General features: G+C 71.0%; 120 protein-coding genes, 1 tRNA gene and 1 riboswitch (2 of these 122 only partly in view). Of the genes, 73 read left to right on the top strand and 48 right to left on the bottom strand.

The features are described from left to right. From J3P44_RS16300 to tkt, 7 genes are all read right to left on the bottom strand, one after another. Positions 1-36: the start of a type IV toxin-antitoxin system AbiEi family antitoxin gene (locus J3P44_RS16300; protein WP_255891482.1), read on the bottom strand. The gene continues 930 nt to the left of window position 1, outside the view; only the first 36 of its 966 coding nucleotides appear in the window; it begins with the start codon at positions 34-36; the stop codon falls past the left edge of the window. A gap of 185 nt (positions 37-221) precedes the next feature. Further along, entirely contained in the window at positions 222-950 is a 729-nt protein-coding gene (gene pgl, locus J3P44_RS16305) for a 6-phosphogluconolactonase (RefSeq protein ID WP_255891483.1), read from the bottom strand. Beyond that, complete coding sequence (locus J3P44_RS16310; protein ID WP_255891484.1) at positions 947-1,858, bottom strand: glucose-6-phosphate dehydrogenase assembly protein OpcA; 912 nt, start codon at positions 1,856-1,858, stop codon at positions 947-949. Before J3P44_RS16310 ends, pgl begins: the two co-directional genes overlap by 4 nt. Then, positions 1,858-3,381, bottom strand: a complete 1,524-nt coding sequence (zwf, locus tag J3P44_RS16315) for a glucose-6-phosphate dehydrogenase (protein ID WP_255891485.1) — start codon at positions 3,379-3,381, stop codon at positions 1,858-1,860. Before zwf ends, J3P44_RS16310 begins: the two co-directional genes overlap by 1 nt. Before the next feature lie 61 nt (positions 3,382-3,442). Beyond that, the gene (pgi, locus tag J3P44_RS16320) at positions 3,443-5,113 is read right to left on the bottom strand and encodes a glucose-6-phosphate isomerase (protein ID WP_255891486.1); all 1,671 of its coding nucleotides are present in this window, start codon (positions 5,111-5,113) and stop codon (positions 3,443-3,445) included. A 76-nt stretch (positions 5,114-5,189) separates the two neighbouring features. Further along, entirely contained in the window at positions 5,190-6,305 is a 1,116-nt protein-coding gene (gene tal / locus J3P44_RS16325; protein ID WP_255891487.1) for a transaldolase, read from the bottom strand. Between the two features lie 52 nt (positions 6,306-6,357). Beyond that, on the bottom strand, positions 6,358-8,391 hold the full coding sequence (tkt, locus tag J3P44_RS16330; RefSeq protein ID WP_372496614.1) for a transketolase: 2,034 nt from the start codon (positions 8,389-8,391) through the stop codon (positions 6,358-6,360). Between the two features lie 336 nt (positions 8,392-8,727). Between tkt and J3P44_RS16335 the strand changes: the two genes are divergently transcribed. The 3 genes from J3P44_RS16335 (at position 8,728) to J3P44_RS16345 (ending at position 11,371) form a co-directional block, all read left to right on the top strand. Continuing rightward, positions 8,728-9,687, top strand: coding sequence for a heme o synthase (locus J3P44_RS16335; protein WP_255891489.1), 960 nt, complete (start codon positions 8,728-8,730; stop codon positions 9,685-9,687). A 245-nt stretch (positions 9,688-9,932) separates the two neighbouring features. After that, complete coding sequence (locus tag J3P44_RS16340; RefSeq protein ID WP_255891490.1) at positions 9,933-10,892, top strand: hypothetical protein; 960 nt, start codon at positions 9,933-9,935, stop codon at positions 10,890-10,892. Then, positions 10,892-11,371, top strand: coding sequence for a class F sortase (locus J3P44_RS16345; RefSeq protein WP_255891491.1), 480 nt, complete (start codon positions 10,892-10,894; stop codon positions 11,369-11,371). Before J3P44_RS16340 ends, J3P44_RS16345 begins: the two co-directional genes overlap by 1 nt. Before the next feature lie 10 nt (positions 11,372-11,381). On the opposite strand, the gene J3P44_RS16350 is transcribed toward J3P44_RS16345, so the two are convergent. From J3P44_RS16350 to J3P44_RS16360, 3 genes are read right to left on the bottom strand one after another with little or no spacing between them, the layout of a single operon-like run. After that, positions 11,382-12,308 (bottom strand): COX15/CtaA family protein, encoded by a 927-nt coding sequence (locus tag J3P44_RS16350; protein WP_255891492.1) that lies wholly within the window; start codon positions 12,306-12,308, stop codon positions 11,382-11,384. Beyond that, positions 12,308-13,093 carry an ABC transporter permease gene (locus J3P44_RS16355; protein ID WP_255891493.1) on the bottom strand — a complete coding sequence of 262 codons (786 nt, stop codon included), beginning with the start codon at positions 13,091-13,093 and terminating at the stop codon, positions 12,308-12,310. Before J3P44_RS16355 ends, J3P44_RS16350 begins: the two co-directional genes overlap by 1 nt. Further along, on the bottom strand, positions 13,090-14,028 hold the full coding sequence (locus J3P44_RS16360) for an ABC transporter ATP-binding protein (RefSeq protein WP_255891494.1): 939 nt from the start codon (positions 14,026-14,028) through the stop codon (positions 13,090-13,092). The genes J3P44_RS16355 and J3P44_RS16360 overlap by 4 nt, the downstream gene beginning before the upstream one ends. 197 nt (positions 14,029-14,225) lie before the next feature. On the opposite strand from J3P44_RS16360, the gene J3P44_RS16365 reads away from it, so the two are divergent. The 19 genes from J3P44_RS16365 to J3P44_RS16455 all read left to right on the top strand — a co-directional run bounded on the left by J3P44_RS16365 (position 14,226) and on the right by J3P44_RS16455 (position 31,549). After that, positions 14,226-17,240 carry a S8 family serine peptidase gene (locus J3P44_RS16365; protein WP_255891495.1) on the top strand — a complete coding sequence of 1,005 codons (3,015 nt, stop codon included), beginning with the start codon at positions 14,226-14,228 and terminating at the stop codon, positions 17,238-17,240. Between the two features lie 183 nt (positions 17,241-17,423). Beyond that, entirely contained in the window at positions 17,424-18,416 is a 993-nt protein-coding gene (locus tag J3P44_RS16370; protein ID WP_255891496.1) for an ATP-binding cassette domain-containing protein, read from the top strand. Further along, positions 18,413-19,237, top strand: a complete 825-nt coding sequence (locus J3P44_RS16375; RefSeq protein ID WP_255891497.1) for an ABC transporter permease — start codon at positions 18,413-18,415, stop codon at positions 19,235-19,237. The genes J3P44_RS16370 and J3P44_RS16375 overlap by 4 nt, the downstream gene beginning before the upstream one ends. 82 nt (positions 19,238-19,319) lie before the next feature. Then, a complete protein-coding gene (locus J3P44_RS16380) occupies positions 19,320-20,030 on the top strand; it encodes a helix-turn-helix transcriptional regulator (RefSeq protein WP_372496617.1) in 711 nt (236 codons plus the stop codon). After that, entirely contained in the window at positions 20,027-21,454 is a 1,428-nt protein-coding gene (sufB, locus tag J3P44_RS16385; protein ID WP_255891499.1) for a Fe-S cluster assembly protein SufB, read from the top strand. Before J3P44_RS16380 ends, sufB begins: the two co-directional genes overlap by 4 nt. A 90-nt stretch (positions 21,455-21,544) precedes the next feature. After that, positions 21,545-22,756 (top strand): Fe-S cluster assembly protein SufD, encoded by a 1,212-nt coding sequence (gene sufD, locus J3P44_RS16390; RefSeq protein ID WP_255891500.1) that lies wholly within the window; start codon positions 21,545-21,547, stop codon positions 22,754-22,756. Then, complete coding sequence (locus J3P44_RS16395; protein WP_255891501.1) at positions 22,756-23,103, top strand: non-heme iron oxygenase ferredoxin subunit; 348 nt, start codon at positions 22,756-22,758, stop codon at positions 23,101-23,103. Before sufD ends, J3P44_RS16395 begins: the two co-directional genes overlap by 1 nt. Further along, positions 23,100-23,861: a Fe-S cluster assembly ATPase SufC gene (sufC, locus tag J3P44_RS16400; RefSeq protein ID WP_255891502.1), complete on the top strand. Its 762-nt coding sequence runs from the start codon at positions 23,100-23,102 to the stop codon at positions 23,859-23,861. The genes J3P44_RS16395 and sufC overlap by 4 nt, the downstream gene beginning before the upstream one ends. Before the next feature lie 26 nt (positions 23,862-23,887). After that, on the top strand, positions 23,888-25,123 hold the full coding sequence (locus tag J3P44_RS16405) for a cysteine desulfurase (protein ID WP_255891503.1): 1,236 nt from the start codon (positions 23,888-23,890) through the stop codon (positions 25,121-25,123). A gap of 4 nt (positions 25,124-25,127) precedes the next feature. Next, positions 25,128-25,604 carry a Fe-S cluster assembly sulfur transfer protein SufU gene (gene sufU, locus J3P44_RS16410; RefSeq protein ID WP_255891504.1) on the top strand — a complete coding sequence of 159 codons (477 nt, stop codon included), beginning with the start codon at positions 25,128-25,130 and terminating at the stop codon, positions 25,602-25,604. Then, positions 25,597-25,992 carry a metal-sulfur cluster assembly factor gene (locus J3P44_RS16415; protein WP_255891505.1) on the top strand — a complete coding sequence of 132 codons (396 nt, stop codon included), beginning with the start codon at positions 25,597-25,599 and terminating at the stop codon, positions 25,990-25,992. The genes sufU and J3P44_RS16415 overlap by 8 nt, the downstream gene beginning before the upstream one ends. Before the next feature lie 76 nt (positions 25,993-26,068). Then, on the top strand, positions 26,069-26,851 hold the full coding sequence (locus tag J3P44_RS25585; protein ID WP_255891506.1) for an aminoglycoside adenylyltransferase domain-containing protein: 783 nt from the start codon (positions 26,069-26,071) through the stop codon (positions 26,849-26,851). A gap of 29 nt (positions 26,852-26,880) precedes the next feature. After that, positions 26,881-27,267 (top strand): ASCH domain-containing protein, encoded by a 387-nt coding sequence (locus J3P44_RS16425; RefSeq protein ID WP_255891507.1) that lies wholly within the window; start codon positions 26,881-26,883, stop codon positions 27,265-27,267. Between the two features lie 31 nt (positions 27,268-27,298). Further along, complete coding sequence (locus J3P44_RS16430) at positions 27,299-27,844, top strand: NYN domain-containing protein (RefSeq protein WP_255891508.1); 546 nt, start codon at positions 27,299-27,301, stop codon at positions 27,842-27,844. A 49-nt stretch (positions 27,845-27,893) separates the two neighbouring features. Further along, positions 27,894-28,820, top strand: coding sequence for an ABC transporter ATP-binding protein (locus J3P44_RS16435; RefSeq protein WP_255891509.1), 927 nt, complete (start codon positions 27,894-27,896; stop codon positions 28,818-28,820). Continuing rightward, positions 28,820-29,692, top strand: coding sequence for an ABC transporter permease (locus J3P44_RS16440; RefSeq protein ID WP_255891510.1), 873 nt, complete (start codon positions 28,820-28,822; stop codon positions 29,690-29,692). Before J3P44_RS16435 ends, J3P44_RS16440 begins: the two co-directional genes overlap by 1 nt. Further along, positions 29,689-29,931: a helix-turn-helix transcriptional regulator gene (locus tag J3P44_RS16445; protein WP_255891511.1), complete on the top strand. Its 243-nt coding sequence runs from the start codon at positions 29,689-29,691 to the stop codon at positions 29,929-29,931. The genes J3P44_RS16440 and J3P44_RS16445 overlap by 4 nt, the downstream gene beginning before the upstream one ends. Before the next feature lie 44 nt (positions 29,932-29,975). Next, on the top strand, positions 29,976-30,581 hold the full coding sequence (locus tag J3P44_RS16450; protein ID WP_255891512.1) for an acVLRF1 family peptidyl-tRNA hydrolase: 606 nt from the start codon (positions 29,976-29,978) through the stop codon (positions 30,579-30,581). A 65-nt stretch (positions 30,582-30,646) separates the two neighbouring features. Next, positions 30,647-31,549 (top strand): phosphotransferase, encoded by a 903-nt coding sequence (locus tag J3P44_RS16455; RefSeq protein WP_255891513.1) that lies wholly within the window; start codon positions 30,647-30,649, stop codon positions 31,547-31,549. A 39-nt stretch (positions 31,550-31,588) separates the two neighbouring features. Here the strand turns inward: J3P44_RS16455 and ypfJ are convergent, their stop codons facing one another. Further along, complete coding sequence (gene ypfJ, locus J3P44_RS16460) at positions 31,589-32,530, bottom strand: KPN_02809 family neutral zinc metallopeptidase (protein WP_255891514.1); 942 nt, start codon at positions 32,528-32,530, stop codon at positions 31,589-31,591. 110 nt (positions 32,531-32,640) lie between these two features. Here ypfJ and J3P44_RS16465 point away from each other — a divergent pair, with 110 nt between their 5' ends. The 4 genes from J3P44_RS16465 (at position 32,641) to J3P44_RS16480 (ending at position 37,812) form a co-directional block, all read left to right on the top strand. After that, positions 32,641-34,239, top strand: coding sequence for an ABC-F family ATP-binding cassette domain-containing protein (locus J3P44_RS16465; protein WP_255891515.1), 1,599 nt, complete (start codon positions 32,641-32,643; stop codon positions 34,237-34,239). A gap of 43 nt (positions 34,240-34,282) precedes the next feature. After that, the gene (locus J3P44_RS16470) at positions 34,283-35,068 is read left to right on the top strand and encodes an enoyl-CoA hydratase/isomerase family protein (protein WP_255891516.1); all 786 of its coding nucleotides are present in this window, start codon (positions 34,283-34,285) and stop codon (positions 35,066-35,068) included. Between the two features lie 85 nt (positions 35,069-35,153). Beyond that, positions 35,154-37,031: an ABC transporter ATP-binding protein gene (locus J3P44_RS16475; RefSeq protein ID WP_417629407.1), complete on the top strand. Its 1,878-nt coding sequence runs from the start codon at positions 35,154-35,156 to the stop codon at positions 37,029-37,031. Between the two features lie 10 nt (positions 37,032-37,041). Continuing rightward, the gene (locus tag J3P44_RS16480; protein WP_255891518.1) at positions 37,042-37,812 is read left to right on the top strand and encodes an SDR family oxidoreductase; all 771 of its coding nucleotides are present in this window, start codon (positions 37,042-37,044) and stop codon (positions 37,810-37,812) included. Here J3P44_RS16480 and J3P44_RS16485 read toward each other — a convergent pair. Beyond that, positions 37,756-38,592 carry an SURF1 family cytochrome oxidase biogenesis protein gene (locus J3P44_RS16485; RefSeq protein ID WP_255891519.1) on the bottom strand — a complete coding sequence of 279 codons (837 nt, stop codon included), beginning with the start codon at positions 38,590-38,592 and terminating at the stop codon, positions 37,756-37,758. The two genes, J3P44_RS16480 and J3P44_RS16485, sit on opposite strands and share 57 nt — an antisense overlap. Positions 38,593-38,652: 60 nt before the next feature. On the opposite strand from J3P44_RS16485, the gene moaA reads away from it, so the two are divergent. Continuing rightward, entirely contained in the window at positions 38,653-39,642 is a 990-nt protein-coding gene (moaA, locus tag J3P44_RS16490) for a GTP 3',8-cyclase MoaA (RefSeq protein ID WP_255891520.1), read from the top strand. 98 nt (positions 39,643-39,740) lie between these two features. Beyond that, the gene (locus J3P44_RS16495; protein WP_255891521.1) at positions 39,741-40,802 is read left to right on the top strand and encodes an NAD-dependent epimerase/dehydratase family protein; all 1,062 of its coding nucleotides are present in this window, start codon (positions 39,741-39,743) and stop codon (positions 40,800-40,802) included. Here the strand turns inward: J3P44_RS16495 and J3P44_RS16500 are convergent. Then, complete coding sequence (locus J3P44_RS16500; protein ID WP_255891522.1) at positions 40,780-40,986, bottom strand: hypothetical protein; 207 nt, start codon at positions 40,984-40,986, stop codon at positions 40,780-40,782. The two genes, J3P44_RS16495 and J3P44_RS16500, sit on opposite strands and share 23 nt — an antisense overlap. Positions 40,987-41,429: 443 nt before the next feature. Here J3P44_RS16500 and J3P44_RS16505 point away from each other — a divergent pair, with 443 nt between their 5' ends. Continuing rightward, positions 41,430-41,876, top strand: coding sequence for a GNAT family N-acetyltransferase (locus J3P44_RS16505; RefSeq protein WP_255891523.1), 447 nt, complete (start codon positions 41,430-41,432; stop codon positions 41,874-41,876). A gap of 8 nt (positions 41,877-41,884) precedes the next feature. On the opposite strand, the gene J3P44_RS16510 is transcribed toward J3P44_RS16505, so the two are convergent. Then, complete coding sequence (locus J3P44_RS16510) at positions 41,885-43,186, bottom strand: HNH endonuclease signature motif containing protein (protein WP_255891524.1); 1,302 nt, start codon at positions 43,184-43,186, stop codon at positions 41,885-41,887. 323 nt (positions 43,187-43,509) lie between these two features. Here J3P44_RS16510 and J3P44_RS16515 point away from each other — a divergent pair, with 323 nt between their 5' ends. Next, a complete protein-coding gene (locus J3P44_RS16515; RefSeq protein ID WP_255891525.1) occupies positions 43,510-43,995 on the top strand; it encodes a GNAT family N-acetyltransferase in 486 nt (161 codons plus the stop codon). Positions 43,996-44,130: 135 nt separating this feature from the next. Here the strand turns inward: J3P44_RS16515 and J3P44_RS16520 are convergent, their stop codons facing one another. From J3P44_RS16520 to J3P44_RS16535, 4 genes are all read right to left on the bottom strand, one after another. Further along, the gene (locus J3P44_RS16520) at positions 44,131-44,619 is read right to left on the bottom strand and encodes a hypothetical protein (RefSeq protein WP_255891526.1); all 489 of its coding nucleotides are present in this window, start codon (positions 44,617-44,619) and stop codon (positions 44,131-44,133) included. 291 nt (positions 44,620-44,910) lie between these two features. After that, the gene (locus J3P44_RS16525) at positions 44,911-45,792 is read right to left on the bottom strand and encodes an aminoglycoside phosphotransferase family protein (RefSeq protein WP_255891527.1); all 882 of its coding nucleotides are present in this window, start codon (positions 45,790-45,792) and stop codon (positions 44,911-44,913) included. Between the two features lie 41 nt (positions 45,793-45,833). Continuing rightward, positions 45,834-46,037 carry an acetone carboxylase gene (locus J3P44_RS16530; RefSeq protein WP_255891638.1) on the bottom strand — a complete coding sequence of 68 codons (204 nt, stop codon included), beginning with the start codon at positions 46,035-46,037 and terminating at the stop codon, positions 45,834-45,836. Positions 46,038-46,259: 222 nt separating this feature from the next. Then, positions 46,260-46,550, bottom strand: a complete 291-nt coding sequence (locus J3P44_RS16535; RefSeq protein WP_255891528.1) for a DUF3099 domain-containing protein — start codon at positions 46,548-46,550, stop codon at positions 46,260-46,262. Positions 46,551-46,629: 79 nt separating this feature from the next. Between J3P44_RS16535 and J3P44_RS16540 the strand changes: the two genes are divergently transcribed. The 4 genes from J3P44_RS16540 to J3P44_RS16555 all read left to right on the top strand — a co-directional run bounded on the left by J3P44_RS16540 (position 46,630) and on the right by J3P44_RS16555 (position 50,158). Next, on the top strand, positions 46,630-46,842 hold the full coding sequence (locus tag J3P44_RS16540) for a dodecin (protein WP_255891529.1): 213 nt from the start codon (positions 46,630-46,632) through the stop codon (positions 46,840-46,842). 67 nt (positions 46,843-46,909) lie between these two features. After that, the gene (gene fabG, locus J3P44_RS16545; protein WP_372496619.1) at positions 46,910-47,629 is read left to right on the top strand and encodes a 3-oxoacyl-[acyl-carrier-protein] reductase; all 720 of its coding nucleotides are present in this window, start codon (positions 46,910-46,912) and stop codon (positions 47,627-47,629) included. Positions 47,630-47,661: 32 nt separating this feature from the next. Next, positions 47,662-48,432, top strand: a complete 771-nt coding sequence (gene fabI, locus J3P44_RS16550) for an enoyl-ACP reductase FabI (protein ID WP_255891531.1) — start codon at positions 47,662-47,664, stop codon at positions 48,430-48,432. A 31-nt stretch (positions 48,433-48,463) separates the two neighbouring features. Continuing rightward, the gene (locus tag J3P44_RS16555; RefSeq protein ID WP_255891532.1) at positions 48,464-50,158 is read left to right on the top strand and encodes a Mur ligase family protein; all 1,695 of its coding nucleotides are present in this window, start codon (positions 48,464-48,466) and stop codon (positions 50,156-50,158) included. 27 nt (positions 50,159-50,185) lie between these two features. Here the strand turns inward: J3P44_RS16555 and J3P44_RS16560 are convergent, their stop codons facing one another. From J3P44_RS16560 to J3P44_RS16570, 3 genes are read right to left on the bottom strand one after another with little or no spacing between them, the layout of a single operon-like run. Next, entirely contained in the window at positions 50,186-50,551 is a 366-nt protein-coding gene (locus J3P44_RS16560) for a cupin domain-containing protein (protein ID WP_255891533.1), read from the bottom strand. An 11-nt stretch (positions 50,552-50,562) separates the two neighbouring features. Beyond that, positions 50,563-53,337 (bottom strand): cyanophycin synthetase, encoded by a 2,775-nt coding sequence (gene cphA / locus J3P44_RS16565; RefSeq protein ID WP_255891534.1) that lies wholly within the window; start codon positions 53,335-53,337, stop codon positions 50,563-50,565. Further along, positions 53,334-54,335, bottom strand: coding sequence for a cyanophycinase (locus tag J3P44_RS16570; protein WP_255891535.1), 1,002 nt, complete (start codon positions 54,333-54,335; stop codon positions 53,334-53,336). Before J3P44_RS16570 ends, cphA begins: the two co-directional genes overlap by 4 nt. Before the next feature lie 33 nt (positions 54,336-54,368). Here J3P44_RS16570 and J3P44_RS16575 point away from each other — a divergent pair, with 33 nt between their 5' ends. Both J3P44_RS16575 and J3P44_RS16580 read left to right on the top strand, forming a co-directional pair. Continuing rightward, positions 54,369-54,911 carry a SixA phosphatase family protein gene (locus J3P44_RS16575; protein ID WP_255891536.1) on the top strand — a complete coding sequence of 181 codons (543 nt, stop codon included), beginning with the start codon at positions 54,369-54,371 and terminating at the stop codon, positions 54,909-54,911. Then, a complete protein-coding gene (locus J3P44_RS16580) occupies positions 54,908-55,801 on the top strand; it encodes a putative protein N(5)-glutamine methyltransferase (protein ID WP_255891537.1) in 894 nt (297 codons plus the stop codon). Before J3P44_RS16575 ends, J3P44_RS16580 begins: the two co-directional genes overlap by 4 nt. On the opposite strand, the gene serB is transcribed toward J3P44_RS16580, so the two are convergent. Both serB and J3P44_RS16590 read right to left on the bottom strand, forming a co-directional pair. Next, entirely contained in the window at positions 55,714-56,931 is a 1,218-nt protein-coding gene (gene serB, locus J3P44_RS16585; RefSeq protein WP_255891538.1) for a phosphoserine phosphatase SerB, read from the bottom strand. The two genes, J3P44_RS16580 and serB, sit on opposite strands and share 88 nt — an antisense overlap. A 69-nt stretch (positions 56,932-57,000) precedes the next feature. Continuing rightward, positions 57,001-57,714 carry an Rv1486c family protein gene (locus J3P44_RS16590; protein ID WP_255891539.1) on the bottom strand — a complete coding sequence of 238 codons (714 nt, stop codon included), beginning with the start codon at positions 57,712-57,714 and terminating at the stop codon, positions 57,001-57,003. Positions 57,715-57,828: 114 nt separating this feature from the next. Here J3P44_RS16590 and J3P44_RS16595 point away from each other — a divergent pair, with 114 nt between their 5' ends. The 4 genes from J3P44_RS16595 (at position 57,829) to J3P44_RS16610 (ending at position 61,057) form a co-directional block, all read left to right on the top strand. Further along, positions 57,829-58,635 (top strand): ABC transporter ATP-binding protein, encoded by an 807-nt coding sequence (locus J3P44_RS16595; RefSeq protein ID WP_255891540.1) that lies wholly within the window; start codon positions 57,829-57,831, stop codon positions 58,633-58,635. 17 nt (positions 58,636-58,652) lie between these two features. Continuing rightward, a complete protein-coding gene (locus J3P44_RS16600) occupies positions 58,653-59,114 on the top strand; it encodes an NfeD family protein (protein ID WP_255891541.1) in 462 nt (153 codons plus the stop codon). 72 nt (positions 59,115-59,186) lie between these two features. Next, the gene (locus tag J3P44_RS16605) at positions 59,187-60,299 is read left to right on the top strand and encodes an SPFH domain-containing protein (protein WP_255891542.1); all 1,113 of its coding nucleotides are present in this window, start codon (positions 59,187-59,189) and stop codon (positions 60,297-60,299) included. Then, the gene (locus J3P44_RS16610) at positions 60,296-61,057 is read left to right on the top strand and encodes a sulfite exporter TauE/SafE family protein (protein WP_255891543.1); all 762 of its coding nucleotides are present in this window, start codon (positions 60,296-60,298) and stop codon (positions 61,055-61,057) included. Before J3P44_RS16605 ends, J3P44_RS16610 begins: the two co-directional genes overlap by 4 nt. On the opposite strand, the gene J3P44_RS16615 is transcribed toward J3P44_RS16610, so the two are convergent. Beyond that, a complete protein-coding gene (locus tag J3P44_RS16615) occupies positions 61,001-62,041 on the bottom strand; it encodes an alpha/beta hydrolase (protein WP_255891544.1) in 1,041 nt (346 codons plus the stop codon). The two genes, J3P44_RS16610 and J3P44_RS16615, sit on opposite strands and share 57 nt — an antisense overlap. A gap of 76 nt (positions 62,042-62,117) precedes the next feature. On the opposite strand from J3P44_RS16615, the gene J3P44_RS25590 reads away from it, so the two are divergent. Continuing rightward, positions 62,118-63,269: a PP2C family protein-serine/threonine phosphatase gene (locus J3P44_RS25590; protein WP_255891545.1), complete on the top strand. Its 1,152-nt coding sequence runs from the start codon at positions 62,118-62,120 to the stop codon at positions 63,267-63,269. Between the two features lie 16 nt (positions 63,270-63,285). On the opposite strand, the gene J3P44_RS16625 is transcribed toward J3P44_RS25590, so the two are convergent. The 4 genes from J3P44_RS16625 to J3P44_RS16640 all read right to left on the bottom strand — a co-directional run bounded on the left by J3P44_RS16625 (position 63,286) and on the right by J3P44_RS16640 (position 66,469). Then, a complete protein-coding gene (locus J3P44_RS16625) occupies positions 63,286-64,239 on the bottom strand; it encodes an ABC transporter ATP-binding protein (protein ID WP_255891546.1) in 954 nt (317 codons plus the stop codon). Between the two features lie 5 nt (positions 64,240-64,244). Next, complete coding sequence (locus J3P44_RS16630; RefSeq protein ID WP_255891547.1) at positions 64,245-65,054, bottom strand: ABC transporter permease; 810 nt, start codon at positions 65,052-65,054, stop codon at positions 64,245-64,247. Continuing rightward, positions 65,047-65,844, bottom strand: coding sequence for an ABC transporter permease (locus J3P44_RS16635; protein ID WP_255891548.1), 798 nt, complete (start codon positions 65,842-65,844; stop codon positions 65,047-65,049). Before J3P44_RS16635 ends, J3P44_RS16630 begins: the two co-directional genes overlap by 8 nt. Before the next feature lie 106 nt (positions 65,845-65,950). After that, positions 65,951-66,469: a CAP domain-containing protein gene (locus J3P44_RS16640; RefSeq protein ID WP_255891549.1), complete on the bottom strand. Its 519-nt coding sequence runs from the start codon at positions 66,467-66,469 to the stop codon at positions 65,951-65,953. Between the two features lie 331 nt (positions 66,470-66,800). On the opposite strand from J3P44_RS16640, the gene cobA reads away from it, so the two are divergent. Both cobA and J3P44_RS16650 read left to right on the top strand, forming a co-directional pair. Beyond that, complete coding sequence (gene cobA, locus J3P44_RS16645; protein WP_255891550.1) at positions 66,801-68,066, top strand: uroporphyrinogen-III C-methyltransferase; 1,266 nt, start codon at positions 66,801-66,803, stop codon at positions 68,064-68,066. Between the two features lies 1 nt (position 68,067). Further along, positions 68,068-68,871 (top strand): TrmH family RNA methyltransferase, encoded by an 804-nt coding sequence (locus J3P44_RS16650; protein ID WP_255891639.1) that lies wholly within the window; start codon positions 68,068-68,070, stop codon positions 68,869-68,871. A gap of 22 nt (positions 68,872-68,893) precedes the next feature. Here the strand turns inward: J3P44_RS16650 and J3P44_RS16655 are convergent, their stop codons facing one another. Further along, complete coding sequence (locus J3P44_RS16655) at positions 68,894-69,688, bottom strand: TrmH family RNA methyltransferase (protein ID WP_255891551.1); 795 nt, start codon at positions 69,686-69,688, stop codon at positions 68,894-68,896. 8 nt (positions 69,689-69,696) lie between these two features. Beyond that, positions 69,697-70,302 carry a peptide deformylase gene (gene def, locus J3P44_RS16660; RefSeq protein WP_255891552.1) on the bottom strand — a complete coding sequence of 202 codons (606 nt, stop codon included), beginning with the start codon at positions 70,300-70,302 and terminating at the stop codon, positions 69,697-69,699. Between the two features lie 88 nt (positions 70,303-70,390). On the opposite strand from def, the gene J3P44_RS16665 reads away from it, so the two are divergent. Beyond that, positions 70,391-71,752, top strand: coding sequence for an acyl-CoA dehydrogenase family protein (locus J3P44_RS16665; protein WP_255891553.1), 1,362 nt, complete (start codon positions 70,391-70,393; stop codon positions 71,750-71,752). Continuing rightward, on the top strand, positions 71,752-72,975 hold the full coding sequence (locus J3P44_RS16670) for an acyl-CoA dehydrogenase family protein (RefSeq protein ID WP_255891554.1): 1,224 nt from the start codon (positions 71,752-71,754) through the stop codon (positions 72,973-72,975). The genes J3P44_RS16665 and J3P44_RS16670 overlap by 1 nt, the downstream gene beginning before the upstream one ends. A gap of 64 nt (positions 72,976-73,039) precedes the next feature. On the opposite strand, the gene J3P44_RS16675 is transcribed toward J3P44_RS16670, so the two are convergent. Beyond that, entirely contained in the window at positions 73,040-73,330 is a 291-nt protein-coding gene (locus J3P44_RS16675; protein WP_255891555.1) for a YiaA/YiaB family inner membrane protein, read from the bottom strand. A 97-nt stretch (positions 73,331-73,427) separates the two neighbouring features. On the opposite strand from J3P44_RS16675, the gene J3P44_RS16680 reads away from it, so the two are divergent. After that, positions 73,428-74,864, top strand: coding sequence for a pyridoxal phosphate-dependent decarboxylase family protein (locus J3P44_RS16680; protein WP_255891556.1), 1,437 nt, complete (start codon positions 73,428-73,430; stop codon positions 74,862-74,864). On the opposite strand, the gene J3P44_RS16685 is transcribed toward J3P44_RS16680, so the two are convergent. After that, positions 74,855-75,586, bottom strand: coding sequence for a hypothetical protein (locus J3P44_RS16685; RefSeq protein WP_255891557.1), 732 nt, complete (start codon positions 75,584-75,586; stop codon positions 74,855-74,857). The genes J3P44_RS16680 and J3P44_RS16685 overlap by 10 nt on opposite strands. Before the next feature lie 46 nt (positions 75,587-75,632). Here J3P44_RS16685 and J3P44_RS16690 point away from each other — a divergent pair, with 46 nt between their 5' ends. From J3P44_RS16690 to J3P44_RS16710, 5 genes are all read left to right on the top strand, one after another. Then, positions 75,633-76,256, top strand: a complete 624-nt coding sequence (locus tag J3P44_RS16690) for a hypothetical protein (protein ID WP_255891558.1) — start codon at positions 75,633-75,635, stop codon at positions 76,254-76,256. Between the two features lie 10 nt (positions 76,257-76,266). Next, positions 76,267-77,712 (top strand): GuaB1 family IMP dehydrogenase-related protein, encoded by a 1,446-nt coding sequence (locus tag J3P44_RS16695; RefSeq protein WP_255891559.1) that lies wholly within the window; start codon positions 76,267-76,269, stop codon positions 77,710-77,712. Between the two features lie 7 nt (positions 77,713-77,719). Beyond that, positions 77,720-78,397 (top strand): sulfotransferase, encoded by a 678-nt coding sequence (locus tag J3P44_RS16700; RefSeq protein ID WP_255891560.1) that lies wholly within the window; start codon positions 77,720-77,722, stop codon positions 78,395-78,397. Further along, complete coding sequence (locus tag J3P44_RS16705; protein ID WP_255891561.1) at positions 78,394-78,954, top strand: nucleosidase; 561 nt, start codon at positions 78,394-78,396, stop codon at positions 78,952-78,954. The genes J3P44_RS16700 and J3P44_RS16705 overlap by 4 nt, the downstream gene beginning before the upstream one ends. An 85-nt stretch (positions 78,955-79,039) precedes the next feature. Then, positions 79,040-79,426 (top strand): hypothetical protein, encoded by a 387-nt coding sequence (locus tag J3P44_RS16710; protein WP_255891562.1) that lies wholly within the window; start codon positions 79,040-79,042, stop codon positions 79,424-79,426. 25 nt (positions 79,427-79,451) lie between these two features. Here the strand turns inward: J3P44_RS16710 and J3P44_RS16715 are convergent, their stop codons facing one another. Then, the gene (locus tag J3P44_RS16715) at positions 79,452-80,033 is read right to left on the bottom strand and encodes a LysR family substrate-binding domain-containing protein (protein WP_255891563.1); all 582 of its coding nucleotides are present in this window, start codon (positions 80,031-80,033) and stop codon (positions 79,452-79,454) included. A gap of 19 nt (positions 80,034-80,052) precedes the next feature. After that, positions 80,053-81,762, bottom strand: a complete 1,710-nt coding sequence (locus J3P44_RS16720; protein ID WP_255891564.1) for a BCCT family transporter — start codon at positions 81,760-81,762, stop codon at positions 80,053-80,055. Between the two features lie 153 nt (positions 81,763-81,915). Here J3P44_RS16720 and J3P44_RS16725 point away from each other — a divergent pair, with 153 nt between their 5' ends. Further along, the gene (locus J3P44_RS16725) at positions 81,916-82,137 is read left to right on the top strand and encodes a hypothetical protein (RefSeq protein ID WP_255891565.1); all 222 of its coding nucleotides are present in this window, start codon (positions 81,916-81,918) and stop codon (positions 82,135-82,137) included. 12 nt (positions 82,138-82,149) lie between these two features. Here the strand turns inward: J3P44_RS16725 and J3P44_RS16730 are convergent, their stop codons facing one another. After that, positions 82,150-82,314: a hypothetical protein gene (locus tag J3P44_RS16730; protein WP_255891566.1), complete on the bottom strand. Its 165-nt coding sequence runs from the start codon at positions 82,312-82,314 to the stop codon at positions 82,150-82,152. A gap of 4 nt (positions 82,315-82,318) precedes the next feature. Next, entirely contained in the window at positions 82,319-84,019 is a 1,701-nt protein-coding gene (locus J3P44_RS16735; protein ID WP_255891567.1) for a bifunctional 3'-5' exonuclease/DNA polymerase, read from the bottom strand. A 61-nt stretch (positions 84,020-84,080) separates the two neighbouring features. Between J3P44_RS16735 and J3P44_RS16740 the strand changes: the two genes are divergently transcribed. Continuing rightward, positions 84,081-84,533 (top strand): VanZ family protein, encoded by a 453-nt coding sequence (locus J3P44_RS16740; RefSeq protein WP_255891568.1) that lies wholly within the window; start codon positions 84,081-84,083, stop codon positions 84,531-84,533. Here J3P44_RS16740 and J3P44_RS16745 read toward each other — a convergent pair. The 5 genes from J3P44_RS16745 to J3P44_RS16765 form a co-directional block, all read right to left on the bottom strand. Next, positions 84,530-85,249: a gamma-glutamyl-gamma-aminobutyrate hydrolase family protein gene (locus J3P44_RS16745; protein WP_255891569.1), complete on the bottom strand. Its 720-nt coding sequence runs from the start codon at positions 85,247-85,249 to the stop codon at positions 84,530-84,532. The genes J3P44_RS16740 and J3P44_RS16745 overlap by 4 nt on opposite strands. Before the next feature lie 13 nt (positions 85,250-85,262). Then, positions 85,263-86,042 carry a 3-oxoacyl-ACP reductase gene (locus J3P44_RS16750; protein WP_255891570.1) on the bottom strand — a complete coding sequence of 260 codons (780 nt, stop codon included), beginning with the start codon at positions 86,040-86,042 and terminating at the stop codon, positions 85,263-85,265. Positions 86,043-86,099: 57 nt separating this feature from the next. After that, positions 86,100-87,452: an aldehyde dehydrogenase family protein gene (locus J3P44_RS16755; protein ID WP_255891571.1), complete on the bottom strand. Its 1,353-nt coding sequence runs from the start codon at positions 87,450-87,452 to the stop codon at positions 86,100-86,102. A gap of 71 nt (positions 87,453-87,523) precedes the next feature. Next, complete coding sequence (locus J3P44_RS16760; RefSeq protein ID WP_308212277.1) at positions 87,524-88,891, bottom strand: glutamine synthetase family protein; 1,368 nt, start codon at positions 88,889-88,891, stop codon at positions 87,524-87,526. Positions 88,892-88,932: 41 nt separating this feature from the next. Further along, positions 88,933-89,667 (bottom strand): FadR/GntR family transcriptional regulator, encoded by a 735-nt coding sequence (locus tag J3P44_RS16765; protein WP_255891572.1) that lies wholly within the window; start codon positions 89,665-89,667, stop codon positions 88,933-88,935. Between the two features lie 135 nt (positions 89,668-89,802). Between J3P44_RS16765 and J3P44_RS16770 the strand changes: the two genes are divergently transcribed. After that, positions 89,803-91,413: an amino acid permease gene (locus J3P44_RS16770; RefSeq protein ID WP_255891573.1), complete on the top strand. Its 1,611-nt coding sequence runs from the start codon at positions 89,803-89,805 to the stop codon at positions 91,411-91,413. Between the two features lie 103 nt (positions 91,414-91,516). On the opposite strand, the gene J3P44_RS16775 is transcribed toward J3P44_RS16770, so the two are convergent. Further along, positions 91,517-91,602, bottom strand: a tRNA-Leu gene (locus tag J3P44_RS16775). A gap of 81 nt (positions 91,603-91,683) precedes the next feature. Between J3P44_RS16775 and J3P44_RS16780 the strand changes: the two genes are divergently transcribed. From J3P44_RS16780 to ribH, 6 genes are all read left to right on the top strand, one after another. Next, entirely contained in the window at positions 91,684-93,015 is a 1,332-nt protein-coding gene (locus J3P44_RS16780) for a M20/M25/M40 family metallo-hydrolase (RefSeq protein WP_255891574.1), read from the top strand. An 85-nt stretch (positions 93,016-93,100) separates the two neighbouring features. Then, positions 93,101-93,230: riboswitch (FMN riboswitch) on the top strand. A gap of 83 nt (positions 93,231-93,313) precedes the next feature. Beyond that, positions 93,314-94,360 carry a bifunctional diaminohydroxyphosphoribosylaminopyrimidine deaminase/5-amino-6-(5-phosphoribosylamino)uracil reductase RibD gene (gene ribD, locus J3P44_RS16785; protein ID WP_255891575.1) on the top strand — a complete coding sequence of 349 codons (1,047 nt, stop codon included), beginning with the start codon at positions 93,314-93,316 and terminating at the stop codon, positions 94,358-94,360. Further along, complete coding sequence (locus J3P44_RS16790; RefSeq protein ID WP_255891576.1) at positions 94,360-94,980, top strand: riboflavin synthase; 621 nt, start codon at positions 94,360-94,362, stop codon at positions 94,978-94,980. Before ribD ends, J3P44_RS16790 begins: the two co-directional genes overlap by 1 nt. Then, the gene (gene pnuC, locus J3P44_RS16795; RefSeq protein ID WP_308212278.1) at positions 94,977-95,678 is read left to right on the top strand and encodes a nicotinamide riboside transporter PnuC; all 702 of its coding nucleotides are present in this window, start codon (positions 94,977-94,979) and stop codon (positions 95,676-95,678) included. The genes J3P44_RS16790 and pnuC overlap by 4 nt, the downstream gene beginning before the upstream one ends. Then, complete coding sequence (locus tag J3P44_RS16800) at positions 95,675-96,925, top strand: bifunctional 3,4-dihydroxy-2-butanone-4-phosphate synthase/GTP cyclohydrolase II (RefSeq protein ID WP_255891578.1); 1,251 nt, start codon at positions 95,675-95,677, stop codon at positions 96,923-96,925. Before pnuC ends, J3P44_RS16800 begins: the two co-directional genes overlap by 4 nt. Then, positions 96,922-97,395: a 6,7-dimethyl-8-ribityllumazine synthase gene (gene ribH / locus J3P44_RS16805; RefSeq protein WP_255891579.1), complete on the top strand. Its 474-nt coding sequence runs from the start codon at positions 96,922-96,924 to the stop codon at positions 97,393-97,395. The genes J3P44_RS16800 and ribH overlap by 4 nt, the downstream gene beginning before the upstream one ends. Here ribH and J3P44_RS16810 read toward each other — a convergent pair. Next, on the bottom strand, positions 97,392-97,976 hold the full coding sequence (locus J3P44_RS16810; RefSeq protein ID WP_255891580.1) for a GNAT family N-acetyltransferase: 585 nt from the start codon (positions 97,974-97,976) through the stop codon (positions 97,392-97,394). The two genes, ribH and J3P44_RS16810, sit on opposite strands and share 4 nt — an antisense overlap. A gap of 85 nt (positions 97,977-98,061) precedes the next feature. Between J3P44_RS16810 and J3P44_RS16815 the strand changes: the two genes are divergently transcribed. Genes J3P44_RS16815 through J3P44_RS16825 form a run of 3 tightly spaced genes read left to right on the top strand, consistent with a single transcriptional unit; the run spans position 98,062 to position 99,644 of the window. Further along, positions 98,062-98,325, top strand: coding sequence for a phosphoribosyl-ATP diphosphatase (locus tag J3P44_RS16815; RefSeq protein ID WP_255891581.1), 264 nt, complete (start codon positions 98,062-98,064; stop codon positions 98,323-98,325). 19 nt (positions 98,326-98,344) lie between these two features. After that, entirely contained in the window at positions 98,345-99,190 is an 846-nt protein-coding gene (hisG, locus tag J3P44_RS16820) for an ATP phosphoribosyltransferase (protein ID WP_305122476.1), read from the top strand. Next, the gene (locus tag J3P44_RS16825; protein ID WP_255891582.1) at positions 99,174-99,644 is read left to right on the top strand and encodes a PH domain-containing protein; all 471 of its coding nucleotides are present in this window, start codon (positions 99,174-99,176) and stop codon (positions 99,642-99,644) included. The genes hisG and J3P44_RS16825 overlap by 17 nt, the downstream gene beginning before the upstream one ends. A 9-nt stretch (positions 99,645-99,653) precedes the next feature. Here J3P44_RS16825 and J3P44_RS16830 read toward each other — a convergent pair whose 3' ends face one another. Then, positions 99,654-100,559 (bottom strand): aldose 1-epimerase family protein, encoded by a 906-nt coding sequence (locus J3P44_RS16830; protein ID WP_255891583.1) that lies wholly within the window; start codon positions 100,557-100,559, stop codon positions 99,654-99,656. A 33-nt stretch (positions 100,560-100,592) separates the two neighbouring features. Here J3P44_RS16830 and J3P44_RS16835 point away from each other — a divergent pair, with 33 nt between their 5' ends. Next, the gene (locus tag J3P44_RS16835) at positions 100,593-101,552 is read left to right on the top strand and encodes a GNAT family N-acetyltransferase (protein WP_255891584.1); all 960 of its coding nucleotides are present in this window, start codon (positions 100,593-100,595) and stop codon (positions 101,550-101,552) included. On the opposite strand, the gene J3P44_RS16840 is transcribed toward J3P44_RS16835, so the two are convergent. From J3P44_RS16840 to J3P44_RS16850, 3 genes are read right to left on the bottom strand one after another with little or no spacing between them, the layout of a single operon-like run. Further along, positions 101,525-102,112 carry a nucleoside/nucleotide kinase family protein gene (locus tag J3P44_RS16840; RefSeq protein ID WP_255891585.1) on the bottom strand — a complete coding sequence of 196 codons (588 nt, stop codon included), beginning with the start codon at positions 102,110-102,112 and terminating at the stop codon, positions 101,525-101,527. The two genes, J3P44_RS16835 and J3P44_RS16840, sit on opposite strands and share 28 nt — an antisense overlap. Continuing rightward, a complete protein-coding gene (locus tag J3P44_RS16845) occupies positions 102,102-103,319 on the bottom strand; it encodes an amino acid deaminase/aldolase (RefSeq protein WP_255891586.1) in 1,218 nt (405 codons plus the stop codon). The genes J3P44_RS16840 and J3P44_RS16845 overlap by 11 nt, the downstream gene beginning before the upstream one ends. Beyond that, positions 103,316-103,774 (bottom strand): hypothetical protein, encoded by a 459-nt coding sequence (locus J3P44_RS16850; RefSeq protein WP_255891587.1) that lies wholly within the window; start codon positions 103,772-103,774, stop codon positions 103,316-103,318. Before J3P44_RS16850 ends, J3P44_RS16845 begins: the two co-directional genes overlap by 4 nt. 46 nt (positions 103,775-103,820) lie before the next feature. On the opposite strand from J3P44_RS16850, the gene J3P44_RS16855 reads away from it, so the two are divergent. From J3P44_RS16855 to J3P44_RS16875, 5 genes are all read left to right on the top strand, one after another. Next, a complete protein-coding gene (locus tag J3P44_RS16855) occupies positions 103,821-104,357 on the top strand; it encodes an SseB family protein (protein WP_255891588.1) in 537 nt (178 codons plus the stop codon). A 224-nt stretch (positions 104,358-104,581) separates the two neighbouring features. Then, a complete protein-coding gene (infC, locus tag J3P44_RS16860; RefSeq protein ID WP_255891589.1) occupies positions 104,582-105,373 on the top strand; it encodes a translation initiation factor IF-3 in 792 nt (263 codons plus the stop codon). Between the two features lie 148 nt (positions 105,374-105,521). Then, positions 105,522-105,734: a large ribosomal subunit protein bL35 gene (locus J3P44_RS16865; protein WP_209955707.1), complete on the top strand. Its 213-nt coding sequence runs from the start codon at positions 105,522-105,524 to the stop codon at positions 105,732-105,734. 66 nt (positions 105,735-105,800) lie between these two features. Beyond that, entirely contained in the window at positions 105,801-106,187 is a 387-nt protein-coding gene (gene rplT / locus J3P44_RS16870; RefSeq protein WP_255891590.1) for a 50S ribosomal protein L20, read from the top strand. Positions 106,188-106,245: 58 nt separating this feature from the next. Next, positions 106,246-107,046, top strand: coding sequence for a TrmH family RNA methyltransferase (locus J3P44_RS16875; RefSeq protein ID WP_255891591.1), 801 nt, complete (start codon positions 106,246-106,248; stop codon positions 107,044-107,046). A 13-nt stretch (positions 107,047-107,059) separates the two neighbouring features. Here the strand turns inward: J3P44_RS16875 and J3P44_RS16880 are convergent, their stop codons facing one another. After that, the gene (locus tag J3P44_RS16880; RefSeq protein WP_255891592.1) at positions 107,060-108,040 is read right to left on the bottom strand and encodes a helix-turn-helix transcriptional regulator; all 981 of its coding nucleotides are present in this window, start codon (positions 108,038-108,040) and stop codon (positions 107,060-107,062) included. Between the two features lie 82 nt (positions 108,041-108,122). Between J3P44_RS16880 and J3P44_RS16885 the strand changes: the two genes are divergently transcribed. The 4 genes from J3P44_RS16885 to J3P44_RS16900 form a co-directional block, all read left to right on the top strand. Further along, positions 108,123-109,274 carry an epoxide hydrolase family protein gene (locus J3P44_RS16885; RefSeq protein WP_255891593.1) on the top strand — a complete coding sequence of 384 codons (1,152 nt, stop codon included), beginning with the start codon at positions 108,123-108,125 and terminating at the stop codon, positions 109,272-109,274. Between the two features lie 33 nt (positions 109,275-109,307). Then, positions 109,308-109,574, top strand: coding sequence for a DUF4031 domain-containing protein (locus J3P44_RS16890; protein WP_255891594.1), 267 nt, complete (start codon positions 109,308-109,310; stop codon positions 109,572-109,574). Positions 109,575-109,595: 21 nt separating this feature from the next. Further along, positions 109,596-110,669: a sensor histidine kinase gene (locus J3P44_RS25595; protein WP_255891595.1), complete on the top strand. Its 1,074-nt coding sequence runs from the start codon at positions 109,596-109,598 to the stop codon at positions 110,667-110,669. Positions 110,670-110,768: 99 nt separating this feature from the next. Next, positions 110,769-110,906, top strand: partial view of a response regulator transcription factor gene (locus J3P44_RS16900; RefSeq protein ID WP_255891596.1) — the beginning only. It continues 561 nt past the right edge of the window; 138 of the gene's 699 nt are visible here — the first part of the coding sequence; the start codon lies at positions 110,769-110,771; its stop codon lies off the right edge, out of view.

Below are 110,906 nucleotides of genomic sequence, written 5' to 3' on the forward strand. Positions count from 1 at the left end.
CAAGAACGGACGGTGCAGCCAGGGTGTGAGATCCATGGCGTCTTCGTGCCCACCTGACAGGACGCCGGAACCGCACGGGGTTCGCCTGTGGACAAGCTGCACACAAGCGTCAGCTCGGCGGGTGTTGCGCGTGCACAAGCGTCAGCTCGGCGGGTGCTGCACCGTGCACAAGCGTCAGCTCGGCGAGTGCTGCACGTGCACAAGCGTCAGCTCGGCGGGGGTCAGGGGAGGGTGGAGGCGGCGGCCTCGTCGACCCACCACACGATCTCGCCATTGCGTACGCCGCGGGCGGGCGTCTCCTCGACGGAGCCCCCCTCGGCGAGCGCGCGGGAGACGGCGTCGGCCTTTCCCTCGCCGCTGGCGATGAACCACACCGCGCGGCAGCGCTCGATCGCCTCGAAGGTGAGGGTGACGCGGTCCGGGGGCGGCTTGGGGGAGTCGTGGACCGCGACCGCGATCGTGTCGCGTGCCGACAGAGCAGGATGGCCGGGGAAGAGGGAGGCCACGTGGCCGTCGGGACCGATGCCGAGCATCAACACCTCGAAGGACCCACCGCCGTGCTCGCGCAGGGCCGCGCTGTAGGCGTCGGCGGCCTCCTCCGCGGTCGCCACCTCGTCGCTGGCAGGCACCTCGTGGACGTTTGCCGGGTCGACCTCGACGTGGTCGAGGAGGTCCTGTCGAGCCTTCCCGGAGTTGCGATCGGGCGAGCCCGCGGGCACGAACCGCTCGTCGCCCCACCAGAACACCACACGCGACCAGTCGACCGAGGAGTCCGGAGCCCGACGCGCGAGCTCTCGGTGCAGAGCCTCGGCGATGGATCCACCGGTGAGCCCGACATGGGGCACGTCACCACGCGCTTGTGCCGCCTCGAGCCGGTCGAGGAGGGCAGAGGCGACGTCGCCGACCAGGATGTCGGCGTCGACGTGGCGCCGGACCTCCGGGGCGGTCACTTCTTCGCTCCGAGCTTGACGAGGCGAGCGGCGGTGGCGGCGTAGACGTCGTCCTCGTCGAGCCGCCTCAGCTCCTCCGCGAGCAGGGCCGGCACCTCGCGACGCTTGAGCGCCACCGGTCGGTCCGGGCGGTTGGGGGAGGTGAACGTCGCCAGGCGCCCGTCGGCACGCGAGATGCGGATCGGCCCTTCCTTGGTGTCCATGCTGACCTCGGTGATGCCCGGGCCCTTGGAGCTGCGGCGCCTCACCTCGACCTTGAGGCGGTCGGCAAGCCAGGCCACGAGCAGGTCGGCGCTGGGGCTGACCCGCTCGGCGGTGACCGTGGCGCCGGTGACCTTCAGGGGGTGCTGGTCGAGCGAGGCGGCGAGGAGCGCCCTCCACGGGGTCAGCCGGGTCCAGCTGAGATCCGTGTTGCCGGGAGCGTAGGAGCGGCACTGGGCGATCATGGCGGTGGACTTGCCGCGCGAGGCTGCCGAGGAGTCGGTGATGCGACGCTGTGCGAGCGCACCCAGCGGGTCGGACTCGGGGTCGGCGGGTGAGGCTGTGGGCCACCAGATGGCGACGGGGGAGTCGGGCAGCAGCAGCGGCAGCACCACGGACTCGGCGTGCTTGACCACCTCACCCTTGAGCCGGATGAGGGCGGTCTCGCCACCCCAGCCGTCGCCGCTGCCCACCTGGGCGTGGACATGGGGGGCGCCGCGGGCGTCGCCCAGGATCACGCCGAGCACGCGCGAGGGGTGCTCGCGCGAGGCCCGCTTGGCCGCGAGCATCGCGTCGGCAGCGTCCTCCTCCGGGGCGACGATGATCAGCGTCATCACCATCCCCATCGCCGGGCTCCCGGCGCGGGTGCGGGCCCGCACGAACTCCGCGGCGATCTTCGCCGAGTTGGTGTCGGTGAGCTCGATCACTATGGCCTCCTCCACGTACGTCCGTCGCGGGCGAGCATCGCGTCCGCGGACGGTGGGCCCCAGGTGCCGGAGTCGTAGGTGTCCGGCCTGCCCTTCTTGGCCCAGTGCTGGATCACGGGGTCGAGGAGCTGCCAGGAGAGCTCGACCTCCTCGTGCCGCGGGAAGAGCGGCGGGTCGCCGAGCAGCACGTCGAGGATCAGCCGTTCGTACGCCTCGGCGCTGGGCTCGGTGAACGATCCGCCGTAGGCGAAGTCCATGTTGACGTCGCGGATCTCCATCGCGGTGCCCGGGACCTTGGCGCCGAACCGCATCGTCATGCCCTCGTCGGGCTGCACGCGGATCACGAGCGCGTTCTGGCTCAGGTCCTCCGTCGCGGTCTGTGAGAAGGGCAGGTGCGGTGCGCGCTTGAAGACGATCGCCACCTCGGTCACGCGGCGACCCAGGCGCTTGCCGGTGCGGAGGTAGAACGGCACCCCGGCCCAGCGACGGGTGTCGACATGGACGGTGATGGCGGCGAAGGTCTCGGTCGTCGAGGCCTTGTTGATCCCCTCCTCCTCGAGGAACCCGATGACCTTCTCGCCGCCGGCCCAGCCGGCGACGTACTGGCCGCGGGCGGTGGTCGTGTCGAGCGGGGGCGGCAGCTGTGCGGAGGCGAGCACCTTCTGCTTCTCGAAGCGCAGGCTCTCGGCGTCGAAGGCGATCGGCTCCTCCATCGCGACCAGCGCCATCAGCTGCAGGAGGTGGTTCTGGATGACGTCTCGGGCGGCGCCGATGCCGTCGTAGTAGCCGGCCCGGCCGCCGATGCCGATGTCCTCGGCCATCGTGATCTGCACGTGGTCGACGTAGTTGGCGTTCCAGATCGGCTCGAACATGTTGTTGGCGAACCGCATGGCCAGGATGTTCTGGACGGTCTCCTTGCCGAGGTAGTGGTCGATCCGGAAGATCGAGCCAGACGGGAAGACGTCGGCGAGGATGTCGTTGAGCTCGCGCGCCGACTCGAGGTCGTGCCCGAACGGCTTCTCCACCACCACGCGCCGCCACTGGTCGCCGTCGAGGTCGGCGAGCCCGTGCTCCTTGAGCTGGCCCACGACGTTGCCGAAGAACGCCGGCGGGATCGCGAGGTAGAAGGCCATGTTGCCGCCGGTGCCGCGGAGCTGGTCGAGCTCCTCCACAGTGCGACGGAGCTGGTCGAACGCGGCGTCGTCGTCGAAGTCGCCCGGGACGAAGCGGAAGCCCTCGGAGAGCTGGTTCCACACCTCCTCGCGGAACGGCGTACGGGCGTGCTCCTTGACCGCGTCGTGCACGATCTGGGCGAAGTCCTGGTCGGCCCAGTCCCGCCTGGCGAAGCCGATGAGGCTGAACCCCGGCGGCAGCAGGCCGCGGTTGGCCAGGTCGTAGATGGCCGGCATGACCTTCTTGCGCGACAGGTCGCCGGTGACGCCGAAGAGCACCATCCCGCACGGGCCTGCGATGCGCGGCAGCCGGCGGTCCTGCGGGTCACGAAGCGGGTTGGCAGCGGTCATGCGGGGTCCCCCAGGCGTTGTTCCGAGGAGCGGAGCGAGGGAGAAGAACGTCGTGGGGTGCTCATCGGCCTCGGGTCTCCTGGTAGTAGCGGATCAGGGACTGTGTGGACGGATCCTGGTGCGCCGTGACGTCCGCGTCACCGGCCACCGCCGGGCGCAGCTGCTGGGCGAGCTCCTTGCCGAGCTCGACGCCCCACTGGTCGAAGCTGTCGATGCCCCAGACCGCGCCCTCGACGAACGTGACGTGCTCGTAGAGCGCCACGAGCTGTCCGAGCACGCCGGGTGTGAGGGCCGGCGCCATGATGGAGGTCGTCGGCCGGTTGCCGGGGAAGGTCCGCGCGGGGACCAGGTTGTCGGCCACCCCCTGCGCGCGCACCTCGTCGGCCGTCCTGCCGAAGGCCAGCGCCTGCGTCTGGGCGAAGAAGTTGGCCAGCAGCAGCTCGTGCACGTCGACACCCTGCCCGTCCACGTCATCGACCAGTGGGTACGCCGGGTTGGCGAAGGCGATGAAGTCGGCGGGGACGAGCCGGGTGCCCTGGTGGATGAGCTGGTAGAACGCGTGCTGGCCGTTGGTGCCGGGCTCGCCCCAGAAGACCTCGCCGGTGTCGTAGCCCACGGCGGTGCCGTCCCACCGCACGCGCTTGCCGTTGGACTCCATGGTGAGCTGCTGGAGGTAGGCCGGGAACCGGTGCAGCAGCTGCGCGTAGGGCAGGACCGCGTGGGTGTGTGCACCGAGGAAGTTGACGTACCAGACGTTGAGCAGGCCCATCTTCAGCGGCACGTTGGACGCCGCGGGGGCGGTGCGGAAGTGCTCGTCCATGGCGTGGAAGCCGGCCAGCAGGTCGGCGAAGTGGTCGGGACCGATCGCGATGACGAGCGAGAGGCCGATGGCGGAGTCCATCGAGTAGCGACCGCCGACCCAGTCCCAGAAGCCGAACGCGTTGTCGGTGTCGATGCCGAAGTCGGCGACCTTGTCGAGCGCGGTGGAGACCGCCACGAAGTGCTGCGCCACAGCGGCGGCCGGGTCGCTTCCCGGTGGCAGCCGCTCCAAGAGCCACGTCTTGCAGAGGCGTGCGTTGGTCAACGTCTCCAGGGTCCCGAAGGTCTTGCTGGACACGATGAACAGCGTGGTCTCGGGGTCGAGCCCGGCCAGCTTCTGCCCCGCGTCGGTCGGGTCGATGTTGCTGATGAAGCGACAGGTGAGCCCGTCCTGCCGGTAGGGCTCGAGGGCCTCGTAGGCCATGACGGGGCCGAGGTCCGAGCCCCCGATGCCGATGTTGACCACCGTCTCGATCCGGCGGCCGGTGACGCCGGTCCACTCGCCGGACCGGACGCGCTCAGCGAAGGCGTACGCCCGGTCCAGCACCTCGTGCACGTCGGCCACCACGTCCTGACCGTCGACCGTCAGCGAGGCGTCGGCCGGGAGGCGGAGAGCGGTGTGCAGCACTGCCCGGTCCTCGGTGACGTTGATGCGCTCACCGGCGAACATCGCGTCGCGGCGCGCGCCCAGGTCGACCTCGTCGGCCAGGCGCAGGAGGGCCGCCTCCACGCCGTCGTCCCAGAGGTTCTTGGACAGGTCGACGTGGAGGTCGCCGGCGGTCAGGGTCTGGTGGGGCACCCAGGCGGGGTCGTCGGCCAGGTGCCGGCGCAGGTCGAGGTCGTAGCCGTCGGCGAGTCGGGACAGCTGGGCCCACGCGCCCGTGGTGGTGGGGTCGACCGGCCCCAAGCTCATGCGCGTACTCGCTGCGCTCCGCGCGCGCACGAGGCACAAGTCGCGCTGTCCTGATTGATGAGCTCGCTGCGCTCGCTCATGCGCGGGCGGCCTCGAGCGATGCCGACAGGGTCGTCTGGAGCTGGTCCCAGGCGACGACGAACTTGTCGACGCCCTCCTTGATCAGGACCTCGATGACGTCGTCGTAGTCGACGCCCGCGTCCGCCAGCGCCTGCATGTGGGCCGCGGCGTCGTCGTAGAACGGCCGGACCCGGTCGCCGCGCACCTCGCCGTGGTCGGCGACGGCCTCGAGCGTCTTCTCGGGCATGGTGTTGACGGTGTCCTCCACGACGAGGTCGACGACGTACATCGTGTCGTCGTAGTCGGGGTTCTTGACGCCCGTCGAGGCCCAGAGCGGGCGCTGCTTGCGCGCGCCCTTCGCGGCCAGGGCCTCCCAGCGCTCACCGCTGAAGAACTCCTCGTACATCTGGAACGCGAGGCGGGCGTTGGCCACACCGGCCTTGCCCCGCAGGTCCGCGTCGGTGCCCGGCCCCTGCGTCGTCGCCTCGAGCCGCTTGTCGATCTCGGAGTCGACGCGCGAGACGAAGAACGACGCGACCGAGTGGATGCCGGCGAGGTCGTGGCCGTTGGCCAGGGCCTGCTCCAGCCCGGAGACGTAGGCCTCCATCACGTTGCGGTACTGCTCGAGGCCGAAGATCAGCGTGACGTTGACCGAGATGCCGGCGGCGATGGTCTCGGTGATGGCCGGCCACCCCTCCTTCGTGCCCGGGATCTTGATGAGCAGGTTGGGCTCGCCGACGATCTCCCAGAGCTCGGCCGCCTCCTTCACCGTCTCCGCGGTGTGGTGGGCGAGGCCGGGGGAGACCTCGATCGACACGCGCCCGTCGACACCGTCGGTGGCGTCGAAGACCGGCCGCATGAGCCGGCAGGCCTCTCGTACGTCGTCGGTGGTGATGGTGCGGGTCGCCTCGTCCACGTCGGCGCGTGCGGCAGCGAGCTCGCGGACCTGGGGGTCGTAGCGCTCGCCGTCGGCCAGCGCGGCCTGGAAGATCGCCGGGTTGGAGGTCACCCCGACCACGAAGCTGTTCTTCACCAGGTCAGCGAGGTTGCCGGTCTCCAGGCGCTCGCGGGACAGGTCGTCGAGCCAGATGGACACCCCGGCGTCAGCCAGGGCCTTGAGACGGTCGTTCATGGGTGTGCCTCCAGAAGGATCGGTGTGGGGTGGCCGCGGACTCAGCCGGATCTCAGTCGGTGAGCGTGCGCAGGCTGTCGCGGGCGGCGTTGGCCACCGCCTCGCCGGTGATGTCGAACTCCTCGTAGATCCGGGCGAAGTCCGCCGAGGCGCCATAGTGGTCGATGGACACGATGCGGCCGTGGTCGCCGACGTACTCGCGCCAGCCCTGCTTGACGCCGGCCTCGACCGAGACGCGCGCCTTGACCGCGGGGGGCAGGACCGTCTCGCGGTAGGCCTCGTCCTGCTCCTCGAACCACTCGAGGCAGGGCAGCGACACGACCCGGGCGCGGATGCCGTCGGCGGCCAGGAGCTCGCGCGCGGCCACCGCGACCTGCACCTCGGAGCCCGTGCCCATCAGGATCACGTCGGGGTCGCCGCCGTCGACGTCGAGCAGGACGTAGCCGCCGCGGTGGACGTCGGAGGTGTCGCTGAAGCCCTCCTCGCCGCGCGGGAAGACCGGGACGTTCTGGCGGGTCAGTGCGATGCCCGCGGGGTGGTCGGTGCGCTGGAGCACGGCGTGCCAGGCGGCCGCGGTCTCGTTGGCGTCCGCCGGGCGTACGACGTCGAGGCCCGGGATCGCGCGCAGCGCGGCGAGGTGCTCGATCGGCTGGTGGGTGGGTCCGTCCTCACCGAGGCCGATGGAGTCGTGGGTCCACACGTAGGTGACCGGCAGGCCCATCAGCGCGGCGAGGCGGACGGAGCCGCGCATGTAGTCGCTGAAGGTGAGGAAGGTGCCGCCGAAGACTCGGGTGCCACCGTGCAGCGCGATGCCGTTGAGGATCCCGCCCATGCCGTGCTCACGGATGCCGAAGTGCAGCACCCGCCCGGCGAGCGGGTCGCCGGTCCACTGGTCGGTGGAGCGGCTCTCGGGGATGAAGGAGGGCGCGTCCTCGATGGTGGTGTTGTTGGACTCCGCGAGGTCGGCCGACCCTCCCCAGAGCTCGGGCATGACGCCCGCCACCGCGTTGATGACCTGCCCCGACGCCTTGCGGGTGGCGACGCCCTTGGGGTCGGCGTCGAAGCGGGGGAGCACGTCGGCGAGCCCCTCGGGCAGAGCGCGCGTCTGCATGCGCTGGAAGACCTCGAGGACCTCGGCCGGGGCCGACTCCTGCCAGGTGTCGAACCTTTCCTGCCAGGCCGCCTGCCACACCTTGCCCCGGTCGACCAGCGAGCGGGTGCGGTCCAGCACGTCCTCGGGCACCTCGAAGTGCGCATCGGGGTCGAAGCCCAGGATCTTCTTGGTGGCCGCGACCTCCTCGGCGCCCAGCGCCGAGCCGTGGGACTTGCCGGTGCCCTGGGCGTTGGGGGCGGGCCAGGCGATGACGGTGCGCAGGACGATCAGGCTGGGGCGGTCGCTGACCTCGGCGGCGGCACGGACGGCGGCGTAGAGCTCGGGCACGTCCTCGACGTAGTCGGTGCCGTCGTTGGTCCAGTCGACGGTCTGGACGTGCCAGCCGTAGGCCTCGTAGCGCGCGCCGACGTCCTCGGTGAAGGCGACATCGGTGTCGCCCTCGATCGAGATCCGGTTGGCGTCGTAGATCATCGTGAGGTTGCCCAGCTGCTGGGTGCCCGCGATGGACGAGGCCTCGCCGCTGACGCCCTCCTGCAGGTCGCCGTCGGAGCAGATGGCGTAGACGTGGTGGGTGAACGGCGACTCGTCCTCAGCCGTGCCGGGGTCGAGGATGCCCCGCTCGCGGCGGGCCGCCATGGCCATGCCGACCGCGTTGGCGACGCCCTGGCCGAGGGGACCGGTGGTGGTCTCGACCCCGGCCGTGTGGCCGTGCTCCGGGTGCCCGGGGGTCTTGCTGCCCCACGTGCGCAGCGAGCGCAGGTCCTCGATCTCGAGGCCCCAGCCGCCGAGGTAGAGCTGGGTGTAGAGCGTGATCGAGCTGTGCCCGGCGGAGAGCACGAAGCGGTCGCGACCGGTCCAGTCGGGATCGGCCGGGTTGTGGCGCATCACCTTCTGGAAGAGCAGGTACGCCGCGGGTGCCAGGCTCATCGCCGTGCCGGGGTGGCCGTTGCCGACCTTCTGCACCGCGTCCATCGCCAGGACCCGGGCCGTGTCCACGGCGCGCTGGTCGACGTCGTCCCACTCGAGGGTGGTGGGCAGGGTGGACTTCTCGGTCAACGCGGTTCCTCTCGATGGAGTGCAGCTGGACTGCACCACGGGGAGTGCAGCCGGGATCACAGGTCCGTTGGGGTGGCCTCGACTGCGAGCCTATCGCCGTGCCCGAGTAGACTCGACCCCACCCGAGGGTCGCTCCGGACGCAGGTTCTCCCCGCTGTTCATCCCTTCGGTCCCCCATGAGTTCCCCGTGAGTCCGCGTCCCATCCGTGTCCTGCCCGTTCCGTCTCATCCCCCTTGCAAGAGGTCCCCACCGTGTCCCACGCCGGCCCGAACGCTGCGTCCGCGCGGCCGTCGACCGGCGACGGACCCGAGCAGGAGTCCACGACCTGGCGCGACGTCGTCGCCGCCTACGTCGGGCTCACCAAGCCGCGGGTCATCGAGCTGCTGCTCCTCACCACCGTGCCGGTGATGTTCTTCGCCGAGCGCGGCATCCCTGCGCTGGGCCTCGTGGCCGCGACCGTGGTGGGCGGCGCCCTGTCGGCCGGCTCGGCGTCGGCCTACAACTGCGTCTACGACCGCGACATCGACGAGCAGATGCGTCGTACGCGTCGCCGCGCGCTGCCGCGCCACATGGTGTCCCCGCTCTCGGCGCTGGTCTTCGCGACCGTCCTGGCCGTGCTGTCGACCGTGGTGCTGGCGCTGTGGGTCAACTGGCTCTCAGCCGGTCTGTCCCTGCTCGCCAACGCCTTCTACGTCTTCGTCTACACGATGCTGCTCAAACGCCGCACCACCCAGAACATCGTCTGGGGTGGCTTGGCAGGCTGCTTCCCCGCGCTGATCGGCTGGACCGCGGTGACGGGTCAGCTGGCGTGGACGCCGGTCGTGCTCTTCCTCGTGGTCTTCTTCTGGACCCCGCCCCACACATGGGCGCTCGCGCTGCGCTACCGCGAGGACTACCGCAACGTCGACGTGCCGATGCTGCCCGTGGTCAGGCCCGCTTCCGAGGTCGGGCGCCAGGTGGTCCTCTACAGCTGGGTGATGGTCGCGACCTCGTTGCTGCTCTGGCCGGTCGCCGGCACCAGCCTGGTCTACCCGGCGGCGGCCGCCGTCCTCGGAGCGGTCTTCCTCGTCGAGGCGCACCGCATGTGGTCGCGCGCCAGGAGCTCCGACGTGCTGAGCGAGATCAACCCGATGCGCCTCTTCCACGCCTCGAACCTCTACCTGTCGCTGCTGTTCGTGGCCGTCGCGCTCGACCCGTTGCTCGGCCGCTGATCCCTGGCCGCCGCCCGGCGCCGTCCCGTAACGCACATCGCAGGAATCGTCTGGGGACTGACAGAGCCTAGACATCTTCTTGAGAGTTCCTTCCGTGTCCGTCGAGCCCGATCCCCGTTGAATCGGCGTCACGGGGGAGGCATTCGGCCTGCCCTGGCTACCTGGGGAGCACCTGCACCATGGATTCAGCACCACACGATCGACCGTCCGAGCGATCGGACCGCAGGACCGAGAAGACGATGGGGATGCGCGGGAGCCGCATCGGCCACCGGGCGGTGACCAGGCTGGTGACGCTGGTCCTCGCCGTCGGCTTCGCCGTCCTCGGCGTGGCAGGGGCCGCCAGCGCCCATCACAACACCATCTCCGGCACGGTCGCGTGCGCGAGCGGAGGCGGATGGGCCGTGACCTGGCGGGTGGTCAACAGCGAGCAGATCACGGAGACGATCACGGGCTCCAACCGTCCGTCCGCCGTTCCGGTCGGCACCACGTTGACTGCTGCCCAGACGCGGACCTTCACCGAGACCGTGACCACCAAGCCCGCGTCGCCGCTCACGTTGACGCTGGCGGCCAAGTGGAGCAACAACGCCACCGCCACCAACTCCGGCAGCATCCCGGTGGCGTCGTTCAGCGACAGCTGCGCCGTCAAGACCGTCACACCTCCGACGGTGCCGGTGGTCGACGAGTGCGGTCCGGGCAACGCCCACTACGGGCAGGTCCCCAGTGGCCCCTGGACGTCGACGTCCCACCCCGACGGCAGCCTCACCATCACTGCCGACCCGGGCTACTCCTTCGGCAACGGCCAGACGTCCATCACCCACCCGGTGCCCACCGACAGCAACCAGCCCTGCCCTGTGGTCACCCCGCCGGTCGTGACCCCGCCCGTCGTGACGCCCCCCGTGGTGGCCGCGCCGGAGGTGCTGCCGGGCGAGGTGCGCGTCGTCAAGGCAGAGGCCCGGCAGATCGACAAGTGCGGTCGCGCCAGTGACCTGTTCAAGGTCGCCAAGCGCTCCGGTGTCGTCTACGAGGCCGGCGGCAAGGTGCTCCGCCAAGGCGTCTGGCTGCGGGCGACGACCCGCTCCGTCACTGTCCGCGCCGAGGCCGCGGACCCGACGGTCGAGCTGCGGGGCAAGCAGGTCTGGAAGATGACCTTCACCCGCAAGCCCTGTGCGCAGGCGCCGGAGATCGCGCCCAACACCGGTTCGTGATGCGCCGCACCCCGCTCGCGGTGATGACGCTGTGCGCGACGGTGCTGCTGGCCGGTCAGGGTGCGGCTCACGCCGCCCCTGACCGGCTGCACATCGCCCGGACGGGCACCGACGCGGTCGTCATCGAGGTGCCCGCCCGCAACGACACCTTGGCGGTCGGCTCCCAGCTGCGCGGCGCCGTCTACACCTGGTCGAAGGGTGATCCACCCTGCGACCCGACCGGCAGCACCGTGTACGCCGGCCACGCGTGGCGTGCCGGCAACGGCGTCGCCGACAGGTGGGGGCAGCTGCGGCGTGGCGACGAGATCAAGGTCGCCGGCTGCCGGTTCGAGGTCACCCGCCGCGAGTACTGGCCGGCGAAGCGCCGGATGGGCGCCCTCTACTCCGTCTCGGGGCCGGCCCGCATCGTGCTGGTCGGCTGCAAGGCGGACGACTACTCCCAGCGCACGGTGGTGTTCGCGCGCAAGGTGGGCCGCTGAGGGCCGACTCCTAGGGGGCCCGGGTCGCGGGGTCGGCCTGTCGGCGTCCGTCTGCGCGGGCCTCGAGGCCCGCGCTGTGGGGCAGGACGGCGAGCGCGATCCGGGCCAGGCCGGCCGCGAGGAGGGCGGCCCCGAGCATGTGCAGGGCCACCAGTCCGACCGGCAGGTCGAGCCAGTACTGGACCCACCCCAGCACGCCTTGCAGCACCTCGATGAGCAGGACCAACGAGGTGACGGTGGCCAGCCAGCGGTGCCCGCCGCGCACCGCGACGACGAGCAGCGCGACGGTGAGGGCGACGAGGACGTACACCGACGTGGCGTGGACCTGCGACACGATCGCGGGGTCGAGCCCGTTGCGCGGTGACTCGGCGTCGCCGGCGTGCGGACCGGCACCGGTCACGACGGTGCCGAGGTAGAGCACGACCCATCCCGCCGCCAGGGTCGCCCACGCCAGGACACGCACCGGCGGCGGAGCGAGCTCGCGCTGGGGGCTGCGCAGCTCGTCGAGCAGGGCGACGCAGACCATGATGATCGCCATCGAGAGCAGGAAGTGCCCCGCCACGATCCACGGGTTGAGGTCGGTCAGCACGGTGACGCCGCCGATGAGCGCCTGCATTGGGATGCCGAGCCCGACCACGAAGGCCAGCCGGGTCGCGCGGCGGTGCCGGGCACCGAGCGCGGCGAGGAAGCACAGGATGGCCACGGCCGACAGGCCGAAGGTCAGCAGCCGGTTGCCGAACTCGATGGCGCCGTTGATGCCCAGCTCGCCGTGCGCGACGTACGACGCGTCGGTGCAGCGCGGCCACGTCGGGCACCCGAGCCCGGAGCCGGTCAGTCGGACGGCTGCACCGGTCACGACGATGCCGATGTTGGCCACGAGGTTGGCGACCGCGAGTGGCCACAGGTGTCGGGCGAGGCGGTGGAGGAGCGCGTCCATCATTCCCACCTGAAGGTTCGAGCGGTGAGCACGGCGCCGACGACGGCCCAGCCAGCCAGGACGAGCAGGGACCGACCGTCGATGCTGGCGTCGACGAGGGCCGCGCGCACCGCCTCGCCCAGGGCGCCGGACGGCAGCCAGGCGATCAGCGACGAAGCGGCGCCGTACGTGCTCGTCGGGAGGACCACACCGCCGCCGGCCATGAGCAGCAGGTAGACCAGGTTGGCCAGGGCCAGCGTGGCCTCGGCACGCAGCACGCCGGCGACGAAGAGCCCGAGCGCCGCGAACGCGGCCGTCCCCAGGCAGACCGCGAGGGTGAGCGCCACGAGCGAGCGAGGAGGGTGGGCAAGCGTCGGCTCCCAGCCGAGCGCCAGTCCCACGGCCACCAGCACGACGAGCTGGAGGGCGACGACGTTGAGCAGGGCGAGGACCTTGCCGAGCAGCAGTCCGGAGCGCGGCAGGGGCGAGGAGCCCAGGAGCTTGATCACGCCGTAGCGGCGCTCGAAGCCGGTGGCGATCGCGACGGAGGTGAAGGCGGTCGACATCACCGCGAGTGCGAGCACGCCAGGGGCGAGGATGTCGACCGCGCGGTGGCCGTCGAGGTCGATGCCGATCCGGTCGGCCGCGGCCACCCCTCCGACGAGCACGATCACCGGGATGACGATCGCCAGCAGCAGCTGCTCGCCGTTGCGCAGCATGAGCCGCGCCTCCATGCGGGACTGCGCCAGGACCATCCGAGACAGCCGCGCCCCGCCGGGCGCTGGGGTGAAGGTGCTGGTGGTCATGACGCCAGCTCCCGGCCCGTGAGCTCGAGGAACACGTCCTCGAGGGTGCGCTGGCCCAGGTTGAGGGTCTGCGGCAGCACGTCGTGCTCCTCGCACCACCGGGAGACCCGTCCCAGGGTCATCGAGTCGGCCGGGCCGTGGATGAGCATGCTGACCTCGTCGAGCTGGCGTACCTCGGTGTCCGGGCCGAGCTCGGCACGCAGCGACTCAGGGGCGCCGTCGGGGAAGGGACGGTTGACCACGAGCCGGATCGTCGCGGTGCGACCGTCGCGCGTCAGCTCGCCCGGCGTGCCGCTGGTGATCACCCTGCCGCGGTCGACGATGTGGATCCGGTCGGCCAGGTGCTCCGCCTCGTCCATGTGGTGCGTGGTCAGCACGACGGTCACCCCGTCGCCGCGGATCTCCTCCAGCAGCTCCCAGGTCGTACGCCGTGCCTGCGGGTCCATGCCTGCCGTGGGCTCGTCGACGAAGACCAGCTCCGGACGACCGACCAGGGCGATCGCGAGGCCCAGGCGCTGCTGCTGCCCGCCGGAGAGGCGACGGTAGGGAGTCCTGCCGCAGTCACCGAGCCCGAGCCGCTCGCTGAGCATGGTGGTGTCGAGCGGGTGGGCGTGCAGGGACGCCATGTGCTCGAGCATCTCGAGCGCCCGCACTCCGCTCCAGGCCCCCCCGGACTGCAGCATCACGCCGATGCGGGGGAGTAGGGCGGCTCGGTCGCGCTGCGGGTCGAGACCCAGCACCCGCACCGTTCCCTGCTGGGGGACGCGGTAGCCCTCGCAGGTCTCCAGCGTCGTGGTCTTGCCGGCACCGTTGGGACCGAGGACCGCGGTGATGGATCCGCGCGCCACCTCGAGGGACAGTCCGTCGACGGCCAGCTTGTCGCCGTACCGCATCACCAGGCCGTCGACCGAGACGGCAGGCGTAGCGGTGGACACGTCGCCAGTCTAGGGACGCGTCTCTCCACCCTCAGGTGTGGGTGGTGGCCGATGACCACGCACTCGATGCCAAGAACCTCTTGACTCAGGCCCGGCTATGGCCTTGTGTGAGGACGCTCGCTACGGGTCGCGATCCGGCCTCACGCGCGCCTGGCGAGCCGCGGGGCTCTCCAGCCTGGGAATGATGGAGGAAGCACGTGTCGATCCACTACACCGGGCGGGGCGCGCGACGCGGCCTCGCCCTCCTGACCACTGCCGCAGTCGTCTGCGGCCTCGCCGCGGGGGTGCCAGGTGCCACCGCGGCACCCGGCGGCAGCGAGACTCGCATCGCACCCGCCGCCAAGGCCTCGACCCTGGGCCCCGGTCGCTACGTCGTCGTGCTCGACGAGCCCGGCGCCACCCGCTACGACGGCGGCGTCGACGGGCTCCGCGCGACCGCCCCTGCACGGGGCAAGGCGTTCGACGCCCGATCCGCGCGGGTCGCGGACTACTCGGCCTACCTGAGCAGCCGCCAGAACGGCGTCGCACGCAGTGTCGGCGCGGAGGTGATGAGCAGGTCCACCCTCGCCGCGAGCTCGTTCACCGCGCGACTGACCGGCCAGCAGGCCACAGAGCTCGTCCAGTCCCGGGACGTCCTGATGGTCGTCAAGGACCAGGCCTTCTCGCTCGACACCTACAAGTCTCCCGAGTTCCTCGGCCTGAGCGGCCCGACCGGCGAGTGGACCAAGCACGGCGGCGTCAGCAAGGCCGGCGCGGGTGTCGTGGTCGGCGTGCTCGACTCCGGCATCTGGCCCGAGTCCGGCTCCTTCAGCGGCCAGAAGGTGGACCGCAACCCGACGGGCCCCTTCTCGATGTACCGGCGCGGCAACCAGATCTTCATGACGAAGGCCGACGGCGGAGTGTTCCGCGGCGTGTGCCAGCCCGGTGAGAAGTGGACGGCCGACGACTGCAACAGCAAGCTCGTCGGCGCCCGCTACTACCCCGATGCCTTCCTCGACAGCGTCCCGCCGCAGGAGCGCGACGGGGCCGAGTTCATCTCGACGCGCGACGGCGACGGCCACGGCTCGCACACCGCCAGCACGGCGGCGGGCAACAACGGCGTGCCGGCCAGCGTCGAGGGCCGTCAGTTCGGCCTGGTCAGCGGCATGGCGCCGGCAGCCAAAGTCGCGGCCTACAAGGTCTGCTTCAGCGACACCGACCCCAACACCGGTGGGTGCTACACCTCCTCGACCCTCGCCGCGGTCGACGACGCGATCGCCGACGGCGTCGACGTCATCAACTTCTCCATCTCCGGCGCGACCAGCACGGTCGTCGACGCGGTGGAGTACGCCTTCCTCGGTGCTGCCGCGGCAGGAGTGTTCGTCGCGACGTCGGCGGGGAACAGTGGCCCGACCGCGTCGACCGTCGCGCACAACAGCCCGTGGGTCACCACGGTGGCGGCGTCGACGCACGTGACATACGAGAACACGGTGGTCCTGGGCGACGGCCGGACGTTCAAGGGCGCCTCGATCGCCTCGACGGGCGTCCCCGCCGGAACTCCGCTCGTCAACTCCACCGCCATCGGCGCAGCGGGCGTCAGTGCCTCCGACGTCAACCTGTGCGCGCCGGGCAGCCTGGACCCCGCCGGAGCGGCGGGCAAGATCGTCGTCTGCACCCGCGGCACCTACGACCGGGTCGCCAAGAGCGCAGCGGTCAAGCAGGCGGGCGGCGTCGGGATGGTGCTGGCCAACCCCAGCCCCGGCCAGAGCCTGGACGCCGACTTCCACTCCGTGCCGACCGTCCACGTCGACAACGTCGCGGGCGCCGCGATCAAGACGTACGCCACGGGCGCCGGCGCCACGGCGGCGATGGTGCTGGGTGACACCACCGGTGGCTCGGCCACACCCGTTCCCCAGGTCGCCGGCTTCTCCTCGCGTGGCCCGGCGGTCGCCAACGCGTCCGACGTCATCAAGCCCGACATCTCGGCTCCCGGCGTCAGCGTGCTGGCCGCGGTCGCCCCGCCCTCCGGCGGCGGACGCGACTTCGACCTCTACTCCGGAACGTCGATGTCGAGCCCGCACGTCGCGGGACTGGCGGCGTTCATCCTGGGCGTCAACCCGGGGTGGAGCCCGATGGCAGTGAAGTCCGCGATGATGACGACGGCCTACGACCTCAAGAAGGCCGACGGCACGCCCGACCAGAACCCGTTCAACCAGGGTGCCGGCCACGTCGACCCGACGAAGTTCTTCGACCCCGGTCTCGTCGTCACCTCGACGCCGACCGAGTGGCTGAGCTTCTTCGAGGGCCAGGGCTTCGACTTCGGTCCCACCGTCACGCCGATGGCGGCCACCGACCTCAACATCCCGTCGATGGCCAAGGGCCAGGTGACCTCGAGCGTCACCATCGCCCGGACGTTCACCGCCCTGAAGGCAGGCACGTGGAGCGTGGAGGCCCAGGTCCCGGGCTTCGAGGTGGCGATCGACAAGCCTTCGATCACGCTGGCCCAGGGCGCGTCGGAGAAGGTGACCTTCACGTTCACCCGGACGACTGCGCCGCTGAAGGCGTTCTCGACCGGGTTCGCCACGCTGACCGGCCCCACCACGGTCCGGCTGCCAGTCGCGTTGCGTCCTGTGTCGGTGTCCGCCCCGGCGACCGTGCGCGGCACGGGCGCCTCGGGCAGCACGCCGGTGACGATCACGGCCGGCTTCACCGGCGAGCAGCCGGTCGGCACGGACGGCCTGGCCAAGGCGACCACGGACTCGGGCACCTTGGCGGTCGCCCAGGTCGTGGAGCGTCCGGTCGCGATCGCGGCCGGGACAGCGGTGGCGAGGTTCGACCTCGACGCCACTGACGATGCCGCGGACCTCGACCTCTACGTCTACCGCGTGTCCGACACCGGCACCCGGACGCTGGTCGGCCAGTCGGCCACCGGGTCGGCGGACGAGTCCGTGACGCTGACGGCCCCGGCCGCGGGCAACTACGTCGCCGAGCTCGACGGCTTCAGCGCGGCGCCGGGTGCGTCGGGCATCGCCTACCGGTACGACCAGTACACGGTGCCCGCCGACGGTGGGCTGGGTGCCTTCGCAGCAAGCCCCAACCCGGTGCCGGTGACGCAGGGCCAGTCGACGACGTTCGACGCCGTCTGGTCCGGGCTGACGTCCGGTCGCTACCTGGGCCAGCTCACGTACGACGGTGCGCTGGCGCCGACGTACGTGTACGTCGACGTGCCGTGACACCTCGCACCGGGGTCGGCGCGAGCTGAATCCCCCGACCGATGGGCGGGCGTGATCCTCGACAGGATCGCGTCCGCCCATCAGCGTCTCCGGGTGCTGGCGGCGGTCACCCGGGCCCGGCGGAGTCTGGTGCGCCGACAAACCCGGTGCGTGGTGTCGGACCCCCCGGCTAGCGTGGCGTCCATGACACGCTCACATGCCATCGAGGCTGAGGGCCTCGTCAAGCACTTTGGGGAGACCGTGGCTGTCGACGGCGTCTCGTTCGTCGTGCCCGAGGGCTCCGTGCTCGGGTTGCTCGGCCCCAATGGCGCCGGCAAGACGACCACTGTCAGGATGATGACCACGCTGACCCGCCCGACCGCGGGCACCGCGCGGGTGGCGGGCCACGACATCGCCACCGATCCCGCCGCAGTGCGCCGGAGCATGGGGTTGACGGGTCAGGCCGCGACGGTCGACGAGCTCCTGACCGGCCGCGAGAACCTCCGCCTCATCGGCCAGCTCTACGGCCTCGACGCCGCCTACATCAGGCGGGCGAGCGACGAGCTCCTGGAGCGCTTCTCGCTCAGCGACGCGGGTGACCGCATCGCCAAGACCTACTCCGGTGGCATGCGCCGCCGACTGGACCTCGCGGTCAGCCTGATCGCGACGCCTCCCGTCCTCTTCCTCGACGAGCCGACCACCGGCCTCGACCCGCGTTCGCGCGTGGAGCTGTGGGACGTGCTGCGCGAGCTCGTCAAGGACGGCACGACGCTGCTGCTGACCACGCAATACCTCGAGGAGGCCGACCAGCTGGCCGACAACATCGTCGTCATCGACCGCGGCACCGTGATCGCCGAGGGCACTCCCAGCCAGCTCAAGGACCAGTCCGGGGCCGCGGCCCTCGTCGTGACCGTGTCGCACGCGGACGACATCGAGGCGGCCCAGGCACTGCTGAGCCCACATGTCCGCGAGGTGCACCTCGACCGCGGCGCCCGCCAGCTCACCGCACCGGCCGAGGGGCTCGGGCACATGACGCGGGTGGCCGGCCTCTTCGACGAGAGCGGCATCGTCCTCGACGACATCGGGCTCAAGCGTCCGAGCCTCGACGACGTGTTCCTGCACCTGACCGGTCACCGTGCCGAGGCTGATCCCGCGGACGAAGATGCTGACACGACGACGGAGAAGGTCTCGCGATGACGACGCTCGAACGCCCCCAGATCCAGCAGACCGGCCTGATGCAGCAGTCCCTGGCGATCGCCCGGCGCAACTTCCTCCACATCAAACGGATGCCCGAGATGCTGCTCGACGTGACCATCCAGCCGGTCATGTTCGTGCTGCTGTTCGCCTACGTCTTCGGCTCCTCCATCGACGTGGCCACCCCGGCCGGCTACCGAGCGTTCCTGCTCGCCGGGATCATGGCCCAGACCGTCGCCTTCGCCTCCTTCATCGTCGCGGTGGGGCTCACCGCCGACCTGGAGAAGGGGATCGTCGACCGGATGCGGTCCTTGCCGATCAACCCGGCGGCGGTCCTCGTGGGTCGCAGCATCTCGAGCCTGGCCCACTCCTCGATCGGACTGGTCGTCATGTCGTTGACCGGACTGGTCATCGGCTGGCGGATCCACACCAACCTGTTCGATGCGGCCCTGGGCTACCTCCTGCTCCTCGGCTGGGGCTTCGCCATGATCTGGGTCGGCATCTGGGTCGGCTCAGCGATGCGCTCGGTCGAGGCCGTCAACGGAGTCATGTTCGCCACGATGTTCCCGATCACGTTCCTGGCCAACACCTTCGCGCCGACCGACCGGATGCCCACGGTGCTGCGCGTCATCGCCGAGTGGAACCCGATCTCGTCGCTGACCCAGGCCGTCCGCGAGCTCTGGGGCAACGACCAGCCGCTCGCCGACGGCGCCGCCTTCCCGATGCACCACCCGATCCCGTTCACGATCGGATGGATCATCCTCATCACCGCCGTGGTGGCTCCGCTCGCGATCCGCACCTTCCGGGGACGTACGGCCGACTGACGCGGGTCGTGTCCCAGCTCACTTAGGGCACCCTTCCTTGAAGTGGCTCGGGCATTAACGTCACACTGGCGTTGTGGAATTCATCAGGACGGCTGCGACCGCGGACGCAGACGCGCCCACGCGGGACCGCGTGGCGCGCACGATCCTGGAGAATGGTCCCTCGACCGCGGCCGACCTGGCCCGTCTTCTGGACCTCACTCCGGCGGCCGTGCGTCGCCACCTCGACCACCTCGCCCTCGAGGGCGTCGTGGAGTCGCGCGACCAGAAGGTCTACGGCACGCGTGGCCGCGGGCGCCCCGCCAAGGTGTTCGCCCTGACCGAGGCCGGCCGCGACAGCTTCGACCAGCAGTACGACGACCTCGCCGTGCAGGCACTGCGCTTCCTGTCGGAGACGCAGGGCGAGGAGGCCGTGGTGGAGTTCGCCCGTCGCCGCGTCGCCTTCGTCGAGCGCGACTACGCCGCTGTGATCGCGGTCGACCCCGACCTGACCCCGGCCGAGGCGCTGGCGCGCGTGTTCACCCAGCAGGGCTACGCCGCCTCGGTGCGGGACCTGCCGCTGGCGAGTGGCCAGAGCGTGGGGGAGCAGCTGTGCCAGCAGCACTGCCCGGTCTCCCACGTCGCCCACGAGTTCCCCCAGCTCTGCGAGGCCGAGACCGAGGCCATCGCCTCGGTGCTCGGCACCCACGTCCAGCGGTTGGCGACCATCGCCCACGGCGACGGCGTCTGCACCACCTGCATCCCCCAGACCCTCAAGACGGACCTGAAGCAGGTCCCCCAGAAGGAGCAGTCATGACCCAGAACCTGAGCATCGAAGACCTGAATCCGGAGCTCAAGGGCATCGGCCGCTACGAGTTCGGCTGGGCTGACAGCGACGCCGCCGGAGCCACCGCGACCCGCGGCCTCAACGAGGTCGTCGTACGCGACATCTCCTCGAAGAAGTCCGAGCCGCAGTGGATGCTCGACCTGCGCCTCAAGGGCCTCAAGCTCTTCCACCGCAAGCCCATGCCCACCTGGGGCTCGGACCTCAGCACGATCGACTTCGACAACATCAAGTACTTCGTGCGCTCCAGCGAGAAGCAGGCGACGTCCTGGGAGGAGCTGCCCGAGGACATCAAGAACACCTACGACAAGCTCGGCATCCCCGAGGCGGAGAAGCAGCGCCTCGTCGCCGGCGTCGCCGCCCAGTACGAGTCCGAGGTCGTCTACCACTCGATCCGCGAGGACCTCGAGGAGAAGGGCGTCATCTTCGTCGACACCGACACCGCGCTGAAGGAGCACGAGGAGCTCTTCAAGGAGTACTTCGGCACCGTCATCCCGGTCGGTGACAACAAGTTCTCGGCGCTCAACACCTCGGTGTGGTCCGGCGGCTCGTTCATCTACGTGCCCAAGGGCGTGCACGTCGACATCCCGCTCCAGGCCTACTTCCGGATCAACACCGAGAACATGGGCCAGTTCGAGCGGACCCTGATCATCGTCGACGAGGACGCCTACGTGCACTACGTCGAGGGCTGCACCGCGCCAATCTACTCCTCCGACTCGCTGCACTCCGCGGTCGTGGAGATCATCGTGAAGAAGGGCGGGCGCTGCCGCTACACGACCATCCAGAACTGGTCGAACAACGTCTACAACCTCGTCACCAAGCGCGCGACCTGCGAGGCCGGCGCGACGATGGAGTGGGTCGACGGCAACATCGGCTCCAAGGTGACGATGAAGTACCCCGCCATCTACCTCATGGGCGAGCACGCCAAGGGCGAGACGCTGTCCATCGCCTTCGCGGGCGAGGGCCAGCACCAGGACGCCGGCGCCAAGATGGTGCACGCGGCCCCGCACACCTCGAGCTCGATCCTGAGCAAGTCGGTGGCGCGCGGCGGCGGGCGGACGTCCTACCGCGGCCTGATCCAGATCAACGAGGGCGCGCACGGCTCCAAGTCCAACGTGCTGTGCGACGCGCTGCTGGTCGACCAGATCAGCCGCAGCGACACCTATCCCTACGTCGACATCCGCGAGGACGACGTGTCCATGGGCCACGAGGCGAGCGTCTCGAAGGTCTCCGACGACCAGCTCTTCTACCTCATGTCTCGCGGCATGGAGCAGGACGAGGCGATGGCGATGATCGTGCGCGGCTTCGTCGAGCCGATCGCCAAGGAGCTGCCGATGGAGTACGCCCTCGAGCTCAACCGGCTGATCGAGCTGCAGATGGAGGGTGCGGTCGGCTGATCGCCGCCCCGCCCCGCACCGGACCGCTTCCCGCTGGTCGAGGAGGTCGCTCTGCGACCGTCACGAGACCGAGGAACAGAAAGTAGAGCTTTGACCGTCACCACCGATTCCGTCCGCTCCGCCCTGGAGCAGGCCCCGGCCGCCGACCGGGTGGAGAGCCACCTGCACCCGGCGGGCTCCTTCGAGGTCAGCGACCACACGGCGCCGACCGGCCGTGAGGAGATCTGGCGCTTCACGCCCCTCAAGCGGCTCAAGGGCCTGCACGCCGACGCGGAGTTCATGCGCTCGGCGACCTCCTGCATGTGGAACACGCCCGAGGGCGTCCGCGTGGAAGGGGTGTCCGGCGACGAGGCGCGCGCGCTGCGCGGCATCTCCGGCCTCGTGCCCAACACCCTCTGGGCCGCCCGCGTGCTCGCCGAGGTCCCGTCCAGCCTCCTGATCGACGTCCCCGCCGACACCGAGGTGGCCGAGCCGATCGTCGTCGACCTGGACGGTCAGGACGTCACGGTCACCGAGGCCGGTCACGTCGCGATGCGCTTCGGTGCGCACAGCAAGGCGATCGTGGTGCTCAACCACACCGGCTCCTCCACGGTCGCAGCGGTCGTCGAGATCGCGGTGGGCGACGGTGCCGACGTCTCCGTCGTCTCCATCCAGGACTGGGCCGACGACGCCGTCCACCTGTCCCACCACCAGGCGCGCGTGGGTCGCGACGCGACCTACAAGCACACCGCGATCTCCTTCGGTGGCGACGTGGTGCGGATGGACGCCAACGTGACCTACGACGGTCCCGGCGGCTCCGCCGAGCTGCTCGGCCTCTACTTCGCCGACGCCGGCCAGCACATCGAGCACCGGATCTTCGCCGACCACACCGCCCCGCGCACCAAGTCGCACGCCGTCTACAAGGGCGCGCTGCAGGGGGAGAAGGCGCACACCGTCTGGGTCGGCAACGTGCTCATCCGCAAGATCGCCGAGGGCATCGAGACCTTCGAGGAGAACCGCAACCTCGTCCTCACCGACGGCTGCCGCGCCGACTCCATCCCCAACCTGGAGATCGAGACCGGTGAGATCGAGGGTGCCGGACACGCCTCTGCCACGGCGCGCTTCGACGACGAGCAGCTCTTCTACCTCCAGTCGCGCGGCATCTCCGAGCAGGAGGCGCAGCGCCTGGTCGTCCACGGGTTCTTCAACGACCTGATCCGCAAGGTCGGCGTCCCCTCCATCGAGGACCGGCTGCTGACCACGGTGGAGGCCGAGCTCGCCAAGAACGTGCTGAAGGACTCCGCCTTCGGATCGGGGGCCTGATGGCCTACGAACGAGCGTGCGCGCTGGCGGAGGTGCCGACCGACCGCGCCCTGGCAGTCACGCTCGGCCGCTACGACGTCGCCGTCGCGCGCGACGGCGAGGAGGTCTTCGCCGTCGAGGACGTCTGCAGCCACGCCGAGATCGCCCTGAGCGAGGGCGAGGTGGCCGTCAACGACGGTGGGTGCCAGATCGAGTGCTGGCTGCACGGATCGATGTTCGACCTGCGCACCGGCAAGCCCACCAACCTCCCCGCGACCGAGCCGGTCGCCACCTTCCCTGTCGACGTACGAGACGGCGACGTCTACGTCGACACCGAGACCACCCTGAACGGAGTCACCCCCGCATGAGCAAGCTCGTCATCACCGACCTGCGCGTCACCGTCGACACAGAGGACGGCCCCAAGGAGATCCTCAAGGGCGTCACCCTCACCATCAACGAGGGCGAGACCCACGCCATCATGGGCCCCAACGGCTCCGGCAAGTCGACCTTGGCCTACTCCATCGCCGGCCACCCGAAGTACACGATCACCGGAGGCACGGTCACGCTCGACGGCCAGGACGTCCTGGCGATGTCGGTCGACGAGCGCGCCCGCGCCGGCCTCTTCCTCGCCATGCAGTACCCCGTCGAGGTCCCCGGCGTCTCGGTCTCGAACTTCCTGCGCACCGCCAAGACGGCCATCGACGGTGAGGCCCCCAAGCTGCGCACGTGGGTCAAGGACGTCAACGCCGCGCTCCAGCAGCTCAACCTCGACCCGACGTTCGGCACCCGCAACGTCAACGAGGGCTTCTCCGGTGGTGAGAAGAAGCGCCACGAGATCGCCCAGCTCGAGCTCCTCGACCCCAAGGTCGCGGTGCTCGACGAGACCGACTCCGGCCTCGACATCGACGCGCTCAAGGTCGTCTCCGACGGCGTCAACCGCTTCCGTGCGCGCGAGGGCAAGGGTGTCCTGCTGATCACCCACTACACCCGCATCCTGCGCTACATCGAGCCCGACTTCGTCCACGTCTTCGTCGACGGCAAGGTCGCCGAGTCCGGCGGCAAGGAGCTCGCCGACCAGCTCGAGGCAGAGGGCTACGACCGCTACTTGAAGCCCGCCACTGCCTGACCGACACCGCGAAACGAGGTAACACCATGGAAGGACTGCTTCCGGATCTCGACGTGATCCGCAAGGACTTCCCGATCCTCGAGCGCACGCTCGCGGGCGGGCAGCCGCTGGTCTACCTCGACAGCGCCAACACCTCGCAGAAGCCGCAGATCGTCATCGACACGATGGTCGACCACCTCGAGCGGCACAACGCCAACATCGCCCGGGCGATGCACCAGCTCGGCGCCGAGTCGACCGAGGCCTACGAGGCGGCCCGTGACAAGGTGGCGGCCTTCCTCAACGCGCCCTCGCGCAACGAGATCGTCTTCACCAAGAACGCCACCGAGGCGCTCAACCTCCTGGCCCGCACGATCGAGCTGGGCCCCGGAGACAACGTCGTCATCACCGAGATGGAGCACCACTCCAACATCGTGTCGTGGCAGCTGGCGTGCGAGCGCGCCGGTGCGGAGCTGCGCTGGTTCGGGCTCACCGACGACGGCCGGCTCGACCTGGGCAACGCCGACCAGCTCATCGACGAGCACACCAAGGTCGTCGCCTTCACCTGGGTGTCCAACATGCTCGGCACGATCAACCCGGTCGCCGACCTGGCCGCCCGGGCCAGGGCCTTCGGCGCCCTCTCGGTCGTCGATGCCTCGCAGGCCGCACCGCAGCTCCCCGTCGACGTCCAGGCCGTCGACTGCGACTTCCTCGTCTTCACCGGCCACAAGGTGTGCGGCCCGACCGGCATCGGTGTGCTCTGGGGACGTGAGGCGCTGCTCAACGAGCTCCCGCCGTTCCACGGTGGCGGCGAGATGATCGAGACCGTGACCATGGCGCGCTCGACGTACGCCAAGGCGCCGCACCGCTTCGAGGCCGGCACCCCGCCGATCGTCGAGGCCGTCGGCCTCGGTGCCGCCGTGGACTACCTCGGCCACATCGGGCTCGAGCCCATCCACGCGCACGAGCAGGCGATCACGGCGTACGCCCTGGAGGGCCTCCAGTCGATCCCGGGCCTGACGGTGATGGGCCCTGTGGACGCGACCCAGCGCGGCGGCGCGATCTCCTTCGAGCTCGCCGAGGTCCATCCCCACGACATCGCGCAGGTGCTCGACTCGCGCGGAGTGGCGGTGCGGGCCGGGCACCACTGCGCCAAGCCGGCGCACGCGCGCTTCGGCGTGCAGAGCTCGACGCGGATGTCGTCCTACCTCTACACGACGCCCGCCGAGATCGACGCGCTGGTCGAGGCTCTTCACCACACCCGCGCCTACTTCAAGGTGGGCTGACGCGATGAGCACCGAGCTCGACAACCTCTACCAGGAGATCATCCTGGATCACTACAAGAACCCCCACCACAAGGGGCTGCGCGTCCCGTTCGAGTCCGAGGTCCACCACGTCAACCCGACCTGCGGCGACGAGGTGACCCTCCGGGTGCACCTCGCCCAGGGCCCGCAGGGCACGGTGGTCGAGGACGTGTCGTACGACGCCGTGGGCTGCTCGATCTCGCAGGCGTCGGCCTCCGTGCTGACCGACCTGGTGATCGGCAAGCCGGTCGACGAGGCGATGCAGATCCACCAGACCTTCCTCGAGCTGATGCAGGGCAAGGGGCAGATCACCCCCGACGAGGACGTCCTCGAGGACGGCATCGCGTTCGCCGGTGTCGCCAAGTTCCCAGCGCGCGTGAAGTGCGCACTTCTCTCCTGGATGGCGTGGAAGGACGCGACCGCCCAGGCCCGGACCGAACCGCAAGGAGATCCCCATGTCTGAGTCCCGTGACCAGCAGATCGACCGCGGCGACCTGCCCGAGGTCCCCGAGGCCAACCCGCACGGCGGCGGCGGCACCGCGACGGTGACCGTGGACGACGTCACCGAGGCGATGAAGGACGTCGTCGACCCCGAGCTCGGCATCAACGTCGTCGACCTCGGCCTCGTCTACGGCGTGCACCTCGACGAGAGCTCCAACGCCGTCCTCGACATGACCCTCACCTCGGCCGCGTGCCCTCTGACCGACGTGATCATGGACCAGACCGAGTCCGCGCTGGAGGGTCTGGTCAACGACGTCGCGATCAACTGGGTCTGGATGCCGCCGTGGGGCCCGGACAAGATCACCGAGGACGGCCGCGAGCAGCTGCGCGCGCTCGGGTTCAACGTCTGAGCCTCGCGGGTCGAGTCCTACCCCCAGGGCCGGATATTCCGTAGCGCCAGGGCCTGCGCAGGCGCACACTTCAGCCGTGCTCAACCCCCACCCCACGCGCTACGCCGAGCTCAACGGCGTGCTCCACGACCTGGTCACCGGTGCGCAGGCCGCGCTCGGCGACTCCTTCGTGGGCGCCTACCTGCAGGGCTCGTTCGCGCTCGGCGCGGGTGACGTGCACAGCGACTGCGACTTCCTGGTGGTGGTCGACCAGCGGCCCGACGCGGGGCAGGAGACGGCGCTGCGCGCGCTCCACCGCGACCTGCCGCACCGCGACGGGTTCTGGAACCGCCACCTCGAGGGCTCGTACGCCGTCGCCGCCGACCTTCGCACCGTCCGGGGATTGGGTCGGGACTGGCTCTACGTCGACCACGGCCGCGACGAGATGTGCTGGTCCGACCACTGCAACCAGCCGTGGACCAGGTGGATCCTGCGCGAGCACGGCATCACCCTCCTCGGCCCCTGCCCCGTCGAGCTCGTCGACCCGGTCCCCGACGACGTGCTCCGGGACCGGGCGCGTGCCGGCCTGGCGACGCTGACCGACGACATCCTGGGGTGGTGCCCACCCCACATCGCCTGGTGCCAGCGCTACCTGGTGGTCCAGGCTGCCCGCAGCCTCCACACGGTGCGCACCGGCGAGGTCGCCAGCAAGCGCGACGCCCTGCGCTGGGCGATGATGCACGCCGATCCGTCGTGGCGCCCGCTGCTCCAGCAGGTCCTGGCCGACCGCGACCTCGGGCTCGACCCGGGCGCCGAGCCCCGGCCGGGCTCGATGGCGGCCGCCCGGGACTTCGCGGCGTACGTCGCGGCGCTCGCCTGACGCGGGGACCGGCGCACTACGCTCGGGGCATGAGCGAGCCCGACGTCGACCTGTCCGAGATCGAGTTCGACCACGAGGAGCTGCGGGTCTTCTGGGACCTGGCCCGCTTCCACGCCAAGCTCAACGCGGCGCCCACCTACTTCGGCCCGACGACCCTCGAGTCGGTCCCACCCCCGGCGTGGGCGTACGGCGACTCGCTCGAGGAGTCCGACGCGTTCGTCGCCCGGGTGCTGGCCGACGAGCGCGGCAGCACCACCGCCCCGGCTGCGGACTACGCCGGCGAGATGCCGGAGACGGGCGTGCTGTCCATCCTGTGCGACGGCTCCGGGGTGCCGCGTGCACTGGTCGAGGTCACCCGGGTGGCCGTGACCGGTGATGAGGTCGCCGAGGAGTTCAAGGTCGTCTACCAGGCCTGAGTCCGACAAGCCCGTGTGGGAGAGTCCTCGCATGGCCGAGCGGATGACCTACCTCCTCGTCGACGGGGAGAACATCGACGCCACCCTGGGCACCTCGATCCTGGGTCGTCGCCCCCGGCCCGAGGAGCGCCCCCGGTGGGACCGGCTGCTGGAGTGGGCCGAGCGGGCCTTCGACCAGGACGTCACCGGGCTGTTCTTCCTCGCCGCCACCACCGAGATGCCCACGAGCTTCGTCCAGGCACTGCTCGCGATCGGCTTCAAGCCGATCCCGCTGAGTGGCGAGGGCAAGATCGTGGACATCGCCATCCAGCGCACCGCCGAGGCGCTGGTGCACCGCGCGGCCGACGTGGTCCTCGTGAGCCACGACGGCGACTTCGTCGACCAGGTCTCCGCGCTGTGCGACGGGACCCGTCAGGTCGGCGTGATCGGCTTCACCGAGTTCGTGAGCTCCCAGTTCCGCAACCTCCCGGGGCTGCGGATCTTCGACCTCGAGTACGACCTCGCCGCCTTCAACTCGCCTCTCCCGCGGGTGCGCGTCATCCCGATCGACGAGTTCGACCCGCTCGACTTCCTGTAGCCATGTAGCACTCTTGCTATCGAGGTAGCACAAGGACTACGTTCGCCGGGTGAGCTCCCAGGCTGCCCCGGTGATCGAGGTGCGCGACCTGCGCATGCGCTACGGCGACAAGGACGTCCTGACCAGCGTCGAGTTCTCGATCGAGCCGGGGGAGGTGGTGTGCCTCCTCGGGCCCAACGGTGCGGGCAAGACCACCACCATCGAGATCCTCGAGGGGTTCCGCGAGCGTTCCGCCGGCGAGGTCACCGTGCTGGGCGAGGACCCCCGCCGCGCGAGCGAGGCGTGGCGCGCCCGCACGGGAGTCGTCCTGCAGTCCTGGCGTGACCACCCGCGCTGGACGCCGCGCACGTTGCTGGACCAGGTGGGCGGCTACTACGCGCCGTACGCCACTCCCGACCGGCCGCGTCCGGTCCCGACCGATGAGCTGCTCGAGGTCGTGGGCCTCGACGACCTCGCCGACCAGAAGATCGCGACGTTCTCCGGTGGGCAGCGTCGCCGGCTCGACGTGGCCATGGGGATCGTCGGGCGTCCCGAGCTGCTCTTCCTCGACGAGCCCACGGCCGGCTTCGACCCCCAGGCGCGCCGCGAGTTCCACCACGTCGTGCACCGCCTGGCCGATCTCGAGCACACCACGATCCTGCTGACGACCCACGACCTCGACGAGGCGGAGAAGCTGGCCGACCGCGTCCTGATCCTGGCCGGAGGGCGGATCGTCGCCGACGACACCGCCGAGCAGCTCGCGCTGCGCGCGGCGCTGGAGGTAGAGGTCAAGTGGACGCGTGGCGGCGAGCGCTTCGTGCACTCGACCGCCGACGCCACCGACTTCGTACGCCGTCTGCTCACCGAGCCGGGCGAGCCCGTGGTCGACCTCGAGGTCCGGCGCGCGAGCCTCGAGGACGCCTACCTCGACCTGGTGCAACGACACGAGGCGGGACAGTCCGACGAGGCAGTCCGTGCCTTCAGGGAGGTGGTCTGATGAGCAGCTCGACGTCACCGGCGAGTGCGCTGCCGCACGCGGTCCGACTCGGGATGCGACGTGGCTGGACGGAGTTCGTCCTGAGCCTGCGCAGCTCCCAGGACCAGTGGTTCTACCTGTTCACCGCGTTCCTCGCGGTCGGCTACCTCTACCTCCGACGCGACACCCCTGTCGACGACACGGGTCTGCTGCTGCCCTCGGTGGCACTGCCGAGCATCCTCGGCGGGCTGGTGGCCTTCGGCCTCGTCATCGGGCCGGCCTACAGCCTCGCCATGGAGAAGGAGGACGGGACCCTGCTGCGGGCCAAGGCCGTGCCCAACGGGCTCGTCGGCTACTTCGCGGGACAGCTGGTCCTCCACTCCTCGAGCCTGGTGCCGCAGACGATCGCCGTCCTGGTCCCGAGCTTCCTGCTCTTCGACAACCTGATGGCCCACCCCAGCGGCTGGTTCACCATCGTCTGGGTCCTGGCCCTCGGGCTGCTCGCGACGCTTCCCATCGGCATGGCGATCGGGGCCGTCGTGCCCGGCGTGCAGAAGGTCGGGATGTGGGGGATGCTGCCGGTGATGGTGCTGGCCGGCATCTCCGGGATCTTCTACCCCGTGCAGGCCCTGTGGGGATGGGTCCAGGTCGTGGCGCAGGTGTTCCCGATGTACTGGCTGGGGCTCGGCATGCGCTCGGCCTTCCTGCCCGACTCCTACGTCGACGCGGAGATCGGCGGCTCGTGGCGCACGCTCGAGACCATCGCCGTGCTCGGTGCGTGGGCGGTCGTGGGCGCCCTGGTGGCCCCGGCGCTGCTGCGCCGCATGTCGCGGCGCCAGTCCGGGTCCCAGGTCGCTGCCGCGAAGGAGGCGGCGACACAGTGGGTCAGGTGACGGCGGTGGTGCACAACCGGATCGCCCTGCTGCGTGCCGAGCAGGGCGTGTCCCGTCGCGACCTGGCCACCGCGCTGGGTGTGCACTACCAGACGGTGGGCTACCTCGAGCGCGGCGAGAACAGCCCCAGCCTGGACCTCGCGCTGCGCATCGCGGTGTTCTTCGACGTGCCGGTGGAGGCGGTGTTCTCGTTGACGCCGTTCCCACGCGTCAGCGACCACAGGGGCCGCTCCGCCTGACGCGGTGAGCGGATCCGCACCGCGCAACCGATAGCGTCCGTGCCGTGCCCCTCGTCCTCGTCCCACCCCGGCGCTGGGAGCGGTGGGTCGACAACTTCACAGCGAGCCACGGCGCGACGGAGTTGTCCGTGGCCGGGGGAGGGCTGGCGGGGCGCGCCGCCGATGGCTCCCACTTCGAGGCCCGACTGCCTCTGGCGCTGTCGTACGACGGCCCGGCGCAGGCCGCTGCCTTCGCCGCCGCTGCGGTGCCGCCCGACGTCTGGGGCGTGCTGCTGGTCCGCAAGGGCGGCTTCGCGGTGGCGCGGCTGAATGGTGCGGAGATGGTGGAGCACAAGATCGGGCAGCGGCACGTGCAGGGCCGGACCAAGGCCGGCGGACAGAGCCAGCAGCGCTTCGCCCGCCGGCGCGGCAACCAGGCGCGCCAGGCCTACGAGGCCGCCGCCGACCACGCCGCCCGCATCCTCACCGGCACCCGGCTGGTGGTCACCGGCGGCGACCACGCGGCCGTCGATGCGGTGCTCGACGACCCGCGGCTGGCCTCCCTGACGGCCGTCGGGCCGTGGCTCGCGGTCCCCGACCCGCGCCGCGCGGTGCTGGACGCGGCGGTGGCCGACGCCCAGTCGCTGGCCGTGACCGTGGTCAACGCCTGACCCGACCGCCGTGTCGAGCGGCTCGTGGAGCCAACGCAGCGACGACATCGGTTAGCGTCCTCGGCATGTGGCAACCCGAGCCGGGATGGCGCCCCCTCCCGGGTGCCGGCCCGGCCACCGTCGGCGTGTGGTCGGCCACGCACGGTGGCCGCGAGGTCGTGGTGAAGAGGTTGCGCTGCCCCGATCCACACGACGCTCCCGGGACGCTCGCGCCGAACGACGCCAACTACTGGCGCCGTGCTTGTGACGTGGCCCTCAGCGGCGTCGTTGCCGCGGCGCCGGGACTGCGAGAGGCGCCGGTCGTGCGCGTCGACGAGGACGCCGAGGGCATCACGCTCGTCCACGAGCGCGTCGAGCGCGTCGATGCGCCCGGTCTGTGGCTGGCGGCGTGTCTCGGCCGGTTCGCCGCCGTCGACCTCGGGCGGCACGCGTGGCTGGCGCGCGACCAGCTCCGCAGCCGGCTGGGCCTGGTGGACCGCCGCGGCGGCTGGCGGACGCTGGCCCGCACACCGATGGCCGACATCGCCGACCATCTCTGGACCCGTCGCACGCTCTGGCTGGAGCGCTGCGACGCGCTGCCCCAGGTGGCCCAGCACGGTGACCCGTCGCCGGCCAACATCCCCGGCCGGTCGGGTGACAGCGCCGTCGCGATCGACTGGGCGCACCTGGGCCGCGGTCCGGTCGGGGCCGACCTGGGCTACCTCTCCCTGGCGACCCGCGAGGCCATCGAGCCGATGGTGGAGGCGTACGTCGCCGCGCTGCCGGCGGGCCTGGCCACGCCCGACGAGGTCGCGACCGGCGCTCGGGTGATGGCCGTCTACACCGCACTGACCCGGCTGGACTGGGCGCTGGCGCGGGTTGCCGAGGGCGAGGGAGCGCTGGCCGGGAAGTTCCGCCATCCCAGCGTGGCGCCCTACATCCGCGCCATGCAGCGCCAGGTGTCCCAGATCGAGGCGCTGCTCGGCTGAGAGCCCTGGTCGATCAGTGCTGGTCGATCAGAGCTGGGCTCAGAGCTGGCTGGCGGCGAAGGTGTCGCAGGCCTCGAGCTTGCCGTGCTCGTAGCCGGTCATGAACCAGGCCATGCGCTGCTCGGACGAGCCGTGGGTCCAGCCGTCGGGGTCCACGCCCTGGCCGGACTTCTGCTGGATCCGGTCGTCGCCGACGGCCTTGGCGGAGTCGAGCGCCTCCTCGATGTCGCCCTGGTCGAGCGTCATCAGGTTGCTGTCCTCGGCGTCGCGAGTCCACATGCCGGCGTAGCAGTCGGCCTGCAGCTCGAGGCGTACGGCGTCGGACTCGGGGCCCTTCTGCGTGCGGACCCTGTTCATGGTCCCGAGCAGGTTCTGGATGTGGTGGCCGTACTCGTGGCCCAGGACGTAAGGCTCGACGAAGTCGCCGCCCTGCCCGCCGAGCTGGTCCTCGAGCACGTCGTCGAAGAACGTGGTGTCGAGGTAGATCTGTTGGTCGGGCGGGCAGTAGAACGGGCCGACCTGCGAGGACGCCTGGCCGCAGCCGGTGTCGACAGCGCCGGCGAACGTGTTGATCTGGGCCGGCGCGAGCTCGGTGCCGCCCTGCTCCGGCAGGGTCCTGGCCCAGTACTGCTCCAACGACAGGGCGACCGCCTTGCGGGCGCAGTCGGGGTCGTCCTCCGCGTCCGCGCCCGTCTTGCAGTTGGCGTAGCGCTCGTCACTGTTGTCGATCCCCTCGGGGTCGCCCTGGGCCTGGCCCTGCGGGGCACCGCCGCCACCGCCGCCGGGCAGCTGACCACCCATGCACTGGCTCAGGATGACGAACAGGATGATGATCAGGATCCCGCCGATGCCACCTCCGGCGCGCGTGCCGCCGGGGATCGGGATGCGCATGCCGCCACCGCCCATGCCCCCACCGCCTCCACCGCCGCCGGCGTCGCGGACGCGGCCCTTGCTGATGTCGGCCTTCGGGTTGAACCGCATGGGAGTGCCTTTCCGCAGGTCGTGACGCGCAGATGGAGCCTCTCCGCACAGTAACGCCTGTCTCGCCGATGGGGCTCCTGCCTTCACCCCTTCGTAGGATGTCGCCCGAGATGATCACCGCCCAGAAGCTCGAGGTCAGAGCCGGCGCGCGGCTCCTCATGGAGGACGTCACCTTCCGCATCGCCGCAGGCGACAAGGTGGGCCTCGTGGGGCGCAACGGTGCCGGCAAGACGACGCTCACGAAGATCCTTGCCGGAGAGGCCCAGCCCGCCGCCGGCCAGGTGCTGCGCAGCGGCGACATCGGCTACCTCCCTCAGGACCCCCGGGTGGGCGACCCCGCCGTCATAGCCCGCGACCGGATCCTGTCCGCCCGCGGGCTCGACGATGTCGTACGACGCCTGCGCGAGGCCGAGGTCGACATGGCCCACGAGGACCCCAAGGTCCACGAGCGCGGCATGAAGCGGTGGGCGCGAGCGGACGCCGAGCTGCACGCGGGAGGCGGGTACGCCGCGGAGTCCGAGGCCGCCCAGATGGCCGCCGCCCTCGGCATCGAGTCCCGCATCCTGGAGCAGCCGATCGGCACGCTCTCGGGTGGACAGCGACGACGCGTCGAGCTCGCCCGGATCCTGTTCTCGGGGGCCGAGATCCTGCTCCTCGACGAGCCGACCAACCACCTCGACGCCGACTCGATCGTGTGGCTGCGCGACTACCTCAAGGCCCACCGGGGCGGTTTCGTGGTGATCAGCCACGACAACGCACTGCTCGAGCAGACGGTCAACAAGGTCTTCCACCTCGACGCCAACCGCGCCGTCATCGACGTCTACAACATGGGCTGGAAGGACTACCTCTCCCAGCGCGAGTCCGACGAGCGCCGACGCAAGCGCGAGCGCGCCAACGCCGAGTCCAAGGCCAAGACCCTCACCGACCAGGCCAACAGGATGCGCGCCAAGGCGAGCAAGGCGACGGCAGCGCAGTCCATGCTCAAGCGGGCCGAGAAGATGGTTGCCGGCCTCGAGGGCGAGCGCGCCGCCGACAAGGTGGCCCGCATCAAGTTCCCCGCCCCCGCCCCGTGCGGGAAGACGCCGATCACCGCCCGCGAGCTCTCCAAGTCCTACGGGTCGCTCGAGGTGTTCACCGACGTCGACCTCGCCATCGACCGGGGGAGCAGGGTCGTGATCCTCGGCCTCAACGGTGCCGGCAAGACCACCATGCTGCGCATCCTGGCCGGCGTCGACCCCTCCGACACCGGCGAGGTGCTCCCGGGTCACGGGCTGAAGATCGGCTACTACGCCCAGGAGCACGAGACCCTCGACACCTCCCGGACCGTGCTGGAGAACATGCAGTCCGCCGCGCCCCAGCTCACCGACTCCGAGGCCCGCAGTGTCCTCGGGTCCTTCCTCTTCTCCGGCGACGACGCCCACAAGAGCGCCGGTGTCCTGTCCGGTGGCGAGAAGACCAGACTGGCCCTCGCCAGCCTCGTGGTGTCCTCGGCCAACGTGCTGCTGCTCGACGAGCCCACCAACAACCTCGACCCCGCCTCGCGCGAGGAGGTCCTGGCGGCGATCCGCACCTACGAGGGCGCGATCGTGCTCGTGACTCACGACGAGGGCGCCGTCCGGGCGCTCGAGCCCGACCGGGTGCTGCTCCTGCCCGACGGTGACGAGGACCTGTGGAGCGACGACTACGCCGACCTCGTGTCGTTGGCATGAGGCCTGCTCCCTGAAGTTACCAGCGAGTAGTAGCGTGGGTGGCATGACTCCCGCAGACCTCGCCGCCGTCGGACTTCGCCTCGGGATCGAGGGTCCGGTGGCCACCGTGACGCTCGACCGTCCCGACGTGCGCAACGCGCAGACACCCGCCATGTGGCTCGCGCTCGGTGAGATCGGCCGGACCCTGCCCGACGACATCAGGGTGGTCGTGGTGACGGGGGAGGGGGAGACCTTCTCCGCCGGCCTCGACCGGGCCATGCTCGACCCCTCGACGACCGGGCAGGAGAGCGTCGTGGGGCTGCTCGCGCTCAGCGACGAGGACGCCTCGGCGCGGATCGAGGAGTTCCAGCGCGGCTTCACCTGGCTGCGCGACCCGCGGTTCGTCTCGATAGCCAAGGTGCGCGGCTACGCCATCGGCGCCGGCTTCCAGCTCGCCCTGTCCTGCGACCTTCGCTTCGTCGCGGACGACGCGAAGTTCTCCATGAAGGAGTCCGCCCTCGGCCTGGTGCCCGACCTCACCGGCACGCAGCCGCTGGTCGCCCACGTCGGCTATGCGCGCGCCCTGGAGATCTGCGCCACCGCCCGCGTCGTACCTGCTGACGAGGCTGTGGCGATCGGTCTCGCCACCGCCGCCGTCCCGGCCGGCGAGCTGGACTCAGCCGTCGCCGACCTCGCGGCCGCCCTGGTCGCGCCGATGGAGGGCGTGGTGCCCGAGACGAAGGCGCTGCTGCAGGGAGCGCTCGACCGCGACCTCGACGAGCAGCGGCGGCTCGAGCGTGAGGCCCAGGTACGTCGTTTCCGCGCGCTTGCGGCGGCCTTCGCGGGTTGACCGGGTCCCGTCGGCGGCGTACGACGGAACAATCCGGCACCGTGGCTAGTTGCCCCGGTGAACAGATGGAGGAGCACGCATGTCGATGGGCGCAGGAGGCGCACCGTGGCGGTTCCTGCGCAGCGACCGGAGCGTCGTCGACAGCAAGATCGAGCGCGGGACCGTACGCCGGGTGCTGGGGTTCGCACGCCCGCACCGCAAGCTGATCGCCGGGTTCCTGGCAGTCACGGTCGTCGACGCCGCGCTGGTGGTGGTGCCTCCGCTGCTGCTCAAGACGATCATCGACGACGGCGTCCGCACCGGCGACACCTCGCTGGTGGTGTGGCTCGCCGCCCTGGTCGCCCTCGTGGCGGTCGTCGACGCGGCCTTCGGGCTCGTCACCGGGTGGTTGTCCAGCCGGATCGGTGAAGGGCTCATCTACGACCTCCGCACCAAGGTCTTCGCCCATGTGCAGCGCCAGTCGCTGGCGTTCTTCACCCGCACCCAGACCGGCGCCCTCGTCAGCCGGCTCAACAACGACGTGATCGGCGCCCAGCGCGCCTTCACCTCCACGCTGCAGGGCACGGTCTCCAACATCATCGCGGCGATCGTGGTCGGGGTGACGATGCTGTTCCTCAGCTGGCCGGTCACCGTCCTGTGCATCGCCCTCTTCCCCATCCTGCTGGTCGCGTCGCGGCTGGTCGGTGCGAGGCTCGCCGACCTGTCCCGGGCGCAGATGGACGGCAACGCCGACCTCGGCAACGCGATGACGGAGCGGTTCAACGTCGGCGGCGCGATGCTCCTGAAGCTCTTCGGCCGACGCGAGGCCGAGGACGTCGCCTACGGCCAGAAGGCCGCGGTGGTGCGCGACCTCGGCGTACGCATCGCCCTGCTGACCCGGATCTTCTTCGCGGCGATGACCCTCGTGCCGTCGCTGGCCACGGCGCTGGTCTACGGGATCGGCGGCTACCTTGCCATCCGCGGCGACCTGACCGTCGGCACGATCGTCGCCCTCGGCGTGCTCCTGACCCGCTTGCTCGGACCGCTGCAGGGCCTCTCCAACGTCCGCATCGACGTGATGACCGCCCTGGTGAGCTTCGACCGCGTCTTCGAGGTGCTCGACCTGCCGTCGCTGATCCAGGAGAAGCCGGACGCCGTGGTGCTGCCGCGCAAGGCCTCGAAGCTGGAGTTCGACCACGTGGCCTTCACCTACCCGCGCGCCGAGGACATCTCCCTCGCCTCCCTCGAGAGCGTGGCCCGCACCGAGTCGCGCGACACCGGCCGCGTCCTCCACGACGTCACGTTCACCGCGGAGCCCGGGCAGATGGTCGCGCTCGTGGGTCCCTCGGGTGCGGGCAAGACGACCGTCACCCACCTCGTCGCCCGCCTGTACGACGTCGAGGCCGGGGCGGTCCGGGTCGACGGCCACGACGTACGCGACGTGACGCTGCAGTCGCTGGAGGACGTGGTCGGCTACGTCACCCAGGACGCTCACATGTTCCACGACACGATCCGGGCCAACCTGCTCTACGCCCGTCCCGACGCCCTCGAGGCCGACATCTGGGCCGCGCTCGAGGCCGCACAGATCGCCGGTCTCGTCCGTTCCCTGCCCGACGGCCTCGACACGGTGGTGGGGGACCGGGGCTACCGGCTCAGCGGCGGCGAGCGGCAACGGCTGGCCATCGCACGGCTGCTGCTGAAGGCGCCCTCGATCGTCGTCCTCGACGAGGCGACGGCCCACCTCGACAGCGAGTCGGAGGCCGCCGTCCAGCGGGCGCTCGACGCGGCGCTCGAGGGGCGTACGTCCCTGGTGATCGCGCACCGGCTCTCCACGGTCCGCAACGCCGACCTGATCCTCGTCCTCGACGAGGGGCGGGTGGTCCAGCAGGGCACCCACGCCGAGCTGGTGGCCTCCGGCGGGCTCTACGCCACCCTCCACGCGACCCAGTTCCGCGAGGCGCCGACCGTCCCCGTCGTTGGCTAGGGTCAGTGGAATGGACCTGCAGCTGACCGATCGTGTCTACATCGTCACCGGGGGAGCCAGAGGACTGGGGCGGGCCAGCGCCGAGGCGCTCGTGGCCGAGGGGGCGCGGGTGGTGATCTCCGGTCGAACGCAGGAATCGCTCGACGAGGCGACCGCGGCTCTCGACGGCGCGGCCGGTCGCGAGGCAGCGGTGTCGGTGGTCGCCGACAACGCGGACCGGGAGACCCCGGCGCGACTGCTGGCGGCGGCGGAGGCCGCCTGGGGGCGTGTCGACGGCGCCCTGATCAGCGTCGGCGGACCGCCCAAGGGGCCGGTCACGACGATCACCGACGACCAGTGGAGCACGGCCTTCGAGTCCGTGTTCCTCGGAGCCGTACGCCTCGCGCGCGAGGTCGGCGCGGCCCTGCCCGCAGGCGGCTCGCTGGGCCTCGTGCTGTCCTCGAGCGTGCGTGCGCCGCTGCCGGAGATGGCGATCTCCAACGGGCTGCGGCCCGGGCTGGCGATGGTCGCCAAGACCCTGGCCGACGAGCTCGGTCCGCGGGGCGTGCGGGTCAACGGGCTGCTGCCCGGACGCATCGCCACCGAGCGGGTCGCCGAGCTCGACGCCTCGACGGGTGACGCGGAGGCGGCCCGCAAGGCTGCGGAGGCCAGCATCCCGCTCGGCCGCTACGGCGAGCCGGAGGAGTTCGGCGCGGTGGCGGCGTTCGTGCTCTCGCCGGCCGCGTCATTCCTGACCGGTGTGATGCTTCCCGTCGACGGTGGACTGCTCCGCAGCCTCTGAACGAGCCTCTGACCGCGAGCGGGCTCCCGCCTGCTCCGTCCGGCCCCAGGGTCCGCGCCCGCCGCGCCACTCGTCGTACATCAGGTAGAAGAACCCGAAGATCGCGAGCGCCCCGAAGAACCACCACTGCAGGCCGTAGAAGAAGTGCGGGCCGTTGTCGAGCTCGGGCATCTCCACCGGCAGGAGCGGGGTCTCGGGCTCGGGCGACTCCGAGCGCAGGTCGATCCAGCCGCCCAACACCTCGCGGTCGAGCGCCTCGCCGATCTGCTCGCTGTTGACGGCGCGGGTGGACTGGTCGGAGACCTCGGTGCTGTCGCCCTCGGCGTCGCGGCGCACCCACCCGGTCACGGTGACCTCCCCGGGTGGCGGCTCGGGCACCTCCTCGCTGGTGGCGCCCCGGTTGTCGGTGGCGTACCACCCGCGGTCCACGAGGACGCTCGAGCCGTCGGCCAACTCCAGCGGCACCACCACGTCGACGCCGGCAGCGCCCTCGCGGGTGCGATAGCGCACGATCACGGTGTCCTCGACGGCGTACGTCCCGGAGGCCTCCACGATGCGCCACTCCTCGGCCCCCGCGACCGGCTCCCCGGGTGCCATCACGTCAGCGATCGGCTGCGCACCGGCCTCCTCGTTGCGCTCGATGGTCTCGTTGCGCTCCTGGCGGTCCTCGAGCCGGTGGAACTGCCACTCGCCCAGGCGCCAGGCGACCCACGCCAGGCCGACGACCGCCAGTGCGAAGACGATCCAGCGGCGCGAGACCAGGAACCGCAGCTTGTGCACCCGCCGAGGTTATCCGGGACGACCTGAGCGTCTGAGGCAGACCTCGATAGACTCTGCCGGGTGACGACCCCCCTCGCAGATCGCTTCGGCCGCGTGGCCACGGACCTGCGCGTCTCCCTCACCGACCGCTGCAACCTGCGGTGCAGCTACTGCATGCCGGCGGAGGGCCTGGACTGGCTGCCCACCGAGCAGACTCTCACCGACGACGAGGTCGTCCGGTTGATCACGATCGGCGTGGAGCGGCTCGGCATCGCGGAGGTGCGCTTCACCGGCGGCGAGCCGCTCCTGCGCCGCGGCCTGGTCGACATCGTCTCCCGCACTCACGCCCTCGGCGTGGAGACCTCGCTCACCACCAACGCGCTCGGCCTCACCCGCACCGCACAGGCGCTGGCCGACGCCGGCCTCGACCGGATCAACGCCAGCATCGACACGGTCCGCCCCGAGACGTTCGCCACGATCACGCGGCGCGACCGGCTCCAGGACGTCGTCGCCGGGCTGGAGGCCGCCAAGGCAGCGGGGCTGGGTCCGATCAAGCTCAACGCCGTCCTCCTGCGCGGCATCAACGACGACCAGGCCGCCGAGCTCCTGCGCTGGAGCGTCGATCACGGCTACGACCTGCGCTTCATCGAGCAGATGCCGCTCGACGCCCAGCACGACTGGAGCCGGGCAGCCATGGTCACCGCCGACGAGATCTACGACGCGCTCACCGCCGAGTTCGAGCTGTCCCCGCACGGAGCCCCCCGCGGCAGCGCGCCGGCGGAGCTGTTCGACGTCGACGGCGGACCGGCGACGGTGGGCATCATCGCCTCGGTCACCCGCCCCTTCTGCGGCGACTGCGACCGGGTCCGGCTCACCGCCGACGGCCAGGTGCGCAACTGCCTCTTCGCGCGCGAGGAGTCCGACCTCCGTACGGCGCTGCGCTCGGGCGCGAGCGACGAGGAGATCGCCCAGCGGTGGGTTGTCGCGATGCTCGGCAAGCGCGCCGGGCACGGCATCGACGACGTGACCTTCCTCCAGCCGGACCGGCCGATGTCGGCGATCGGCGGCTAGCCAGTCAGCTGCGGTTCCGCCGCCGCGTGCGCCTCGCCCAAGTGGGTACGGGGCAGGCGCGAGGCGGCCGACGCCCCGCGCGTGGACGAGGAGGCGGCATGCGCATCGTGATCACCGGCGCGAGCGGAAACGTCGGATCAGCCCTGCTCCGCAGGCTGTCCGGCCACGGGCACGAGCTGGTCGGCGTCGTACGACGCCCGCCGCGGGCCGGTGAGCCCTACGCCGAGGTCCAGTGGTCGACCCTGGACCTGTCGCGCGACGACGCGGGCGCACTCACGGAGGTCTGCCGCGGTGCCGACGCGATCGTGCACCTGGTGTGGGGGTTCCAACCCACGCACCGTGAGGACTACCTGATGGAGCTCGGGGTCGGGGGTACGCGACGCGTCATCGAGGCGGCCACGGCCGCGGGCGTGCGGCACCTGGTGCACATGTCCTCGATCGGCGCCTACTCGCCCAAGCGTGACGACACCCCGGTGGGCGAGACGTGGCCCACGGACGGCGTGCGCAGCTCCATGTACAGCCGGCACAAGTCCGCGGCGGAGCGGTTGCTCGACCGTCTGGAGCGCGACCACCCGGCTCTCGTGGTCACGCGGATGCGGCCGGGCATCATCGGCCAGCGGGAGGCCGGCAGTGAGCTGCTGCGCCACGGCCTGCCCGCGGTCGTTCCGGCAGCGGTCCTGCGGCACGTACCCGTCGTGCCCCTGGACCGGCGCCTCGCCGTCCCGATGGTGCACGCGGACGACGTGGCCGACGCCTTCGCCCGGGTGCTCGACGCACGGGCGCCGGGCGCCTTCAACCTCGCGGCCCCACCGGCCGTCACCGCCCAGGACATCGCCGCCGCGCTGGAGGCGCGGCTCGTCCACGTCCCCTCCGCGGCGGTGCGGGCCGCAGTGTCGGCGAGCTGGCACGCGCGCCTGCAGCCGGTCGACCCGGGGTGGATCGACATGGCGTACGCCCTGCCGCTGCTGGACACGACCCGGGCGGAGTCGGAGCTGGGCTGGACGCCCGGGACGGATGCCCTGTCCACCCTGGCCGAGACCGTTCGAGGCATGCAGGAAGCCGCGTCCGAACGCACCCCGGTCCTGCGCCCTCGCACCGTCGCCGGCGCGGTGAGTCGGTTCGTACGCCGAGGGCCGGTCAGCAGCCGCCGGACTCCCTGACGAGATTTGGCAGCGACCAGCGATAGAGGTCCCGGAGCAGGCAGACCTCAGCGCCATGGTGGAAGAGCTCGACGCTCGTGTAGAGGACGAGCCTCGCCACCGGTGCGGCGGCGAACTCCGGAGGACTCGTGGCCCCCTGAGGTTCGGCGAGCCCCGCGGTGCCGAGCGCGCGGACGCCCGACACCCACGCCGGGTAGGCGTCATCCAGCTGCCGGAGCGCGTTCTCGGCTGTGCCTGGGTACTCGTACGTCTCGACGCTCGCCTCCGGGCCCCGAAGTGGGAGGAGTTCATCGACGCGAGGCACTCCATCGGGTGCCCCAGTCGCCAAGCGATGGTGGTCATCGGCTCGGCGCCCGGCGTGGCGGTGCCGTAGTCCCACGTGAAGTCACCTGATCCGTAGGAGACCGGAGCCTGGCTCTGGCCGCGTCGACTGATCGTCCAGCATCCGGGAACCGGCTGCCAGAAGTACTCGTCGTCCGACAGCCCGTCCAGGCGAGGCCGCAGCCGTTGGTGCCAGTGCGACTCGCCCTGGTCGAGGACTTCCCCGTTCCAGTCAAGGGTCATGCCGGGAGAGTAGTCACGTCGCGCGGGGGCGTGGGGCCTGATCTCCGAGTGGGACAATCGCGCGTGAGCACCCTCGAGCCTCCCCGCCTCGTGCCAGAGGTTGCTGGAGCAGATCCCGAGCTGGACCAGCACCTCTCCGATCGCCTCAGTGAGTTCAATCGGGCCGCGACACCCGACGTCACTCCCGCCGAGGAGCTGACGATTCGCGTCCGCGACGAGACTGATGAGCTCGTCGGCGGGATCAGCGGGTGGACCTGGGGCGGTGCGAGCGGCATGGGGATGGTGTGGGTGCATCCAGCCTTCAGGGGCTCCGGATTGGGCAGCGAGCTACTTCGCGCCTTCGAGACGGAAGCGGCGAGGCGCGGGTGCACTCATGTGTTCGTCACCTCGTTCACGTTTCAAGCGCCCGGCTTCTACGAGAGACACGGATACAGACAGATCTTCCGATGGGAAGGAGTGCCAACACCCGAGCACGCCGATGTCCACTTCCGCAAGGATCTTCTGCCATAGGCGGCGGCCTATCTGCGTCGGTGGTAGCGGAGGTCTCCGCTGGGGAGGCGTTCGGTGCGGTAGCTGGTGTCGTGGGCGCGGTGGTGGTGGTGGCTGCAGAGCAGGATGCCGTTGTTGAGGTCGGTGGGTCCGCCGGTGTGCCAGGGGTCGAGGTGGTGGGCTTCGCACCAGGTGCCGGGGGTGTCGCAGCCTTCGGCGCGGCAGGTGCGGTCGCGGATCAGTAGTGCTTTGCGTTGTGCTGGGGTGAACAGGCGGCGGGCGCGGCCGAGGTCGACGGGGAGGCTGGCGCCGCCGAGGACGGCGGGCAGGATCTTCGCGGTGCAGGCCAGGCGGCGGGCTTGAGCGGCGGTGATGCGCTCGCCGGTGTGGTCGTCGCCGGGGACGAGGCCGGCGCCGATGAGGTCGGCGGTGGCGAGGTCGGCCTGGAGGGAGGCGAGGGGGATGGTGACGATGACGGTGGTGGCGTCGCCGCCGTGGATCGGCAATCGGGTGGGGTCGATGGCTTCGAGGAACTGGACGAACGCCTGACCGAGCCTTTTGGGGTAGGCCAGCCGGGTGACCGGGTCACCCTCCGTCGTGAGGCTGCCGGGTCCTGCTGGTTGGCCCGATGGTTGGCCTGATGGTTGGCGGGGGTTGGCGTAGGCCTCGAGGTAGGTCGCAAACCGGGTCGCGGACGCGTCGGGGACCACGCTGGAGATGCGGGTGGTGCCGTCCCCGATCCGGCGCATGGACAGGCGGGTGCGGTCGCCCGCATGGGCTTCGAGGTCAGCGAGCCGGGCCGCTTCGGCGGCCTCGGCGATCTCGGGGGCGATCACGTCGAGGATCCGGCGGCCGATCCTGCCGAGCTCCTGGGGTCCGAACTCAGCAGCCTGGGCGACGAGGTGGGCCTCGGCCTGGGCGATGGTGTCAGTGTCCACGACTGCCAGCAGGGCGGTGAGCGCGTCGAGTGCGCGGTGGATGACGTGGGCCTGCGCCAGCGTGGCCTCGCCCTCGCGCATCGCGGCACCGAGCACCGGGTGCTCCCGGTCCAGTGCGGCCGCGAGGGTGAGGTCGGTGCGGGCGTCGGCGTACCGGGTGCGGGTCTGCTGGGCCAGCCAACCGGCCGCGTCCTTCGCGGCCGTGTCGTGCGCGAGGTCACCAGCGTCGGCCAGGATCCGCAGCCGCAGCTCGGCCAGCTGCCCCTCGGCGCGGACCAGCTCGGTCAGCGCGGCCGCCTTGTCGTCGGCGGACATGAACGTCGGGTTCGCGTCAGCGACGCTCTTGAGCGAGGCACGGACGTCGGTGACGGCAGCAACAATCGGATGAGTCACGACTGCATCTGACACGGTCGGCCTCCCCTCGACGACGGCTCACGTCACGCACACGCGTGACACTCAACGGTCGTCGCTCCTGGAGGCCCGGATCACCGGGCTATTACTCACCCTCGCAACTCGCCCCACCAGCCCGGGTTGAGCGCACTGGTGACGAGTCGTGGACTTGTCCTGGTGGCCCGGATCTACGCGGAACGTGACTCCACTCTAACGCCCGCCGCGCAGCAATCGAAGAAATGTTCGATCAGGATTTCCTCTAGTGCTGGGGTCCTGAGCGCACATGCCTGTGTCAACATCGAGGTCGGATGACACTGGCGGGTGGCATGCACGATGCTCAGCCCATGAATCCGTTCATTGCGCCGCTGCCACGAGACGCCCAGGCTGGCGACATTGACCAGCTGCTTCCGCTCTGGGGGCTGCTGTTCGACGAAGGGCCGGAGGATGGTGGCTCGTGGCGTGATCACGCCAGGACCTGGTTCGACGGAGTCGTGGCCGACCGAGAGTGGGCGTGCTTTCCGGTGGTCGAGCTCGATGGACGGATCGTCGCCTGTGCCGTCGGCACGTTGGAGCTCGGTGTCCCGAACCCGCAATGCCCACGCGGGCGCACCGTGCGCCTCGCAAACGTTGTCACGCTGCCCGCGCACCGCGGGCAGGGTCACGGCACGGCGCTGGTGGACTTCGTCGTGGACTGGGCGCGAGCGATCGGAGCCGACAGAGTCGACCTCAGCGCCACCCCCGATGGCCAGCGCATCTACACGCGCTCAGGCTTCGTGATGACCTCGGCGCCGCGTATGAAGTTCGTGCTCTAGCTGCGAGGCCACAGCCCGGCGACCCTGCCGGCTCGACCGGAGCACTGACGAATCCTCGACTGCGCGTCGACGTACTCCGCGATGAGCCCCCTGTCACGCGCATCAGCCGGGCCGTCTCCTGGCACAGGACCTGGCCTACTCGGCGAAGACCTCAGCGGCCCGGCCCGGCAACTGGCCGTGGAACCAGATCGCTACCAGTCCCGCGACGACGCTCCCCGACACGACCAGCGCGGTGTCGCCGTGTGATGGCAAATCGAGCACCCCGTCGAGGATGGGCCACATCATGAGAGCGACCGTGGTGGCCGCACCCACGAAGGTCAGGCCTGACGCGGCTCGACCCGGCATGCGACGGCCCACCAAGAAGGTCAGCACGAGGCCGACGACGAAACCGCCTGCAAGCCCCGCCAGCCCGCCGCACACAGCACCGAACACCGCGAGGCCGAGGAGGCCCGTGAGGGTTCCGCCAGGGTCGCCGTTCAGCACACCCGTGCCCATGAAGTCCGCCGCGACGATCACGACGACGTAGGCAGCGCCTACGAGTCCTCCCGTCGTGAGCCCGAGGAGCGACAACCCGAGCCAGCCCGGCTCCGGCCGCCACTGCCATTCGTCCTGTCGGTCCCCCATGACTCACACCCTAGGGGGTGTCGATTCGTCACGAGCGCTCCGAGACGTGGTCAACGAGGCACGACGGGACGCCTGTCAGGTGGGTTCGTCCTGACCCGGGATGCGGGCAACGGCGACCCAGTCCTGTACGACGCGCGCGTGCGGATTGCACGCCGGGTCGTGCACCGCTTCGGATTGACCGGTGCAGTCTTCTCCCACCGCGGGCCGCTCGAGCTCTTCGTCACACCTGCCGCCCCAGCGCGCGCATCGGCATGAGCACCTTGACACAGAGGAGCCAGATCTGGCCGTCTCCTATGACTGCGCTTCGGCATAGTCCGCGACGAGCTCCCCGTGCACGCGCATGAGGCGAGCCGTCTCCTGGTCATCGTCCTCGGTGATCGACGACGCCAGACCGGCAAGCGTCTTCCACAACGCCCAGCCTCGGCCACGTGCCCAGCTGGCGTCATCGACCTGGAGTCGGTCCCTGAAGGCCTGCCGGCCCGGCTCGACGAGCAAGGTCCAGGCGATCGCGAGGTCACAGGACGGATCTCCTACCCCGCATGTGCCGAAGTCGATGACAGCCGTGAGGTGCCCGTCCTCCAGCAGCAGGTTGCCCTCTGCCAGATCGCCGTGGAACCAGACGTCGTCTCCGTTCCAGTCGGCCGCAAGGGCGTCGGCCCAGATCTGGGAGGCAGGTTCCACGTCGATGTGGGCGGACAAGGTGTCCAACGCCCGACGAGTTGTCTCGGCGTAGGTGAGGAGAGTCGCGCCGCGGAACCAGTTGTGGATGCCTGGCTGTGGACCGCCTGCCGCGTCGATGCTCCGGAGGGAGACCACGAAGTCAGCCAGTTGCTCAGCGAACTGGAGCGGCCCGGTGATGTCGGTCTGGGTGGCGGGGGAGCCGCCGAGCCAGTCGTAGACCGACCAGGGGAACGGGTATCCGGCCCCCGGCTCGCCGCGGCCGCGTACGGACGGAATCGGGACGGGCAGCTGCGGTGCCAGCGTGGGCAGCCACCGATGCTCCTTCTCGACCGCCAGGGCGTACTCACTGGCGCTGGGCAGGCGTACCACCATGTCGCCACCGAGGTGGAACGTGTAGTTGTCCCACCCAGGGGTGCTGACCGGCTCGATCGTGAGCCGCGACCATTGAGGGAACTGCTCGGAGACGAGCTGGCGGACAGTCCGCGTGTCCACCACCAGGCGCTGGGGTGGTGGGCCGAGGTCCGGCACCCGGGTCAGCGGGGCCCCTCGTGCGCCACGACGTCCTTGAGGAACCCCCGCGCGCCGAGGAAGTCCGAGAGCGAAGCCCGGTGCTCGTCGCACGCGAGCCAGATCTTGCGGCGATCAGGGGCGTGGATCTTCGGGTTGTTCCACTGCAGGTCCCAGTCGGCGTCGGCCTGGCAGCCCTTGGCCGAGCAGATCTCGCGGTCGAGCTCCATCAGGGACCTTTCGAGAGCGGCGGTCACGGCGTCCGGGAGCCCATCTGACCGCACGCAAGAGCGGGACACAAGAAGAGGTGCCGGACAGCCACGGGGGGAAGCTGTCCGGCACCTCGATCGCTAGCGCAGACGGGGGATGCTGCGCTGGCGAGGGAGACTATTCCACGCAGATCCGCGAAAGCCAAACCTTTGGCACGCTTGATGGGACGGTTTTTTTCTCCGTCAGTCCTCGCCGTCGCGAGCGGTCAGCTCCGGGGCGCCAGGGCCCCCCGGGACCGTGAATCCGTCGTCGCGGGTGTCGCCGGCGTTCGCCAGGACCACGGCGAACAGCGGCAGGAAGACGGCCCCGGCCACCAGTACCCACCGGAGCACGCCGGGCCCGACCGCGACCGCTGCGACGAAGCACACGGTCCGGATCGCCATCGAGAGGGCGTAGCGCCGCTGGCGCGTCCGCATGTCGTCCGCGGCGCTCCTGCGCGCCGTGGTGATGCGTACGGCGTCCGGCTCGGCCATGCTCACGAGTCTACGTCGCTAGGCTCGAGGACGGCGGGCCGGTCACGGGCCCGTCACCCAGCTGCGAGCAGGAGGAATCATGTCCAACCGCACCTACCGCGTCACCGAGATCGTCGGGACCTCTCCCGACGGCATCGACCAGGCCATCCGCAACGGCATCGAGCGGGCGGGTCAGACGCTGCGCCACATCGACTGGTTCGAGATCACCCAGATCCGCGGACAGGCCAAGGACGGCGCCGTCGAGCACTTCCAGGTCGGCATGAAGGTCGGGTTCCGCCTCGAGGACGAGTAGGCGCGCCGCGCCCCCGTAGTTTCGGCCTACCCCTCGGTAATCACTAGCGTCGTGGAGCGTGAGCGAGATTCCCGGATCCAGCACCCCCCGTTCCGTCCTGGTGACCGGCGGCAACCGCGGCATCGGCCGCGCCATCGCCGAGGCCTTCCTGGCCCAGGGCGACAAGGTCGCCGTCACCACCCGCAACGGCGGTGCCCCTGACGGCGCGCTCGACGTGCGGTGCGACATCACCGACGCGGACGCCGTCGAGGCGGCGTTCAAGCAGATCGAGGAGGCACACGGGCCCGTCGAGGTGCTGGTCGCCAATGCCGGGATCACCAAGGACACCCTCCTGCTCCGCATGAGCGAGGACGACTGGTCGTCGGTCATCGACACCAACCTGACCGGCTCCTTCCGGCTCGCCAAGCGAGCCGCGAAGGGCATGCTGCGCCTGCGCCGCGGCCGGATCATCCTGATCTCCTCGGTCGTCGGGCTCCTCGGCTCGGCCGGCCAGGTCAACTACGCCGCGTCCAAGGCCGGGCTGGTGGGCATGGCGCGGTCGCTGGCGCGCGAGCTCGGCAGCCGCTCGATCACCACCAACGTGGTCGCGCCCGGATTCGTCGAGACCGACATGACCGACGTGCTCACCGACGAGCAGAAGGCGGCGATCAAGACGCAGGTGCCGCTCGGTCGCTACGCCTCCACCGCCGAGGTCGCCTCGGCCGTCACCTGGCTGGCCTCCGACGGGGCGGCCTACGTCACCGGCGCGGTCATCCCGGTCGACGGCGGCCTGGGCATGGGCCACTGAGCGCGCACGTCGCGCACACGAAAGGACACAGCATGGGAATCCTCGACGGCAAGCGCATCCTCGTCGCCGGCGTCACGATGGACAAGTCGATCGGCTTCGCCACCGCGAAGGTCGCGCAGGAGCAGGGGGCGACCGTCCTGATCTCCAACTTCGGGCGCGCCCTCGGCATCACCCGGCGGATCGCCAAGCGGCTGCCGCAGGAGGCGCCCGTGCTGGAGCTCGACGTCACCGACGAGGACCACCTCGCCGGCCTCGCCGACCAGGTGCGCGAGCACGTCGACGGGCTCGACGGGGTGGTGCACTCGATCGCCTACGGCAACCCCGAGACCCTGCTCGGCGGCAAGTTCATGGACGGCCCGTGGGACGACGTGGCGCAGGCCGTCCAGGTCTCCGCCTACTCGCTCAAGTCGCTCGCCGTGGCGACCAGGCCGCTGATGTCGAGCGGCGGCTCGATCGTCGGACTGACCTTCGACGCCACCACCGCCTGGCCGGCGTACGACTGGATGGGCGTGGCCAAGGCAGCCCTCGAGAACACCTCCCGCTACCTCGCCCGCGACCTGGGTCCCGAGGGCATCCGCTGCAACCTGGTCTCCGCCGGTCCGCTGAAGACCCTGGCCGCCAAGGCGATCCCGGGGTTCGAGGACCTCGAGTCGGCATGGAAGGACCGTGCGCCGCTCGGCTGGGACGAGTCCGACCACACGCCCACCGCCCAGGCGGTCTGCGCCCTCCTGAGCGACTTCTTCCCGGCCACGACGGGCGAGATCGTGCACGTCGACGGCGGCTTCCACGCCATGGGGATGTAGCCGCGGCGTGTCCGTTCGGTAGTTTCCCCGGGTGACCTCACTCGTCGAGCTGCGCATCCTCGAAGGCCCCAACCTCTACTTCCCGCGCGCCGCGGTGAAGCTGACCCTCGACGTCTCCACGATCACCGAGGCCTCCGACGAGACGGTGCTGCGCTTCGCGCGCCGGATCGGGCTGCGCACCACCCGGCCCGGTGCGCCCGGATCGGGGTTCCGCAGTCGGTTCGCCGTACGGGCGGTGGAGCGCCTGGTGCGTGCCATCGCGAGCGAGGCGGGCACCCGCAGGCTGGCGGTGCGCGTACGTCCCACCTCCGACCCGCAGGTGCTGGTCGTCGCGTTCCCGTGGCGCAACCGCGGGCGGGCGCGGGCGCTGGGGGAGGCGGTCGCCCACGCCCTCGACGCCCTGCCGGCTCCTGATGTGGAGGCGGCCGTGAGCGCGGCCGCCGCGGAGGTGTCCGCAGCGGCCCGTGGCGACCGTCCGACGACGATCACGCCGAGGATCCCCGTGGTCGCGGTCACCGGCACCAACGGCAAGACGACCACGAGCCGGATGATCGCCCACATCGCCCGCACCAGTGGGCTGGTGGTCGGCTGGTCCAACACCGACGGCGTCTACCGCGACGGTGTGCTCGTCGAGCCCGGCGACTACTCGGGGCCGTCCGGCGCCGGCCGCGCGCTGGGCCTCCCCGGTGTCCAGCTGGCTGTCACCGAGACCGCCCGCGGCGGCATCCTGCTCAAGGGCATGGGCATCGCCCGCAACGACGTCTCCGTCGTCACCAACGTGACCGCCGACCACCTCGGCCTCCAGGGCATCGACACCGTCGACCAGCTCGCCGAGGTGAAGTCGGTGGTGCCGCGGATCACTCGCAAGGAGGGATGGGCCGTCCTCAACGGGGACGACCCCCGCGTGCTGGCCATGCGCAGCGTGATCTCCGCGCAGCCCTGGGTGTTCAGCCGCGACCCCGACTCACCCGCGGTGCGCGAGGTGCTGAGCCACGGGGGAGGGCGAGCCACCACGGTGATCGACGGCTGGATCGCCGTCCTGGCGCCGGGCACCGACCCCGACCCGCTCATCGAGCTCGTCGACGTCCCGATGACCCTGGCCGGACTGTCCCGCTTCAACATCGAGAACGCCCTCGCCGCAGCGTCGGCAGCGCTCGCCATCGGCCTGTCCCGCGAGGACGTCGTCGCCGGGCTGGCGACGTTCCGGCCCGATGCCGAGCACAACCCCGGCCGGATGAACTTCTTCTCCCTGCCCGGAGAGGTCTCGGTCGTCATGGACCTAGCCCACAACGAGGCCGGCCTCGAGGCGCTGCTGGAGATCATGGCCGGCGTACGTCGCCCCGGGGCCCGCCTGCTGCTCGGCCTCGGTGCCGTCGGCGACCGCACCGACGAGCTGATCGACGCGCTCGGCGAGATCGGGGCCAAGGGCAGCGACGTGGTGGCGATCGGACACAAGGAGCGCTACCTCCGCGGCCGCACGATGGACGAGATCGACGCCCTGCTCCGGGCCGGCGCGGAGCGCGTGGGGGTCACCGACATCGACACCTACAAGACCGAGGTCGAGTGCCTCGCCGCCCTGGTGGGCCGGGCCGAGGCGGGCGACGTCGTCGGGCTGATGTGCCACGCGGAGCGGGAAGAGGCCTACGACTGGATCGCCGGGCACGGCGGCACCCCGGACACCCCGGAGACGCTGTCGCGGAAGGTCCGGGCCGCGCACGCCCCCTGACCCACCCGACCGACGCGGCCGACCGGCTCAGACGTCCCCGGGGTCAACCTGCTCGCCGGGCGCACCGATGTCCAGGTCGCCCTCGACGATCATGGCCGACATGCCGCCGGCCGTCCGGGTCTCGTGGGACTCGCCGGGCTCCCAGACGACGGCCTGTCCAGCGGTGACCCGGCGTACGGTCCCCTCCGCACCGGCCACCTCGGCCTCTCCCACGAGCACGACCAGGAGCTGGCGGCCGAGCGCCGGGTGCGGCCCGATCACCCCACCCGGCGCCAGCGTCACGGCGACCAGGTGGGCGTCCGCACTGATGCCGAACGCGCCCACCGAGAACCCGCGGCTGCCGTGCGCCTCGATCGGGCGGTGGGGGAGGTCAGGCAGGTCGAGGATCCTCACTCAGGCCACCCTCACGAGTCGGTCGTGGCCGGGGTGTAGTCCGGGTCCGCTGCCGGCGCGTCGGGGTTGCCCCCGGAGCCCGCCTGCGCCACGTCGGACCAGTTCTCCAGCTCGGACATGACCTCGGCGTGCTTGTCGACGCAGACGACGACGAGGTCGCCGCGGTTGGACCGGCTCATCGCATGGCGTACGGCCTCGATCTCGTCGAGGCACGTCTCCACCTGCTTGCAGCGGGCCCCTTCGTCCATCGCAGTGCGTACGCCCTCCAGCACCAGCTGGGCGGTGTCGCCCCGCTCGCGGCCGCGCAGCGCGACGTCCTCGCGGATGATGCACACGTCGAAGTGCTGGGCAGCGATGTGGCCGAGCTCGCGCATGTCCTGGTCGCGGCGGTCGCCCGCGGTGGCGATGATGCCGATCCGCGAGGGACGGGCCAGGTCGTGCGACGACGCGAGCGAGTCGCCGACGCGGTCGACGAAGTCGCCGAGCATCTTCATGCCGGGCGCGTTGTGGCAGTAGTCGACGATCACGTTGACGCCGTTGACCTCGACCTCGTTGAGACGGCCGGGGGAGAGGTAGTAGTTGGTGGAGAAGGTCCGCAGCCCCTGGCGGATGTCGTGCAGCGGCGCACCGGCGGCGAACGCCGCCGCAGCGGCCGCGAGGGAGTTCTGGACGTTCATCCGTGCGCGGCCGCTGAAGGTGGCCGGGAGCAGGTGGGTCCAGGCCAGCTGCATCTCACGGCGGCCGTGCTGGACGACCATCATCTCGCCGCGCTCGGTCGGGTTGAGGACGATGGCCTTCCCGCCCCGACGGCAGTGGGCGTCGATCATGTCGCGCACCTCGCTGCCGGGCTCCTCCATGGAGAACCAGACGACCTGGCCCGAGCACTTGCGGCGCATCTCGCGCACCAGCGGGTCGTCGGCGTTGAGGACGGCGTGCCCGTCGCGGGGCACCGCCTCCACGATGACGGCCTTGACGTCGGCCAGCTGCTCGACGGTGTCGATGCCCCGCAGGCCCAGGTGGTCGGGCTGGACGTTGAGCACCACGGCGACGTCGTTGCGCTCGTAGCCGAGGCCCTCGCGCAGGATGCCGCCGCGGGCGACCTCGAACACGGCGAAGTCGACGCGCGGGTTCTGCAGCACCATCCGCGCCGACCGCGGGCCGGATGCGTCGGCCCGGATCACGAGCCGCTCGTCGATCACCACGCCGTCGGTGGACGTCATCCCGACCTTGCGGCCCATGCCCTTGAAGATGTGGCTGATCATCCGGCTGGTGGTGGTCTTGCCGTTGGTGCCGGTCACAGCCACGATCGGGATCCGGGACGGGGCGCCCGGCGGGAAGAGCATGTCCACGACCGGCTTGGCGATGAACTGCGGCTCGCCGATCGTCGGGTGGGTGTGCATCCGGAACCCGGGTGCGGCGTTGACCTCGCAGATCGCGCCGCCGGCCTCGCGCACCGGCTCGGTGATGTCGGGGCAGATGAAGTCGATGCCGGCGATGTCGAGCCCGACCATCCGGGCGGCCTCCTCGGCGATCTCGACGTTCTCGGGGTGCGCCTCGTAGGTCCGGTCGATCGAGATGCCGCCGGTGGACATGTTGCCGGTCAGCGCGAGCTTCACCATCTCGCCCTCGGCGGGCACCGAGTCCAGCTTGTGGCCCTGGTCGGCCAGCACCTCGATCGCGGCGTCGTCGATCTTGATCCGGGTGAGCACCTTCTCGTGCCCGACACCGCGGCGCGGGTCGGCGTTGGTGAGGTCGACCAGCTCCTGGACGGTGGATGAGCCGTCACCGGTCACCGACGCCGGGACGCGCTCGGCGATGGCGACCATGCGGCCGTCGATGATCAGGCAGCGGTAGTCCTTGCCCGTCACGAAGGACTCGACGATGACGCTGCCGCGCCGCGACTGGCCCTGCGCGATCGGGTAGGCGGCGCGTACGTCGGCCTCGTCCTGCAGGTCGAGGCAGACGCCCCGGCCGTGGTTGCCGTCGAGCGGCTTGAGCACGACGGGATAGCCGATCCGGCGGGCGGCCGCGACGGCCTGGTCCTCCGAGCGCACCGACTCCTGCTTGGGGACGGGTAGTCCCGCGGCCCCGAGGAGCTTGGTGGTGAGGTCCTTGTCGGAGGCGATGTCCACCGCGATGGACGAGGTCTCCGAGGTCATGGTCGCGCGGATCCGCTTGGCGTGGACTCCCTGCCCGAGCTGCACGAGGGAGTACTGGTTGAGCCTGATCCACGGGATGTCGCGCGAGACCGCCTCGTCGACGATCGCCTGCGTCGAGGGGCCGAACGCGGTGCGCTCGGCGCGGCGGATGAACTCGTCGCGCTCGGTCTCCCAGTCGAAGTCGGGGTCGCCCTCGACGAGGTGGTTGACCAGGCGTACGGCGAGGCGGCCGGCGGTGAGGCCGACGTTCTCGTCGACGTAGCCGTAGATGATGTTGTAGCGGCCCGGGTGGCCCTTGACCTGGCGGGTCTTGCCACGGCGGATGTCGTGGCCGACCAGCTGCTGCAGCGCCAACGCTGCGTGCTCCGCGACGTGGCCGAGCCACGTGCCCTCGTTGAGCCGCTCGAGGAAGCCGCCCCGTCGCCCGCGCGAGCACGAGTGCTCCCGCAGGCCCGGCAGCATCGAGACCAGGTAGTCGGTGAAGCCGGGGAGGGTGTTGGTCGGGAACTGCTCGAGCGAGCCGAGGTCGACCACGAGGTGGATCGACTTGTCGTAGGACCAGACGTTCGCGCCTCGGTAGACGCGCGTCTCGACGATCTTTAGGTCCGGGGTGGGCCGCTCGCTCATGAAATGTCTCCCTGGGGCTGGGTCGGCGACTGGTCGCGGGTGGGGTCGGCCGGTGGGCTGGGGGTCCGCCTCAGCTTGAGGCGGCGGCGGATCGCGGCTGGCGTCGCGTCCGCTGCCGCGATGTCGCGGACCAGCTGGCGCAGGTCGCGGCTGGCCTCGGCCAGCTCGTGCGCGTCCTCGAGGTCGACCCCCGGCTCCTGCGGAACCAGCGTGCGCGTCGAGAGGTTGAAGACCGACCCCTCGGGCAGCACGTGGAACACGACGCCACTGGCCAGCAGCGGCGCGGACCGCTTGGCCTCGTGGGCGTTGGAGACCATGCGTGCACCGTCGAGGACGGTGACCGCCCCCTTGCCGATCACCCGCATCACGGCGTCTCCCGCGACATCCTCGACCAGGCCGCAGGTGTCCTCGTCGACACCGATGCCCAGCAGCTGCGGGCTCTGGGCCACGATCATCAGCAGCCGGCCGTAGCGGTTGCGCTGGTCGAAGTGCTGGTCGATGACGGCTCCGTCCATCAGCCCGAGCCCGCCCGCCACCTGGGTCATCCGCTGCTTCGGCGTCGCGCCGCCGACCCCGAAGGCCACCATGTGCGAGGACTGGATGCTGGCGCCGGCCGACGTGCCCGCGACCACCGCGCCCCGCTCGTGGGCACGCAGGATGGCGTCACCGACCGGCGTGCCGCACACGATCGAGGAGAGCTTGAGCTGGTTGCCGCCGGTCATGAAGATGCCGGTCGCCTCGTCCAGTGCCTTGACCAGCGCCGGGTCGTGGGCCTGGTCGCGCGTCTCGGGGCGTACGGCTTCCACGCTGGCGGCGCCGAACTTGGTGAACAGCGCGTCGTAGACGTCCACCACCTCGCGCCCCAGGGAGGAGGCCGTCGGGATGACGGCGATGCGAGCATCCCGGCCGCCGCTGAGGGCGACGAAGTGCTTGAGGATGGTCGGCTTGCGCACCTTGTCCTCGGCACCACCGATGATCATGAGTGGTCCGTTGGGCATGACAGGCAGGCTAGCGGCTGGGAGGGTGGGCGCATGCAGGAGCCAGTACGCGAAACGGGGAGCGACGTGCGGCGACGTCTGGTGCTCGTACGTCACGCCAAGGCCGAGCCCACGGCGCCGTCGGACCACGGCCGGGCCCTGGCGACCCGAGGCCTCGCCGACGGGGAGCGTGCGGGCCGGTGGTTGCGCGAGCAGGGGATCGATCCGGACGCCGCGCTCGTGTCCGACGCCCTGCGCGCCCAGCAGACCTTCGAGCAGGTCGCCGGCGGGGCCGGGTGGGACCTCGCGCCCGAGCTGTCCGCAGGTCTGTACGACGCGGGTCCCGACACCGCCTTCGACCTGATCCGCCAGACCGACCCGGACGTGGCGACCCTGGTCGTCATCGGCCACAACCCGACCATGGGCTATCTCGCCGAGCTGGTCGACGACGGTGACGGCGATGCCGACGCCACCACCGCGATGCTCACGCGCGGCTTCCCCACGTCCGCCCTCGCCGTGTTCACGGTGCCCGGCGACTGGTCCGACCTCGGACCGGGCACGGGCCGGCTGGAGGCGTTCTACGCCGGGGATGGATGACGGGTCCGGTGCCGCCGGTCGCAGGGGATCCCGGAGACGGCATCGTGGCGAGGCTGCGCGCGGCGGGATGCGTGTGGGCCGAGGACGAGGCGGCACTGCTGGAGTCCGCGGCCCGGACGCCGTCGGAGCTCGAGGCTCTCGTCGCCCGCCGAGCCGGCGGTGAACCGCTGGAGCTGGTCCTGGGGTGGGTCGAGTTCCTCGGCCGGCGACTCGTGGTGACGCCGGGGGTGTTCGTCCCGCGGCGCCGCACCGAGCTCCTGGCCCGTACGACGATCGCCGAGGTCGTGACCCGCAGCCGGGTGGCCGGTGCCGGTCCCGTCGTCGCGGTCGAGATGTGCTGTGGCGTCGCGCCGGTCGCCGCCGCGCTCCACGCGACGGCGGCCGAGGTGCATGCGGCGGACGTGAGCGCGGCTGCGCTGGACTGCGCCCGGCAGAACGCCCCGACGACTCTGCTCCACCACGGAGACCTCTTTGACGCCCTGCCGGCCGGGCTGCGCGGCCGGGTCGGCGTGCTTGCGGCCAACGCGCCCTACGTCCCCACCGACCGGATCTCGTCCATGCCGCCCGAGGCCCGCGAGCACGAGCCACGCGTCGCCCTCGACGGTGGCACCGACGGCGTCGACCTCCACCGTCGGCTGTCCGCGGAAGCCACCGACTGGCTGGTGCCCGGGGGAGTGCTGCTGGTCGAGACCAGCCGCTCGCAGGCGCCGCTGACGACCGCGGCCATGGCCGCGGCCGGGCTCGACACCCACGTGGTCGTCGACCCCGAGCTGGGCGGGTGCGTCGCCGTCGGGGTGAAGGATCAGTCCATGACCGGAGGGGCGGGGGTGACGATCCCGACCTCGGCGTCCGCCTCCTCGATCTGCTCCCGGGAGATGCCGAGCAGGTAGAGCACGGTGTCGAGGTAGGGCACGTTGACGGAGGTCTGCGCCGCGTCGCGCACCAACGGCTTGGCGTTGTAGGCGATGCCGAGCCCGGCCGCGTTGAGCATGTCGAGGTCGTTGGCGCCGTCGCCGATCGCGATGACCGCATCGAGAGGAACGCCCACCTCGGCCGCGAACTCGCGCAGGGCCTCGGCCTTGCCGGCGCGGTCGATCACGTCTCCGACGATCCGACCGGTCAGCAGGCCGTCGACGATCTCGAGCTCGTTGGCGCGGGCGAAGTGGATGCCCAGCTCGGCGGCGAGCCGGTCGGTGATCTGGGTGAACCCTCCCGAGACGATCGCGAACCGGTAGCCCAGGCGGCGCAGCGTCCGGACCAGGGTGCGCGCGCCCGGCGCCAGCACGATGGAGTCGTAGACCTCGTCGAGGGCCGTGGCCGGGACGCCCTCGAGCAGGGCGACGCGCTCGCGCAGCGACTGCTCGAAGTCGAGCTCGCCCCTCATGGCCGCCTCGGTGACCCGGGCGACCTCGGCCTCGTGGCCGGCGTGGGCGGCGAGCATCTCGATCACCTCGCCCTGGATCAGCGTCGAGTCGACGTCCATGACGATCAGCCGGACTCCGCGCCGGTGCAGCGACTCGCGCTGCACCGCCAGGTCGATGCCGAGCCGCACGGCCTCCGCGGTCAGCACCGGGCGCAGGGTGTCGGCAGGCGCACCCGACACGTGCATCTCGATCGCGGTGACGGGGTAGCGCGCCATGCGCTCGATCCGGTCGATGTTGGCGCCGGCGTCAGCGATCCGTCCGGCGATCGAGGCCATCGCCGACGCCTTCAGGGGCCTGCCGATGAGGGTGATGTGCGAGCGGTCGGCGGGGCGGCTCCGGTTGTCACCGGCGCCGCGGTCGACCTCGACGTTCATGCCGAGCTCGGCGGCGGTGCGCTCGATCACGTCGCGCAGCTTCTTCCAGTCGCGAGGCGCCGTCACGAGGATGCCGAGGAGCAGGCGGCGGCGCAGCACGATCTGCTCGATGTCGAGCACCTCGACCCCGGCCGCCGACAGGGCGGCGAACATCGCGGAGGTGACGCCCGGTCGGTCCTTGCCCGTGAGGGTGACCAGCAGTGTCTTCGGCTCGTCTTCCATTGGTGAGGAGGCTAGCCCGGCAGCGCCTTCGCCAGTGACGGAGTCCGCACAACGGTCGGAGGTACGCCGCTACTGCGGCCACACCTCGGGTGAGCACGCCGCCACCACCGCCCGACGGGCCGCCCGTCCCAGTGGCTGCAGGAGCCCACGGCGCCGCTCCGCCTCGTACGACGAGAGCGCGCCGCCGTCGTCCTCGAGCGCGAGGTCGACGATCATCCAGGCCTGCAGGCCCCGCGCCGCGAGGTCCACGCAGCGCGGTGGCGTGCCGAGGGGCGCGTCGAGGCGCGGTCGCTGGTGCAGGTTCATCAGTGCGTCGGCCGCCTCCGGTCGCCAGCGGGCCACGTCCAGGACAGCGAGATCGTCGGCCGCCCCCAGGAGCGCCTCGCGCAGCGCCCGGTCGGCCTCGCCCACGTCGGGCAGCTGGCGCCGCTCGGCGGCGAAGGCCCGCCACTGGACGGTCTCGCCCTTCTCCTCCGGCACCAGCCCGAGCGACCCGGCGACCACCGCCTGCCCGGCTTCCATGGCAGCGGAGTTGAAGTCGCGCGGCCCGCCGAGGCCGAGCGGGTCGCCGTCGACGGGCAGCGCCAGGCCGGCGTACGACGCCCCGCTGGCCCGCGACCGCGCCAGCAGGTCGAGTGCCGAGCCTCCCTCTAGCAGGTGGGTGTCGTCGGCCAGCGCGTCGAGCACGTGGTCGGTCTGCTCGTGCCCGCGCAGCCACGCCGTCAGCCACCAGGCGAGGACCGCCGAGTGGGGGAGCGCGGGGGACGACGAGGACGACGACATCGCGGGTGACGCTACTCGCTGCCCCAGGTCGGGTCAGCCCGTCCTGTCAGCCGGTCGTGTCAGCCCGTCGTGTCCGGCCCGGACCCGTGGCGGCTGCTGGATAGGGTGAGGAACATGGTCGCCGTCATCGAGTTCGCAGGGGTCTCGGTGCGCCGCGGCCGGTCCCTGCTGCTCGACGACGTCAGCTGGGAGGTCGAGGAGGACGAGCGCTGGGTCGTCCTCGGACCCAACGGCGCCGGCAAGACGACGCTGCTCCAGGTCGCCGCCGCCCAGATCCACCCGACCTCGGGCGTCGCCGGCATCCTCGAGGAGGTCCTCGGCACCACGGACGTCTTCGAGCTGCGCCCTCGCATCGGCCTCACGAGCGCCGCACTGGCGGACCGCATCCCCCGGAGCGAGCTCGTCAAGGACGTCGTGGTCTCCGCGTCCTACGGCGTCCTCGGCCGCTGGCGCGAGCAGTACGCCGACCTCGACCACGACCGGGCCGGCGAGCTGCTGGCCGAGGTCGGGGTCAGCCACCTGGCCGAGCGCACCTTCGGCACACTCAGCGAGGGCGAGCGCAAACGGGTGCAGATCGCCCGCGCACTCATGACCGATCCCGAGCTCCTCCTCCTGGACGAGCCCGCCGCCGGGCTCGACCTCGGCGGGCGCGAGGACCTGGTCGCGACGCTGTCGGAGCTCGCCCTCGACCCCGACTCCCCGGCGACGGTCCTGGTGTCCCACCACGTCGAGGAGATCCCACCCGGCTTCACCCATGCGCTGCTGCTGCGCGAGGGTCGAGTGGTGGACGCCGGCCCGGTGGAGGACGTCGTCACGGCGGAGACGCTGTCCGCGACGTTCGGGATGCCGTTGCTGCTGAGCCGCGAGGACGACCGGTTCGCGGCGCGTCGACGGCCCGCCCAACGGATCCTCCAGCACTGACTGGCTAGGCTCTCGCCATGGACTGGATCCGCGACCACCTCTGGGAGACCTGGCTGGCGCTGTCGATCGCGCTCGGCGTCGCGGAGATGTTCAGCCTCGACCTGATCCTCGCGATGCTGGCCGCCGGTGCCGTGATCGGCATGGTCGCCGCCCTGGTCGGGCTGCCGGTGTTCGTGCAGATCCTCGCGGCGCTGGCCGCGTCGGTGGCGATGCTCTCGCTGGTGCGTCCCGCGTTCGTCAAGCGGCTCCACAACGGTCCCGAGCTCTCGCTCGGCCACGGCAAGCTGGTCGGCACCCGTTGCCTGGTCACCGAGGAGATCACCGGCCTGTCCGCTGGCCGCATCAAGGCGGGCGGCGAGACCTGGACGGCTCTTCCCTACGACGAGAACCTGCGGATCGCGGCCGGCGAGACCGTCGAGATCCTGCAGATCAAGGGTGCGACGGCCTACGTCCACCCGGTGGCCACCCTCGAGTCCTGAGCCCACCACCACAGCCACGCACCACGTCCGACAACCGTCCGACACCTGTCCGACAATCTGGGGGAGAACCGAATGACAGCCCTGCTGGTCCTGTTCCTGCTCATCATCGTCTTCGTCGTCGTCATGCTGGCCAAGACGGTGAAGATCGTGCCGCAGGCACGCGCCGCCGTCGTCGAGCGGTTCGGGAAGTACAAGTCCACGTTGCCGGCGGGCCTCAACATCCTGGTCCCGTTCATCGACAAGGTGCGCTACCTCATCGACCTGCGCGAGCAGGTCGTGAGCTTCCCGCCGCAGCCGGTGATCACCGAGGACAACCTCGTCGTCTCGATCGACACGGTCATCTACTTCCAGGTGACCGACCCGGTCGCCGCGACGTACGAGATCGCCAACTACATCCAGGCGATCGAGCAGCTGACCATGACGACGCTGCGCAACATCGTCGGCGGCATGGACCTCGAGGAGACCCTCACCAGCCGCGACTCCATCAACTCCGGCCTGCGCGGTGTCCTCGACGAGGCCACCGGCAAGTGGGGCATCCGCGTCAACCGGGTCGAGCTCAAGGGCATCGACCCGCCGCCCTCCATCAAGGACTCGATGGAGAAGCAGATGCGCGCCGACCGCGAGAAGCGCGCCGTCATCCTCACCGCCGAGGGCCAGCGACAGGCCGCCATCCTCACCGCCGAGGGCTCCAAGCAGTCGCAGATCCTCAACGCCGAAGGTGACCGTGAGTCGCAGATCCTGCGTGCCCAGGCCGACCGCGAGGCCTCGATCCTGCGCGCCCAGGGTGAGGGCCAGGCCATCCAGACCGTCTTCCAGGCGATCCACGACGGCCAGCCCGACCAGTCGCTGCTCGCCTACCAGTACCTCCAGATGATGCCGAAGATCGCCGAGGGCAGCGCCAACAAGGTGTGGGTCATCCCCTCCGAGATCACCAAGGCCATGGAGGGCCTCGGCTCCTCGATCCACGAGATCGCGGGGATCCCGCGCGAGGCGTCACCGCGCACCCGCGTCGACATGGGCCCGTCGGAGCCGCAGCTGCCGCAGCCCTCTGGCGGCCGAGCCACCAGCAAGGCCGTCGAGGAGGCCATCGCGGAGGCGGAGTCGGTCGCCCAGACGCCGACCCGCACCGTCCCGCCGACGCCGGCCGACGAGTCGTCCACCGAAGGTGAGCCGCCGCGGGCGTGAGTCCACTCGAAGCCGTCCTGGTCGCGCTCGCCGGCGTGGCCGCCGGCACCATCAACGCCGTGGTGGGGTCGGGAACGCTGATCACGTTCCCGACCCTGCTGGCGTTCGGCGTACCCCCGGTGACGGCCAACGTGAGCAACACCGTCGGCCTCGTCCCTGGCAGCCTGTCCGGTGTCGTCGGCTACCGACGCGAGCTGGGCGGCCAGCGCTCCCGCGTGGTGCGCCTGGCGTCTGCCTCGCTGATCGGCGGGATCGCGGGCGCGCTGCTCCTGCTGTGGTTGCCGTCGTCCGCGTTCGACGCGATCGTTCCCGCCCTGATCCTGCTCGGCGTCGTGCTGGTCCTCCTCGGACCCCGGATCCAGCGCGCGGTCGCGGCCCGCGCCGAGTCGCGCGGCGGCATCCCCGACCACGGCGTCTGGTGGGTGTGGCCCGCGGTCGCGGCCGCGGGCGTCTACGGCGGCTACTTCGGGGCGGCCCAAGGGGTCCTGCTGATGGCGATCCTCGGCATCGGCGTGGCCGACACGATGCAGCGGCACACCGCCACCAAGAACGTCCTGGCCCTGATCGTCAACGCGGTCGCCGCTGCCGTGTTCGTCGCGGTGGCCGACGTCGACTGGACGGCCGCGGGCCTGATCGCGCTGGGGTCCGTCGTGGGTGGTCAGCTCGGTGCGGGCGTCGGCCGTCGACTCTCGCCGACGCTGCTACGAGCCGTCATCGCCCTGGTCGGGATCACCGCTCTGGTGGTCATGCTCGCCTGAGCCGTGCCCCGTGGTCGACGTCGTCGGTCGCACCCAGGCGTCCATCCACGTCTGGATCGCGGCGTAGGCCTCCGCCCGCACCTCCGGCCTCGACAGCACCACGTCGTGCATCGCGCCGTCGACGGCGATCGAGGTGACGTGGCGCCCCACCGACGAGGCCCACCGACGGATCTGCTCGACGTCGAGCACGATGTCGTGGGTGTGGGCGTGGTCGTCGAGGCGGTCGGCGAAGTAGGAGCGGGCCGAGGACAGCACCAGAGTCGGGCACGGGACGTCCAGGCCGGCGTGGAGCTGCGCGTGACCCCGGCGTACGGCCCTCAGCCAGCCGACGTAGACCGGCCGGGACTCCAGCGGCTTCCACCCCAGGTCGTAGTCCCACTCCCCGCCGTGCTCGCGGTGCAGCGAGCGACCGTAGACGCCGCTGATCTTGCGAGGGATCTCCTGGAGCGGACGCCTGGTGCCGAGGCGCTCGATCGCGACCCGGGCGGCGGGACTGCGCAGCCACGCGGAGCCCTGCATGTCGAACCACGGTGAGTTCAGCACCATCGCGACCAGCTCCGAAGGCCGGCGCTCGTGGGCCCACAGCGGGAGCGTGAGGCCACCCGTGGAGTGGCCGGACGCGACGACCTCCCGGTGCCCGTCGCGCCGGGTGATCCGCCACCAGGCGAGGTCGATCTCCGCGAAGTACTCCCGGAGGTCGGCGACGTAGTGGGGCGTCTGGTGATCGCGCAGCGACCGCCCGTACTTGCGCAGGTCGATCGCGTAGAACGTGTAGCCCCGGTCGGCCCACCACCGGGCGTACTCGGTGTGGAAGAAGTAGTCGGCGAACCCGTGCACGTGGAGCACCGCGCGCCCCGTCGGGCGCTCCGCCTGGAGCGTGACCAGGGTCGCCACGACCGAGCCCTCGCTGTCGGGCGGAAGGGAGATCGTCTCCACCCGGTAGTCAGGTCCGAGCACGTCGGCCTGCAGCGGCAGCGAAGGCATGTCGGGAGACTATCGACCCCGCGGCTATTTCAGGGTTCCGCCTCGGCGTCGGGCCGCGTCGGCCTACCCTTTGCCGGTGTCCACCGCGCTGGGGACCGTCCTCAGGGGGCTGTCCACCTACATCCAGCAGCGCATCGAAGGGTGGCGGACGGGCTCCCGGGGCAGCCAGGCCTTCCTGCTGCTGGTCCTGGTGTCCCTCGTCGGCCTCGCCGTCGGCTTGGGATACCTGGCCAAGATCGTGCTGCCGGTGGCCCTCTGGCTGCTCTTCTTGATGCTCGGCACGATGCTGCTGCGCTTCGTGCCGCTGGTCCTGCTGGTCGTCGTGCTCGCGGCAGCCGCCACCTGGACGTCGATCGACACCAGCTTCGCGCGGGGCAACAAGAACCTGGCCCTGGCGATCTTCTGCGTGGCGGTGGCGCTCGCGCTCTATCAGGCCAGCCGGCAGCGCTCCGGCCTGCCGATGGCGTTGAGCGAGGCGGTGCTCACCGAGCTGCGCGACCGGCTGCAGCGCCAGGGGGTCGTCCCGCCGCTGCCCACGGGGTGGCGCTCGCAGTCCGCGACCATCACGGCCAACGGTCCCGGCTACGCCGGCGACTTCCTGGTCGCCGACCTGCGCGACGGCCGCTGGCTGGAGATGGCGCTGGTCGACGTCTGCGGCAAGGGCACCTCGGTCGGCCCGCAGGCGCTGCAGTTCGCCGGCGCCCTCGGAGGGCTGATCGGTGCCCTGCCCCCTGCCGAGCTGATGTCGGCGGCCAACATGTTCCTGCTGCGCCAGGAGTCCGACGAGTCCCTGGCCACGGCGGTCCACCTCAAGGTCGACCTGGTCACGGGGGACTACACGATCACCAGCGCGGGGCACCCGCCCGCGCTCCACTGGCACCTCGGTGAGCGTGGCTGGTCCGTGGACAACGCACGCGGGATGGCGCTCGGTGTGATCGCCGAGGCCGACTTCACCCCCAGCCGCGGCCGGCTCCGTCCGGGCGAGGCGCTGATGTTCTACACCGACGGGGTCATCGAGACGTCCGGGCGCGACATCGACGACGGCATCGACTGGCTGCGTGACGTGGCGCTGCGGGCAGTGGACGCACGTGGCTTCACCGGCATGCCGAGGCGGGTCCTCAAGAAGGTCCCGCGCGGCGACGACGACCGGGCGATGCTCGTCCTCGAGCGTCAGCCGCTCACCTCGCCCGAGATCGACTCCGAGCGCTCCCGAGGGCTGTCGGGCTGAGGTCCGGCGTCCCCTGTCAGGCGCCGTGCGAGTAGAGCTCGCGGATGACGTCCTCGATGTCGGGCTCCTGGATGGAGAGGTCGGCCACGTCGTACGCCGACGCCACCGCCGCGACGAGGGGAGCGGCGCTCGCGTCGGCCGGGAAGGAGAGCCACTGGCGGGGTCCCTCGACCTTGCGGACCTCTGCCCCGGGTACGTCGATGGGCGGACCGGTGTCGACCAGGTCGACGACGAGGGTTCGGGTGGACCCGCCCTGGGCGTGCAGGCCGGCCAGCGTTCCGTCGTAGACGGACGTGCCGTGGTCGATCACGATCACCCTGTCGCACAGGGCCTCGATGTCCTGGAGGTCGTGGGTGGTGAGCAGGAGCGTGGTGCCGCGTTCGGCGTTGAGGGCGCGCAAGAATTCGCGCAGGCGACCCTTGCTCACCACGTCGAGGCCGATGGTGGGCTCGTCGAGGTAGAGGATCTCCGGGTCGTGCAGGAGGGCCGCGGTGATGTCTCCGCGCATGCGCTGGCCGAGGCTGAGCTGGCGCACGGGGGTGTCGAGCTGGTCCCCGAGGTCGAGCAGCTCCACGAAACGGTCGAGGTTCTCGCGGAAGCGCTGGTCGGGGACGCGGTAGATCTTCTGCAGCAGCTCGAAGGAGTCCCGCAGCGGCAGGTCCCACCACAGCGTGGTCCGCTGCCCGAAGACGACGCCGATGCGCCGGGCGAGGTCGGTGCGCTGCCGGCTGGGCTCGAGTCCGGCGACCCGGAGCTCGCCGGAGGTCGGCACGAGGATGCCGGTGAGCATCTTGATCGTCGTCGACTTCCCGGCGCCGTTGGGACCGATGTAGCCGACCATCTCGCCCGCCTCGATCGAGAAGGTCAGGTCCTGGACCGCCCGCACCACGGACTTGCTGCGGCGCATGAACCCGGCGCGGCGGCGTACGACGAACGTGCGCTCGAGCCCGGCGACGTCGATCAGCGGCATGGTCCTCAGCTCCCGGTGGAGGTGTAGCGGCGCACCCCGGTGCGCCAGACGAGCAGGGCGACGGTGATCACCGCGGCGGCAGCGAGCGGCGAGCAGAACTGGAGCCAGTCGGGCAACCCGTTGGGGTCGGATCGGCCCAGGAGGTAGAGGCAGGGGTACCAGTTGACGAAGGCGATCGGCAGCACGAAGGTCAGCGCCAGCGCGACCTCGCGGGGGAAGACCGTCAGCGGGTACTGGGTGAGGGTGTTGCCACCGTAGGTGAACGCGTTGGCGAACTCGCTGGCGTCGGTGGTCCAGAACTGCACGCAGCTGAAGAGCACGAACAGGCCGAAGAAGAGCGCGCTCGAGCTGAGCAGCATCACGACGGCGACGAGGACCCGGGTGGGCGTCCAGTCGACGATCGGCAGGGCCCACACCAGCACCACGGACGCCTGGGTGATGCGACCGAGTCGGCGCAGGGTGAAGCGGTCGGAGCACACCTGCACCAGCAGGGGCACCGGCTTGGTCAGCATCTGGTCCAGCCGGCCGGTGCGGACGAACTCGCCGATGCGCTCGACGCTGCCGATCGCGGTGTCCGCCACCCCGATGCCCACGCCGGTGGCGCCGTAGAGCAGGGCGATCTCGCGAAGGCCGAACCCGCCGAGGGTGTCGATGCTGGAGAACATGATCGCGATGGCCACGAAGTCGAGCGCGTTGATCATCATGCTGCCGACCACGAGCATCGCGAAGGACGCGGGGTAGGAGAGCTCGGCCCGGATCCAGAGCCGCACCATGTCGCCGTAGCAGGCGACAGGGCGCCAGAGCCGGTCAGCCACCCTGGACCACCACCTTGCGCGTGGCCAGCCGCAGCACCAGCCCGCAGGTCGCGAGCAGGGCGAGTGCCCACCCGGCCTGGAACGCCAGTGCGCTACCGAGCTCGAGCCCGGTGTGCCGGCCGAGCCAGATGTCGTTGGGGACCTGGATCATCGCCGAGAACGGCAGCGCCTCGGCCAGGGTGCCCAGCCACCCGGGGAACAGCACGAGGGGGAGCGCCATACCGCTGAAGAAGAGGGCGAGGGCGCCGCTCAGGATCCGGGCACCCGTCGCGTCGAGGAGCCAGAACGCCGTCGAGGCGACGAGGAAGCGCAGCGCGAAGCTCACCGTGACGGCGAGGGGAATGCTCAGGAGGAACCCGAGAGCAGCGGTGGGCGAGGGGGGCAGCGAGATGTCGAAGAGCACGATGCCGATCACCGTCGGGGCGAGCCCTCGGGTGAGGAAGTGGTAGAGGGCGCGGCCCAGGTCGCCGGCGAGGTACCACCCCACCAGGCCGACCGGGCGGTAGAGGTCGATGGCCACGTCACCGTTGCGGATCCGCTCGGCGAGGTCGTCGGTGGTGCCGCCTCCCCAGAGCGCCACGGTCATGAGGAGCGCCTGACCCAGCCACACGTAGGTGACCGCGTCCGCGGCGTCGTACCCTCCCGCGTCGGGGTTCTGCCTCCAGAGCGCGAGGTAGGCGAACGAGTAGATGATCCCGAAGACCGAGTTGGTGAAGATCCCGGCGACGGTGGCCGCCCGATAGGTGGAGTAGCGGCGGAAGGCGCGCCTCGCGACGGCGACGTGCAGCATCCGTTTCCCCCCACATGAGAACGATCCCCGGCCCACCCACGATGGGGCCGGGGATCGTCTCACACTTGCGCTGTGCGGTGCACCTTGCAGTGGGCGGGTTGCTGGCTCAGTTGTGGCGGACCAGGTTGACGACGCCGATCCTGCGGCCTTGTGGGTCCTCGGTGATCGCGACGCCGGCGCGTCGGGCGCGGGGGCTCAGCAGGATCTCGCGGTGACCGGGGGAGTCGAGCCACAGGTCGACCATGTCCTTCGGGGTCAGGCCCGTACCGCGGACGAGCGTCTCGCCGGCCCACGAGTTGTTGCACTTGCGGATGACCTCGCTCTGGTCGCGGTGCTCGAAGAGACCGGTGCGGGCGATGCGGTCGCCCCATCGCTCGGCGAGGTCGTCGGTGCAGGCGTCGAAGTTCCAGATCTTCCGGAGGCCATGGGCGGCGCGGGCCTTGTTGATCTCGACCATCAGCGCGTCCTCGAGGTCGTCGCTGGTCAGCTCGGTGACGTCCTTGGCGGTGTCCAGGGCCGTGGGCACGGGCCACGTCGTGGCCTGGGCGGCTGCGGGGACGCCGCACATGACGACCGCGGCGACGACAGCGGACGCCAGCAGGGAGAGGGTTCGGGAGCGGGGCACGGGGTTCCTCCAGGAAGATCCGCGTTCGGGAGTTGAGCGAATCTTGACGAAATCTTGGTGATTCGGCCTTGAGAGTATCCCTAGAGGTGTGCATGACGTCCAGTTATCGCATTACTGGCCGACGACTCACGTAGAGATCGTCAACGTTCGGGCCCGAAGATCGGGAGATCGTCTGCTGAGATCAAAACCGCTTGACGGTTTCTCCATGAAGGAAACGACAAAAAACGGCTGTGTGGTCTGGACCGCGGGATCCGAGCGGCGTCAGCGGCGCTCGGTGCTCATTCCTCGAACGGGGTCACCGGCCCGTCGAGTCGGCCAGAGACAATGCACCATGACCGCCACCGGTTCCCCCACGCTCTCGACCGAGGCCCACCCCTACCTGGCCGGCCTGGTGCTGGCCGGTCGCAAGGTGGTCGTCGTCGGGGGCGGCCACGTGGCCCAGCGCCGCGTGCCGAGCCTCCTTGCCGCAGGCGCAGACGTGACCCTGGTGAGTCCGGAGGTCACCCCGGCGCTCGAGGGCCTGGCCGGCGAGCTGACGCTGGTGCTGCGCGACTTCACCGAGACCGACCTCGAGGGCGCCTGGTACGTCGTCGCCGCGACGGACGACCCGGACGTGAACGCGCGGGTGGCCGCCGCGGCCGAGAGCCGCCACACCTTCTGCGTCCGCAGCGACGACGCCCGGGGAGGCTCCGCGTGGACCCCCGCAGTGGGGCACCACGGCAGCGTCACCGTCGGCGTCCTGGGCAACCGTGAGCCACGCAAGTCAGCGGCGCTCCGCGACGACATCGTCACCGCCCTGCGCGACGGCCACCTTGCGTCGACCGATGCCCATGACCGCACTCCGGGGGTGGTCCTGGTGGGCGGGGGCCCGGGGGAGCCGGAGCTGGTGACCGTCGCCGCGCGGCACGCGCTGGCCTCCGCCGACGTCGTCGTCGCCGACCGGCTCGCACCCCGGGAGCTGCTCGACGAGCTGGGTGCCCACGTGGAGCTGATCGACGTCGCCAAGCTGCCGCGGGGCCGGTCGGCCTCCCAGGACCACATCAACGAGGTGATCATCGACCGCGCTCGCGCCGGCAAGCGCGTGGTCCGCTTCAAGGGCGGTGACAACTTCGTCTTCGGCAGGGGCTTCGAGGAGCTCCTGGCCTGCGCGGCGGCGGACGTACCGGTCACCGTCATACCCGGCCTGACCTCGGCCATCGCCGTTCCCGCGCTGGTCGGTATCCCCGTCACGCACCGTGGTGTCGCCCACGAGTTCACCGTCATCTCCGGCCACCTCCCGCCGGGACACCCCGAGTCCCTCGTGGCCTGGGACGCCGTGGCCCAGCTGCGGGGCACCTTGGTCCTGCTGATGGCCGTCGACAACGCGCCCGCGATCGCGACGACGCTGCTGGCCGGGGGCCGCTCGGCCGAGACGCCTGTCGCGGTCATCGCCGACGGCACCATGCCGACGGAGCGCACCGTGCTGACCACGCTGGGGTCGCTGGCCGACGACCTGGCCGCCCACGAGGTGGTGCCGCCGGCGATCATCGTGATCGGTGAGGTGGTGGCCGTGGCGCGTCCGGCACACTATGCAGATCGTGGACAGGGGCGTGGCTGACATCTCCCAGCGCGTCGAGATCTCCGACCCCGACGACTCCCGGCTGGCCGACTACCGCGACCTGCGCGACGTCGAGCTGCGCAAGAGCCTCGAGGCCGAGCACGGACTCTTCCTCGCCGAGGGGGAGAAGGTGGTGCGCCGTGCTGTCGAGGCCGGCTACGAGGCGCGGTCGTTCCTGATGGCGCCGCGATGGCTCGAGGGCCTCGACGACGTGCTCGCCCGCAGCACTGGGCCCTGCTACGTCATGTCGGAGCCGCTGATCGAGCAGGTCACCGGCTTCCACGTGCACCGTGGCGCACTCGCGTCGCTGCACCGCCGCCAGCTTCCCGACGTCGACGACGTGCTCGCCGGGGCGCGATCGGTCCTCGTGCTCGAGGACCTCGTCGACCACACCAACGTCGGCGCAGTGTTCCGCTCGGGCGCCGCACTCGGCTTCGACGCCGTCCTCCTCGCACCGCGCTGCGCGGACCCGCTCTACAGGCGCTCCATCAAGGTCGGGATGGGTGCCGTCTTCACGACGCCGTGGACCCGCCTCCCGGACTGGTACGACGCACTGCCCGACCTCTCGCGCCGCGGCTTCACCACCGTCGCCCTCACGCTCTCCCCCGACTCGGTGCCGATCGAGGAGGCGGTCGCCGGCGTCGACCGCCTCGCCCTCGTGCTCGGGTCCGAGGGACACGGGTTGTCGTCGCGATGGGAGGCATCGGCCGACCGGCGGGCGACCATCGCGATGCGTGCGGGCATCGACTCGCTGAACGTCGCGGCCGCGAGCGCAGTGGCCTGCTACGTGGCGGCCCACCGCTGAGCGCGGCGCGGTCGGGGACCGGTCAGACCCGCTGCCGCAGCGCCTCGTGCAGCACGATCGAGCCCGCCACCGCGGCGTTGAGCGACGACGCGGTGCCGACCATCGGGATGCTGACGATCTCGTCGCACACGGCGCGCCACCCGGCCGCCAGGCCGGACGTCTCGTTGCCGACGACGACGAGCAGGCGGCCGGACAGGTCCACCCCGCCCACGTCGCTGCCCTCCTCGTCGGTGCCGACGATCCGGTACCCGTGTGCGTGGGCGTGCTCGACGACCGGCCCCGGACCGGGCACCCTCAGCACGGTGAGGGCGAACAGCGACCCGGTGCTCGCGCGTACGGCCTGGGGGTCGTAGGGGTCGGCCGCGTGCCCGGTGATCACGAGCGCCGAGGCGCCGAACGCGTCGGCTGATCGCGCCAGCGTGCCGATGTTGCCCGGACTCGTCGGCCGGTCGAAGACCACGATCGGTCCGTGTGGTCGCGCCGACTCCGCCAGCCGGGACACCCCGTCCTCGGGCATCTCGACGACGGCGACCAGCTCGGCGCCCTCGTCCCTGCCGCTCAGCCGGGAGTGCAGCTCGGGGGAGAGCAGGACGCGCTCGGCGTGGGTGCGCGCCCACACGTCGTCGGCCCAGGTCGACGAGCTCCCGTCCGCTCGCAGCAGGGCTCGGATCGTCCAGCCCTCCTCGATCGCCCGGGTCATGGGCCGTACGCCCTGCACGAGGAACTCCCGGTTGCGGTGGCGCTTGGAGCGGTTGGTGAGCAGTGCCTCCCACTGCTGGAAGCGCGCGTTCTCCCGGGTGATCCTGAGGTCGGACATGATCAGCCTCAGGAGCTCGCGTCGGCGGGCCAGGTGAGCGGGTAGTCCTCGGCGGCCGCGTCGTGCTTCTTGCCCAGCCGCTTGCGGGACTTCGACGACAGCCGGTCGCCGAAGACCGTGCCGAGCGTGTGGTCGGTCTCGTGCTGCAGGCATCGTGCGAGCAGGCCGTCGCCCTCGAAGGTCACCGGCTCGCCATCCAGTCCCTGTCCCTCCACTCGTGCCCAGTCCGGTCGAGGGCACGGCTCGTAGGACCCGGGGTAGGAGAGACAGCCCTCCTCGTCGTCCTCGAGGCGCCGGTCGCGGCCCTCGGGCAACGTCAGCACGGGGTTGCACACGACTCCGACGGTGCGGCGGCCCTCGTCGTCGGGGCAGTCGAAGACGAACATGGCCACGTCATCGCCGATCTGGCAGGCCGCCAGGCCGACGCCGTCGGCGGCGTACATGGTCGCGACCATGTCCGCGGCGAGTGCCCGCAGCGCGTCGTCGTACGTCGTGACCGCCTGCTGGGGGCGGTGCATGACGGGCGCGCCCCACCGTGTGATCGCGCGGACCGTGCCACCCTCGGGGAGAGGACCGTGGGGCGCGCGGACGTCGGTCGGGTCGTCGACTGGCATGCGGTGGATCCTAGCGAGGAGCGTGAGGGTGACGGGCACCACGGGGAGGCCGCTGGCCAAAGGTGTAACTCGTAGTTACATTTGGGTCATGTCCTTCATGAACAACCTCCGGCCGGGAGGTCGCCACGGGTTGTCGTCACGCGAGACCCGCGACCCCATCGGCTTCGCCGTCGCCGCCGTCAACCGGCTGGCGCAGAGTGACCTCATCGACCGCGTCGGCCTGCGCAAGCAGGCCGAGCAGGCCGTCTACTCCACCACGCGCAACGGGTTCCGGGCTGCCACCGCGGCCGGGCGCACGTTCGCCCGCGCCGGCAGCCGCACCGCGGGCGAGCGGCCGGCGAGCGCGCCCTCGAGCGGCGTCTTCGACCTCACGCCGACCGAGGACGAGAGCATGCTCGTCGACGTCGCGCAGGAGCTGGCCACCGAGATGCTGCGCCCGGCCGCATCCGCGGCCAACGAGTCGTGCGCGGCTCCCGAGGAGGTCCTCGCTGCGGCCCAGGAGATCGGGCTCCCCGGTCTCGGCGTTCCCGAGTCGCTCGGCGGGATCATGGAGGAGCGCTCCGCGATGGCCGGCACGCTCGTCGCGGAGGCCCTCGCCAAGGGCGACATGGGGCTCGCCGTCGCGGCGCTGGCTCCGGGCGCCGTTGCGACCGCGATCGGCCTCTGGGGCACCGACGTTCAACAGCGCACCTATCTCCCCGCCTTCACCGGCACTGACGTCCCGGCAGCGGCGCTGACCATCGCCGAGCCCACCGTCCTCTTCGACCCGTTCACCCTCGCGACCACGGCCCTGCGAGACGGCGACGGCTTCGTGCTCGACGGCGTGAAGTCCGCCGTCGTCCGCGGGGCCGATGCCGAGCTCTTCGTCGTCGCCGCCCGGCTCGACGGGACCCCCGCGCTCTTCCTCGTCGAGTCCGGGGCCGAGGGGCTCGAGGTCGAGGCCGACCCGTCGATGGGGGTCCGCGCGGCGGGCCTGTCCCGCCTGCACCTCGCGGGCGTACGCGTCGGTGCGGACGCCCTGCTCGGCGACACCGACGGTGCTGCCTACACCGAGTGCGTACGTCTCTCGCGACTCGCGTGGTGCGCGCTCGCTGTCGGCACCGGCCAGGCGGTCCTCAACTACGTCACCGGCTACGTCAACGAGCGGCAGGCGTTCGGCGAGCCGATCAGCCACCGCCAGTCCGTCGCCTTCATGGTCGCCGACATCGCGATCGAGGTGCAGGCCATGCGCCTGGTGACCTGGAAGGCCGCCTCACGCGCCACCCGCGGCCAGGACTTCGCCCGCGAGGTCGCGCTGGCCCGCCAGCTGTGCACCGAGAAGGGCATGAAGATCGGCCTCGACGGCGTGCAGCTGCTCGGCGGGCACGGCTTCGTCAAGGAACACCCGGTGGAGCGGTGGTACCGCGACCTGCGGGCCGTCGGACTGATGGAAGGCGCGGTGATGGTCTGATGATCAACCTCGAGACCCCCAAGAAGCAGGCGGCGCTGGTCGACCAGGCCCACCAGCTGGCGATGAACATGCTGCGACCCATCTCGCGCAGGTACGACCGCGCCGAGCACGAGTACCCCAAGGAGCTCGACATGCTCGCCGCGCTGATCGACGGTGTGTCCGAGACGGGTGCGACCGGCGGCGCAGGTGCGGGCGGCGTACGACGTGACGAGCGGGCCGAGGAGACGGGCGCCGCCGGGAAGGTCCGCAACGGCGCCAACCTGGCCTCCGTGCTCTCCGTCGCCGAGATGTGCTGGGGCGACACTGCCCTCTTGTTGTCGATGCCGCGCCAGGGCCTCGGCAACTCCGCGATCGCGTCGGTGGCCAACGAGGAGCAGCTCGAGCGCTACAGGGGCACGTGGGCGGCGATGGCGATCACGGAGCCGGCCATCGGCTCGGACTCGGCCAACATCACCACGACCGCCGTCCAGGACGGCGACGAGTACGTCCTCAACGGCGAGAAGATCTTCGTCACCTCCGGCGACCGAGCCGACAGCGTCGTGGTGTGGGCCACCCTCGACAGGTCGCTGGGGCGGGCGGCCATCAAGTCGTTCCTGGTGCGCAAGGACAACCCCGGCCTCAAGGTCGAGCGGCTGGAGCACAAGCTCGGGATCCGGGCCTCCGACACCGCCGTCATCACGTTCACCGACTGCCGGGTGCCTGCCGAGGACCTGCTCGGCTCGCCCGAGATCGACACCAGGTCCGGGTTCGCCGGGGCGATGGCGACGTTCGACAACACCCGCCCGCTGGTGGCCGCGATGGCGGTGGGCTGTGCCCGCGCGTCCCTCGACCTGACCCGCGACCTGCTCGAGCAGGCCGGCGTCGGCATCGACTACGACCGCCCCGCACAGAACCAGAGTGCCGCTGCCGCGAAGTTCCTGCAGCTGGAGGCCGACTGGGAGGGCGCCAAGCTGCTGATGATGCAGGCGGCCTGGATGGCCGACAACCGCCTGCCCAACTCGCTGGAGGCCTCGATGGCCAAGGCGAAGGCCGGACGGGTCGGCTCCGACGTGACGCTGTCGTGCGTCCAGCTGTGCGGCACGCTCGGCTACAGCGAGGCCGAGCTCCTGGAGAAGTGGGCGCGCGACTCCAAGATCCTCGACATCTTCGAGGGCACCCAGCAGATCCAGCAGCTGATCGTGGCCCGGCGGATCCTGGGACTGACGAGCTCCGAGCTCAAGTGAGCTGACCCGCACGCACGACGAAGCCCCCTCCCGGACTCCGGGAGGGGGCTTTCGCGGCTGGCGGTCAGGCGGACTTGTAGGGGTCGTGCTGGGCGAGGAGCTTGTCGAGACGGGCCTGGTCGAGTCGGTGGACCGTGGTGCTGTCCTCCTGCATGTCGCGCACGACCTTGGCGAGCGTGAAGGTCGAGGTCGTCAGGTAGAGGGTGCCGAGGGCGAGGAACCCCTTGATCCACGGGTCGGCATCCATGAAGTAGATGGCGACGAGCATCGCGAAGAGCGCGGCGCCGAAGGAGATCGCGGCTTGGGCGGCGAAGGCGGTGGTGTTCTTGGCGGTGGAGGCGAGGGTCGGGTTCATGGGCCAAGACTCGCTCGATCCGGCGCCGTTGGGACCTGTCGGACTACCCGACCCGTGCTGAGTACGCCGACCCAACCGGCACCGGTACGTTCGGGCCATGGACGAGCACGCCGCCCACATGACGCCCGAGGAGTTCCGTCGTCACGGGCACGCCGCCATCGACTGGATCGCCGACTACTGGGCCTCGCTCGACGAGCTGCCGGTGCGCGCCCAGGTCGCGCCGGGCGACGTACGACGACAGCTTCCCGCGACGGCGCCAGAGGATGGCGAGCCGTTCGAGGCGCTTCTCGACGACCTCGACCGCATCGTCGTGCCTGGTCTCACGCACTGGCAGCACCCGCGCTTCTTCGCCTACTTCCCGGCCAACTCCTCGCCGGCCGCGATCCTCGGCGACCTGCTCTCCAGCGGCATCGGTGCGCAGGGGATGATCTGGGCGACCAGCCCGGCCGTCACCGAGGTCGAGCAGGTGGTCCTGGACTGGTTCGCCGACGCGCTCGGCCTGCCCGCGGCATTCCGCAGCGACGGTCCCGGAGGCGGCGTCATCCAGGACACCGCCTCGACCGCGACCTTCACCGCTCTGCTCTCCGCCCTGCACCGCGCCAGCGGGGGCGAGGCCCGGGTCGGGGGTGTCGGCGACGCGCAGTGGCGCGTCTACGGCTCGACGCAGGCGCACTCCTCGCTGGTCAAGGCGGCCATGATGGCGGGTCTCGGCGAGGACGCCGTCCGCACTATCGACGTCGACCCCGCGACACAGGCGATCGATGTCGACGCGTTGCGCGACGCGATCGTCGAGGACGTCGAGGCGGGCCGGCGACCGGTCATGGTGCACGTCGCCGCAGGCAGCACCTCCACCGGTGCGATGGACGACCTCGCCGCGGTCGCGGAGGTGGTCCGGGAGCGGGGCGTGTGGCTGCACGTCGACGCCGCCTGGGCGGGCGTCGCCGCGGTCTGCCCCGAGCACCGCGAGCACCTGGCCGGGGTGGAGGCCGCCGACTCGTTCGTCACCAACCCGCACAAGTGGCTGCTCACGACCTTCGACTGCAGCACCTTCTGGGTGCGCGACCGGGACGCGCTGACCGGTGCCCTGTCGATCCTGCCGGAATACCTCCGCAACGCCGCGACCGAGTCCGGCGAGGTCGTCGACTACCGCGACTGGCACCCCCAGCTCGGGCGGCGCTTCCGCGCGGTGAAGCTGTGGGCGGTGCTGCGCACCTACGGCCTGTCCGGCCTGCGCGAGCACATCCGCAGCGGCATCGCCCTGGCCGGGCACGTGGCCGACCTGGTCGCCGCCGACGACCGGTTCGAGCTGGTCACCGAGCCGGTCCTCTCGCTCGTGGTGTTCCGGCTCCGGGCGGGCGACGAACAGACCCTGGCCGCGATGGAGGCGGTCAACGCGTCCGGCGAGGCGTACCTGAGCCACACCACCGTCAACGGTCGCGCCGCGATCAGGCTCGCCGTCGGCAGCTGGCGGACGACCCGGCACGACGTCGACCGCGCCTGGCGGGCGCTGCAGGAGGCGGCCACTCAGGCCTGACGATCCTCGCGCAGGGAGCGCCGCCCGCCCGGGTCCGCGGCGATCAGCTGCATCGTTCGCTCCACGCTCTGCGACAGGAGGTACTCGAGGTGGAACCGACCGTCGCGGGCGACGCGGGACGACAGGTCCCCGACCGGATGGACGTCGATCCTCCGACGGCCTGTGTCGAGGACGAAGACGGCAACCGGGCGGCCGTGGCGGTTGCGCTCGTCGCTGTCGCGCAGGACCCACGTGGTCGCGGACCCCGTCGTCGACACCCAGCGACCCTGGTCCCTGAGCGTGCTGACGAGGGTCCCGAGCGTGGGGTGGGCCGTCCGGTCGTCGAGCTTGAGGACCCGGGTCTTGTCCGCGGCGTCGTCTCCCATCGCCACCGAGTCGCGGGTGACAACGACACGGAAGCCGGATGCCGCGGGGTCGATGTGCTGCCGTTCCAGGTCCCGGGCCAGCGTGCGGAGCCGGGCGCGGGACGGACCCCAGCCGAGGACCCGCTCGGACGACAAGAGTGCCGCCGCCGGCCGCGCGCCGACGTCTCGTACCTCGACCTCCCAAGGCATCAGGCGGAGCATGCGCAGCACGAGCACCGGCGGGGTGAGCACGGTCCTCACCACCAGCTCCAAGGCGGCCAGGCACGTCACGAGGAGCTCGGCGTCGACCGGGATGCGTTGCCGCCACGGCAGCCAGCGACGCCGCACCGAGTAAGTGCGACCGGTGGGCGCAGTCACCTTCACGTCGTTCCCCCGAGTGTGCGCATGCGCGACAGTGTGGCTCATGAAGCTCTTCGCCGACACGCCCGTCCGTCGAACCGTCCAGGTGCTCGCCGACCTCCTCTTCGTGGCCTGGCTGGTGCTGTGGGTCTGGATCGGCATGGCCGTCCATGACGGGACGCTCCAGCTCGCCGGACCGGCGCGGCAGACGGACTCTGCGGCCACGTCGATGGCCGAGCAGTTCCGTGACGCAGGTGGCAGGCTCGGCGACGCGCCGCTCGTCGGGGACGAGCTGGCCGTGCCCTTCGACAGGGCCGCGGACGCCTCCGACGGGATCGCTGCGGCGGGGCGCGACACCGTCGAGGCCGTCGAGCGCCTCGCGCTGCTGCTCGGGCTCTCGGTGGCGCTGATCCCGATCCTGATCGTCGCGGCCATCCATCTTCCGCTGCGATGGCGCTTCATCCGGGAGGCCACCGCCGGCGCGAAGTTCATCGATGCCCACGAGGACCTCGACCTGTTCGCCCTCCGCGCACTCACCCACCAGCCGATGCGCGTGCTAGCCAAGGTGAGCGACGACCCGGCCGGAGCGTGGCGCGCACGCGATCCGGAGGTCGTACGACGCCTGGCCGCCCTCGAGCTCGCGGACGTCGGCCTGCGGCCGAAGAAGATGCCTCGCAGCGCCGCGTAGAGTGCCGCCGGTGCAGTTCCTCCACTCCGAGTCAGGGGCGACTCCCGGTCACGACCTGACCTACGACGACGTCTTCATGGTGCCGCGCTCCTCGTCCGTGGCGAGTCGCTACGACGTGGACCTGTCCACCTCCGACGGGACGGGCGCGACCCTGCCGCTGGTGGTGGCCAACATGACGGCCATCGCCGGCAAGCGGATGGCCGAGACCGTGGCCCGGCGCGGCGGCATCACCGTCATCCCGCAGGACATCCCGATCCCGGTCGTGGCCGACGTGGTCGCGTGGGTCAAGCAGCGCCACCACGTCTTCGACACCCCGATCGAGCTCCGCCCCGACCAGACCGTGGCCGAGGCGCTCTCGCTGATCCCCAAGCGGGCCCACCGCGCCGCCGTGGTCGTCCAGGACGGCCGGCCGGTCGGCGTGGTCTCCGAGGACGACTGCGCCGACGTGGATCGCTTCGCGCAGGCCTCGGCCGTGATGAACCCCGCCGTGGTGACCGTGTCCGCAAGCACCGATCCGCGAGAGGTGTACGACGCCATCGAGCGCGCCAAGGCGCCGTTGGCCGTAGCGGTCTCCGACTCCGGCGAGCTCGTGGGCGTGCTGACCAGGTTGGGCGCCCTGCGCGCGACGCTCTACAGCCCGGCTCGCGACGCGAACGGCGGGCTCCGCATCGCGGCGGCGGTCGGGGTGAACGGTGACGTGGCGGACCGGGCGGCGCAGCTGTTCCGCGCCGGCGTCGACTGCCTCGTCGTGGACACCGCCCACGGTCACCAGGACCGGATGGTCCAGGCGCTGCAGGCGGTGCGAGCGCTGTCGCCCACGGTCCCGATCGCGGCGGGCAACGTGGTCTCCGCCGAGGGCACCCGCGCCCTCATCGAGGCCGGGGCCGACATCGTCAAGGTCGGCGTGGGCCCGGGTGCGATGTGCACGACGCGGATGATGACCGGCGTCGGACGCCCGCAGTTCTCCGCCGTCCTCGAGTGTGCGACGGCCGCCCGCGAGCTCGGCAAGCATGTGTGGGCAGACGGCGGGGTACGCCACCCGCGCGACGTCGCGCTCGCGCTCGCGGCAGGCGCCTCGTCGGTGATGATCGGGTCCTGGTTCGCCGGCACCCACGAGTCGCCCGGCGACCTCATGCTCGACGCCGACGGCCGCCCCTTCAAGGTGTCCTTCGGGATGGCCTCCGCGCGCGCCGTCGCCAACCGCACCTCCGGCGAGTCGTCGTACGACCGGGCCCGGAAGGGCCTCTACGAGGAGGGCATCTCCTCCTCCCGGATGTACCTCGATCCCGACCGCCCCGGCGTGGAGGACCTGATCGACCAGATCTGCTCGGGCGTGCGGTCGTCGTGCACCTATGCCGGGGCCAAGGACCTGACCGAGTTCCACGAGCGCGCGGTGGTGGGCGTCCAGTCCGCGGCCGGGTTCCACGAGGGCCGACCGATCGAGAAGTCCTGGTGAGCCGGGCGTGACGGACCTACGCCACGTCTTCGTGATGACCTACGGCCGGTCGGGGTCGACGCTGCTGATGGGCATCCTCAACTCGATCCCCGGCTGGCTGCTGCGGGGCGAGAACCGCCACGCGATGCGGCACCTCTACGAGTTCCACCGCAGTGGGCTGGCGGAGAGGGCGCGGGTGGACGCCCGTCGGGCGAGCCAGCCGACGCATCCGTGGTTCGGGATCCAGGGCTTCCCCGAGGTGGCCTCCCTGCAGCACATCCGCGCGCTCGCCGAGGCGACCCTGCTGCGCCCCGAGGACGACACCCGGGTCAGCGGCTACAAGGAGATCCGGTGGTACGACGAGGACCTGCCCGACTACCTCGACTTCCTGCAGCAGGTGTTCCCCGGCGCGCGCTTCGTGCTCAACACGCGCAACCTCGAGGACGTCGCGGCCAGCAACTTCTGGACGCACAAGGACGACCCGCTGGGGCGCGTGCAGCGGATCGAGGAACGGATGCTGAGCGCCGCTGAAGGCCTGGGCGACGCCGTCTACCGCGTCCACTACGACGACTACGTCGCCGACGCGGAGGTGCTCCGCGGCCTCTTCTACTGGCTCGGGGAGCCCTACGACCAGGACAGGATCCACGACGTGCTGGCCACCCCCCACTCGCGCAGGGGACTGCACCGCGAGGACGAGCAGGCGTGAGCTGCCGGCTCCTCGTCGTCGCGGCGACGGTGGCCGAGGCCGCCCACGTGCCGTCCGACCTTCCGCTCGTGATCACCGGTCTCGGCAAGACCGCGGCCGCCGCGGCGACGGCGCGCGCCCTGGCGTCGTACGACGACACCGCGGGCCTCACGGTGCTCAACATCGGCACCGCCGGGGCCCTTCGTCCCGGGCTGTCCGGGCTCTTCGAGCCGGGCGTCGTGCTCAACCACGACATCAGCGCCGACGTGATCCGCTCGCTCGGCTACGACCCGCAGGAGCGCCTGGAGGTCGGCCCGAGCGAGGTGGTGCTGGCGACCGGCGACGTCTTCGTCAGCAACCCCGTCATCCGCGACGCCCTGGCGGAGCGGGCGCACCTGGTCGACATGGAGGGGTACGCCGTCGCCTGGGCGGCCCGGGAGGCCGGGGTGCCGGTGCGGCTGGTCAAGCACGTCTCCGACGCCGCCGACGAGTCGGCGCTCGACTGGCCGAGCCTGGTCGAGGCCTCGGCGGTCGCGCTGGGGGAGTGGCTGGAGGAGAACGCGCTCTCGCGCGGGTGAGCGCCCGTCGTCGTCGGTGGTCCGGCTGCGAGTGGATCCGGGGGCGGCGGGGGACTCCTCTCCCTGCGCACAGACAATGAACCTCGTGGAGAACGAGCAGACGCCGCAGTCGGGCGGCAGCGAGGCCAAGGTCATCACGCTCTGCGGCTCGACGAAGTTCGAGGCCGAGTTCGCGGAGGTCAACCAGCGGCTCACGATGGATGGTTGCGTCGTGATCAGCCTCGGGATGTTCAGCCTCCCCGACCTGCCGGACTACGACTGGACAGCCGACAGCTCGGACCTGAAGGGGCGGCTCGGCGTCGTGCACTTCCAGAAGATCCGCATGGCTGACGAGGTGTACATCGTGGATCCCGGTGGCTATGTCGGTGAGTCAACGCGACGGGAGATCGCCTACGCGGAGTCGCTCGGCAAGCCGGTCCGGTACCTGAGTCGCGAGCGCTTGGGTCGAACCGGGCACGGCATCCAGGAGTGAGTCGGACAGCGAGGTCCGTACGCGGCTACCGCGAGGACCGCGCCGTCCGCCCCTTCGTCACGCCGACGAACGTCTGGGTCACCTCGTCGTCGCGCTCGATGCGCCACACGAGGGCGATCGTGGTGGGCTCGAGGTCGGACACGACGCGGGTCACCACGTCCTTGCGCTGGTGCAGGCGCGCGACCGACATCGGCAGGATCACGATGCCCGTCCCGGCGGCGACCGTCTCTATCGCCTCCTGCTCGGTCATGGGCGGCCAGTCGAGCTGCTCGGCCGTGGGCTGCCAGCCGCTCGGGTGGGGACGTACGAGCTGCTCGTCGACGAGGTCCGCGGTGGTGACCTCGTCGTCCGCGGCCGCCAGCACGTGCTCGCGGGAAGCGACCGCGAGCTGGACCTCGTCGTAGAGCCGAACGCAGTGCAGCCCGTCCTGGTCGACGGGCAGCCGGACCAGGGCCATGTCGAGGGTGCCGTCGCGGATGCCGTCGAGCTGCTCGGCCTCGGTCACCGGCACGAGCTCCAACGGCTCGCTGCGCTGGTCGCGCCAGTTCCTCGCCCACTTGTCGGGGGTCGCGCCGGTCACGAAGCCGATGCGCAGCGGTCTGCTCATGGGAGCAAACCTAGAGGGGTCACACCACGGGGTCCTTCTCGACGTGCGCGCTCTCGACCGACAGGACGAAGTCGTCGCCGTGCTCGGTGACACCGGTGATGACCGCGGCCTCGACCACGTCGAGCGCGTACTGGCGTCGCAGCACCAGCGGGTCCTGGGCCAGGTCCTTCACCAGCGCGACGGCCAGGCCGACCATGATCAGGACGAAGGGGAGTGCCGCGATCACCGTGATCGTCTGCAGCCCGCTGAGCGCGTCCTCACCGCCCACGAGGAGCATCACCGCGGCGACGGCACCGGTGGCGACACCCCAGAAGATGACGGTGGGGCGGCTCGGGTGGATCGTGCCGCGCTCGGACAGCGACCCCATCACGATCGAGGCCGCGTCGGCGCCTGAGATGAAGAAGATGCCCACCAGGACCATCACCACCACGCTGGAGACGGTGGCGAGCGGATAGGCCTCGAGGGTGCTGAAGAGCTGGTTCTCGAGCCCTCCGGCACCGGCGATGTCCGTGCCGTGCTTCTGCAGGTCGATGGCGGCGCCGCCGAAGATGCAGAACCAGGCCACGCTGACCATGCTCGGCACCAGGAGCACGCCGGTCACGAACTGGCGGATGGTGCGGCCGCGGGAGATGCGGGCGATGAACATGCCGACGAAGGGCGTCCACGACAGCCACCAGGCCCAGTAGAAGACGGTCCACGTCGACAGCCAGTCCCGGGTCTCCGAACCCTCGGCCGCGGTCCGCGCAGCCATCATCGGGAGGTCACCGACATAGCTGCCGATGGAGGTCGGCACCAGGTTGAGGATGAACACGGTCGGCCCCACGACGAACACGAACAGCGCCAGCGCCAGGGCGAGCACCATGTTGATGTTGGAGAGCCACTGGATGCCCTTGGCCACGCCGGAGACCGCGGAGAGCACGAAGGCGGCGGTGAGGACGGCGATGATGCCGACCAGGACGGCGTTGCCGGTGTGGCCGAGGCCCGCGACGATCTGCAGGCCGGACTCGATCTGCAGCGCGCCGAGCCCGAGCGAGGTCGCGGAGCCGAAGAGGGTCGCGAAGATCGCGAACATGTCGATCGCCCGGCCGCCCAGGCCGTGGGCATGGCGGCCGAGGACGGGCTCGAAGGCCGCGCTGATCAGCTGGAGCCGGCCTTTGCGGTAGACGCCGTACGCCACCGCGAGGCCGACCACGGCATAGATCGCCCACGGGTGCAGCGTCCAGTGGAACATCGTGGTCGCCATGGCGTTCTGCGCCGCCTCGGGGTTGCCGGCTGCACCGGTCCCGGGCGGCGGGGTGACGAAGTGGGTGATCGGCTCGCTGACGCCGTAGAACATCAGGCCGATGCCCATACCGGCGCTGAACATCATCGCGACCCAGGAGATGGTGCGGAACTCGGGCTCCTCGTCGTCGCGGCCGAGCGGGATGTTGCCGAACTTGCCCAGCGCCAGCCAGATCACGAACACGACGAAGGTGCTCGAGGTGAGCACGAACAGCCAGCCGGCCTTGTCCATGGTCCAGGCGAGCCCGCTCGCGGAGGCGTCGGCGAGGGTGCCGGTGCTGACGAAGCCCCACCCGAGGAACGCGAGGCTCGCGAGGGCGGTGACTCCGAAGACGAGCTTGTCGAGGCCCCGTTCGCCGGGGGCGGCGGGCTGGAGCGCCGCGTCGAGGGCGGGGTGGATCTCGTCAGGTGTGGGCAGGTCGCGGGGGTGTTCGATGCCGGTGGCCATTCCTCGACCAGACCAAAGAATCTCGGTGTCGAGCAAACCGGGAGTACGTCTACCCGCTCAGGATGAGACAAGGCCCACAGGGGTGAGTCGCGCGACGCGTCGAGGTGGGACCGTGGGCAGCAGGACGACGCCAACGACGAGGAGGTACGCCGCATGCGTCCGTCGCAGACATTCGATCCGGAGCTCCACGAGTCTGGCTCCGAGGCAGCCCAGGGGCGCTGCTCCCACCACGGCAGCTCCGCGGCCGGAGAGTGTGCGGGAGAGGCTGTGGTCTCGTTCCAGGACGACGACGGCCGGTGGCAGTCAGGGTGCCGGCTGGCGCTGGAGGACCTCGTCGAACGTGGCGAGATCGAGCCGCTCGGACAAGGGGCCTGAGGCTCGAAGCGGTCAGGCGCCGTTGGACGCCTCGTGCCAGTCCCAGTGGGCGCGCGGGTAGTCGCCCGTGTCGGCGATGACCGATCCGCAGACCCGGCACACCAACCCGGGTCCGGCACCCGCGTCGAACATCTCGGTGAGGTCCGGCTCGGCTGGGTCCTGCGCTCCTTCGCTCATCTCCTCACGATAGGTCGGAGGGGTGCTCCGGACCAGAGGAGTCGGGGTCGGCGGCCCCGGTGGTGCCGGGCTTGCCGGCGTCGGCGTAGGACTGCACCACCGAGATCGTGAGCGGGAAGTCGATGGCCAGGTCGCGGAAGAGCAGCTCGCCGGCGGTCGAGGCTGCTGCGGTCACCTCCGTGGCGACGGCATCCGCCAGCTCCGCCGGTGCGTGGACGACCACCTCGTCGTGCAGGAAGAAGACCAGGTGCGGCCGGGCGTCGAGGGGTCCCGCGTCCACGAGACGCCAGAGCCGGTTGCGCAGGTCGGCGATCCAGCACAGTGCCCACTCGGCGCCGGTGCCCTGCACGACGAAGTTGCGGGTGAACCTCCCGTAGGCGCGCCGGTGCCGGTCCTGGCCCTCGAGGTCGACAGGCGGCGCCTCGGGCGACTCGTCCCACGAGCCGCCGAGGGCCGGACAGCCGCGACCGAGCAGGGTGCGTACGACCTGACCGCGCTCGCCGGCACGGGCTGCGTCCTCGACGAGGCCGAACGCCTCCGGGTAGCGCCGGGTCAGCCCGGCCACCATCCGGCCGCTCTCACCGCTCGTCGCCCCGTACATCGCACCGAGCAGGCCGAGCTTGGCGTCCTGGCGGGTGGCGACGGCTCCGTCGTCGACCATGCCTTGGTAGAGGTCCGCGCCGCGCGCCGCGCGGGCCAGCGCCTGGTCGCTGCTCATGCCCGCGAGCACGCGTGGTTCGAGCTGGGCGACGTCGGCGACGACGAGCACCCAACCCTCGTCCGCGACGGCCGCGGAGCGGACCTGCACGGGGAAGGACAGGGCACCACCGCCGTTGGAGGACCAGCGCCCGGTCGTGGACCCGGCAGGCTGGTAGGACGGCCGGAAGCGACCATCGCTGACCCACTGGTCGATCCACGCCCAGCCGTTGGTCTGGAAGAGGTGCGCGAGCCGCCGGTAGCGCACGAGCGGCTCGATCGCCGGGTGGTCGACCGCGCGCAAGGTCGACCGGCGGGTGTCCTTCACCTCGACGCCTGCCCGACGGAGCGCGATCAGCAGCTCGGGCTGCGAGTCGGGGTTGAGGCCGGGGGAGTCGAGGAGCCGCCGGATCTCGTCCATGAGCTCCTCCAGCACCCGGGGTCGCCCGCCGCGCGGTGGCCTCGGCCCCAGCAGGTCGGCGAGCAGGCGCTCGTGCACGTCGACCCGCCACGGCACACCCGCGTACGTCATCTCGGCAGCGGCGAGCGCGCCGGCAGACTCGGCGGCCACCAGCAGGCCTAGTCGGGTGGGCTCGGCGGAGGCCGCGATCGCAGCCAGCTGCCGGGCGTCCTCCAGATCGGCCCGCAGGTGCTCGGCGGTGTCGTCGGCGCTGAAGAGTGCCGGCTCGGTCGGGACCGCAGGTCGAAGGCGGTCCCAGAGGTCCGACTGCTCGCCTGCCAGCAGTCCGCCATCGACCGCGGGCGCCCGGCGCAGCAGGTGGTGGCACAGCCGCAGGTCGTGGCAGCGCGAGACCCTGACCCCCGCAGCGAGCAGCGGTGCATACCAGCGGGCCGTGTCGTCCCACACCCAGCGCGGGGGCCCGGACGGGTCTGTCTCCCTCTCGCGGACGTAGGCCGGGAGGTCGGTGATCGCGACGACCTGCTCCGCACCGCCGTCCACGACCCGCACGCGGTCGTCCGGCAGCCGGGAGAGCAGGACGCGGGACATGGGGACAGCCTCCCCGACGGAACCGACAGCTCCCGCCTTGCCCCACCCGGATGATGGGGGCGTGCTGCACCGACATCCCTTCCTGAGCCTGCTGACCGTCCTCTACCTGGGCTTCGTCGGCCTGGTCACGCTGACCCCGGGCTCGGAGCAGCCCGACTACTCGTGGTGGGCGGCGCGGGTCCTCGACCGGCTGCAGCGCTATCCCGACCTCGACCCGCTCACCACCCGCCTCAGCGTCGAGCGCGTCGAGTTCCTGGCCAACATCGGGCTCTTCGTGCCGCTGGGGGTCTTCCTGCTGCTCCTCTTCGGCACGCGTGGGTGGTGGGTGGCGCTGGCCGCGGGCATCGTGCTGACCTCGATGATCGAGAACGTCCAGCGCTCGATCCCGGGCCGGGTCCCCGACCCGCGCGACGTCGCCGCCAACTCGATCGGCATGTTCCTCGGGGTCGCCCTGGCGCTGGTCCTGACGATGCCCGCCACCCTCCGGCGTCGCCGCGTGCGAGCGCCCGCCTAGCGCGCCGACCGACGGGCGTGCGTCCGGGCCGCCTCCACCAGGCCGGCCATCAGCCCGATCTCGACGCGGATCTCCGGATGCCACTGCACCGCGAGGCAGAAGCGCTCGCCACTCGCCTCGATCGCCTCGACGGTCCCGTCGGCGGCGCGGGCGACGGCCGTGAAGCCCGGGTGGGTGGCCACGGACTGGTGGTGGTGGCAGCTGACCTCGAGCCGGGCTCCGACGAGCCCGGCGAGCCTGGAGCCCGCCTCTGTGTCCACCGCGACCGCGCCGTAGGTGTCGCCGCCGGGGGAGTGCGTCTCGTGCCCGACGAGGTCGGGGGTGTGCTGGTCGAGCGTGCCGCCGGCGTGCACGGCCATCAGCTGCATGCCGCGGCAGATTCCCAGCACCGGCAGCTGGGCCTGCGCGGCAGCCGTGAGCAGCGCGAGCTCCCAGTCGTCGCGGTCGGGCTGCCATCCCGTCGTCCTCGGGTGTGGCTGGGCGCCGTACCTCCCGGGGTCGACGTCGGCGCCACCGGAGACGACGAGCGCGTCGATCCGCGACACCAGCCGCTCAGCGGCGACGGGCAGGGAGACCGGAGGAAGCAGCAGGGGTACGCCGCCCGCAGCCTCCAGCGCCACGGCGTACTCCGTGGGAAGCAGGTCGGCGCGGGCGTCCCACACTCCCCACATGGCCTGCTGGCGGTAGGTCGTCAGCCCGACGACAGGAGCATCCATGGCGCCTCCCGCATCAGAGCGGCGTGACGTAGGCGCCAGAGATGCCGCCGTCGACGAGGAAGGTGTTGGCGGTCATGAAGCTCGACTCGTCGGAGGCGAGGAACAGCACCGCGTTGGCCATCTCCTCGGGCTCCCCGAACCGGCCCATGGGCACGTGGACCAGGCGCCGGGCGGCGCGCTCGGCGTCGCTGGCGAACAGCTCCTTGAGCAACGGCGTGTTGACCGGGCCCGGGCACAGGGCGTTGACCCGCACACCCTCCCGCGCGAACTGCACCCCGAGCTCGCGCGACATCGACAGCACGCCGCCCTTGGAGGCGGAGTACGAGATCTGGGAGGTGGCCGCGCCCATCACCGCGACGAACGAGGCGGTGTTGATGATCGAGCCGCGCTTCTGCTCGAGCATGTAGGGCAGGGCGGCCTTGCAGCAGAGGTAGACGCTGGTCAGGTTGACCTCCTGCACACGTCGCCACGCCTCGAGGTCGGTGTCGAGGATCGAGTCGTCCTCCGGGGGCGAGATGCCGGCGTTGTTGAAAGCGATGTCGACCGAGCCGTAGGTGTCCTTGGCGGTCCGGAACAGCGCGTCGACCTCCTCCTTGGAGGTCACGTCGACGTGCACGTAGGTCACCACCTCGGGCCCGCCCAGCTCCGCGGCGAGCGCCGCCCCGGCCGCGTCGTCGATGTCGCCGATCACGACCCGGGCACCCTCCTCGACGAAGCGGCGTACGGTCGCCAGGCCGATGCCGCTGCAACCGCCGGTGACGACGGCCGTCCGGCCCTCGATGCGTCCTGCCATGCCAGGTTCCTTTCGCGAAGCGTGAGTGGGGCTCGATGAGGGTGGGATCCCGGGGGATCAGTGGGCGATGAACACGTTCTTCTCCTCGGTGAACGCGTGGGGTGCGTCGGGACCGAGCTCGCGGCCGAGGCCGGACTGCTTGTAGCCGCCGAAGGGCGTCCAGTACCTCACCGAGGAGTGGCTGTTGACCGACAGGTTGCCGGCCTCGACACGTCGGGCCACCCGCAGCGCCCGACCGACGTCGGCAGTGAAGATCGAGCCGGACAGGCCGTACTCCGTGTCGTTGGCGAGGGCCACGGCCTCGTCCTCGTCGTCGAAGGCCATCACCGCCACGACGGGGCCGAAGACCTCCTCGCGCCACACCGGCTCACTCGTGTCGGTCGACTCCACCACGGTCGGGGGCAGCCACCAGCCCGGGCCGTCTGGGGCGCTGCCGGTGAAGGCGACGGTGGCGCCGTCGAGGTAGGCCTGCACGGAGTCGCGCTGGCCGGCGGAGACCAGGGGGCCCATCTCGCTCCGCTCGTCGGCGGGATCGAGCACCCGCAGCGTCTTGACCGCGGTCTCGAGGCGGCCGACGAACTCGTCGTACGCCGAGCGCTGCACGAGGATCCGTGAGCGTGCGCAGCAGTCCTGGCCGGCGTTGTCGAAGACCGCGTACGGCGCACTCGCGGCCGCCGCTGCCACGTCGGTGTCGGCGAAGACGATGTTGGCACTTTTGCCACCCAGCTCGAGGGTCACCCGCTTCACCTGGTCCGCGCAGCCCGCCATGATCTGCTTGCCGACGGTGGTGGAGCCGGTGAAGCAGACCTTGCGCACGAGCGGGTGCGTGACGAAACGCTCGCCGACGACCGAGCCCTTGCCGGGGATCACGTTGAGGACACCCTCGGGCAGGCCGGCCTCCAGGGCGAGCTCAGCGATCCGGATCGCGGTCAGCGGAGTCAGCTCGGCCGGCTTCAGCACGACGGTGTTGCCGGCCGCGAGCGCGGGAGCGAAGCCCCAGGCCGCGATCGGCATCGGGAAGTTCCAGGGGACGATGATCCCCACGACGCCCAGCGGCTCGTGGAAGGTCACGTCGGTGCCGCCCGCGACCGGGATCTGCCGTCCGAAGAGCCGCTCCGGCGCCGCCGAGTAGTAGTTGAGGCAGTCGCGGACGTTGCCGGCCTCCCAACGTGCGTTGCCGATGGTGTGTCCGGCGTTGAGGACCTCCAGCTGGGCCAGCTCCTCGAGGTGCTCGTCGACGACGGCGGCGAACGCGCGCAGCAGCCGGGCCCGCTCGCCCGGCGCGACGTCGCGCCAGGCCGGGAAGGTGTCGTGAGCCCTCGCGATGACGGCGTCAGCGTCCTCGAGGGAGGCCGAGTCGGGGGACGCGTCCAGCTCCAGCCCGGTGGTCGGGTTGATCAGGGTGCTCATGGTCGGGGTCCTCGCGGAGTTGTGTGACGGGGGAGCGGAGCGGGGGAGGAGCAGAACTCCGTGGGGGGTCTTCACAGCCTCTCGAAGCCGCGCACGAGCTCCCAGTCGGTGACGGCAGCGTTGTAGGCCGCCAGCTCGATGTCGGCCATGTTGGCGTAGTGGTCCACGACCTCGTCGCCCAGCGCCTTCCGGACCACGGTGGAGGAGTGGAACCGCTCCCTGGCGGCAAGCATCGTGCTCGGCACCCGGGGCTTGTCGGAGGCGTACGCGTTGCCGGTGAGCTCGGGCTCGAGCTCGATCTCGCCGTCGATGCCGTGCAGGCCGCCGGCGATCATCGCCGCCAGGGCGAGGTAGGGGTTGGCGTCGGCGCCGGGGATGCGGTTCTCCATTCGCGCACCCGCGCCGCGACCGACGAGTCGCACCGCGCACGTGCGGTTGTCCAGGCCCCAGCCGAGGGTGGTGGGGGCGAACGAGCCCTCGGCGAAGCGCTTGTAGGAGTTGATGTTGGGCGCGAAGAACAACGTGAAGTCGGCCGCCGTGGCCAGCACGCCCGCGATGAACCGGTCGTAGAGCGGCGTACGCGCGTCCTTGTCCGCGTCCCAGAACACGAGCTCGCCGTCGGCGCCTCGCAGTGAGAGGTGGATGTGGCACGAGCTGCCCTCGCGCTCGTTGGGCTTGGCCATGAAGGTGATGGACTTGCCGTGCTGGGCCGCGATCTCCTTCGCCGCGTTCTTGTAGACGACGTGGTTGTCGGCGGTGGTCAGCGCATCGTTGAAGAGGAAGCCGACCTCGTGCTGACCGAAGTTGCACTCGCCCTTCGCGCCCTCGACGTCCAGCCCGGCGGCGTACATGTGGTTGCGGATGTCGCGGAGGAGCGGCTCGACGCGGGTGGTGCCGAGGATGGAGTAGTCGACGTTGTACTGGTTGGCCGGCACGAGGTCGCGGTAGCCCTTGCGCCATGCCTCCTCGTAGGTGTCCTCGTAGACCACCAGCTCCAGCTCGGTGCCGGCCTGCGCGACCAGTCCGCGGTCGGCGAGCCGGTCCAGCTGCGCCTTGAGGATCGATCGCGGGCTGGCCGCCACCGGGCGGTGGTCGGCCCACTCGAGGTCGCACTGGACCATCGCCGTCGCCGGCAGCCACGGCAGGAGGCGGATGGTCTGCTCGTCCATGACGAACTCCATGTCGCCGTAGCCCTGCTCCCACGACGTCATCGCGTAGCCGTCGACGGTGTTCATGTCCACATCGACGGCGAGGAGGTAGTTGCAGCCCTCGGTGCCGTGACCGACGACGTGGTCGAGGAAGTAGCGCCCGTGCAGCCGCTTGCCCTGCAGGCGCCCCTGCATGTCGGTGAACGCGAGGACGACCGTGTCGACGTCGCCCGCCTCGATACGTCCCCGCAGGTCGTCCATGGTCAGGTGGCGGTCGTTGCGTGTGCTCACATGGTCTCCAGTTCCGGGCAGGTGTCGGTCAGACGGGGCAGTCAGACGAGCAGGCCGCGCAGCAGTGCCGCGGTGTCGTCGCAGTGGTCCTCCATCACCGTCCGGGCCCGGTCGGGGCGCCCGTTGAGGATGGCCGTGCAGATCAGTCGGTGCTGCCGGTGGGAGTGACCGATGTTGGGCTCGAGCGACGGGATCGCCGCGAGCATCGAGTCCAGGGTCGACTGCACAGAGGTGACCGCCTCCTGGAGCCGGGCTGAGCCGCTCAGCGAGGCGATGGTGAGGTGGAGCCGCGAGTCGGCCTGCCGGTGGGCGCGCTTGCCCGCCGCGTCCTGCACGGCGGCCTCCGTCGCAACCAGCCGGTCGCGGTCGGGCGCTGAGAGGTCGTGCCTGGCGGCGAGGTGGGCGGCGCCCGGCTCGACGACCCGGCGGAACTCCAGCGCGTCGAGCCACTCCGACTTCGTCTCGGCGGAGACCCGCGAGAGTCCGCCACGGAAGCGACCGCGGGCCTGTGACGTCACCGTCGATCCGCCGCCGCGGCCGCGCCTGGTCTCGACCAGGCCGGCCTGCCGCAGGGCGGCGATGGCCTCGCGCAGGGTCGCGCGGCTGACCGCGAGGCGTGCGGCGAGCTCCCGTTCGGGCGGCAGGAGACTGCCGACCGGGTAGACCCCGAGGCGGATGGCGGTCGCGAGCTGCTCGACGCAGCCTTCGAATGCGTGGTGGCCGCGCACCGGCCGGAGCACCGCAGCGGTGAGGTGCTCGTGCGGCTGCGCGGTCATGGGGCCAGTCTGTGCACGATCGGCCAAGACGTCAATGGTCGGAGTTCAGACCAATTTTCGTCAGGACCCTTTACGGCCGATCCGACCGGGTCTACCGTGCCGATCACCCACTGACGCCGCGAGAGGTGTGCCCATATGTCTGCACCAGAGTCCGCCGAACCACGCGAACTGACCGACGACGAGAAGCACCTGGCCAAGCTCGGCTACAGCCAGGAGCTGAATCGCTCGTGGTCGGGGTTCTCGAACTTCGCCATCTCGTTCTCGATCATCTCGATCCTGGCCGGGTGCTTCACGAACTTCGGCGCCGGCTTCAACAACGGCGGCCCGATCTCGATCTCCTGGTCGTGGCCGATCCTCGGCGTGCTCATCCTCATCATCGGCTTCACGATGTCCGAGCTCGTGTCGGCCTATCCGACCTCGGGTGGCATCTACTGGTGGGCCTCGAAGCTCGGCGGACCGGCGGCGGGATTCTTCACCGGCTGGCTGAACCTCATCGGGCTCGTGGCCGTGACAGCGGGCGTCGGGTACGGATGTGCGACGTTCATCGACCTCACGATCAGCACGTGGTCCGAGAGCTTCGCCGCCAACTACTCGCTGACCCGGGTCTTCCTGATCTTCGTGGTCGTCCTGGTGCTGATCTCGGTGCTGAACATCTTCAGCAGCCACCTGATGGCGATCATGAACAACGTGTCCGTGTGGTGGCACGTGGTGGGAGCGGCAGCGATCGTCCTGATCCTGCTGTTCGTCCCCGACCAGCACCAGTCGTTCAACTATGTCTTCACGGAGCGGTTCAACAACTCGGGCTACTTCGACGGGGACACGACCAACTTCGGGTTCTGGTTCGCGATCGTCCCGTTCGGCTTCCTGCTGACGCAGTACACGATCACCGGGTTCGACGCCTGTGCGCACCTGTCGGAGGAGACGGCGTCGGCGTCGACCGCGGCGGCCAAGGGCATCTGGCAGTCGATCCTCTACTCGGTCCTCGGTGGCTACCTCCTGCTGTTGGCGGTCGTCTTCGCCATCCCGGACGACGCCAGTGGCAACCCGGACAACGCGGGCGTCGGGGCCGGCGGCGTGGCGTACATCTTCGTGCAGTCGATGGGCGCGAACTGGGGCGGGCTGGTCCTCTTCATCTCTGCCTCGGCGCAGTTCTTCTGCGCCACGTCGTGCATGACGTCCGCGTCGCGTATGACCTTCGCGTTCGCCCGCGACGGTGGCATCCCGGGGTCCAACACGCTGAAGAAGCTCACCGCGACGCGCGTGCCTGCCAACGCCGTCATGTTCGTGGCGGCCTGCGCAGCGGCCGTGACGCTGCCCGCGCTGGTCGAGGTCAACATCGGCACGCCCGACGCGCCGCTGATCGTCCCCGTCGCCTTCTACGCCGTGACGTCCATCGCGGTCATGGGTCTCTACCTTGCCTTCGCGATCCCGATCTGGCTCAGGTGGAAGCACGGCGACCGCTTCGAGCTCGGCGCGTGGAACAACGGCGCGAAGTACAAGTGGATGAACCCGCTCGCCGTGGCCGAGATCGTGACCGTCATCTTCTTCCTGTCCTTGCCGTTCGTCCCGGGAGGCAACCCGTTCAGCGACTCCGACTTCCAGTGGAAGTTCGTCAACTACGCCCCGCTTGTCACCCTGGCGTCGCTGCTGCTCCTGACGATCTGGTGGAACGCGTCGGCCAAGAACTGGTTCACCGGGCCCAAGCACACCATCGACGAGGCGGTCGTCAAGGCGTTCGACGCCTGACCGGAAGAGCCCCGTGCGGAGAACCTCAGGTCGACGACCTGGGGTTCTTCGTCTGTCGGAGCCGAAATGAAGAAAAGGCTCCGTGGAGCCGGAGCCTTCTCAGTGTCCGAGGGGGGACTTGAACCCCCACGCCCTAATACGGGCACTAGCACCTCAAGCTAGCGCGTCTGCCAATTCCGCCACCCGGACGAGTGCTGGAGAACAGTAGCAAAGCGATCGGCTCCACATTCAATCGGGGAAGGCGATGACTTGTGGGGCAGGATGGACGGCATGGAACAGGCGCCGACCGACGGTTCGCAGCACCGCTCGTACGACCCGGCCGCGGAGGTCGTGGAGCTCTGCCAGGACCTCATCCGCATCGACACGTCCAACTACGGGACGGACGACGGGCCGGGGGAGCGCAAGGCGGCGGAGCACGTCGCGACGTTGCTCGACGAGGCCGGGATCGAGAGCCGGATCATCGAGGGGCGGCCCGGTCGCACCAACGTCGTGGCGCGCTGGGGCGGCGGTGACGGCCGGGCTCCGCTCCTGCTCCACGGCCACCTCGACGTCGTACCCGCCGAGGCGCCCGACTGGCAGGTCGACCCGTTCGGCGGGGAGATCCGCGACGGCCAGGTCTGGGGTCGCGGCGCCGTCGACATGAAGGACTTCGACGCGATGCTCCTCAGCGTCGTACGCGCCCGCGCGGCGGCGGACGCCGCACCGCAGCGCGAGGTGGTGCTCTGCTTCACCGCCGACGAGGAGGCGGGCGGCCACTCCGGCGCGGGGCTCCTGGTGAAGGACCACGCCGACCTCTTCGCGGACTGCACCGAGGCCGTCGGCGAGGTGGGGGGCTTCTCCACCACGGTCCGCGGTCGCCGGGTCTACCTCATCGAGGCCGCCGAGAAGGGCATGGCCTGGATGAGGCTCACCGCCCGCGGGCGGGCCGGTCACGGCTCGATGATCAACGACGACAACGCCGTCACCCGGCTCGCGGGCGCGGTCGCCCGGATCGGCGCCCACCAGTGGCCCGTCCGGCTGACGCCCACCATGGAGGTGCTGCTGGCCACCATCGGCGAGCTCGCCGGCACCGAGGCCACGCCCGACAACGCCGAGGCTCTCGTCGAGGAGTTCGGGGACGCCGCCCGCATGCTCGGCGCGGTCATCCGCAACACCGCCAACCCGACGATGCTCAAGGCCGGCTACAAGACCAACGTCATCCCCACCGACGCCCAGGCCACGGTCGACGGCCGTTTCCTGCCCGGCTACGAGGACGAGTTCTTCGCCACCCTGCACGAGCTCGCCGGCGACGGGATCGAGTTCGAGTTCGAGTCCAAGCAGGACCCGTGGGAGACGCCGTACGACGGCGACCTGGTGGCGGCGATGTCCCGCAGCCTGCTCGCCGAGGACCCCGACGCCCTCGTCGCGCCCTACCTCATGAGCGGCGGCACCGACGCCAAGCACTTCCGCACGCTCGGCATGCGGTCCTACGGCTTCGCGCCGCTGCGGCTGCCGGGCGACCTCGACTTCACCGCCCTCTTCCACGGCGTCGACGAGCGGGTGCCGGTGGACGCACTGGAGTTCGGCGCCCGGGTCTTCGACCGGTTCCTCGACCAGGTCTGACGCCCGCGCCGGTGTCGCGCACGTCACCCGTGGTCACCGGTGAGGGAATGCGCGCGGCTGTGGCAGAGTTGCGCCCACGAAGAGCTTGCGTGCTCTGGGGGCGGTGAAACTCCGCACCGGCGGTCACAGTCCGCGACCCGACCACAGCCAGTGGCCGGTTGACCAGGTGAAATTCCTGGACCGACGGTCAAAGTCCGGATGAGAAGTGCACGCGGACGTCTCCACGCCCCTCCGACCTGAGGAGGCGTGCTCCCGTCCACCGCCCCCCTGAGTCCGCGTCGACGGACCGGAGGCGGAGATGACGATCAGCGAGGCAGAGCGTGGTGCGATGCGTCGCGCCCTGGCGCTCGCCGCTACCCCGGGTGTGCCTCTCGGGCCCAACCCGCGGGTCGGCTGCGTGCTCCTAGCCCCGGACGGTACGACGATCGCCGAGGGCTTCCACCGGGGAGCCGGCACCGCGCACGCCGAGGCCGCCGCACTGGCCGAGGCGGGCGAGGCCGCCCGCGGTGCCACGGCCGTGGTCACCCTCGAGCCCTGCAACCACACGGGCCGCACCGGACCCTGCAGCGAGGCGCTGATCGCGGCAGGCGTACGACGCGTCGTCTACGCCCAGCCCGACGCCAACCCGCTCGCTGTCGGCGGGGCGGGACGGCTGCGCGAGGCCGGTGTGGAGGTCGTCGGCGGCGAGATGATCGACGCGGCGCAGGCGATCAACCGCGCCTGGACCTTCGCCATCGCCCGCCGCCGTCCCTTCGTCACCTGGAAGTTCGCCACGACCCTCGACGGTCGCAGCGCCGCGGCGGACGGCACCAGCCGCTGGGTCTCGAGCCGCGCGGCTCGGCTGGACACCCATCGACTGCGGTCCCTGTGCGACACCATGCTGGTCGGCACCCACACGGTCGAGGTCGACGACCCCGAGCTCACCGTCCGTGACGAGGTCGACCAGCCGCTGGCGGTCCAGCCGCTGCGCGCCGTGATGGGGCTGCGCGACCTCGCCGCGGACCGCCGGGTCCTCAACGACCGAGCCGACACTGTGCACCTGCGCACCCGCGACCCCGAGGAAGCGCTGGCCCGGCTGCACGCGCTCGACCGCCAGCACGTGTTCCTCGAAGGGGGCCCGACGCTCGCCAAGGCCTTCCTGGCAGCCGGCCTGGTCGACGAGGTCGTCGCCTACGTCGCGCCGATGCTGCTCGGCTCCGGGACCAGCGCCGTCGCGAACCTCGGCATCCAGACCATCGCCGACGCCCTGCACCTGCACGTCACCGACGTGACCGTGCTGCAGGGCCATGACGGCGAGGACACCAACGTGCGCCTCACGATGAGGCCGGACCAGAGGAGGAACTGATGTTCACCGGAATCGTCGAGGAGCTCGGCACGATCGCCGAGATCACCGACCAGGGCGACGCCGTCCGGCTCACCGTCGAGGCCGCCACGGTGCTCGAGGGCACCGGGCTGGGCGACTCGATCTCGGTCAACGGCTGCTGCCTCACCGTCGCCGAGCTCGGCGAGGGCCGGTGGACCGCCGACCTCATGCAGGAGACGCTCGACAAGACCTCGCTCGCCGGCGTCGTCCCGGGTGACCGGGTCAACCTCGAGCGCGCGGTCACCGTCGACAAGCGCCTCGGCGGCCACATCGTCCAGGGCCACGTCGACGGCGTCGGAGAGGTCATCTCCCGCTCGCCGAGCGAGCACTGGGACCTCGTGGAGATCTCCCTGCCCGCCCACCTCTCCCGCTACCTGGTGGACAAGGGCTCCGTCACCGTCGACGGCGTCAGCCTCACCGTCGTCGAGGCACGCGAGTCCAGCTTCACCGTCAGCCTCATCCCCGAGACCCTCGCCCGGACGACGCTCGGCAGCCGCCGACCCGGCGACCTCGTCAACCTCGAGGCCGACGTCATCGCCAAGCACGTCGAGAAGCTGCTCGGCGCCTACACCCCCACCATTGCGAACGACGAGGAAGAATGATGTCACTGCTCGAATGGCTGGTCGACGGCACCATCCCGGTGCCCGGCGGCGCGCTCGGCGCCCGCGAGGTGATCGGCAACCTCTTCGGCCTCGCCAGCGCGATCCTCGGCATGAAGCGCTTCGTCTGGGCGTGGCCCGTCGGGCTCGTCGGCAACGTCCTGCTCTTCACGGTCTTCGCGACCGGTGAGCTCTCCGGCCACATCGACGACCCGCTGTGGGGCCAGGCCGGCCGCCAGGTCTTCTTCGCCCTGGTGTCGGTCTACGGCTGGTGGCGCTGGTCGCAGCACAGCAAGGCCGGCGGCGCGTCCGACGGCGGTGCCATCGCGCCACGCTGGGCGACCAACGCGGAGCGGCTGCAGCTGCTCCTGCTGGGCGTCGCCGGCTACGCGGCGGCGTACGTCCTGCTCACGCAGGTGCTCGGCTCCTGGGGCCCGACGACCGAGGCGTGGATCCTCGCGGGCTCGATGCTCGCGACCTACGGCATGGCGCGCGGGTGGGTGGAGTTCTGGCTGGTCTGGATCCTCGTCGACGTCGTCGGCGTCACCACGCTGATCCAGGCCGGGTTCTACCCGACCGCCGGGATGTATCTCTTCTACGCCGTCTTCGTCGTGATCGGCTTCATCGTCTGGCTTCGCGATGCCCGGACGGTCGTCGAGACCGCAGGGGCCGACGGCGACCAGGAGGTGGCGCCGGTATGAGCGTGCGTCTGGACTCCGTCGAGCGGGCCATCGCGGACATCGCAGCCGGCAAGGCGGTCGTGGTCGTCGACGACGAGGACCGCGAGAACGAGGGCGACATCATCTTCGCCGCCGCCAAGGCCACCCCTGAGCTGATGGCCTTCACGATCCGCCACTCCAGCGGCGTGATCTGCGTGCCGATGCCGGCCGCCATGCTCGACCGGCTCGAGATCCCGCTGATGACCCCGCACAACAAGGACAAGCTGCGCACCGCCTACACGGTCTCGGTCGACGCGCGTGACGGGGTCAGCACCGGCATCAGCGCCGCCGACCGGGCCCACACCGCCCGGACACTGGCCGACTCGGCGACCGAGCCGTGGGAGCTGACCCGCCCCGGGCACGTCTTCCCGCTGCGCTACCGGGAGGGCGGCGTGCTGGTCCGGCGCGGCCACACCGAGGCGGCCGTGGACCTGGCGATGCTGGCCGGCCTGACCCCGGCGGGCGTGCTGGTCGAGGTCGTCAACGACGACGGCACCATGAAGCGCGCACCGGAGCTGCGCGAGTTCGCCGACGAGCACGACCTGGCCATGATATCGATCGAGGACCTCGTCCGCTACCGCCGCCGCCACGAGCGCCACGTCGTCCGGGTGGCCGAGACGCGCCTCCCGACGCGCCACGGCGAGTTCACGGCGTACGGCTATCGCATCACGATCGACGACAGCGAGCACGTGGCGCTGGCCTACGGCGACATCTCCGGCGACGAGCCGGTCCTGACCCGGGTGCACAGCGAGTGCCTGACCGGTGACGTGTTCGGCAGCGAGCGCTGTGACTGCGGCCCCCAGCTCGACGAGGCGCTGCGCACGATCGTGGCCGAGGGCAGGGGAGTGGTGGTCTACCTCCGCGGCCACGAGGGGCGCGGGATCGGACTGGTCGCCAAGCTGCAGGCCTACCAGCTGCAGGACGGCGGACGCGACACCGTGGACGCCAACCTCGACCTCGGCCTGCCCGCCGACGCGCGGCACTACGGAACGGCCACGCAGGTGCTGCGTGACCTCGGCATCACGTCGGTCCGGCTGTTGACCAACAACCCCGCCAAGACCGCCAGCCTGGAGGACTTCGGGATCCGGGTCACCGAGCGGGTGCCGCTCACCCCGCACCCCAACGACCACAACCTGGCCTACCTGCTGACCAAGCGCGACCGGATGGGCCACGAGCTGCCCGACCTGGCCCTCGACCACCAGCTCGAGCATGAAGGAGAAGACGCATGAGCGGCCACGGAGCCCCCACCTCGCAGCCCTTCGACGCGAGCGGCCTGCGGGTCGCCGTGGTCGCGGCCACCTGGCACACCCAGGTGATGGACGGCCTGGTCGCCGGCGCCGAGCGCGCGCTGGCGGCGTACGGCATCAGCCAGCCTGAGATCGTCCGGGTGCCCGGCACGTTCGAGCTGCCGGTCGTCGCGGCTGCCCTGGCGAAGGCGGGGTACGACGCCGTGGTGGCGCTCGGCGTGGTGATCCGCGGCGGCACCCCCCACTTCGACTACGTCTGCTCGGCTGCCACGGACGGGCTCACCCAGGTCAGCGTCGACCACGCGATGCCGGTCGGGTTCGGGGTGCTGACGTGCGACACCGAGGAGCAGGCCATCGCCCGGGCCGGCCTCGAGGGGTCCAGCGAGGACAAGGGCTGGGAGGCGACCGCCGCCGCCCTCGACACCGCGCGGATCGTCCGGGCGATCGCCTAGCCCTGGCCGGACCACTCGTCAGCGAGCATGGCGTAGGTGAACCCGTCGTACCACTCGCCGTCGCGGTGGAGGTTGTCGCGCACGTGGTGCGCCTCGCGGCGCATGCCGACCCGCTCCATCAGTCGCCAGGACGGCTCGTTGTCGGCGAAGCAGATGGCGGTGACCCGACGCAGGCCAAGCCCGTCGAAGGCAATCCCCAGCAGCTCACGGACCGCCTCGGTCGCATAGCCGCGCCCTTCATGTGCGGGTGCCAGGCACCAGCCGATCTCGGCGGACACGTCCTTCGCGCGCTCGCGCACCTCAGCCTGCGCCCACGCGTCCTCGGTCTTGAGGAACAGGTCGCCGACCGCCTCGCCGTCCAGCAGGATCGTGAGCGTGTAGGGACTGCGCTTGGCGAAGTCGGCGCGCCACTCGGCCCCGTCGGTCGGCAGCTGGGTCATCCAACGCGCGACCGGCTCCAGCGAGCGGTAGGCGAACATCGCGTCGGCGTCCTCGGCCGTCGCCGGTCGCAGGGTGAGGCGCTCGGTGCTCCGCGGCCACACGAGGCGCTCCCAGTCGGGAACTCCGGTGATGTCGTCCATGCGGTCAGTGTTGCCGATGCCGGCCGCGGGCCGCTCCCCGGACCGGGGCCGAGCAGGGTCCCCGGACCGCCTAGGCTTGCTCCTCGTGAAGACGTTCGAGGACCTGTGGGCAGAGCTGTCCACCAAGGCCGTGGAGCGACCCGAGGGGTCCGGCACCGTGCGGCAGCTCGACGCCGGCGTCCATGCCATCGGCAAGAAGCTCCTGGAGGAGGCCGCCGAGTCCTGGATGGCCGCCGAGCACGAGGGCAAGGAAGCCACGGCGCTGGAGATCAGCCAGCTGCTCTACCACGCCCAGGTGCTCATGCTCGCCTCCGGCCTGACCCTCGACGACGTCTACGCACACTTGTGAAAGCCCCGGTGAGATCCGCATGACCCTTCGCATCGCCGTCCCCAACAAGGGGGCGCTGTCCCAGTCCGCCACCGACATCCTGCGCGAGTCCGGCTACCGCCAGCGCAGCGACTCCAAGGAGCTCGTGCTCGTCGACGTCGAGAACGACGTCGAGTTCTTCTACCTCCGCCCTCGCGACATCGCGCTCTACGTCGGCGAGGGCACGCTCGACGCCGGCATCACCGGGCGCGACCTCCTGCTCGACTCAGGCGCCAAGGCCGAGGAGGTCATGAGCCTGGGGTTCGGCCGCTCGCGCTTCCACTTCGCGGGTCCCACGGGCCGCTACACCTCTCTGGAGGACCTCGAGGGCCTGCGGATCGCGACGTCGTACGTCGGTGTGGTCGAGGACTACCTGTTCCGTCACGGCGTCGACGCCACGGTCACCCGCCTCGACGGTGCGGTCGAAACCAGCATCCAGCTCGGCGTTGCCGACGTCATCGCCGACGTCGTGGAGACCGGGTCGACGCTGCGCGCCGCCGGCCTGGACACCTTCGGCGAGGTCATCCTCGACTCCGAGGCCGTCCTGATCACCCGCGCCGACGTGGTCCCCGAGGACTTCGAGATCTTCCGCCGGCGGGTCGAGGGCGTGCTGGTGGCCCGTAGCTACGTGATGATGGACTACGACATCGAGCAGGCACGCCTCGACGCGGCGACCGAGCTCGCTCCCGGTCGCGAGGGGCCGACCATCTCCCCGCTGGGCAAGCCCGGCTGGGTGGCCGTGCGGGTGATGGTGCCCCGCGCCGGCTCGCAGCGGCTGATGGACGCGCTCTACTCGATCGGGGCGCGCGCCATCCTGCTCACGGACATCCATGCCTGCCGCCTCTGAACGACCGCCCCTGCCGTCGCTGCCGCACACCTGGCGCCCCTTGGGCGTACGGCTGGCGGTGGTCGGCTTCGGACTGATGCTCCTGGTCGTGTGCGCCGCGGCGTGGTTCGGCTTCGACGAGTCCGTCCGCGACCGGTTCACGCTCCTGCAGCGGTTGACCGTGGCGCTCATGGGTGCCGGGCTCGCCACCTGCGGCTGGGCGCTGGGCCGCGCCCGCGTCACCGCCGAGATGGAGGCGCTCGTCGTGGTCAACGGTTTCCGGACCCGCCAGCTCGCGTGGGAGGAGGTCCTCGCGATCCACCTCCCCCCGGGTGCTCCGTGGGCGACCCTCGACCTCGCGGACGGCACCACCATCTCCGCGATGGCGTTCCAGGGCTCCGACGGGCGGCGTGCCCGTGACGGCGTACGCCAGGTGCGTGCGTTGATCGACCGCGAGAGCTCCCGCGACCGCTAGCCCCCACGGCTACAGGGCGTGGATGCCCCACGACACCGACAGCTCGTCCCCGGCCGACCCGGCAGCCGCCAGCGTGACCAGGTCGGTGCCGGAGCTGAACGCGTTCGCCGGTGCGGTCATCGGCTCCACGGCGATGCCGGGGCGCGCACCCTCGGACGGTGGCGTGAAGACCTGCAGCCAGCGGTGCCGCTCGTCGACCCAGAGGGCCACGCCGCGCTGGGTGCGGGGATCGACGAGCGTCACCGTGGTGCGCCCGTCCTCGCGATCGAGGTCGCCGAGGCAGCAGTCGAGCACCGCATCACCGATCCGGCGCGGCGCGGTGAAGTTGTACGTACCGGACACCGGCTCGGTGCCGATCGGAGTCAGCCGGTCGTCGACCAGGACGCGTGTGTGGCCCGGCACGTGGAGGTGAAGGTCCTCGATCGCGTCGCCGACGCAGAGGTAGGGGTGGGCACCGCTGGCGTACGGAGCCGGCTCGGGCGCGAGGTTCGTCGCGGTCTGGGTGACCACGAGGCCGTCGGCGGAGAGGTCGTAGAGGACGTGCAGGTCGAGCGTCCAGGGATAGCCGGTCTGTGCCATCAGCCGGTAGACGAGGGACACCGACGTGTCCGTGTGCTCCTCGACGGTCCAGGCGGCCCAGCGGGCGAGCCCGTGGGAGGCGTTGCCGCGGGCCGGGTCGGTCAAGCCGAGCTGGAGCTCGCGCCCGCCGAAGGCGTAGCGCCCGTCGCGGAGCCGGTTCGGCCACGGCATGAGCAGCTGGCCACGACCGCCGCTCGACATCTCGGTCTCGGTGAAGCCGTCGACGAGCTCCCGGCCGTGGTGGGCCAGCGCGCGCAGCGCCGCACCGCTCTCGGTCACGACCGCCGCATAGCCCGCCGCGGCGATCCGGTACTGCTCCCCGCTCGGAAAGACCATGCCGACCACCCTAGACAGCACTAGCGTGCGCGCATGGGCATCACCACGCGGGACCTCGCACCCGACGACGCGGAGGTCACGGCGCAGCTGATGCTGCGGATCGAGGCGGATCACCCCACGGGCTTCTGCCTCGCCGCCCACGAGGTCGTGGAGCTGATGACGGACATGCCCAGCAGCGTCTTCGCGGGTGCCTTCGACGGCGAGGACCTCGTCGCCTACCTGACCGTCCTGCCGACCCGGCCGAGCGAGGACGGCCAGCGGTTCACGCTGTTCGGGGACGTCGATCCGCGCCGCCTCGATGAGGGGCTCGGCACGCTGATGCTCACGCACGCCTTGGACCGGGCGCGGGCGATCCATGCCCGGGACGCCCCGGACCTGCCGGCCCGCTACGCCAGCCAGGCGCTCGCGGGACGTGAGGACCAGGCTGGCCTGTTGACGTCAGTGGGAATGGCACCTGGCCGGCACAGCTTCCTCATGCGCGCGACGCTGTCGGACGACCCGCGCGAGCCGGCGTGGCCCGTGGGCCTGACGGTGTCGACGTTCGATCCGGCGGACGCCGACGAGCTGCGGGACGCCCACAACGCCGCGTTCGCGGACTATCCGGAGGGCAGCCCCGCCGATCCCGAGTTCTGGCAGGCGTTCATGATCGGTCCCGCGCACGCCCGTCACGAGCTGTCGCTCGTGGCCCGCGGCGCGGATGGCGCCGTGGCCGGGTACGTCTTCACGCACGAGTACGCCGTGCCCCTGTCGGACGGTCCGGGCCGGGAGGCCTACGTGCCCTACGTGGGCACGCTGCCGGCCCACCGCGGTCGCGGCCTGGCGACTTCGTTGCTGGCAGGCGTGCTGTTCCGCTGCCGCGAGCACGGCTATGCCCGGGCGACCCTCAACGTGGACACCGCCAACCCGACCGGTGCGCTCGGCATCTACGAGCGGGCCGGCTTCGAGCAGGTCTACCGCCAGGACTTCTACAAGCTCGACGAGCCGCCGGCCTGAGCCGGCTCCGCCGTGTCGACCAGCAGGTCGGCGTGCGCGCGCGTGTCGAGCCGCGCGAAGAGGTCGTCCTCGTCGAGGCGCCACTGCTCCCAGTGGGAGCGCATCGCCTCCCCGTCGCGCGCCAGCCCGCGGGTCAGGCGCTCCGTCGAGTCCGCCTCGACCCACACCAGGACGCCCACGAGGTCGGCGATCGCCGGCGACCACGAGCCGACGCCGTCGAGCACGAGCAGCCCGCCCGGGCGGACCTCGTGCGTCTCCGCCCAGCCGTCCGCGACCCAGTCCCAGCGCCGCCACCGGCCGACCTCGCCCGCCGCCAACGGGGCAAGCAGTGCCGCGATCGTCCCGGCCAGGCCGGGCAAGCCCCGCCATCCCTGGAGGAGCTCGTCGCAGTGCACCACCTGGGCATCGGGTACGACGTCCGCGAGCGCCGCGGACAGCGTGGTCTTGCCGGAGCCCGCGGGACCGTCGATGCACACGAGCCGCCCCGGACCGAGCGTCGGCGCGCCCGTCATGACGCGGTCGGCGACCTCGCGGGCCACCACGCGTGGGTCAGAAGGCACGGTCGCAGCCGCGGTAGGACGGCACCACCTCGGTGACCGATTCCCCGCGCACCAGGTGCACGTCGCGCACGTGCTCGAACAGCTCGCCGGACTTGGCATGGCGGAACCACACGAGGTCACCGATGGCGAGCAGAGCGGCGGGGTGACCCGTCAGCGGCGTCTGGACCTCGCCGGCGCCCTCGAGCCCGGTGAGGTGCAGGCCGGGGGGTGCCCACGGGATCGGTGACCGGTCCGCACCGGTGGGGCCGCTGGCGATGAGCCCGCCGCCGTGGACGGTCGCCATGGTGGGGCTGGGCTTGCGCGAGACGCGCAGGCCGAAGAACGCCGCGGGGCGCGGCTCGAACGAGGCGTAGTGGTCGAAGATCCCGGGGACGAGCAGCCCCGAGCCCGCGGCGATCTCGGTCACCGCGGCATCGGCCGCGGTGGCCTCGACCGAGCCGGACCCACCGCCGTTCCAGAACTCCAGGTCGACCAGCGCGGCGAGCGCCTCGGAGATCTCGCGGCGGCGCACCTCGAGCTGGGCCATGGACGCCTGCTTGAGCCGTCGTACGAGCAGGGACTTGGTGCGCTGGTCGGGCACGTCGTCCTGGACCCCGGCTACCTGCCCCTCGTAGGTCATCACGCCGACGAGCCGGAAGCCGTCGCGCTCGAGGATGCGGTGGGCCGTGGCGACCACGTCGGCGGTGTCGAACAGCGGCGAGCGCTTGGGGCCGATGTGCTGGCCACCCAGGCGCAGGCCGGCGTCCAGGTCGAGCGCGACGCGGATGGGCACCGCTCGGGAGGACCGCGTCGAGTCCACCACCGCGAGATGGGCCGGGTCGTCCACCATCAGCGTGATCGCGGCCGCCGCCGAGGGGGAGGCCGTGAGCTGTCGCAGCGCGCTGGTGTCCACGGTGGGATAGGCGACGACGATGTCGTCGCTCACGCCCGTCTCGTGCAGCCACAGCGCCTCGGCGAGGGTGTAGGCAAGGACGCCCGCGAAGCCGTCGTGCGCCAGAGCCCGCTCGATGAGGGCAGGGACGCGCAGCGACTTCGAGGCGACCCGGATCGGCTTGCCCGCGGCGCGGCGCACGAGGTCGGCGGCGTTGGCGTCGAAGGCGTCGAGGTCGACGACCGCGATCGGGGTCGACGGAGGCTCGGGCAGGGACGCGACGGCGGCGTTGAACCGCGACCACAGGCGATTGCGGTCGACGAAGTGGTCGCTCACTCGATGCCCCGCTTCTTCAACAGCGCCTCGATGTCGGCCAGCTCGTCGTCGATCGGCGAGGTGCCTGCGCTGCGTGAAGAAGGGGTCGGGGGCAGGGACTCCCGGGACTTCGGTGCCTGCGCTGCGCCGGGGGACCCGGCGTCCTGGCCCCGGGCGAGCTGTCGGTCACGGATGATGCCGCTGACGACGAAGAGGACCACGGCCAGGCCGGACAGCCCGATGCCGGCCCAGGTGAAGATGTTGAAGACCAGACCGGTCGCCCAGTCGGTGACGGACCCGGCGATCTCGACGACCATCTCGAGCGTCCCGGTCAGCCATGCCGCCGCGGGCAGCAGCGTGAACCCGAGTGCACGCAGGCCGTTGGCGGCCCCCCGCCTGCGGAACGCGATCCACGTCCAGATGGCTCCCGCCACGGTCAGTGCTGCGGTGAGTGCTGCCCACGTTGTTCCTTCCACGGCCCCAGAGTCCCACAGCGGTCCACGCCTGCGGGACAATGAACATGTGGAGCCCGACGACACCAGCCCCCTCACGAGGACGATCCCCGACCCGGGCTTCGCCGACGACAGTGGTGCGGTCGACCCGCAGGTCCGCCACGTGCTGGCCGACCACCGCTCCGGTGCCGTCTCGTCGGGGGCGGTGCTGGCAGTGCTCCAGGACGCCCGGCTGCTGGTGCCCGTCGTCGCCGTCCTCGGCGAGGTCGAGCACGACGAGCGCGGCCTGGCCCGCGACAAGTCGTCCGACATGGCTGCGGTCCTGGTCCGGGCCGCCGACGGCAGCACGGGGCTGCTGGCCTTCACCTCCGTCGACACCATGGCCCTGTGGGATCCCGGGGCGCGGCCGGTGCCGGTCACGGCCGCCACCGCGGCCACCGCGGCGGTCCAGGACGGGGCCGAGGCGCTGCTGGTCGATCTCGCCGGCCCCGCGTCGTACGTCGTCGCCGGCGAGGACCTCACCCGGCTGGCCGCCGGGTGGCGCCTGGTGGCCCTGGGAGAAGGCACGGGGGACAAGTACGGCTGGATTGGGCCGTCGACGGAATGATCGGCTAACCTTCTGTGTTGACCGATCAGTGACACCACGTGGGTTCCCCGGAATTCGCTGGTGACACCGATCCAGCCAAGCGGAGGCAAGCACCACCCGTCTCCCACCCGCATCGATCGCCCTGCACCACAGATCGTCGGGTCCCGGTCCCAGTGACACAGATGTTGAGGCAGCGATGTCGCCGCAGCTGTGCCCACCCGGATCCCCGAGAGGGGAGACGTGTCATGACTGGCTCCCGCTTGGCACCACAGCGGGAGCCATTGTTCATTTCGGCCGAGAAGCTCGAGGCCGGACGACCGGGGGCTCCCATCCACCGATCAACTGGAGGACCCATCAGCACCGAGCTGCGCATCAACGAGCGGATCCGCGTACCCGAGGTCCGGCTCGTCGGACCCAACGGTGAAACCGTTGGCATCGTGCCGACCGACCAGGCACTCAAGCTGGCCCAGGAGGCGGACCTCGACCTCGTCGAGATCGCTCCCCAGGGACGCCCCCCGGTCTGCAAGCTCATGGATTACGGCAAGTTCAAGTACGAGAACGCCCAGAAGGCTCGCGAGACCCGTCGCAACCAGACGAACGTGATCATCAAGGAGATGAAGCTTCGTCCCAAGATCGACGCGCACGACTACGAGACCAAGAAGGGTCACGTCGTGCGGTTCCTGGGTGCCGGCGACAAGGTCAAGATCACGATCATGTTCCGTGGTCGCGAGCAGCACCGTCCCGAGCTGGGCTTCCGCCTGCTCCAGCGCCTCGCCGAGGACGTCCAGGAGCTCGGTTTCGTGGAGTCCTCGCCCAAGCAGGACGGCCGCAACATGATCATGGTGCTGGGCCCGCACAAGAAGAAGGCCGACGCCAAGCTCGACGCCGACGCGGCTCGCGCCACCAAGGCGCAGGCACGCGCGGACCGCCAGGCCGAGGAAGACGCGGAGCGCGAGGCAGCGCACGCGGCCGGTCCGGTGGCACAGAAGAAGGAGCGCCGTCGCTCCGAGAACCTTGATCCTGAGATCGAGGCCTGAGCGAAGCGAAGGGCTCGATCGAGCAGGTAGCGACGGAGTCGCTACAACGGCCGAAGGCTGACCGCGGCGAAGCCGTGACAACGAGCTCAGCCAGACCGGCCAACCCCCCAAGCACACCCGATCCACGCACAAGGAAGTTGAGGCAGTCATGCCGAAGAACAAGACCCACTCGGGCACCAGCAAGCGCTTCAAGGTCACTGGCTCGGGCAAGATCCGTCGCCTGCAGGCCGGCCGCAAGTCCGGCGCTGCGTTCGCGTCCGCCCCGACCACGGGCAGCCGCAAGAAGCACCGCCGCAACGCGGGCATGGTCGAGCTGGAGAAGGCCGACGTCAAGCGCGTCAAGAAGATGCTCGGCATCTGAGCCTCCACCAGCACACATTCCATCCGGTGGCCCAGCCGCCGTCCCTTTGCACCAAGGAGTAGCACCATGGCACGCGTCAAGCGCGCAGTGAACGCCCAGAAGAAGCGTCGTACCACCCTCGAGCGCGCCAGCGGTTACCGCGGCCAGCGCTCGCGGCTCTACCGCAAGGCCAAGGAGCAGGTCACCCACTCCCTGGTCTACAGCTACAACGACCGCCGCAAGAACAAGGGCAACTTCCGCAAGCTGTGGATCCAGCGCATCAACGCCGCTGCCCGCGCCAACGGGATGACCTACAACCGCTTCATCCAGGGCCTCGGCCTGGCCGGCATCGAGGTGGACCGCAAGATCCTCGCCGAGCTCGCCGTCAAGGACGCGCCGGCCTTCGCCGCGCTCGTCGAGGCCGCCAAGGCCGCGCTGCCCGAGGACGTCAACGCGCCCAAGGTCTCCGCCTGATCCGTCCGCTGGTCGAGGAGGTCGCCCAGCGACCGTCACGAGACCACGGAACGCACGTATGAGCACTCCACTGACGGTCGGCAACAGCCGCGTCAAGGACGCTCGCAAGTTGAGCCGCCGCTCGGTACGCACCGAGCGGCGGCTCTTCCTTGCCGACGGCCCGAAGGCCGTCGAGGGAGCCCTCTCGGCCGTGTCCCACTCGGGGGAGAGCTGCGTGGTGGAGGTCTTCGTGACCCCGCAGGCGGCCGAGCGCCACGTCGACCTGCTCGCGGGCGCGGACGTCACCCTGGTCGATGACCGCGCGATGGCCGGGTTGTCGGACTCGGTCTCGCCGGCCGGACTGGTCGCGGTGTGCCGATTCATCGACGTACCCCTGCGTGACCTGCTCGTCACGAGCTCGCCGCCGCTGGTGATCTGCGCCGACGTCCGCGACCCCGGGAACGCCGGCACGATCATCCGCACGGCCGACGCGGTCGGAGCGGGTGGGGTGGTCCTCACCGGTCACAGCGTCGACCTCTACAACCCCAAGACCGTCCGCGCGTCGGTGGGCTCACTGTTCCACCTGCCGCTCGCGGTCGTGCCCGACACCGCGGCGGCCGTCGCGGCGATCCGCGCGGCCGGCATGGGCGTCCTGGCGGCCGACGGTGCCGGTGAGCTCGACCTCTTCGAGATCGACGAGATCCTGGCCGACCAGGTCGCGTGGCTGTTCGGCAACGAGGCCTGGGGCCTGCCGGCCGAGGTCGCCGCGCTGGCCGACCACCGTGTCCGGATCCCGATCCCGGGTCGCGCCGAGAGCCTCAATCTCTCCACCGCCGCGGCAGTGTGCCTCTACGCCGGCGCCCGGGCCGCCCGCGCCTGAGCCGGTCCCGCCCCTAGGCCGGCGGCACGGCCGCGGCGTACCTCTGTGCCAGGGTCCGCACGTGTGCGACGAGCTCCGGTGGCTCGTCGACGTGGAAGTCGAGGCCCAGCAACCCGATCCACACCGCGACCATCTCGATGGTCTCCGCGCCGGTGACCAGGACGCAGTGGTCCTCGTCGACGGTCTCCACGACGCCGACCGTCGGGTTGATCCGCCGCAGCACCTCCTGAGCCGGTGCGTCGACGCCGACCCGGCAGTGCACGTTCCAGCCGGAGAACGCCACGTCACGCAGGACGAACGCCGCGTAGTCGCCACCCTCCAGGGGATCCGGCGCGAATCGCCCGGCGCCCGGTGTGCGCAGGGTGAGCCAGTCGACGCGCAGGGCCTGCCACCTCGCCTCGGGCCTCCGGCGGGCCACGAGGTACCACCGCTGCTGCCAGCTCACGAGCCGGTAGGGGTCGACCTCGATCCGCTCCTCGGCGGTCTCACTGCCGCCGGGTCGGTGGATCAGCCTCAGTCCCTCCCGGTCCCGCACGGCCGCGGCCAGGTCGGCGAGGAGCCCGACGTCGACCACCGGGGCCTCGGCGTTGGTCGCCGTGTCGGCCGGTCCGACGTCGGTGCTCTCGTGCAGCGCGCGCACCCGCCGCCACAGCCGTTCGGGCAGCACGTGCTCGAGCTTGGCCAGCGCCAGCGCGCTCGGCTCCTCCATCCCCCGCACGGCGGCAGCGCCGGCCAGTCCCACGGCGACGGCGACGGCTTCGTCGGCCTCGAGCAGCAGGGGTGGCAGGCGACCGTGCTCGCCGAAGCGGTAGCCGCCAGTCGGTCCGCGCACCGCGTCGATGGGATAGCCGAGCTCGCGCAGCCGGCCGATGTCGTTGCGGATCGTCCGCACGCCGACGCCCAGGCGCGCGGCGAGGTCAGGCGCGGAGACGACTGCCCGGGCTTGCAGCTGCCCGAGCAGCGCGATCAACCGTGACGAGGTCTGGAGGGCCATCGGACAACTCCCACAGAAGAAGGTCAGGATCGCAGCGGCATACAGGAACGAAGTGTGCCGGTACGGTTCCTACCGTACTCACATGACCTCGAACAGCACCGCCAACCAGTCCCAGAACCCGACCCACGCCGACCTCACGCTCCGGCCCTTCACGGTAGCGGTCGCGCAGACCGAGATCGATGACCTCGCCGATCGCCTCGCCCGGACCCGTTTCGCCGCGGAGCCCGCCACGTCGACGCACGCCCAGGACGGCGCCCACGACTGGAGCGCCGGCGCTCCAGTCTCCTACCTGCGCGAGATGGTCGCGCACTGGCGCGACGCCTTTGACTGGCGCGCGCAGGAGGCGCGGATGAACGAGCTCCCCCAGTTCCTGACCGAGATCGACGGGCAGACCATCCACCTCGTGCACGTGCGATCCGCCAACGAGGACGCGACCCCGTTGCTGCTGTTGCACAGCTACCCGGGGTCGTTCGTCGACTTCCTCGACCTGGTTCCCGAGCTCACCTCGGACTTCCACCTCGTGATCCCCACCATCCCGGGGGTCGGCTTCAGCCAGCCACTCACCGACGGTGCGTGGGACGCGCCCCGGATCGCGCGGACCTGGGACCGGCTCATGCGCGGGCTCGGCTACACCTCCTACGGCGCGCACGGCTCCGACCACGGTGCCCTCGTCTCCCGCGAGCTCGCCATGCTGGCGCCAGAGGGCTTCCTCGGCGCGCACGTCCTGCAGCTGTTCTCCTTCCCGTCCGGCGACCCGGCCGAGTTCGAGAAGATGACGCCGTCCGACTACGCCGCGCTCGAGTTCGCGGGCTGGTTCCAGACCGTCAACGGCTTCGCCGCGATGAACGCCTCCCGGCCGCAGACCATCGCCGCTGCCCTCAGCGACTCACCCGTGGGCCAGCTCGCCTACGACGAGCTCTTCGAGAACTTCGGCAACGGGACGGCGACGCTGACCCGCGACCAGGTCCTCACCCACGTCAGCCTCTACTGGTTCACCAACAGCAGCGCCGGGGCGGCCCGGGTCTACCACGCCGACCGGGATCTCGAGGCCCGCGTCAACGAGGGACGGATCGGCGTCGCGGTGTTCGCCGACGACTTCCGGTCGATGCGTCCCTTCGCCGAGCGCGACAACACCGACATCGTGTCCTGGACCGAGCACCCCGCCGGTGGGCACTACGCGTCGATGGAGGTGCCCGCCGAGCTCGCCGCGGCGATCCGCGGGTTCTACTCATGAGCTGAGCCGGCGACCGGCTAGCCTCGCTCGTCAATGATCCTCATCGATCCACCTGCCGTGGCCAGGTGGGACCGGCTCTGGTCCCACCTGGCCAGCGACACGTCGTACGCCGAGGCGCACGAGTTCGCGGCCGCGCACGGCGTCCCGGCGCGCGGCTGGGACCGCGACCACTACGACGTGCCCGAGGAGGCGTACGACGCGCTGGTGGCGGCGGGTGCGGTCCCCGTGTCGTCCCGCGAGCTGGTCGCCGCTCTCCGCGCGGCGGGGCTGCGCCGCCCCAAGCCCATGCTCCGGAGCTAGGTCTGCCCTAGGGTGGCCGACGTGTCCGGGGAGAGCGGGAAGGTCGGCAGCACTCGCAGCCGAGTGCGCTCGCTCGCCGACTTCTACCCCGACGGGGTCCTCGGGGCGACCCGCGACGGTGTCGTCACCATCCTCAACACACAGGGTGCCGCCCTCCTGGGCGTCGACTCCGAGCAGGCTCGTGGTCTCCCGCTGGCCGAGGTGCTCAAGCTCCTCGACCAGGACGGCCGGACCTGGCTCGAGGTCAACCGTCCGTTCGAGAGCATCTCCATCGTCCGCGCGGTGCCCGAGCAGTCGTGGCTCAACGCCTCTGGTGAGGAGGTCCTCACCACTGCCCGCCTGGTCCGCGACGAGCCCCTCGGGCAGGTCGTCGGCATCGCCGTCGGCCTGCGCAGTGGCCGGGGGAGGGCGCTGCTCGACCGCGAGCGTTCCGACCTCGTCGCCACCGTCGCGCACGAGCTCCGGTCCCCGCTCACCGGCGTCAAGGGATTCGTGCAGGCGCTGCTCAACCGCTGGGACAAGCTCAGCGACGACCAGCGCAAGCTCATGCTCACCACTGTCAACGCCGACGCCGACCGCCTGGCGCGCCTCATCGCCGAGCTCCTCGACGTGGCCCGGATCGACACCGGGCGGCTGCAGCTCTACCCACGCGAGTCGTCCGCCGAGCTGCTGGTCGGGCGGGTCGTGGCCTCCATCGAGGCGGGCACGGCGCGCAGCGTCTCCTTCGAGGTCGAGGACGACCTGCCCGAGATCTTCGCCGACCCCGACAAGTTCACGCAGGTCGTGACCAACCTCGTGGAGAACGCGATCCGCCACGGACAGGGGCAGGTGACCGTCCGCCTGGCGTCGCTGCCGAGCCTGCCAGGCGTCCGCATCACGGTCGACGACGAGGGCGACGGCATCCCCGTCGAGCTCCGCCGACGGGTGTTCACCAAGTTCTGGACCACCGGCGAGTCCGGCGGCAGCGGGCTGGGCATGTACATCGTCGGCGGCCTCTCCCGCGCCCACGGTGGAACCGTCACCATCGAGGACGCACCGGGCGGTGGCGCCCGGGTGATGGTCGACTGGCCCAGCGGCGACCTGCGTCCGGAGTAGCGCGCAGGACGACCTGCACGCCGACCTGCACCCCGACCTGCACAGAACCTTCACGAGTCACGCCCACCTCCTGCGCCTCCGCACTCCTAGGGTCGTGCCATGACATCGCGGACGGCCCTGGTGGTCGAGGACGAGCGCACGATCAACGACGCGCTCGCCCAGCGGCTGCGCGCCGAGGGCTATACGGTCGAGCAGGCCTTCGACGGTCCCAGCGCCGTCGAGCTGGCCCGTTCCCTC

The organism is Nocardioides astragali (assembly GCF_024436375.1).
GTDB lineage: Bacteria > Actinomycetota > Actinomycetes > Propionibacteriales > Nocardioidaceae > Nocardioides > Nocardioides astragali.

Coding starts and splice junctions, on each gene's coding strand:
- J3P44_RS16830 (WP_255891583.1), bottom strand. CDS start 100,559: ATGGTCTTTCCGAGCGGGGAGCAGTACCGGATCGCCGCGGCGGGCTAT.
- cphA (WP_255891534.1), bottom strand. CDS start 53,337: ATGAGCGAGCGGCCCACCCCGGACCTAAAGATCGTCGAGACGCGCGTC.
- J3P44_RS16765 (WP_255891572.1), bottom strand. CDS start 89,667: ATGACCGCGCAGCCGCACGAGCACCTCACCGCTGCGGTGCTCCGGCCG.
- J3P44_RS16370 (WP_255891496.1), top strand. CDS start 17,424: ATGACACGCTCACATGCCATCGAGGCTGAGGGCCTCGTCAAGCACTTT.
- J3P44_RS16720 (WP_255891564.1), bottom strand. CDS start 81,762: ATGGCCACCGGCATCGAACACCCCCGCGACCTGCCCACACCTGACGAG.
- J3P44_RS16480 (WP_255891518.1), top strand. CDS start 37,042: ATGGACCTGCAGCTGACCGATCGTGTCTACATCGTCACCGGGGGAGCC.
- J3P44_RS16655 (WP_255891551.1), bottom strand. CDS start 69,688: ATGTCCGACCTCAGGATCACCCGGGAGAACGCGCGCTTCCAGCAGTGG.
- J3P44_RS16770 (WP_255891573.1), top strand. CDS start 89,803: ATGTCTGCACCAGAGTCCGCCGAACCACGCGAACTGACCGACGACGAG.
- rplT (WP_255891590.1), top strand. CDS start 105,801: ATGGCACGCGTCAAGCGCGCAGTGAACGCCCAGAAGAAGCGTCGTACC.
- J3P44_RS16600 (WP_255891541.1), top strand. CDS start 58,653: ATGGACTGGATCCGCGACCACCTCTGGGAGACCTGGCTGGCGCTGTCG.
- J3P44_RS16425 (WP_255891507.1), top strand. CDS start 26,881: ATGAGCGAGCCCGACGTCGACCTGTCCGAGATCGAGTTCGACCACGAG.
- tkt (WP_372496614.1), bottom strand. CDS start 8,391: ATGGACGCGGTGCAGAAGGTCGGCAACGGCCACCCCGGCACGGCGATG.
- J3P44_RS16530 (WP_255891638.1), bottom strand. CDS start 46,037: ATGGAGCTCGACCGCGAGATCTGCTCGGCCAAGGGCTGCCAGGCCGAC.
- J3P44_RS16625 (WP_255891546.1), bottom strand. CDS start 64,239: ATGCCGCTGATCGACGTCGCCGGGCTCGAGCGCACGTTCGTCGTACGC.
- J3P44_RS16730 (WP_255891566.1), bottom strand. CDS start 82,314: ATGAGCGAAGGAGCGCAGGACCCAGCCGAGCCGGACCTCACCGAGATG.
- tal (WP_255891487.1), bottom strand. CDS start 6,305: ATGAACGACCGTCTCAAGGCCCTGGCTGACGCCGGGGTGTCCATCTGG.
- J3P44_RS16405 (WP_255891503.1), top strand. CDS start 23,888: ATGGAAGGACTGCTTCCGGATCTCGACGTGATCCGCAAGGACTTCCCG.
- J3P44_RS16890 (WP_255891594.1), top strand. CDS start 109,308: ATGATCCTCATCGATCCACCTGCCGTGGCCAGGTGGGACCGGCTCTGG.
- ribH (WP_255891579.1), top strand. CDS start 96,922: ATGAGCGGCCACGGAGCCCCCACCTCGCAGCCCTTCGACGCGAGCGGC.
- pgi (WP_255891486.1), bottom strand. CDS start 5,113: ATGAGCTTGGGGCCGGTCGACCCCACCACCACGGGCGCGTGGGCCCAG.
- J3P44_RS16605 (WP_255891542.1), top strand. CDS start 59,187: ATGACAGCCCTGCTGGTCCTGTTCCTGCTCATCATCGTCTTCGTCGTC.
- J3P44_RS16495 (WP_255891521.1), top strand. CDS start 39,741: ATGCGCATCGTGATCACCGGCGCGAGCGGAAACGTCGGATCAGCCCTG.
- J3P44_RS16680 (WP_255891556.1), top strand. CDS start 73,428: ATGGACGAGCACGCCGCCCACATGACGCCCGAGGAGTTCCGTCGTCAC.
- ypfJ (WP_255891514.1), bottom strand. CDS start 32,530: ATGCGGTTCAACCCGAAGGCCGACATCAGCAAGGGCCGCGTCCGCGAC.
- J3P44_RS16395 (WP_255891501.1), top strand. CDS start 22,756: ATGGCCTACGAACGAGCGTGCGCGCTGGCGGAGGTGCCGACCGACCGC.
- J3P44_RS16570 (WP_255891535.1), bottom strand. CDS start 54,335: ATGCCCAACGGACCACTCATGATCATCGGTGGTGCCGAGGACAAGGTG.
- cobA (WP_255891550.1), top strand. CDS start 66,801: ATGACCGCCACCGGTTCCCCCACGCTCTCGACCGAGGCCCACCCCTAC.
- fabI (WP_255891531.1), top strand. CDS start 47,662: ATGGGAATCCTCGACGGCAAGCGCATCCTCGTCGCCGGCGTCACGATG.
- J3P44_RS16350 (WP_255891492.1), bottom strand. CDS start 12,308: ATGGACGCGCTCCTCCACCGCCTCGCCCGACACCTGTGGCCACTCGCG.
- J3P44_RS16430 (WP_255891508.1), top strand. CDS start 27,299: ATGGCCGAGCGGATGACCTACCTCCTCGTCGACGGGGAGAACATCGAC.
- J3P44_RS16465 (WP_255891515.1), top strand. CDS start 32,641: ATGATCACCGCCCAGAAGCTCGAGGTCAGAGCCGGCGCGCGGCTCCTC.
- J3P44_RS16535 (WP_255891528.1), bottom strand. CDS start 46,550: ATGGCCGAGCCGGACGCCGTACGCATCACCACGGCGCGCAGGAGCGCC.
- J3P44_RS16725 (WP_255891565.1), top strand. CDS start 81,916: ATGCGTCCGTCGCAGACATTCGATCCGGAGCTCCACGAGTCTGGCTCC.
- J3P44_RS16750 (WP_255891570.1), bottom strand. CDS start 86,042: ATGGCAGGACGCATCGAGGGCCGGACGGCCGTCGTCACCGGCGGTTGC.
- J3P44_RS16340 (WP_255891490.1), top strand. CDS start 9,933: ATGCGCGGGAGCCGCATCGGCCACCGGGCGGTGACCAGGCTGGTGACG.
- J3P44_RS16670 (WP_255891554.1), top strand. CDS start 71,752: ATGATCAACCTCGAGACCCCCAAGAAGCAGGCGGCGCTGGTCGACCAG.
- J3P44_RS16440 (WP_255891510.1), top strand. CDS start 28,820: ATGAGCAGCTCGACGTCACCGGCGAGTGCGCTGCCGCACGCGGTCCGA.
- pnuC (WP_308212278.1), top strand. CDS start 94,977: ATGATGTCACTGCTCGAATGGCTGGTCGACGGCACCATCCCGGTGCCC.
- J3P44_RS16810 (WP_255891580.1), bottom strand. CDS start 97,976: ATGGACGACATCACCGGAGTTCCCGACTGGGAGCGCCTCGTGTGGCCG.
- J3P44_RS16745 (WP_255891569.1), bottom strand. CDS start 85,249: ATGGATGCTCCTGTCGTCGGGCTGACGACCTACCGCCAGCAGGCCATG.
- J3P44_RS16355 (WP_255891493.1), bottom strand. CDS start 13,093: ATGACCACCAGCACCTTCACCCCAGCGCCCGGCGGGGCGCGGCTGTCT.
- J3P44_RS16735 (WP_255891567.1), bottom strand. CDS start 84,019: ATGTCCCGCGTCCTGCTCTCCCGGCTGCCGGACGACCGCGTGCGGGTC.
- hisG (WP_305122476.1), top strand. CDS start 98,345: ATGACCCTTCGCATCGCCGTCCCCAACAAGGGGGCGCTGTCCCAGTCC.
- J3P44_RS16375 (WP_255891497.1), top strand. CDS start 18,413: ATGACGACGCTCGAACGCCCCCAGATCCAGCAGACCGGCCTGATGCAG.
- J3P44_RS16780 (WP_255891574.1), top strand. CDS start 91,684: ATGGAACAGGCGCCGACCGACGGTTCGCAGCACCGCTCGTACGACCCG.
- J3P44_RS16345 (WP_255891491.1), top strand. CDS start 10,892: ATGCGCCGCACCCCGCTCGCGGTGATGACGCTGTGCGCGACGGTGCTG.
- J3P44_RS16415 (WP_255891505.1), top strand. CDS start 25,597: ATGTCTGAGTCCCGTGACCAGCAGATCGACCGCGGCGACCTGCCCGAG.
- J3P44_RS16615 (WP_255891544.1), bottom strand. CDS start 62,041: ATGCCTTCGCTGCCGCTGCAGGCCGACGTGCTCGGACCTGACTACCGG.
- J3P44_RS16755 (WP_255891571.1), bottom strand. CDS start 87,452: ATGAGCACCCTGATCAACCCGACCACCGGGCTGGAGCTGGACGCGTCC.
- sufU (WP_255891504.1), top strand. CDS start 25,128: ATGAGCACCGAGCTCGACAACCTCTACCAGGAGATCATCCTGGATCAC.
- ribD (WP_255891575.1), top strand. CDS start 93,314: ATGACGATCAGCGAGGCAGAGCGTGGTGCGATGCGTCGCGCCCTGGCG.
- serB (WP_255891538.1), bottom strand. CDS start 56,931: ATGGAAGACGAGCCGAAGACACTGCTGGTCACCCTCACGGGCAAGGAC.
- J3P44_RS16665 (WP_255891553.1), top strand. CDS start 70,391: ATGTCCTTCATGAACAACCTCCGGCCGGGAGGTCGCCACGGGTTGTCG.
- J3P44_RS16540 (WP_255891529.1), top strand. CDS start 46,630: ATGTCCAACCGCACCTACCGCGTCACCGAGATCGTCGGGACCTCTCCC.
- J3P44_RS16675 (WP_255891555.1), bottom strand. CDS start 73,330: ATGAACCCGACCCTCGCCTCCACCGCCAAGAACACCACCGCCTTCGCC.
- zwf (WP_255891485.1), bottom strand. CDS start 3,381: ATGACCGCTGCCAACCCGCTTCGTGACCCGCAGGACCGCCGGCTGCCG.
- J3P44_RS16880 (WP_255891592.1), bottom strand. CDS start 108,040: ATGGCCCTCCAGACCTCGTCACGGTTGATCGCGCTGCTCGGGCAGCTG.
- J3P44_RS16515 (WP_255891525.1), top strand. CDS start 43,510: ATGCACGATGCTCAGCCCATGAATCCGTTCATTGCGCCGCTGCCACGA.
- J3P44_RS16790 (WP_255891576.1), top strand. CDS start 94,360: ATGTTCACCGGAATCGTCGAGGAGCTCGGCACGATCGCCGAGATCACC.
- J3P44_RS16520 (WP_255891526.1), bottom strand. CDS start 44,619: ATGGGGGACCGACAGGACGAATGGCAGTGGCGGCCGGAGCCGGGCTGG.
- def (WP_255891552.1), bottom strand. CDS start 70,302: ATGCCAGTCGACGACCCGACCGACGTCCGCGCGCCCCACGGTCCTCTC.
- J3P44_RS16470 (WP_255891516.1), top strand. CDS start 34,283: ATGACTCCCGCAGACCTCGCCGCCGTCGGACTTCGCCTCGGGATCGAG.
- infC (WP_255891589.1), top strand. CDS start 104,582: ATGACTGGCTCCCGCTTGGCACCACAGCGGGAGCCATTGTTCATTTCG.
- J3P44_RS16835 (WP_255891584.1), top strand. CDS start 100,593: ATGGGCATCACCACGCGGGACCTCGCACCCGACGACGCGGAGGTCACG.
- J3P44_RS16580 (WP_255891537.1), top strand. CDS start 54,908: ATGACGGGTCCGGTGCCGCCGGTCGCAGGGGATCCCGGAGACGGCATC.
- J3P44_RS16715 (WP_255891563.1), bottom strand. CDS start 80,033: ATGAGCAGACCGCTGCGCATCGGCTTCGTGACCGGCGCGACCCCCGAC.
- J3P44_RS16800 (WP_255891578.1), top strand. CDS start 95,675: ATGAGCGTGCGTCTGGACTCCGTCGAGCGGGCCATCGCGGACATCGCA.
- J3P44_RS16590 (WP_255891539.1), bottom strand. CDS start 57,714: ATGTCGTCGTCCTCGTCGTCCCCCGCGCTCCCCCACTCGGCGGTCCTC.
- J3P44_RS16475 (WP_417629407.1), top strand. CDS start 35,154: ATGGGCGCAGGAGGCGCACCGTGGCGGTTCCTGCGCAGCGACCGGAGC.
- sufB (WP_255891499.1), top strand. CDS start 20,027: ATGACCCAGAACCTGAGCATCGAAGACCTGAATCCGGAGCTCAAGGGC.
- J3P44_RS16885 (WP_255891593.1), top strand. CDS start 108,123: ATGACCTCGAACAGCACCGCCAACCAGTCCCAGAACCCGACCCACGCC.
- J3P44_RS16690 (WP_255891558.1), top strand. CDS start 75,633: ATGAAGCTCTTCGCCGACACGCCCGTCCGTCGAACCGTCCAGGTGCTC.
- J3P44_RS16635 (WP_255891548.1), bottom strand. CDS start 65,844: ATGCTGCACGTCGCCGTCGCGAGGCGCGCCTTCCGCCGCTACTCCACC.
- J3P44_RS16575 (WP_255891536.1), top strand. CDS start 54,369: ATGCAGGAGCCAGTACGCGAAACGGGGAGCGACGTGCGGCGACGTCTG.
- J3P44_RS16865 (WP_209955707.1), top strand. CDS start 105,522: ATGCCGAAGAACAAGACCCACTCGGGCACCAGCAAGCGCTTCAAGGTC.
- J3P44_RS16875 (WP_255891591.1), top strand. CDS start 106,246: ATGAGCACTCCACTGACGGTCGGCAACAGCCGCGTCAAGGACGCTCGC.
- sufC (WP_255891502.1), top strand. CDS start 23,100: ATGAGCAAGCTCGTCATCACCGACCTGCGCGTCACCGTCGACACAGAG.
- J3P44_RS16455 (WP_255891513.1), top strand. CDS start 30,647: ATGTGGCAACCCGAGCCGGGATGGCGCCCCCTCCCGGGTGCCGGCCCG.
- J3P44_RS16595 (WP_255891540.1), top strand. CDS start 57,829: ATGGTCGCCGTCATCGAGTTCGCAGGGGTCTCGGTGCGCCGCGGCCGG.
- J3P44_RS16825 (WP_255891582.1), top strand. CDS start 99,174: ATGCCTGCCGCCTCTGAACGACCGCCCCTGCCGTCGCTGCCGCACACC.